The organism is Natrarchaeobius oligotrophus (genome assembly GCF_003841465.1).
Taxonomy (GTDB): domain Archaea; phylum Halobacteriota; class Halobacteria; order Halobacteriales; family Natrialbaceae; genus Natrarchaeobius; species Natrarchaeobius oligotrophus.
In genome coordinates, this window is sequence record NZ_REFZ01000007.1 from 1 (window position 1) to 112931 (window position 112931).

Consider the following 112931-nt stretch of genomic DNA (forward strand, 5'->3'; position numbering starts at 1 on the left):
TCGCCGCCACCGCTGCTCGACCGGTTGATCGACGACGCACAGAAGATCCACCAGCAACGGCCAGTGTTACAAGAGACGCTCGCTACCGCTACGCAACCGAGGTGTGAGTCTTAGCTAAAGACGAATACTGAAACGATTTACCCACAGCCGTCGGCGATCACGTCCACTGGCAGTCTATAACTACGATGACCGGCAGGCGGTCGATCGTTCCACTCGAACCCTGCGGCGAGAGCGCAAAACACAGGAAGGATTATTGGACTCGCGGCCACCGGTACAGCCATGACCGACTTTGCGGAACGAGTCGAACAGGTCTCGATCAGCGGCATTCGAGAGGTGTTCGAGGCCGCGAGCGAGGACGCGATCAACCTCGGTATCGGCCAGCCGGACTTCCCGACGCCCGAACACGCCCGCCGGGGCGCGATGGAGGCCATCGAGAACGGCCAGACCGACGCCTACACGTCGAACAAGGGAACCCGAAGCCTGCGGGAGGCGATCGCCGCGGCGTACGACCGCGAGTACGGCCTCGAGATCGATCCCGAAGACGCCATCGCCACGTCGGGCGGCAGCGAGGCGCTCCACCTCGTGCTCGAGGCCCACGTCGATCCGGGCCAGGAGGTGATCTTCCCCGATCCGGGGTTCGTCTCCTACGACGCGCTGACGCGGATCGCCGGCGGGACGCCCAAGCCCGTCCCACTGCGGGAGGATCTGACGCTCGATCCCGCGACGGTCGAGGAGACGATCACCGACGAGACGGCCGTCTTCGTCGTCAACAGTCCGGCCAACCCGACGGGTGCCGTCCAGAGCGAGGACGATATGCGAGAGTTCGCCCGCATCGCCGACGAACACGACGTGCTCTGTCTCTCCGACGAGGTGTACGAGCACATCGTGTTCGACGGCGTCCACCGCTCGCCCCTAGAGTTCGCCGAGACGGACAACGTCGTCGTCGTCAGCGCCTGCTCGAAGACGTACTCGATGACCGGCTGGCGACTCGGCTGGGTCGTCGGCTCCAACCGACGGATCGAACGGATGCTCCGCGTCCACCAGTACGCCCAGGCTTGCGCCTCCGCGCCCGCACAGTACGCCGCCGAAGCCGCGCTGACGGGGCCACAGGAGCCGGTCGCCGAGATGGTCGAGGCCTTCGAGCGCCGCCGCGACGTCGTCCTCGACGGCCTCGAGGACGCCGGCCTCGAGGTGCCGACGCCCCAGGGCGCGTTCTACGTCATGCCGAAGGTCCCCGACGGCTGGTGCGACGCGGTGCTCGACCGCGACGTGATCGTCGTCCCCGGCGGAGCCTTCGGCGCGAACGGCGAGGGCTACGCCCGACTCTCGTACGCGACGGGGACGGAGGAGCTAAAAGAGGCGCTCGAGATCATCGACGAGGCGACGGCGGCGGTTCGATAGCGCTTCGGCCAGGTTCAGTCTCTTCTCGGCTCGATCGGCCCCGATCCGACTCGGTGCTGTCGCTGGGCCGCCTGATCGATCGACTCCCTGCTGACCGCACTCGTCGAAGTTACCGACTCGCAACCGCGAACTTCGCGACGATCGTCTCGATCACCTCGAAGTCGTCGGTGACTCATAGGGAGAGCGTAGATCCTCAGACTGTACGATATATAAATGACGGACATGTTGGGTTGAAGTCCAAGACGTAGGGCACGAGTTCAGCACGTCGACTTCGTTTGTTTCACGTTGAAACAAGCGAGCCGGACGTCCGGTAGATCTGCGTACAAATCGATACGTCGAGTGGCGCAAGAGCTTTGTATGTCAGTGAGGTAGTGGGTATTAGGTGGTTCAAAATGGGAAAGATCGCATCTGAAGCGAACAACGGGGAGGAACTCACGCTCACAGTGGACGATAGAGGGCGGGTAACACTCCCAAAAGAGGTTCGAGACCGATTAGGAATAGAATCGAACGATGAGATTCCTGCAACTCTCGTCGGATCGGTCCTCGAGGTCAACCCCAAACCGAGTTCGAAATTAGAGACAGCAACAGCCGGTCGGGAGAACTGGGAGAATACGACACCAACTGATGCCGGAGAAACGCTTTTCGGGCCAATGGACCAGTGAGCGACTCTCCGATGACTCTCCCGACTGAAGTGACGGTTCTCACTGACGTGAACGTGCTAGCAATCGCGCTCACCGATGATCATCCTGCGCACGACGATGTGTATCCGTGGATCGAGGACGCGATCGATGGACCAAACGTCTTGCTCGTGTTCGATTACTATCCGTTACGAGCGCAGTATCTCATGACGAGCAATTTTGGCGTAGACGAAGTTGCTGCTCGAAATGCCATTCGATCACTTATCAATAGCCCTGCACGAATCGTCAGCGCCACCGAGACAACGCTGCTCGAGGCGTACGAGATCAGCGCAGAGAAAAACCACGACGTGTACGATTCGTTCATCGTCGCGCTTACACGAGCATACGACACTGATTACTTGATTACGACTGACGGTGATTTTGACGACCTGTGTGACGATGAAGATGTAACATACGTCAATCCAATCCCGGCTGAGAAACGTGAGAAATTGGCACTGATTGACGGATAGTGTGGTCTGAGATGTGTGTTTGGTCCGAACTGAGCGAGCATTTGTTTTGCAAATCAAGCAGATCTCGTACCACATTCGCGCTTCGTATTCATCAGTCTCAATTTCTCAACTACTCGAGATGTGTGAGACAAAATTATGAGTCGCGTTGCTAATCCCTGTTAGTATCGTTCCAAGCGTCGACTGCCGAGCGCAAGCGGCCCCACCGGATGAGTTCACTCAGCAGTTCGGGCTTGGAGTACTCGGGGCTGTTCCGGTTTCGCTGCCCAGCCGTCGACGGTCGGGCCGGCGCCGGCGACGACCCGATTCGGTTCGGTGAACTCGATCGCTTCGGTCCCGACCATCGCGTCCGCGAGTTCGTCGTCGTTCGGACCGGATCGCCGCGCGCACTCGACTCGAGCGGAGCATCCCCTCGAACTGCTCGGTTTCGAGGTGTATCCTTATCCCGATCCCCTCCGTCCACTCGAACGGTATGCGCGCTGTACGCCTTCACGACCACGGCGACGCGGACGTACTGCAGGTCGACGAGACCGATCGACCGGAGCCCGGAGCCGACGAACTACTCGTCGAGGTGACCGCCGCGGGCGTCAACCCCGTCGACACCTACTTTCGCGACGGCTCGTACGAACCGGCCGCGATTCCGTTCACGCCCGGCGTCGACGTGGCAGGCGTCGTCGCGGAAGTCGGCGGAGACGTCACGGCGTTCGAGGCGGGCGACCGCGTCTACGGAACCGGTATCGGAAACGGCACGTTCCAGGGATCGTACGCCGAGTACGCGACGATTCCGACCGATCGAGTCGTTACTCTTCCCGACGGCGCTGACCTCCTCGAAGCCGGCGCGGCGGGCGTCGTCGCCGTCACCGCCTGGCGCGCGCTGATCGACCACGCCGACCTCGAGCCCGCCGAGTACTGTCTGGTCCACGGGGGGTCGGGCGGCGTCGGTCACGCGGCCGTGCAGATCGCACGCGCCGTGAACGCCCGGGTGATCACGACCGCCGCGCCGGAGTATCACGACGACCTCCGAAGCCTGGGTGCCGAGACCGTCCTCGACTACGGTCGGGACGACCTCGAGGAGGCGGTCCTCGAAGCGTCCGACGGCGGCGTCGACGTGATCCTGGATCACCGACTCGACGACTACCTGCAGTTCGACGCGAACGTCGCGGCCGAGAACGCCCGCGTCGTCGGCATCGGCGAGAACAGTCCCGATCCCGGCTTCACCGACGACGGGGCCGCCCGATCGAAGGACGTCACCTACACGTTCATGAGCATGTTCAACACGCCCGATCTGCGGGTTCCGCTCCGGGGCGTCGCCCACCTCGTGGACGTCGGCGCGCTCTCGATCGCCGTCGCCCGCAGCTACGACCTCGAGGAGGCGGGCGAGGCCCAGCGGGCGGCGATGGAAGACAGCTTCCTCGGAAAGCTCGTCGTCGAGCCCTGAGCGGGAGCGCAGGGTCGAGACCGACCCGCGTTCTCGCCGGATTCGGGTTCGTCCCGTCCGGTTCCGTCGACGGGTCCGGACTCTTCCCGCGCCCTCGACAGGTCCCCGTCGGTAACAACGTTGATGGCAGTCCTGACCGACCCACCGGTATGGAACGCGACTGCTCGTTCCTCGAGGACCTCCCGCTCGGGGACGATCGATACTCGTTTGCGGCCGGGCGACGCGAGTCACACGCCACGGATTTCGGCACGGAACACCGGGGCGACGGCGTCACGCCCGACGCGGTGGTCTGGCCGGAGTCCACCGCGGACGTCTCTGCGGTGCTGGCGGCGGCGACCGACCGCGACGTCCCGGTCACGCCCTACGCCGCGGGGACGGGTCTCGAGGGGAGTGCGGTGGCGACCCGCGGCGGGATCAGCATGGATCTCACGCGAATGGACGCGGTCGTCGACTACCGCCCCGAGGACTTTCAGATCGACGTCGAACCCGGCGTCGTCGGGTCGTCCGTCGACGAGCACGTCGCCCGCGACGGGCTCTTTTTTCCGCCGCTACCCTCGTCCGGCGACATCTCGACGATCGGCGGGATGATCGCGACCGACGCGAGCGGGATGCAGACGGTCAGATACGGAGAGGTCGCGGACTGGGTGCTCGGCCTCGAGGCCGTCCTCGCCGACGGGACGGTCGTCGAGACGGGCACGCGGGCGAGCAAGACCTCGAGCGGCTACAACCTCACCGAACTGCTCGTCGGTAGCGAGGGAACACTCGCCGTGGTGACGCGGGCGACGCTCGAACTCGCGGGTAGACCCGAGCAGATCCGCGGCGGCCGCGCGGTCTTCGAGTCGCTTTCTGACGCGACCGACGCCGTCTCCGAGGCGATTCGGACGGAGATCGACGTCGCACGAATCGAGCTTCTCGACGCCCTCACCGTCCGGATGGCAAACGAGTACCTCGGCACCGACCTCCCCGACTCGCCGACGGTCTTTCTCGAGTTTCACGCCAACCACGGCATCGACGCGGAAATCTCGCTGTGTGAAGCGATCTTCGAGGAGTACGGTGCGGTCGGATTCGAGGTGAGCGGCGACGACGCGGAGATGGCCGACCTCTGGGAAGCCCGGCGGGAACTCGCTCACGCCGAGTTACACTACGAGTCGGATCTCGAGCCCTACCGCTACGGCGACGTGACGGTCCCGATCAGCGCCTACTCCGAGATCGTCCGCGAGACCAAGCGGATCGCCGAGACGTACGACCTCCTGATGCCCTGTTTCGGCCACGCGGGTGACGGAAACCTCCACTACACGGCGCTCGTCGATCCGGACGATCCCGACTCCCTCGAGCGAGGAAAGCGAGCCTACGAGGCGGTCGTCGATCGGGCGATCGACCTCGGCGGGACGATCACCGGCGAACACGGTATCGGGACGGGAAAACGAGCCTATCTCGAGGACGAACACGGGACCGCGGCGGTAGAGACGATGCGGACGATCAAGCGCGCGCTCGACCCGGCCGGCACGCTGAATCCGGGAACGATCTTCTTCGAGGGCGACTGAACGGCGAGTGCGTCTCGAGGACGACCGACCGGCGACGCGTTCGCACGCGGGCGCGCCTAGAAGCAGGTCTCCGTCTCACACCGCGAGCCGTCCCGCCAGGTCGCGCCCGTGAGGTCGACGTCCGCGATCGTCGCTCCGCTCAACGACGCGTCCTCGAGCGTCGACTTCCGCAGATCCGCGCCGGTGAAGTCGACGAGCCGAAGGTCCGCGTCCGACAGGTTCGCCTCCACGAGGGTCGTCTCCGAGAGGTCGCCGCGCGAGAGGTCGCTCCCCGAGAAGTCGGTGCTCGAGAGATCCGCTCCCGAGAGGTCGACCGCCGAGAGGTCGACGTTGCTCGCGGTCGCGCCCGTGAGCGTGACGTCCTCGATCGCCGCGTCGGTGAGGTCGGCGTCGGAGACGTCGGCGTCGGTGAGATTCGCGCCGGCGAGAGACGACTCGGACAGGTCGGCACCCGCGAGGTCCGCTCCCGTGAGGTTCGTCCCCGAGAGATCCGACTCGATGAGGGTGGCGTCGCGGAGGACGATTCCCGAGAGGTCGTCGCCCGAGAAGTCCCGTCCCGGCAGCTCGGTCCCGGAGTAATCCGTTTCCGAGAGGTCGGCGGCGGCGAGTTCGCTCACCAGGATGTCCGCACCACGAATGTCGGCGTCCGAGAGGTTCGCTCCCGAGAGATCCGCCAGAAAGAAGTTGGCGTCTCTGAGGTCAGAAGCCGAGAGATCCGCGTCGGTGAGGTCGGCCTCGGTGAGGTCGACGCCGCGGAGGTCGCACCCCGAGAGGTCCGCACCTGCGAGATCCGCCTCCGGTCCGACCTCGTGGCCGTTACACTCGACCGTCTCGTCGCCGCTCGCGAGACAGCCGGCGAGTCCGGCGACCGCTCCCGCGGTCGCGAGTCGACCGAGCAGTCGTCGTCTCGAGGGGCTCGATGCTGCGTTCGAGTCGGTTCGATCGTGTTGCATGGGTCTGGAGGGCAGTCGCGTTCGATGAGAGAACGTGGGGCATCTCCCAAGTCAGTTGCGGTCGGCGTCGTCGCGGGTCGTCGTTGTGGACCCTCGCTCGAAGTTCGGCCCACCGGCGGCGATCCGCGGCTCGACGACTCGTACGGATTGCTGTACCGATTTACCGGCGCACCTGCGACCCGGACGGCGGGTGCGCCGATACTGACGTACAGTAAACCGTATCACTCGCGGAGGCGGACGTCGACGACGTCGACGCCGTCTCTAGCCAGCGCGTCCGCGAGCGCGGCCTCGATTTCGTCAGCCGTCTCGACGCGTTCCCCGCGAGCGCCGTAACTGCGAGCGCTGCGGACCGGATCGACCGCCGGATCGATGTCCGTGCCGACGACGTCCGACCGGTTCGACCCCAGCAGGGAGTTCGCGTTCTCCTCGAGCGCCCGGTAGCGGCGGTTGTTCGCGACGACGACCGTGAGGTCGATCCGCCGGCGAACCGCGCTGTAGATCGCCTGCGGATAGTAGTAGTACGAACCGTCGCCGACGAACGCGATCACGTCACTCGACTCCCCGCGATCGCTCTCTGCGAGGGCCGCGCCGACGGCCGCCGGGAGTCCGTACCCCAGCCCGCCGCCCTTGTTCGAGACGTACTGCGTCGGCTCGAGCGGAACGCGTGACAACAGCGCGTGTTTCGCCGTGACGCTCTCGTCGACGACGAACGCGTCGGCGGCGACGCGCTCTATCGCCTCGACGAGGTCGTCGACCGTCGCCCGCCGGTCGCCGGGCCGACCGTTTCCGCTCGACGAGCCGCCCGCAGCCAGTTTCGTGGCGACGGTATCCGCGGTAGCGACGGCGTCTTCGAGCCGGTCCCGACGCTCGTCTTCCGGGAGCCGGGTCCGAACTCGCGTCGCGAGTTCGTCGAGGACGACGCCCGGATCGCCGAGGATCGCCGCGTCGGCGGGGCGGTTCTTGCCGAGTTGCCAGGCGTCGGCTCCGAGGTGGATGCAGACCGTCCCCCGGTCGACGATCGGTTTCTCGTGACCCGTCACCGTCGCGTTCGTCGAACAGCCCGCGAAGACGATCGTCTCCGCGTCGAAGAGTCGCCGAGCGAGCTTCCCGTCCGGCGGAACGTGCGAGACCCACTGGTCGTGCTCGGTCGGAAAGGCGACCTCGCTCGAGAGGATCTCGCCGTGGACCCGCGCGCCGGTCGCCTCCGCGAATTCGACCGCAGCGGCGACCGCGTTCCGCCCCGCTCGAGCGACGCCGTCGCCCACGACGAGCACCGGCCGATCGGCGGCGACGAGCAGCGTCGCCGCGCGCTCTAGCTGTGCGGGGTCGCCGCCGCCCGCGGTCGGAACGGGACCGAGACGCTCCGGCTCGTCGTCCGTCTCCGCGAGCAGAACGTCGAGCGGGAGTCCGAGAAAGACGGGGCCGGTCGGGGGCGTCGTCGCGACCCGAAACGCCCGTCGGAGCATCGTCGGGAGGGCGGCGACGTCGAGCACTTCGTCGGACCACGTGCAGTGTGCCGCCGCCGTCCGCGCGAGGTCGCCCGAGAGGATCGGCTCCTGGTGGCGAACGCCAGTCCCGTGGTTACCCGCGGTGACGACCAGCGGCGCGCCGGCCGCCGCCGCGCCGTGGAGGTTACCGAGCCCGTGGGCCAGGCCGGGCGCGACGTGCAGGTTCACGACGCCGACCGGCCGGATCGATTCGTCTTCCTGGGCGTGATAGCGCCGGGTCTGGGCGTAGCCGGCTGCCATCCCGACCGCCACGTCCTCGTGCAGTGCGAGCACGTACTCGAGATCAGTTTGGTCGATCGCCTCGAGTATCGGTAGCTCCGTCGTGCCCGGATTGCCGAAGACGTACTCGACGCCGTAGCGTTCGAGCGCGTCGACGAAGAGAGCTGCTCCAGTGGTCGAGGTAGTCACGGACCACCGTCAGTCGTGACAGTGCGTCAACTTTTCGTTTCGAGCGACGGACGCGGTTCCGGACGACGGCCGCCGACGCTCGACGGACGACCGGGGTTGCCCCGTGGCGGGGATATATACGTCAGCTCGTGATCACACGGGATATGCCCCTCTCTCGACACGGGGCGGGCGTCGAGGCGACGGTCCGTGCGTTCTGGTCGCAGGTTCACCCCGTGTTTATGCTGCCGCCGCTCGCCGCGTCGCTGTTCGGCGCGATCCTCTCGGGTGAGGTCGCCCTCGAGCCAGCGGCGATTCACGTGCTCGCGATATTCGCGGCGGTGTACACGGCCCACGTCAAGGACGGGTACGTCGACTTCCACGTGCGGGGCGAAGACGACGACCATCCGCTCACGGCGACGGGGTGTCGGATCGGACTTACCCTCTCGACGATTGCGTTCGTCGCCTGCTGTCTCCTCCTGTGGGTGCTGGGCGCGCAGCTGGCGGTCGCGCTCACGCTGCCGACGTGGCTGATCGCCTACCACCACGCGCCTCAGCTGGATACGAACCCGCTGACGGCGACCACCGGCTACCCGCTCGGGATCGCACTCTCGATCCTCGGCGGCTTCGCGACCCAGGCCGGCACGGTAACGGCGCTCCCGCTCGGATTCGCCGCCGTTTTTCTCGTCCTGCTCTCGGGGATCAAAGTGATCGACGACGCACAGGACTACGACTACGACCGATCGATCGCAAAGCGGACGGTCGCCGTCGTTCTCGGTCCGGAACGCGCCTACGACGTCGCGTACGGTCTGATGGCATTCGCGCTGGTCGCGGTCGTCGCCCTCGCGATCACTCGAGTGTTCCCGCCCGGCTCGGTGCTGGCGGTTCTCGCGTTCGCCGCGGTCGCCGCGGTCGCTCGCCGGGCGAATCCCGAACTCGCGACGATGCTGCTGGTGAGGGGATCGTACGTGTTCCTCGCCGTCCTCGTCGCCGCCGTCTGGTTCGAACCGGTCGCCACGATCGGCGTTGCCACCGGCTGATGCGGACCGCCGTCCGTCGTCGTCGTAACCGCGACCGTCCTGCGATCGCACCGGTACATCGAAACGGCACTCGTAGCGCGGAAAACCACCCCGTCGAACGTTTTCGTCCAGTATATGTGTCCGCGGTACGCATCCCCGCGTATGAAAGACGTTTGTATCGTCGGCGGAGGCGTCTCCGGACTCTCCGCGTCGATCTACACGGCCCGTGCTGGACTGAACACCCTCGTCGTCGACGGCGGCGAATCGATCCTCGCGCGTAACGCGAGTCTCGAGAACTATCCCGGCTTCCCGGACGGCGTCGACGCCCGCCGGTTCGTCCAGCTGGTTCGAGAACAGGCCAGAAACGCCGGCGCGACGTTCGAACTCGGCCGGGTGACGGCCGTCGAAGCGGTCGACGAGACCGACCTCGAGGCCGGCTTCGTCCTCGAGACCGAGGGCGGCGATCCGATCGAGGCCCGTCGGGTGATCGCGGCGTCGTGGTCCGACAGCGAGTACCTCGTGCCGCTCGACGTCGGGCGCATCCAGCGCGGGAGCAAACACTTCGTGGACGTCGACGAGGCCGGACGGACGGCGGTCGACGGCGTCTACGCGGCCGGCCGGGTCGCGAACGAGCCCCACCAGGCGATCGTCGCGGCGGGCCACGGTGCGAAGGTCGCACTCGCCGCGATCCACGACGCCGACGTGAACTTCTATCACGACTGGGTCGTCCCCGAGGGCTACTTCACCGGACGGGGTCGCGAGGTGCCCCCCGGCTGCGAGGAGATCGACGACGACGAACGCCGACGGCGCGACGAGCGCGCGCGCGAACGGCTGCTCGAGGCGCTTTCGGAGCCGCTCGACGAACGGCCGACGATGCACCCGAGCGTCGATCTCGACTGAGTCGTTTCCTCGCAGGAGGGGCACCTCGTCCGCTCCGTGAGGACCTCCCGGAACGTTATCACGGCTCCCGGTGGAGTGTCCGACGAGTTGTGACGGGAGCATGACGAAACGAAGACGATCCGGACCGATCTCCCTCCGGACGACGGCGGAACGGAACGCACTCGGCGCGGCGAGTCGGTACGCTCGAGCGAACGACCTCTCGTCGCCCGGCGAAACCGCGTACCTCGAGGCGCTCGCGGACGCCCGCAACGAAATTCTCTTTCGACTCGTCCGGGGTCTCCTTCGCGGTCGGCCGGCAGGACTCGCCGATCCGGCGTTCGTCGCGATCGATCGGTCGGATTCGAACGACGGCGCTTCCGGTTCGGCCCGTGGCCCATTCGCCATCGGGGACCCGTCCGAACCGCCGAACGCGGTCGACGATCCGTCGAGTCTTCGCGAGGCGCTATCGCCGGAGATCGACGTCAGCGTCGACCGACTTCGTTCGCTCTTCGATCCCCTTCGCGATCGGCACCGCCGGTTCGCCCTCGTCCCGTTTCCCGGCTCCGAGACCCTGTTACTCGCGCCGCTCGCGGCGAGACACGGCTACGATCGGTTTCGGTTCGACGGTTCGATCCGTGGGTGGTCGCCGGCCGAGCGACCGGGCGATTCGAGTGCGGACGAAACTGCCGTCGAGTCGACGGCGAACGACGCGAACGCGCGGGAGACGGCGGAGAAACCGGCCCGTAGGACGACAAACGGCGGTCTCGAACGGATCGCACACCCGGTCGATCTCGTTCCCCTCCTCGAGCGCGAGGGCGCGTTCGTGGACGGGGCCCAGGCCGAGCGAATCCGATTCGAACTGTCCGACAGCGTCGCCAACCTCGCGCTTGCTCAGCTCGCGGGCGACGTTCACGCGAAAGCGGTCGACGCGATCGACGCCGGCTCGACGCTCGAGGCGATCGCGGCGGGCGTTCCGGCGGCCGACCCCGCGAGCGCGTTCGAGCGGATCGTCACCGACGGGCACCCGTTCCACCCGGCCGGGAAGCTCAGACGCGGGATGTCCGCCGCGGACGGGCTCGCCTACGCGCCGGAGTTCGCCGACCGGATCGACATCCGGTTCGTCGCGATCGATCGGGCGTTCGCCCTCGAGAGCCACGCGTCCGGCTCCGATCGGCTGACAGAGCGGCTGTTCGAGACGTTCGACGGCCTCGAGCCGGCCGTGGAGCAGGAACTTCCCTCGGACGCGGGCCGTGACGAGTACGCCGTCGTCCCCGTGCATCCGCTTCAGTACCACCGGACGGTTCCGGAGCGCTACGCTCGCCAGCGCGACGACGGGCGAGTCGTTCCGATTCCGGAATTCGCACGCCCGGCGACGCCCCTCCTCAATCTCAGGACGGTCGTTCCGCACGAGGGCGAACGCACGGCCGACGGACCGATCTCACACCTCAAGCTCGCGATTCCGGTCCAGACGACGAACGTCGTTCGAACGCTGTCTCCGAACGCCGTCTCGAACGGGCCGCGACTGACCGACGTCGTGCGTGCGATCGACGAGCGCGAATCCTTCGAGACGCTCGGAATACTCGCGGAGCCTGCGGCGACGTGTTACCACCCGCCGAGCGGCCCCGATCCGGGAGGCGAGGCGTTCGACGACGCCAGACACCTCTCGGCGCTGCTCCGGGCTGCGCCGTCGGCTCACCGGCTCGTCCCCGACGACGGGCTGGCGGTCGTCGCCTCGAGTCTGGTGGCCGACGCGCCGGGGACCGACCGCCCGCTCGTCTGCGAGCTGATCGACCGCTACGGTGGGAGTGTGGACGCTCGGACCGACGGGGAGGCGGCGCTCGCGTTCCTCGAGCGATACGTAGCGGTCGTCGTCCCCGACCAGCTTCGGCTGCTGTCCGCGTACGGGATCGCCCTCGAGAGCCACCTTCAGAACAGCCTGGTCGTCTTCGATCCCGACGACGCGCGTCCCGTCGCGACGCTGGTGCGCGACCTGGGCGGAATCCGCGCCCACCGCGGCCGCCTCGCGGATCGAGGGCTCTCGTTCGAGCCGTATCCGAACTCCGACCTCGACGCCGACGGCGAGCGAGACTGTTACCGGAAGCTGTACTACGCGCTCTTTCAGAACCACCTCGCGGAACTCGTGGCGACGATCGTCCGCGAGCGCGAGGTCGACGAAGCGGACTGCTGGCGGTTGATTCGAACGAGTTGCGAGCGGACGTTCGAGCGTCTGCGTGGCGACTCGTCGGTCCCCTCCGATCGGATCCGCCGAGACGAGCGCGCGCTGGTTTCGGATCCGACGGAACACAAGGCGCTGACCGCGATGCGCCTGCGCGGCAAGCGCCACGAGTACGTGACGAGCGAGGTGGCGAACCCGCTGGCTCGCTACGCTTAACACGCCGGCGTGAGAAGATCGAACGAATGCTCGAGGGAGTCAACGTCGCGCTCGGGGTAACGGGGTCGATCGCCGCGGTCAAGACGGTCGAGCTGGCCCACGAGCTGCGACGGCGAGGGGCGGCCGTTCGGGGGGTGATGACCGACAGCGCGCGCGGAATCGTCCACCCCTGGGCGCTCGAGTTCGCGACGGACGCCGAGGTCGTCACGGAGATCACCGGCGGCGTCGAGCACGTCGAACTCTGTGGCTACGACGGCTGGGCCGACGTCCTCCTGATCGCGCCGGCGACGGCCAACACCGTCGGGAAGATCGCGGGAGCCGTCGACGACACACCCGTGACGACGTGTGCGACGACCGCGCTGGGCGCGGGCACGCCCGTCGTGATCGCACCCGCGATGCACGAGCCGATGTACGACCACCCGGGCGTCCTCGAGGCCATCGAGACCGTCGAGGGATGGGGAGTCGAGTTCGTCTCCCCGCGCATCGAGGAGGGGAAAGCGAAGATCGCGAGCGAGGAGGCGATCGTCTGCGACGTGGCCCGGGCCGCGGGCGACCGGTCGCTCGAGGGACGCCGCGTCGTCGTCACCAGCGGCGCGACGAGCGAGCCGATCGATCCGGTTCGGGTTCTCACGAACCGATCCTCGGGGAAGATGGGACGGGCCGTCGCGCGGGCCTGTTACGTCCGCGGAGCCGACGTGACCCTCGTCCACGACGGCGACTCCGTTCCCTACGCCGACGTCCGCGAGGTCGAACGCGCCGAGGAGATGCTCGCGGCGACGCGGGAGGCCTGCGACGACGCGGACGCGCTCGTTTCGGCCGCCGCGATCGGCGACTACACGCTCGAAGAGAGCGAAGAGAAGATCCGCTCGGGACGGGAGCGGACGCTCGAGCTCGAGCCCGCGCCCAAACTGATCGACGAGATCCGCGCCGACCGCCCGACGCTCCCGATCGTCGGGTTCAAGACCGAAACGTCGGGCGACGAGCGTGCGATGATAGAGAAGGCGAGGGAGACGCTCGAGCGCGCCGATCTCGCGTTCGTCGTGGCCAACGACGCGAGCGTGATGGGTGCCGATCGAACGCGAGCGCTGCTGGTTCACGCGGCCGACGTCGCGCGCTACGAGGGGTCGAAAGCCGGGCTGGCCGAGGAGATCGCCGCCTCGATCGCGACGATGCTGGCCGGCGGTCCGGATCGTCAGCACTAATCTCACACCTCACGTCCGCGTTCGGTTGCTGGCGTTACGTTCTCTCCTCCGGACGTGAGTTAACTTTCGACGCCCGACGACCTGATTCGAGTCGCGGACAGGAGAACTATATAGGTGGCGTTCCTGCCCCGGACTAATGGGTGTACGATCGGTTACGCGGACGAGGGCGGTCGACTCGAGGGGGGTGAGCTGGTGTGGCACAGCAACACCGTACTGACGAGTCCCGGCGGGTCGACCGCGGCGAGGAAACCGACGCCGTCGACGACGCGCTCGAGGAGGACCTCTCGAAAGGCGAGATCTTCGAAGTCCTCCGCAATCAGCGACGACGGTACGTGCTCCACTACCTGAAACAGGACGGTCGTCCCGTCGAGCTGGGTGATCTCGCCCAGCAGGTCGCCGCCTGGGAGTACGAGACGACACTCGAGGGCGTCACGCCGGAACAGCGCAAACGAGTCTACACGACGCTCCAGCAGACGCACCTGCCGAAGATGGACGAGGCGGGCATCCTCGCGTTCGACTCGGACGCCGGACGCATCGAGGCGACCGATCGAACGCGGGACATCACCGTCTACCTCGAGATCGTGCCGGGCCACGAGTTCGCCTGGCGGGAGCTCTATCTCTCGCTGGGAGCCGTCGGCTGTGCGCTGGTCGCCGCGCTCTGGCTCGAGATCTATCCGCTGACGCTGCTGTCGGATCTGACCTGGGCGGGGATCGTCTCCGTGACGGTGACGGCCACGGCGGTCGCACACATCTACTACGAACGGCAGATGCGCCTCGGTCGCGGCGAGCAACCGCCCGAACTCAGCTTCGGCGACGACTGAGACGGATCGCTGTCCCGATGTACCGATCCGGCCACGAACCGTCAGCGATCGCGCCGACAGCGACGGACGTCGAACGCGCCTCGCTCGTTTTCACCGCGGAGACGACGGGTACCGGACGTCCCGCCCGGATCGTCAGCTTTTACTCGGACACCGACCGACCCACGACATGGATCAGTTAGAACGGTCGCTTCTCGAGGCTCCGATCGTGGAGAAAAACGGCTACCACTACTTCGTCCACCCGATCAGCGACGGCGTTCCGAAGCTCGATCCGACCCTGTTGCGCGAGATCGTCATCCGAATCATCCGGAAGGCGAAACTCGAGGAGGTCGATCGGATCGTCACCCCCGCCGCGATGGGGATCCACATCTCGACCGCGGTGTCGCTGATGACGGACATCCCGCTGACGGTCATCCGCAAGCGACAGTACGGTCTCGAAGGCGAGGTCGCGATCTCCCAGGAGACCGGCTACTCGGAAAACGAGATGTACATCAACGACGTTCGCGAGGGCGAACGCGTGCTCGTCCTCGACGACGTGCTCTCGACGGGCGGCACGCTCGCGTCCGTTCTCGAGGCGCTCGACGAAATCGGCGCGGAGGTCGTCGACACGGTCGCGGTGATCAAGAAAGTCGGTGGCGAGAACAAAGTCGACGACGCCGGCTACGACGTCAAGACGCTGATCAACGTCGACGTCGTCGACGGCGAGGTCGTCATCGTCGACGAGAACGGCGATTCCTGAGACGGGGTACTGCACGTCAGTTCCGGCGCACCCGCGACACGGGCGGCGGGTGCACCGGTACGTCGGTGCAGTAATCCGTACGAGGTCCTAGCAAATTTCGGCCACTGCACAATGCCTATATCGGCGGGCTAGCAACGACAGTGATATGGACTGTCGGGAGGGCAAGGACGAAGCCGTCGATCGACGATCGGTTCTCGGCGGGTTCGCGACGGTGGGTTCGCTGGGGCTCGCTGGGTGTATCAGCGCCGAAGACGACGACCCCGTCGAAGCCGAAACTGAGGCCGAACGGTTGATTCTCCGTGGATTCGAGGACGAGGGGGTCGATGCTCCCGTCGAAACGACGATCTACGCGAACGCCGAAAACGACGAGCGATCGCGCTGGGCGCAACTGGTGCAACACGAGTTGAACGAGACGGAGCTGTTCGACGTCGGCTTCCAGCAACTCGAGTGGGGGAGCTACGAGCAGCTCTGTCTCAACATGGCGGAAAACGAGGAAAACTGCCTCATCACGCTCGATATCAGCGGTGGCTGGGATCCACACTCGTACGTCAATCTTCTCTTTCACTCGGCTCACTGGGCTCCGAACGGGTTCAACTTCAATCACTTCGCGGACGACCGCGTCGACGAGCTGATCGACGCCGGACGATCCGAAAGCGACCGAACGGAGCGCGTCGAGATCTACGAGCAACTACAGGAACGGCTCCTCCAGCAGTTACCGATCTCGATCCTCCGGTACGGCGAGGAGGCGACGGTGTACCGCCGCGACTCGGTCGAGCGTTGGCGACAGTATCCGTTGCCCGGGATCGAGTACGACACCGTGTACGCGCCGTACGCGGGCGAGTACGTCGAACTGGCCGACGGCGGAGACGCGGAACTCGTCGGCGATGCCGTCGCCACGGTCTCGAATCCGGATCCGATCCGGATGCACGACACCACCTCGAACATGGTTACGAGCCTCATCTACGAGGGGCTGCTCGCGGTCGACTTCGAGGGGCGGCCACAGCCCCAGCTCGCGACCGACTGGGAGCAACTCGACGAGACGACCTACCGATTCGAGCTCCGGGAGGGAGTCACGTTTCACAACGGCGAGTCGCTCACCGCCGATCACGTCCGCTTCTCGCTCGAGCGCTACGAGGGCTCGCCCCGGGCGAACGACGTGTACGACTGGTACGAAGGGGTGGACGTCGTCGACGACCACGAACTCGAGATCCGCCTCGTCGAGGAGTACGGCCCGTTCGAGACGAGCGTCGGGCTCCCGATCGTTCCGCTGGCCGCCGGTGACGACGGCGAGCCGGACCTCTCGGAACGCCCGGTGGGCACCGGCCCCTACGCGTTCGCCGGCCGCGACGAGGGGGAGTACTGGCGACTGAATCGGTTCGAGGACCACTGGTTCGACGGCGACGACGACGTTCCCGAGACGCCGCCGATCGAGACGATTACTCTCCGAATCGTCTCCGAGTCCGCGTCCAGGCAGGCCGCCCTCGAGGCCGGCGAACTCGACGTCGCGACCGGGCTGCCGGCCGAGAGCATTCCCGACTTCGACGAGGCCGAAGGGTACGGCGTCGAACGATCCGTCGCTGGCGCGATCGACTTCCTCGTCTATCCGCGCTACCTCGAGCCGTTCGGAAACGTCGACGTCAGGCGGGGAATCGACCGGTTGATTCCCCGAGAACGGATCGTCAACGAGGTGTACGCCGGTGCCGGCTCCGTCGGATACACGCCGATTCCCTCGCTGCTCGCGGAGTACGCCGACCCCGACTTCGAAGCCGCTATCGTCGACGAATACCTCGGGTGAGCAAACGGACGGATTTCCATCGATCGCATGTCGCTCGCAAAATACGCGCTCCGACGAGCACTGGTTTCGGTTCCGGTACTGCTCGGTGCGACGGCCATCACGTTCTCGTTCGTCTATCTCGCGCCCGGCGATCCGATCGATACGCTCGTCGGATTTGACGCGGTCGACCCCGCGGTCGAGGAGGCGCTTCGCGCCGAACACAACCTCGACCGTCCACTCTGGGAGCAGTACCTTCTGTGGCTCCGGGACGTCCTCGTTCTCGAGTTCGGCACGTCGCCGATCACCGGACGCGACGTCGCGGCGACGATCGCCGGCCGACTTCCGGCAACGATTGCCCTCGGCGTCGCCGCGTGGGCGCTGTCGCTGCTGATCGGCGTTCCCGCCGGCATCGTCGCGGCGGTCAACTACGGCGAACTCGAGGACGAACTGAGTCGCGTCGCGGCGCTTGCGGGCATCGCGACGCCGAACTTCTGGCTCGGACTGGTGTTGCTGTTCGTCTTCGGCGTCCACCTGGGCTGGGTCCGGGTGACGCCGCCCGACGCACCGCTGGCGAGCCTCGAGATGCTGTGGTTTCTGGTTTTGCCCACGATCACCCTCGGGACGGCGTCGGCAGCGCTGGTGATGCGACTGATGCGGTCGTCGATGCGCCGCGAACTGAACGAGCCGTACGTCCGCACCGCGCGGGCGAAGGGACTCTCTGAACGGACGGTGATCTACAAGCACGTCCTGCGTAACTCGCTGATCGCGGTCGTCACCGTCGCCGGCCTCCAGGTCGCCTTTCTCGTCGACGGTGCGGTCGTCGTCGAACAGGTGTTCTCCTGGCCGGGGATGGGACGGCTCCTCGTCGAGGCGGTCGGCCGCCGGGACGTCCCCGTCGTACAGGGTGTCGTGCTGTTGATCGCCGTTTCGGTCGTTCTCGCGAACCTGCTCGTCGACCTCGCCTACGCCGTCCTCGACCCACGAATCCGATACGACCGATGACACGACCCGAACCGACCACCGAACGCGGCCGGATCCGAATCGAGGGCTTCGACGAGCCCGCCGCGGCGGCGTCGCTCGAGGGAACCGCTCGGCCGAACGTCGGCCCGTGGTCTCGCGACGGAGACGGTGAGGACGCCGCCCGTGTGAGCCGACCGGACGAGCGGACGCCGACGGTCGGTCGCCGCCGTCGACTCGCGGACGTCTGGCGCCGGTTTCGATCGAACCGGGCGGCGACCGTCGGCTTCGCGATCGTCGCCGGGCTGGTGCTGGTGTCGGTGTTCGCCCGCCCGATCGAGTTCTCCGCGGGCGGGTACGCGGTCACCGTCCAGCCGTTCTCGCTCGCGCCGTACGATCCGGCCCGGCCGGCGGTCGGACCGTCGAACGCCGGCCCGTCGCTCGCCCACCCGTTCGGTACCGACTGGGCGGGACGGGACGTCTTCTCGCGCGTGCTCGTCGGCGGCCGATTCAGCCTGAGCATCGGCGCGATCGCCGTGGCGCTCGCGCTCTGCGTGGGCGTCCCGCTCGGCGCGATCGCGGGGTACGTCGGCGGCTGGGTCGACGAGGCGATCATGCGGACCGTCGACACCCTCTACGCGTTCCCGTTTCTCGTCCTCGCGATCGCGGTCGTCGCGATCCTCGGCCAGGGCTACTGGAACGTCGTCGCAGCGCTGGTCGCGACCGGCTGGCTCTCGTACGCCCGGCTGTTGCGCGGCGAAGTGCTCTCGATCGCGGAACGCGAGTACGTCGACGCGGCCGAGGCGCTCGGCATCCCGCACCGAACGATCCTGGCCCGACACGTCGTCCCCAACGCCGTCGCGCCGGTCGTCGTCCAGGCGACGCTGAACGTCGGCAACGTCGTCCTCGCGGCGGCGGCGCTTGGCTTTCTCGGCCTCGGCCTCGAGCCCGGAACGGCCGAGTGGGGGACGATGCTCGCCGGCGGCCGGTCGGCGCTCATGCAGGGTCACTGGCACGTCACGGTCTTTCCCGGGATCGCGATTTTCCTGTTCGTCCTCGGGATCAACCTCGTCGGCGACGGGCTCACCGACGCGCTCGATCCGCGAAGCGAGTTCGAACGGAGGGTTCGCTGATGGCGCTGCTCGAGGTCGAGAACCTCTCGGTTCAGTTCTACACCGAAGACGGCGTCGTCCGCGCCGTCGACGGTCTCAGCTACGAGATCGAACGCGGAGAAACCGTCGGCGTCGTCGGCGAAAGCGGCGCGGGAAAGAGCGTCGCCGCTCTCTCGCTGTTGCGCCTTATCGACGATCCCGGCGAGATCGTCGACGGCTCGATTCGGTTTCGCGGCCGGGACGTCCTCTCGTTCTCGAGCGACGAGCTTCGACGGTTCCGGGGGAACGACGTCGCGATCGCGTTTCAGGATCCGGAGGCGGCGCTCAATCCGGTCTACACGGTCGGCGAGCAGGTGGCCGAGACGATCCGCGCACACGGCGTCGCGAGCGGCGACGCGGCCCGCGAGCGGGCGATTTCGCTGCTCGAGCGGGTCGGCATTCCCGACGCCGCCACCCGGTACTCGCACTATCCCCACGAGTTCTCGGGCGGTATGGTCCAGCGTGCCGTCCTCGCGATGGCGCTGTCGTGCGAGCCCGACCTGCTGGTGCTCGACGAGCCGACGACCGGTCTCGACGTGACGATCCAGGCGCAGGTGCTCGAGCTGCTCGAGGAGCTTTCGTCGTCGTTCGACACCGCCATCCAACTCGTGACGCACGACCTCGGCGTGGTCGCACGGCGGTGCGATCGCGTGGTGGTGATGTACGCCGGACGGGCCATCGAGCGAGCGACCGTCGAGGATCTGTTCTACGATCCGTCTCACCCGTACACCGCGGGACTCATGGCGTCGATCCCCCGTATCGGCGACGGGGCCGATCGGCTCCCGACGATACCCGGCCGGATGGCGGATCCCGTCGATCCGCCGACCGGCTGTCCGTTCCACCCGCGCTGTCCGTACGCCGAACCGGTGTGTGAAACGCACAGGCCCGGGCTCGTCGACGTCGAAACCGGCGAGCCCGTTGCGGACGCGACCGCGCCCGATCACCTCGCCGCCTGCCACGAGCACACGGGCGACCTCGACGGCGGGCTCGAGTACGAGGTCCTGATCGACGACGAAACGACCGCGAGCGGAGGCGGGACCGATCCATGAGCGGCGACGTCGTGCTTCGGGCCGAGGGCCTCGCGAAGGAGTACGACTCGGCCGACGGCCTGCTCGATCGGCTTCTGGGCTCCGGCGGCACGATCCGGGCCGTCGACGGCGTCGACCTCGAGCTTTCGGCGGGCGAGACGCTCGGCCTGGTCGGCGAGAGCGGCTGCGGCAAGACGACGCTCGCGAAGCTGCTGACCGGCCTCCTCGAACCCACCGACGGGACGGCGACCTACCGCGACGTCGACGTCGCCTCTCCCCCTCGGTCGGAACGACGAACGGTGCAGACGAACGTACAGTACGTCTTTCAGAATCCCTCGGCCAGCCTCGATCCGCGCCTGCCCGTCGGAGACGCGGTCCGCGAGCCGCTTTCGGTCCACGACGTCGTCCCCGCTCGCGGACGAGACGAGCGCGTCGGGGACCTGCTCGAGGTCGTCGGTCTGACCCGCGACCACGCCGGCCGCTACCCGCGGGAGTGTTCCGGCGGCCAGCGCCAGCGGATCGCCATCGCTCGCGCCCTCGCCGTCGAACCCGAGGTTCTCGTCCTGGACGAACCCGTCTCGGCGCTCGACGCAGCCGAACAGGCCCGGCTACTCAACCTGCTGGCGGACCTCCAGGACGAGTTCGAGCTCTCCGTTCTCGTCGTCAGCCACGACCTCGCGGTCGTCGACCACGTCGCCGACCGGCTGGCGGTGATGTACCTCGGACGGATCGTCGAGCGCGGCCCGACCCGAGCGCTCCTCGAGCGAGACGTCCACCCGTACACCGAGGCCCTGCTGTCGGCGGTGCCGGAACCCGATCCGGGCTGGGAGGGCGACCGGATCGTCCTGCGCGGCGACGTCCCGTCTCCGGCGGATCCGCCGTCCGGCTGTCGGTTTCACACCCGCTGTCCGCGGATCGTTCCCCCCGCCGAGTACGACCTCCCGACCGAGCAGTTCCGCGGCGTGATGGATCTCCGCGCGCGGATCGCAGCCGTCGCGGACGGCGACGCGTCGCTCGAGTCGGTCTTCGAATCCGCAGACGACCCCGCCGTCGCGATCCGCGACGCGCACGACCTTCCGCGCCGGCTCGCGGATCCGACCGCCGAGCGAACGCTCTCGAACGCCCTCGAGGCGATCGTCGCGGGCGACGCCGGGACGGCCCGCGAGCGACTCGAGTCGGGCTTCGAGACGCCGTGTGCGACGACCCGACCCGAACTGCGGTCGCCGAAAGCGGAATCCGGCCGCCGCCGGATCGCGTGCCACCGCTTCGACGAGTCGGTCGTCGCCTCGACGGACGACGGGCCGGCGGACTCGACGCCCGACTCGAGCGACGAGCCACGCGCGGACGTCGAGCCGGCCGGCGAATCGGAGGTGTTCGAGTGAGACGGATCTACGACTCGGACGCGCTCGAGCGCGACGACGACGATCCGTTCCGTCCGTCCGGCCGCGACGAACCCGCCAGCCGATCGATCGACTGGGCGGCGTTCAGCCACGCGTTCGTCCCCGTCGGACTCCGGACGCGGGCGATCGACGTCGGCGTCTCGACGAACCGGACCGTCTACGAGGTCGGCCAGCCGGTCCGGATCGAATTCGAGTTTCGTAATCGACTCCCGTTTCCGATCGCGATTCCGACCGACTCGCCGAACGTCTGGACCTGGGCCGTCGACGACGCGTCCGAAGCCGACGCCGTCTCTCGAACCGTTCCGGATCGGTCCGCGGCGTTCTCGTTCGCCCGCGGCGAGCGCAAGCGGTTTCGACGCACCTGGTGCCAGCGGATCCGGGTCGACGACGACGAGTGGCAGCCGGTCGGACCCGGGACGTACGCGCTCGAGGTGCGAATCTCCCGCGAAGACGCTCACGAGCGCGGACTCGTCGATCGAACGACGATCGAGATCACGAACCGACGGTGAGGACCGGACGATCTCGAAACGCTGTGGCGGCCGGCGGCTCTCGACGCTCGGTGACGTTCACGGGACCGGCAATCCGAGCGCTACCAGCGGTGGTGGACGTGCTCGTACACGTACTCCTCGTAGACGTCCCGGACCGCGCCGTGGACGCGGTTCGAGAGGGGATCGAGTTCCGACACGGCGGCGTTCGTCCGGACGTGCTCCGGAGTCGTCGTTCCGGGGATGACCGTCGACACCGCCTCGTGATCGAGGATCCACCGGAGGGTGAACTCCGCGAGCGACAGTTCCTCGGGGACGAACGGCTCGAGGGCGTCGACGGCGTCGTGGCCGGTCTCGTAGGGGACGCCGGCGAACGTTTCGCCGACGTCGAACGCCTCGCCGTCGCGGTTGAAGTTTCGGTGGTCGTCTTCGGGGAACGTCTGGTCGCGCTCGAGCGCGCCGGTCAACAGCCCCGACGCGTACGGGACGCGGACGATCACGCCGACGTCTTCCCGGCGCGCCCGATCGAAAAACAGGTCGGCTGGTCGCTGTCGGAACGGGTTGAAGATGATCTGGACCGTCTCGACGACGTCGTACTCGATCGCTTTGAGCGCCTCTTCGACGCGCTCGACGCTGACGCCGGCGTGATCGATCTTCCCCTTCGCCTCGAGTCTCTCGAGCGCCTCGAACGTCGACGGCTGATAGTACGCCTCCGTGGGCGGACAGTGCAACTGGAGCAGATCGATCGTCTCCTGCCCGAGGTTCTCCCGACTCCGGTCGACGAACGGGGCGAGCCGGTCGTACTCGTAGCCGTCGGCCTCGTGCGGATCGAGTCGACGTCCGGCTTTCGTCGCCACGAACGCGTCGTCGTCGCGTTCGTCGAGGACGTGGCCGATGTGGCGCTCGCTGCGGCCGTCGCCGTAGACGTCCGCGGTGTCGACGAACGTGACACCCGCCTCGAGGGCGGTACGGACGACCTCGCGACCGGTTTCGTCCGACACGTCTCCCCAGTCGCCGCCGACGTTCCACGTACCCAGACCGACGTCCGAGACCTCGCGTCCGGTCGAACCGAGTCGACGATGATTCACACCACGAGGTTTCTTCGAACGACCGTAGGTTTTACCATCGGTCGTGGAGAAATTATTTGCACGTCTGTACGACTGCAGTCGTCCGATCGACTGTGCAGAGAGTTTCGACAGGCCTCGTCTCCGGGCGGCGGTCGTCGTTTGCAGGCTGTAGTACTTTGCCAACCCCTGGGGTACGGGTTGTCGATGAGTCACATCGACGACCCCGACGACGTGAAATCCCTCGAGGTCGGTGCGGTCGGTCAGCTGTTCGAGGAGACGGCGTTTCCAGCGACGACCGACGAGATCCTCGCGGAGTTCGCAGACGTCGAGATCACCTACCCGCGCGAATCGGACTCGCTCGCGACGATCCTCGAGACGTCGGGACACGAGACGTACGAGACGCGGGACGAACTCGAACTCGCGATCCTGAACGGCGTCCGCCGCGCCGCCGTCGGCCGGCCGCGCTACAGCGACCGCGGCGACAGTCCGAACGACCTCGACGAAGCCGTGCGGATGCAACAGTCGTTCTGACCGAACCGTTCCGATCCCAAGTCGATCCGATATGAGTACGATAGACACGACACCGCACGACGCGCTCGCGGCCGAACTGGAACGACTGTATTCGATCGAGCGGACGGTACACGCCCAGCTCGAGACGCTGTCGGACGACGTCGCGATCGATACGCTGGACGACATGCGCGTACTCGAGTGTCGCGAACAGCTCCAGTACGCGATCGACGCCCACCGCGAGGAGAGCGAAGCGCACCTCGAACGCATCGAGCGAGCGTTCGACGCGCTCGGGGAGGAGCCGGCGACTCGGCCCGTCCCCGAAGTGGACGGGCTGATCGCCGACAAGGAGAAGTTCAACAACGTCGTCCTGAACGACGGCCTCCGGCCGCTGTACTACGTCGAGACCGCGTTGAAACTCGAGGCGATCGAGTGTACGGCCTACGAGCGGACGATGGCGCTCGCGAGCGCGCTCGAGGACGACGCCGCCGACGAGGTCGTCGACGCGCTGGGTGAGAACTACGACGACGAGCGAACGCTCAGAGACGACCTCGAGTCGATGACCGACGGCGAACCCATCGACGCGTTGCTCGCGGCGAGCCCGGTCGCCGACGCCGACCGTTCGTCGCTCGATCCGTCGATCTGAGCGAGCACCCGACCCGATTGCCATGAACATCGAGACACTCGAAGATCTGTTCGGATACCAGCTACAGCACGCCTACTACGCCGAGCGAAGTCACGTCGAACTGCTCGCGGAGATGGCGGCCGACGCCTCGAGCGAGGACCTCCGGGATCGGTTCGACGACCACCGCGAACGGACGGAGCGACAGGTCGAACGCCTCGAGCGCGCCTTCGAGGGAATCGGCCGGCGGCCGCGAGCGAGTCGCGCCCGGACGGTCGACGGACTGGCCGACGCACGGTCCGTCCGCGAGAGGACGGGCGACGGCGACGCAGTCGTTCCCGGCGACCTCGAGGTCGCGCTGCTGGCCGAGCGACTCGAGATCAGGAGCTACGAATCGCTGCTCAGGCTCGCCGGTCGGCTCGCGTACGCGAACGACGTCGTCGAGCCACTGGAGTCGAACCTCGCGGAGGAGCGAGACGAACTGGCGTCGCTCGAAGACCTCGAGGCCGAACTGTCCGTCTTCGAAACCGCGGGAATCGCGGACCCCTGATGGCACGGGAGGGCGGTAACGACCGTCGGACGACGCCGGTGACGACCGTCAGACGACGCCGGTGATGAAGGCGAGCCCCATCCCCACCAGAACAACCGCAGTTATCGTGGGCAGGTAGGGCGTGAGCCGCTCGATCCGCTCGCGGTGGTGTTCGTAACCCGCGATCAGAAGGAGCGTCGGGAGCACGATGGCGACGATCACCGCGAGCGAGTAGATCACCATCAGTTCGAGACAGGCGTCCGTCCCGACGCAGATCGCGAGGATCTGGATCGGTTCCTCGTGGGCGAATCCGAGCAGGAGCGCGGTCGTCCCGAGCGCCATCAGCCCGCGTTCGGCGTGTTCCTCGTCGAGGTGACGGTGGCCACCGCCTCCCGGGAACCGCGCGCGGATTCGCCCGAGCAGTCCCCGGTCGGATTCGGTCGGACGTCCGACGTGTACGTGTCCGCCGCGCTCGCGTTCGTGGTCGTGGCGATGATGGCTATCTCGGTCGTGGTGGTGGCCCGCCGCTGGGTCGTCGCTACCGTGGCGATCGCTCTCACCGTGGTGATGGTGGTCGTGACCGTGAGCATCGCCGTCGTGATCGTGATGGCCGTGCCCGCCGTGTCGGTACTCGTGGACGCCGAGAGCGATCAACAGCGCGCCGGCGACGTAGCCGAGCCACGGTCCCTCGGCGAACGCGGCGAACGTGCTGAACCAGAAGTACGCGAGCACGAGCGCGACGCTGCTTACGAGGTGGCCGATCCCGAGGATCAGCGCCGCGAGGAGACCGTACAACAGCCGACGGTTGCGATTCAGCGCGTACGTCGCCGCGATCGGCCACCCGTGATCCGGCAACACGCCGTGGACGAAACCGATGACGACGACGCCGACGACGAGTCCGACGTCCATACGGTCGCTCGTCGCTCGAGCCTATTACCGGTTTGGCCGAACGTCGGTCGCTCCGGTGCAAATCCGGTCGGAACCGGCCGACGGTCGCCGCGGACGTCTCGATGGGAAAACATATACGCTCGCCGCGAGGGGTGCAGGTAGATGCGGTTCGCGAACGGAAGACGTCCGTCGGAGGCGGCCCGCACCGCCGTCGAGTTCCTGCGGGCGTGCGTTCGGATCGATACGCGATCGCTCGCGCTCTTTCGAATCGTCGTCGCGGGGCTCGTTCTCGCCGACGTGTTCCTCCGTGCGCGAAATTTCGCGCACTTCTACACGGACGCGGGCGTCGTTCCGCGCTCGCTGGCTCGTGAAGCGGCCCCGGTCGACGTGACCACGGTGTACCATCTCTCGAGCGATCCGACCGCGATCGCGGCGCTGTTCGTCCTCAACGCCCTGATCGCCCTCCAGTTGCTCGTGGGATATCGAACCCGGATCGCGACGATCCTCGCGTTCGTCTTCGTCGTCTCGCTCGACCTGCGCAACCCGCTCGTGTTGAGTTACGCGGACGTCCTCTTCGCGTGGCTGTTGCTGTGGGCGATCTTCCTCCCCCTCGGGGAACGATGGTCGATCGACGCCGTCCACGCCGACCGACCGCCGCGGCCGTCCGTCGTCTCGATCGGGTCGGCGCTGATACTGCTGCAGATGATCACGATGTACGTCGTCAACGGCTACCACAAGACGTCGTCGGAGCTGTGGCGAACCGGCGAGGCCGCTCCGCTGGTGCTCGGGCTGGACGACATGACGTTTTTGCTCGGGGACGTCGTCCGCACCGTCCCGTCGCTGCTTCGGTACGGCGGACTGGCGTGGTTCGTCATGCTGTTGTGCTCGTGGCTGCTCCTGCTCGCTCGAGGGCGAGTTCGAACCCTCCTGGTCGGCGCGTTCGTCGGTTCCCACCTTTCGTTCGCCGTGACGGTTCGGATCGGCGCGTTCGCCTACGTCGCCATCGCCGGGTTGCTCCTGTTTTTGCGGGCACCGTTCTGGGACGATCTTCGGGCCCTCGCCCGTCGACTCGAGATCGAGTCCGTCGTGGAGACGACCGTGCGTCCGACGCTGATCGCGGTCGCGTCGTCGGTCCCGCGGTCGGACCCGGGCCTCGAGACGCCCGGCTGGTTCCCGGAGAACCCGTCCCGGAGCGCCCGTTCGGTCGTCGTCGTCGCGTTCGTCGCGATCGCGCTCGTCTCGACGCTGTCCGCCGGCGGCCTCGTCGGCGACGACGTCCGCGGCGTCGAGGAGGTGGAGTCGGCGACCGCGGCGTTCGTCGACCACCAGACCGAGTGGAGCATCTTCGCGCCCCACCCGCGGACGACCGACCGGTACCACGTCTTCGCCGCGAAGACCGAAGGCGGGGAGCTGGTCGACGTCTACAACGATCGCGAACTGACCTACGAGCGCCCGTCCGATCAGTTACAGACCCAGTACGAGACGTACCGGGAGCGGTTCTACATGACCAACGTGGCGGCGAGTGAACCGCCGGACGCGCCGGTCCTGCTGGCGGAACACCACTGCCGGACGTGGCGCTCGGACGACGGCGACCGGATCACCCACGTCGAACTCTATCAGATCCGAGAGGACGTGACCCTCGAGACGATCGACGCGCCGGACGAGCGCGAGCGGGAATCCGTCCTGATCCACCGCCACGGCTGTGGCGACCGAGAGCCGACCGAAGTCGATTCGCCGCCGTTTTGATCGCCGGCCGGTCGTCCGACGGATCGGTCGAACGCGGTCCGACCGTTCTCGTCGAACCGATCGGGCGAGGAGCCGACGACGGTCGTCGCGACCGCGTCAGTCGGTCCGGAGCGCCTCGGACTCGAGCGGCGTCGCTCGGGTTCGATACTCGCGAACCGTCTCCTCGGCCCACGACCGCACGGCGTCGTCGTCGACGTCGACCGCCGCGCGAAGAACGCCGTCGGCGTCGCGAAGCAACAACGCGACGGCCTCGTCCGCCCCAACGACCGCGAGCGGAACGTCCTCGTCGACGATCCAGATCCGCGCGCCGTCGGCCTCGAGCAGCGACTCGAGGCGCGCCCGCAATCCAGCGTCCTCCGCGAGCGCGTCGATGGCGCTCTCGGAGAAGACGCCGTCGAACGTCAACTCGCCGGCTGTCACCCGCTCGCGGACGATCGAAAGCGTCTGTTCGTTGAACGCGTGCGACGCCGTTCGAACCTCGCTTGCGTCCTCGAGCAGCTCGAGCAGCCGCTGTACCGGCGCGTTCGGTCGCGTCTGACTGGGTGCGGTGATCCTCGCTTCCGAGAGGCGACGGAGATCGAACGAGAGCGACTCCGTCGGCATGTACTCGACGACGTCGCGGAGCTTCCGTTCGGTCTCGACGATCTCGCGGAGGTCGGAAACACCGCCGGAGACGAGCCGTCCGGTCGCGGTCGCGACGTACCGACTGTCCTCGCGTCTGATCCAGGATCGCTCGTCGAAGTCGCCGAGGATTCGACCCAGCGTCGCCTGCGACGCTCCCGTCGCCTCGGCGAGCTCCCGGCGGGTGTACCGACCGTCCGAGAGCAACTCGAGCACGTCGACGCGATTCGGCGAGAGCGCCAGAAACTCGATCTCCTCGAGCGGCGATTCCATACCCCGTTTCGTTTCCGGGCCGGCATACGATTTTCGACCCTCGTTCGAATTTCACGCCGCGGGTCGATTCGGAACCTCGGCGGACGTTTCTTCCCGTGAAAAATTTACTGAACGGAATTAAGCCGATCCGCCGCCTCTCGTCGGTATGGACCGTCGTACGCTCGCGCTGTTTGCGATCTCGAGTCTGCTGTTTGGCGGCACGTTCGTCGCCGCGAAAGCCGGCCTCGAGTACGTGCCACCGCTGTTGTTCGTCGCGCTCCGGTTCGACGTCGCGGCCGTCGTCGTGCTCGGCTACGTCCTCGCGACGACGGCGCGAGCGGAGCTGGTGCCGAAGACGAGCGGCGACGTCGCCGCCGTGTTCGCGACGGGCGTGCTCGTGATCGGGCTGACGAACGCCTTCCTGTTCGTCGGCCAGCAGTACGCGACGAGCGCCGTCGCCGCGATCGTCTTCAGCCTGAATCCGGTGTTGACGCCGGCGTTCGCGGCGGTAATTCTCGCCGACGAGCGCCTGTCGATTCGGGGTGCGACGGGGATCGCGCTCGGTCTCGTCGGCGTCGCGCTCGTCGTCGGTCCGGATTCGACCGCGCTCCTCGGCGGCGACGCGATCGGGACGCTCGTGTTGTTCGCGGGCGCGACGAGCGCCGCGCTGGGGGTCGTCGCGATCCGTCGCGTCGAGACGACCCTCTCGAGTACGGTTCGTCTCGCCTGGGGGCTTCCCCTCGCCGCGGCGCTGTCACACGCCCTGTCGCTTTCGGCCGGCGAGTCGATCGCGTCGGTAACGTGGACGGCGGAGGCGGTGATCGCGATCGGCTATCTCGCGCTGTTTGCCGGCGCTATCGCGTACGTCGCGTACTTCGCGCTGCTCGAGGCGGCGGGTGCGATCCGAACGAATCTGGTCTTCTACGTCGTCCCCGTCGTCTCCGCACTCGGCGGCTGGGCGCTGCTGGGGGAAGCCATCGAACCGCTCGCGCTCGTCGGCTTCGCGTTCGTCTTCGTCGGCTTCGCGGTTCTCGAGAGCGACTCGATCGGGAAACTGTCCCCGCATTCGGGCGTCGAATCGGCGTTCCGTCGTTCGACGGAACACGACCGCCCGCGAGCGGACGAGGAGCCGCGAGGATATCGGGCGGATTGATCAGCCGAGTTCGTCGAACGACTGCACCCGGTAGTCGCCGAGGACGCACTGGCCGCGGCGTTCGTGGCCGACGCGTTCGACGTGGATCGCGTCGAGGCCGGCGTTCCAGGCCGCACCGACGTCGTTCGCGCCGTCGCCCGCCAGCACGCCGCGGTGGCCGTTGCTCGCGACCTCGAGGTCGTGCATGACGCGCTCGACGGGCGCCGGATCGGGTTTCCATCCCGTCTCTTCGGTACAGCACAGGCGCACGTCGAACCAGTCGCCGATGCCGACGTTCTCGAGGACCGGCTCGCAGAGAAACTCCTGACAGTGGGTGACCAGTCCCACCGGCGCGTCGAGGTCGGCGACGAACGCCGCGTCGTCGTGGAGGTAGGTCTGTTCGGCCCGCACAAGCGGATCCTCCTCGTCGTGAAAGGCCGTCCAGAACTCGGTCGGATCGATCCCCCACGCCTCGAGCTGTCGATCCCGCGAGCCGGTCAGTCCGTTCCAGAGGACGTCGGCCTCCCGATCGGTGAACGACCGGCCCAGCCGATCGCCGACCCGATCGAACACCTCCCGCGTGTACGACCACTCGACGTCGACGAGCGTCCCGTCGAGATCGAGCAGCCAGAAGTCGTACTCCGGAACCATTGAGGACACCAACCTACGGCCGTCTCGAGTAAATGCTTATCGGTCGTCGCGGTCCGTCTACGGCTTCGTTCCCCGATTTCGCGAGATGGAGGGCGTCCGATGTGTGACGGGACGGCGGCGCGAACCGATTCTCGTCCGGTCGGACCGCTTCCGCCCAGCCGGCGGGCCGGTCGGCGTCATCGACTAGTTCCGGCTCGAACCGTCCACGACCCTGATGCTCGAGCCGAGATACTTCGAGAGCACCTCCGAGACGTCGTCGGCGTTGAACGCCGCCAGATCGTCGGCGATCTCGGCTTTCAACGCCTCGAAGTACGCCTCGTCGGCCCGCAGTTCGCGAAAGGAGACCGATTCGACGGGGAGATCGAGCCACCCCTCGGCGAGCCGGCGGGCGTACTCCTGGTCGCCGACCTCGCCGCGCCAGAGCGTATCTCGAAAGAACAGCCACCCTTCGGTTCCCGGCTCCGGTGCCTCGCGAAAGAGGGTGACCGCCGTCTCGGCGCTTCCCGGCTCGAGGCGGACGCCCTCGCCCGCCGGCTCGAGTCGAACCCGCACGCGAAACGCGTACTCGCCGTCCATCCGTCTCGATCAGGCGTTTCGTTCGGATTCGATGAGCTCCGCCATCTCGACGTCGTCGTCCGTGATGCCGCCTTCCTCGTGTGAGGTGAGTCGGATCTCGACTTCCTTGTACCGGACGACGATCTCGGGATGGTGGAACTGGGATTCGGCGATCTCTCCCACCATCTGGGCGAAGTTGACGCCGTGGAGGTAGTCGTCGAACTCGTAGGTTCGAACGATCTCGTCGCCGTCGCGGTCCCAGCTGTCGGGGAGCTGTTCTTCGATCTCGTCGTCCGAAAGTAGACTGCCCATGTTTTCGACAACGGAATCCGCTGTGATAATGGTTGTGTCTCCCTCACCCGTTCTGCCAGCCCGTCGGGTCGGTACGGCCGGTGCGTCGGTCGGTTTCGGTGCTGCGTGTCGGCGTCGCGTCGACGAAACCGTCGCGCGATCAGAGGTGCGACGAGACGTCACCAAGGTCGTCGAGAACGACGTCGGGTCGGATCGTCGACTCGCGCAGGTCCTCCCGGTCGGTGACGCCCGAGAGGACGAGCGCCGTTTGCATACCGGACTGAACGCCCATGCGGACGTCCGTCTCGATTCGATCGCCGACCACGAGACAGCGACTCGACTCGACGCCCAGCCGTTCGGAGGCCGCCTCGACCGTGATCGGCGACGGTTTGCCGATCACGCGATCGATCTCGCGACCGGTCGCCGCCTCGATCGCCGCCACGGTCGTTCCCGCGTCCGGAATCTCGCCGTCTTCGACCGGACAGGTCGCGTCCGGATTCGTCGCGAGGATCGTCGTCTCGTCGTCGATCGACTGCAGCGCCGTCGTCAGCGCCTCGTAATCGAGCGAGCGATCCATCGAGATCAACACAACGTCGACCCGATCGGGATCGTCGGTTAGTTCGAGCCCCGCTGCCTCGAGTTCGCCCTCGAGGTGTGATTCACCGATGACGTAGATACCGTCGTCGTCGTGCTCGCGGACGAGGTAATCAACCGAGACGACGGTCGAGTTCAGGATGTCGTCGGGCTCGGCGCGAAGACCCATTCCGGTGAGCTTGCGCGCGTACGCCGATCGGCTTTTGAGCGGATTGTTCGAGAGAAAGAGCACCGGAACGCCGCGGGTCCGCAGCGCCTCGATTCCGTCGGCGGCACCCGGAATGAGCGTCTCGCCGCGGTAGACCGTCCCGTCCAGGTCGACGAGTGCCCCCTCGACGGAGCCGAGTCCGGTCATCGTCTCTCCTCACAGTTCGGTCGCTCGTCGTCGGCTCGCTCGTCGACCAGCGGCAGACGCTCGAGTCTCGAGGACGCCATCTCGAGAACGCCCCGTCCGAGGGGGTCGCCCGTTGCGGCGTGCCAGTACGCTTCGACCGTCTCCTCCGGCGTGGCAAGCGGAACCAGCCGCGCCGTGGTTCCTCGCTCGTCGATCTCGAGAACGCAGTACGCCTGCGGAAACGAACACACCGGCGGCACGATCAGCTCGCGGAGGTCGTCGCGAACGGTCGCCGCGGGTAGGTGGTGGTGCGCCGAGACGACGAGTGGGACGTCGTGGTTCGACAGCACCGCCTCGAGCGCCGCGGGACGATCGAGCGAAAACCACTCCCACGGCTCGGCTTCCGGCTGTTCGGCGAGCGGATACAGATTGTGATGACAGCAGACGATCGGATTCTCGAGCGACGACAGCCGATCGTCGAGTGCCGCGAGTTGCTCGTCGGAGACGTCGCCGCCCCAGCCCGACAGCCGGTCGTCGGGAGTCGAGGCGGTGTTCAGCCCGACGACGTCCACGCCGCCGAACCGGGCGACGGTCGGAAACGATCCGTCCGCGTAGGCGGCCGCGAACTCGTCTCGCGTGAGCGAACCGTCCGGATTACGGCCGTCCCAGGGCGGGACGTCGTGGTTCCCCGGGATCGCGACCCACGGCACCTCGAGCGGTTCGACCAGCTCGTCGAACGACTCGAACTCCCGGTGTGAACCGCTCCGGGTTAGATCGCCGGCGAAGATGATCCCGTCGAGATCGTCCAATTCGCAGTCCGCGATGACGGTTGAGAGCCGCCGTTCGGTGCGATGAAGTACTTTCCACGTCCCGTGCGTATCGATCGAAAGGTGAATATCTCCGACGACGGCAATTCGAGTCCTGGTCGACGCCGACGGCTCGAGAAATCGCCCGATAGTGGGCCCAACGGTGGACTCACGTCCACGATCGGCGGTTCCTGTTCCCATTATTTATCCCTGGTTACCTGGGTTTGCGTAACTAACCATGAATCTTTTTGTCCAGCACCAATGCCACTGTTTCGCATATATAGATTGGACAGAATAGATAACATAAAAATCTCGTCAATACGCGGCGTTTTTTATTGATGGTTAATCGTCGAACTCCATGCGAATATTCCGACATAAGTATGTGGATATAGGACTATAATCCTGAATAGTGGCAGTTTATTGCATGTCATTTGAGAACCGCCGTCTTAGTTATATCTATGTAGACATAGTTTAAAAGTTGAATTACCCTGGAAACGGTCAGTTACTTAGGAAAAATTTTAAATTATCTTTGTTCATCTGTTTGCCCGAGATGCGACCTACAACCACACGACGGTCGTTTGTGAAAGGTGCTGGGGGGGCTGCAGTAGGAATGACCGCCGGACTCGCGGGATGTCTGTTCGGCGACGACGATGAAGACCTGGTTATCCAGTACAACGCGGTCGACGGCTGGGCGAACTACAGTACGGTCCGCGAGACGTTCACGGAGGAAACCGGGATCGACTTCCCCGAGGACACGAAAAACAGCGGACAGACGTTGAACGCGTTGACGAACGAAGCCGACAACCCACAGGCTGACGTCGCGTACATGGGAATTTCGGACGCGATCGTCGCCGAACAGGAAGGGTTAACTCAGCCGTACGAACCCGAAAACTGGGACCAGATTCCGGACGACCTCAAACATCCGGACGGCGAGTGGTTCTGTAACCACTACGGGACGGTCGGCTGGGCGGTCAACACGGACGAGATCGAAGAGCCGCCGGAAACGTGGGAGGATCTCCTCGACGAACGATTCGAGGATACGATCGCGCTGTACAACCCCGAATCGGCGTACAACGGGTTCATCAACTACGTGAACGCGAACCTCGCTATGGGCGGGTCGCTGACGGACTTCGAGCCCGGCATCGAGTTCTTCCAGGAGCTTCAGGACAGAGGAAACATCGCCGCCATGCCCGACCAGGGCGTGACGACGAGTTTCTTCCAGGGCGAAGTGCCGATGCTGATGGCCTACGACTTCAACGCTTATGAGGCGAAGTACCTGAGCGACATGGACGAAGACAGCGTCGAGGTCGTCGTTCCGGACGACAGCGCGCTCGTCATCCCGTACACGCTGAACGTCGTCAACGACGCGCCGCGCCAGGAAAACGGCGAACAGTTGTGTGACTTCCAGCTCAGCGAACAGGGACAGCAACTGTTCGCGGAGTCGTTCGTCACGCCCGCGCGTGACGACGTCGACATTCCGGACGAAATCGCCGACATGATGCTTCCCGAGGACGAGTACGGCGGCTCGCAAGCGATCGATTACGAGGAGCTCGTCGAACACCAGAGCGACATTCGTAGCGAGTTCTCCGAGGAAATCGCTTCGTAAACAGCGGACGTTTGATCTCCATGATAGAACGGGTTATTTCGATACCGGAGCGGGTGACGGTTCGGGGGAAACGGGTGGACGACCTGCTACCGTGGCTGTTGAGCCTACCGTTTGCCCTGTTGTTCCTGCTGTTTCTGGGATTGCCGCTGTACCGACTCTTCGAACTGAGCTTCCAGTCCGAGACGTTCCTGGGACACTACGTCAACATCTTCGCCGTTGGCAGGTACCGAAACGCGCTGTTCATGAGCTTCGCGATTTCGATTCTGGTCACCGGCGTCTCGATCGTTCTCGGGCTGTTCATGGCGTACTTCATCGCCCGCCGCGAGTTCGTCGGCAAGCGACTCGTCGTCGCGATCATCTCGTTCCCGATCAGCTTCCCGGGCGTGCTGGTCGCCTGGGCGATGATCGTCGTCCTCGGACGCACCGGCGTCCTGCCGCAGTTCCTCGCGTTCCTCTCTGGTGAAAGCGCGTCGACGTTCGCGATCGTCTTCAGCTTCTGGGGACTGGTCGCCGGCTACACCTACTTCACGCTGCCTCGAGTGACGATGTCGATGGTTTCGTCGATCGAGAAGGTAGATCAGAGCGTCGAGGAGGCCGCCCGAAGTCTCGGTGCCACTCGTCTGCAGACGTTCCGCTACGTCACGCTGCCCGTCATCGCGCCGGCGATCGCGTCGGCGGTGACGCTCGCGTTCAGCGTCTGTATGGCGGCGTTCGGGACCGCGTTACTCATCGCCAGCGGCGTCGTGGACATCCTGCCGCTGATGATCTTCAACGTCATCATGGGCCAGCAGGATTACGCAGCCGGCGCGGCGATGGCGGTCGTCCTGACGATAATCACGGTCAGCGTCATCTACGGCTACCGACGAAAGTTCGGGGGGAGCGTCTATGCCTGAATCGGCGAACCGGTCGCGCTTTCGCGACCTCGATTTCGGCCTGATCGGTTTCTACCTGGTCTGCGCAGCGGTGCTGACGTTCATCATGCTTCCGGTGTTCGTCGTCTTCTTCTACTCGTTTTTCGGCTCGGCCGTGGGCGGACTGGGGAGTCCGACCCTCGAGTTCTACGAGGGGGCGATCTCGAACAACCTGGATGCGATCATCCTGAGTATCCAGATCGCCGTGATCACCGTGATCGTCGACATCATCATCGGCGTTCCGGCGGCGTACACGCTCGTACGCTACGACTTCCCGTTCAAGCGACTCGCGATGGAGCTGACGATCCTGCCGATGGCGATCCCCGGGATCGTGATCGGCGTCGCGATCGTTCGGAGCTGGGGTGCACCGCGGTTCGGGATCGACATCGGCGGTACCGTCGAAATCATCATCATCGGTCACATCCTGTTTACGATACCGTTCGTCATCCAGGTGACCATGGCGACGCTCGAGTCGGTCAACTACCGTCGTCTCGAAGAGAGCGCACGGAGCCTCGGAGCTGGCTGGCTCCGAACGTTCCTCTACGTGATCGTTCCGAACATCTACAACGGTATCATCGCCGGCGCGATCATGGCGTTCGCGCTCTCGCTGGGCGAGTTCAACATCAGCTTCTTCGTCTACACGCCACAGAACACGACGTTGCCGATCGCGCTCTTCGGCGGCTTCCGAACGGCGACGGTCGGCGAAGCGAGCGCACTCGCGTCGATCTTCATCCTGTTGATCGTCGGCTTGCTGCTCATCGTCCAGCTCATCAGCGACGAAGGAGTGAAACTCGGAGGGAACGTATAACGATGACTGAAGTTACACTCGATGGAATCACGAAGCGGTTTGGCACGGAAACGGCGATCGAAGACATCTCACTCACCGTCCGTGAGGGCGAAGTCCTCTCGATAGTCGGCCCGTCCGGCTGCGGTAAGTCCACGACGCTTCGGACGATAGCCGGCTTCGAGGAGCCGACGGAGGGTCGAATTCACTTCGACGACAGGGACGTCACCGACGTGCGCGCGGAGGAGCGAAACGTCGGCCTCGTCTTCCAGAACTACGCACTGTTCAAGAACATGACCGTCCTGGAGAACGTCACCTTCGGCCCGCGAATGCAGGGCGTCCCGAAAGAGGAGCGACGAGCGAAAGCGATGGAACTGCTCGAGCTGGTCGGCATCGACGACCTCGCAGACCGAGATCCCTCGAGTCTCTCGGGCGGCCAGCAACAGCGGGTCGGGCTCGTCCGCGCGCTCGCGATCGAACCCGAAATCCTGCTTCTCGACGAACCGATGACGGGGCTCGACGCGAAGCTGAAAAAGCGCCTGCGACGGGAGATCGGAAAGCTCCTCACCGACATCGGCGTGACGACGCTGTACGTCACCCACGATCAGACGCAGGCGATGGCGATGGCCGATCGGGTCGCGGTGTTGAACGACGGCCACATCGAGCAGATCGGCACGCCGGAGACCGTCTACGAGCAGCCGGCCAACCAGTTCGTCGCGAACTTCATCGGCACGTCCAACCTCCTCCCGGCAACCGCGAACGGAAGCACCGTCGACCTCGGCTTCACGACGATCGAGGCGGGCGGACTCTCTCCGACCAACGGGGAGGTGACCGTCGTCACCCGTCCCGACGACTTTACGCTCAACGGCGGTCCGATCGAGGCGTCCGTCCTCGATACGTTCTACATCGGCGGCACCGTCCAGATGGTCGTCGAACTCCCGGACGAAAACCAGATATCGTTGAACGTCAGCCCGAAAGAGGTAGACGTCAGCGACCTCGAACCCGGCGACAGGATCAACCTCTCGCTCGACGCCTCGAACGTCCACGTCGTCAACTGAACGAGACGTTTTCGTTCCGGACCGTTTCGTCCAGCGGCGTGATAGGACCTGTTGTCCGTCGTCGCCGATAGGACCGCGAACCGTCCGCGCTTGCACCGCCACGTCGAGACGGCGATCCGTACGAGTCGTCGGACGTCGCAACGACCGACTACGAGAGTCGGCGTGCGACGTCCGCTTCGGTGATGATCCCCACCGTCTCGCCGGCTTCCGTGATCATCACGGCCTTGTAGTGTTCGAGGAGATTGCTGATCTCGTCCAGCGTCGCGTCCTTCGAGACGGTCGGAAAGCTCTCGCTCATGTGCTCTTCGACCGGTTCGTCGCGGGCTTCGGAGTCGAGGTGGACGAGGTCACCCTGGCTGATCGAGCCAACCGGGATCCCGTCCTGGATGATCGCCAGCTGGGAGTAGGCCTCCTCTTCCATCTTGCGGGCCGCCTCGCTCACCGGATCGTCCGGCGCGACGCTCACCACGGCTTCGTTCATCAGGTCGGCCGCGCGAACGACGTTGCTCTCTGCTTTCTCGAGGGCGTTGACGATCCGACGCAGCGTCGAGAGGCGCGGATCGACGTCACCGCCTTCGATCCGAGCGATCAACGGCTGGGAGACGTCGGCTTTGTCCGCCAGTTCGCTCTGAGTCAACCCGAGTTCGGTGCGACGCTGTCGCAAATCCGCGGGGGTCGGCAGTTCCATACGGGTAGATAACTACGGGTTATAGAAAGTACTTTGGGTCGCCGCCGGTTTCGGTCACCGTCGCGGATCCGGTTCGGTCCGTCAGGAGTCGTCCGGCACCTCGACGACCTCGACGACCGTCAGCGGAACGTCCCGTAGCGCGCCGCCGACTTCGCTCTTTGCGATCCGAGAGGCGTGTTCTTCGCCGTCGGCGTTGAACACCTCCATCTCGAGGCCCAGCCCGACGAGCGCAGTGTCGGCGGCGATAAACGCCGAGTCGAACGGCTCGCCGCAGGCGGGACAGCCCGTTGCACCCACTTCGACCTCGACGTAGTCGAGCCCCTCGCTGTTCAACCGTTTCCCCGCTTCGCTGACGGCGACGCCGATCGCGTCGTCGATCTCCTCGACGTCACGAACGAGCCACGCGGCTTCCATCGCGACGAGATAGTTGCCCATACGTCGTGGTCGTTCCGGGGGGTTTCTTGCTTTGCGGTTCGCGACGGCGGTCGCGGACCGAACGACCGGCCGACGAGTGGACCGACCGATCAATGGAACGGACGAATCCGGGTACGGACCGCCCGTCGAGTGCGCGCAATTCGCACGCTAGCGGCGCTCGAGCGCGCACGAGAGCAGGATGATGCTCATAAGTTACGAAAATTGTGCCGGTCGATTTCGGTCTGCTTACCCGGATTTCGTTTCGAGTACAGCCGCGCTTGGGCACAGGACAACTCGATTTGAATCGCACGACTGCGCCGACTTCAAAAGTAATCAACGAACATTATAGTCTCTGTAAATCAAGAAGGCTTATATACTCCCTGCATCTCAACCTCGCCTGAACGCTGATGATAACCCGCGTGTACCACGCGACCCTGTTCGCACTGTACCAGCTGTGCATCGTGATCGGTATCGTCGCGATGCCACTCGCACTCGCCGCCCGGCAGGCCGGAGTCACGCTGCCGGTCCACCGCCTCCTCGCGAACGTCGAGCGAGCGTACGACGCCTCCCGACCGTAATGACCTGTTAATCGAGCCGTTCTCCAGCCGTATCGCCCCGACGACTGCACGGTGAGACCGAAGCGGAAACGACCGTTGTGAACGCCGGTGTTTTATACCGTGCCGGCCGTAACAGTTCGTCAATGCGAACGCCCATGCACGACTCGGAGTTCTCCCGAACGATCGATCAGCTCGCAAGCGACCCCAACCCGTACGAGCCGGAGATCGGATCGATGCCTCAGAACGACCTCTCGCGCGCGGACCTCGACACCGTGAACAAGACCGGAACGACGACGATCGGTATCACGACGGCCGACGGCGTCGTCATCGCGACGGACATGCGCGCCAGCCTCGGCGGCCGGTTCGTCTCGAACAAGAACGTCCAGAAGGTCGAACAGATCCACCCCACGGGCGCGCTCACGATGGTCGGCAGCGTCGGCGGCGCTCAGTCGTTCATCGCGAGTCTCCGCGCCGAAGTCAACCTCTTCGAGGCCCGACGCGGCGAGGACATGAGCATCGACGCGCTCGCGACGCTCGCCGGCAACTTCGCTCGCGGCGGTCCCTTCTTCGCGATCCATCCGATCCTCGGCGGCGTCGACGAGGAGGGAAGCCACGTCTACAGCATCGATCCTGCCGGTGGCGTGATGGAAGACGACTACACGGTCACCGGCTCCGGAATGCAACTGGCCTACGGTCACCTGGAGCAGGCCTACGAGGACGGCCTCTCGAACGACGAGGCGACGACCATCGCAGCCCGCGGAATCAAATCCGCCGCCGAGCGCGACACTGGCTCGGGCAACGGCGTGTTCCTCTGTGAGATCACCGACGAGGGCGTCGACATCCACGGCCATCACGACTTCGACGACGTGATCTAGCGCCGCGGTATCGAAGCACGTCGTCGCTCCCGCCGTGATCTCAGCGGCGTTCTGTCGTCGATTTCATCACCGTAGCCACAGCGACCGAAACGACGTCGCGTACCCGACCACGACGTCTCTGCGGCCGTCAACGGCGGCTCACAGGCGGTTCCCGCGTCAATCGAATCGTTGGCAGCCACGACGAGTTTCCGACCCGAGCCGTCCTCGTTCGACGCGATCGGTCGTCGTCCGTCGAGCGGTCACGTCACGGCGTTCGGCGTCGATCTCACTCCTCGAGGAACTCGAGGAAGACGTCGTTCGTCTCGCCCGAATACTCGAGTTCGACGTGAAACGACAGCCGCGAGACGACGTCCGGACACAGGTCGTCAGTCCGGACCGGCCGTAGCCGAACGACGTCGCCGAACTCGGTCGCCTCGATGCCAACGACCTCCGCCTCGTAACAGGGCCGTGGCACGGTCGTCGAGCCCGTGACCTCGACCGTTCCTTCGCCGACGTACTCGACGGCGTACTCGTTACCCTCACCGGAGCCGCCGGCGTCGGTTTCGGACTCGAGTGAGACGAGTCGGGGACCGTCTTCGTCGGCCGACGTCGTGCCGGTCAGTGCGGTTCCTGCGACGATCGATGCGCCGATCGCTCCGAGTGCAGTTCTGCGTTTCATGCCAGTCTGATCGACGACGATAGAGAATATAATATTTCTGCATAAACAGTTTGAGTTAACGAATGAAACTATTTTCCTGAACGGTGCGTTCGCACACCGATCGGCTCCGATAGCCACGAACGGCGACGGTTCCGTCGACTACGAGGAACGGTAGTTGGTGCGTGCCGTCAGCTCGGGCTCGAGGGGAACCTCTTCGAGCCGGACCGATCGGCCCGCCTCGCTCGATCGGTAGATGGCGTCGATCACGCGCTGGACGAGCAGGGCCTGTTCGATCGTGTTCGTCTCGGGGACCGTTCCCGAGGCGATCGTCGAGAGGAACTGTTGGTCCTGGGTTTCGTGGCCCGTCACCGTCGGATCGCCGGTGAGCTGGGCGTCCGCGTAGTGGTCGCAGCCGGTCGTTCCGGCCTCGAGGATCGTCAGATCCGTGCTCCCGATGTCGAACTGGGCTCCGGCCCTGGTGCCGCGGATCCGGAAATCCATGCTCTGTTCGCGGTTCGTCGCCCAGGCCGCCTCGAGCGAGATCGTTTGCCCGTCAGCACACCGGATGAACGCGCTGACCGAGTCGTCGACCTCGTACGTCTCGGCCTCGGCGTTCCAGTTGTCGCCGAAGCCGTCGGGATCGGCGTAGCTCTCGCGCGTTCCGAACGTCGTCCTGGTGACGCCGGAGACCTCGGTGATCTCGGGAAAGTCGAGCGCGTACAGCGCGAGGTCGAGGGCGTGAACGCCGATGTCGAGCAGCGCTCCGCCGCCGGCGAGGTCGGGGTCGGTGAACCACGATCCCGGTCCGGGGACCCCGCGTCGGCGAACGTAGTTCGCCTCGACGTGCGTGAGATCGCCGAACCGGCCGCGAGCGTCGTACTCGTCGAACATCGCCATCGATCCGGCGTGGCGGTTGTGAAAGCCGACCATACAGATGCCCTCGGCCTTCGCGGCCGCCTCGGCGATCCGCACCGCGCTCTCTAAGGTGTGAGCGAGGGGCTTCTCGACGAGGACGTCACAGCCCGCCTCGAGGGCGGCGACCGTGATGGGTTCGTGAAATCGGTTGGGCGTCGTGACGACGACGGCGTCGACGTTATCGTCGACGACGAGCCCTTCGTGTGTCTCGTACGTCTCGGCTCCGAACTCGCCTGCGAACTGGCGGCGCTTGGCTTCGACCAGATCCGCGCCGGCGACGACGTCCGCGCCGAGTTCGTCGATGCGTCGCGCGTGGAGCGTCCCCATTCCGCCGAGACCGACGATTCCGACGCCGATCCCGTCGCCGATCATGGAGAAACCCCCGATTTCCACGTTTCGAGCGGACAGAGAGCGTGAGAAATGCGCCGTTTCGTCGTCGTTTGTCTGTGAAGCCAGGATTCCATGTAGGTACGCGGTCAGCGATCGAAATAAGAGTTGTGACTACTTTCTCGGTTAGAATTATCTGACTGTCTCTATAAACAATATATTTTAACTAACCCGTTTGTCTATCCTCGAGAGAAATAAACGATTGTGAATCCGGTTTCCGGGCTGCAACCACCTCAGCTATGGGCGCTCGCGTGGACGCCCGCCGCATGGCCGATGTCACGATCTGGAACGAGTTTCGACACGAACGCGAGCGCGACGAGGTCGCAACCGTGTATCCCGACGGAATCCACGCGACGCTCGCCGACGCGCTGGACGATCACGAGGTGACGACGGCGACGCTGGACGAACCCGACCACGGACTGCCGCCCGAAGTGCTCGAGACGACGGACGTTCTGCTGTGGTGGGGACACACGGCCCACGAGGAGGTTTCGGACGCGGTCGTCGATCGGGTTCGGTCGCGCGTGCTCGAGGGAATGGGACTGATCGTCCTCCACTCCGGCCACTACTCGACGGTGTTCAAACGACTGATGGGGACCACCTGTAGCCTCCAGTGGCGCGAGGACGGACGAGCGGAACGGCTGTGGGTCGTCGACCCCGGTCATCCGATCGCCGACGGTCTCGAAGAATCGATCGAGCTACCCGAGACGGAGATGTACGGCGAACCGTTCGACGTTCCCGAACCGGATCGGCTCGTCTTCGTGAGCTGGTTCGAGGGCGGCGAGGTGTTTCGAAGCGGCTGCTGTTACCGCCGTGGCAGCGGGCGGATCTTCTACTTCAGGCCGGGACACGAGACGTACCCGATCTACGAGGACGACGCGGTTCGGCGGGTGCTTCGAAACGCCGTCGACTGGGCGGCGCCGACGGATGGGTCCCCCCGGACGTTCGGCGAGCGACCGTGATCGTCGCTCCGCCGAGACGCTTCATCGACCCGGTCAGCCGCTGCGCCGGGTGTCGACCAGTTCGATCGCGACCTCGAGTTGGATTCCGGCGGCCGTCTCGAGACGTTCTCGTACGTCGTCGGCGAAGTCGGACGGTTCCGTCTGCCCGGGTGGCCGCTCGACGAGCACGGTGACCTGCGGCCGGTTTCCCGCGTAGACGTCGACGAGTTCGTACTCGACGCGTTCCTCCCGAAACTCGAGGCCGCCGTACGCCGGATCGTCGCTCATCGCCTCGAGTTCCGTCTTCACGTCGTGTTCGACGGCGGCGGTCTGGTACGTTCCGTAGGTGACGCCGCCCAGAACGACCGAGAGGACGGCGATGGCGACGACGAGAACGACGACGCGCGATCGCAGCCGTCCGTAGACGTGCTCGACCTTCGAGCCGCGGTGTGGACGGTAGCCCGAGAGCCACAGCACGATCAGGGCGGTGAGGTTGATCGAGAGGAGGTTGACGAGGACGAGCGTCCCCGCCGTGACGACGACCGTCGGATGTCCCCAGGCGACGCCGAGGCCGACCGTCGCCGCCGGCGGGACGAGGGCGACCGCGATCGCGACGCCGACGAGCACCGATCCGACGTTTCGGACGAGGCTGACGACGCCCGCGACGCCCGATCCGAGCGCGAGAAACAGCGCGAGCAAGTCGGGCGTGATTCGCTCTCGAATCTGCGGGACCGTGGTGATGTCGAACCCCGGTGCCAACAGTATCGTCCCCCGGAGGAGCCAGCCGATCAGCGCCGCGGTCGCGACGGCGGCGACGAGACCGGCGACCTGCAGGAACACGCCGCGAGCCGCGAGTTCGTCGTCGTCGACCACGACGCCGACGCTCGCGGCGAGTGCCGGCCCCATCAGCGGTGCGACGACCATCGCGCCGATGATCGTCGCCGCGGAATCGAGCAACAACCCGGCCGTGGCGATAGCCGTACTCACCACGAGGAGGACGAAGTACGTCGACGCGGCGGGCGCGAGGTCGGCCGCTCGCGCCCTGAGTTCCTCGCGCGAGATTCGCGTCCCGGAGAATCGCCCAGCGAGCGCTTCCGCTCGGCTCGAGACGATGGTTTCCGCCGCCGTCACGACCGTGTACGAGTCCTCGTCGAAGCCGGCGTCGCGAAGTCCCGCGAGCAACGGCTCGACGGCGGCCGGCGGGACGGGGATCGACACGATCGCCTCGAACTCGCCGCGGCTCGTCTCCTCGGAGACCGCGTAGTCGACGCCCGTTCGATCGGCCGTCTCGAGGACGAGTTCCAGATCGCCCTGCGGGACGAACACCTGCACCAGACGCATACGCCCCGTTCACCGCGAGCGACGATATGCTGTGGCCATCGCAGGCCGACTGTCAGAACGGTTGACGTCCGTCGTCGGTGATCACGCTCTCGAGCAGCGAGACCGGCGTCGCGTCGTAGGCCGGATTCTCGACGGCGAACCCGTCGGCGGGCTCGGACATGACCTCGACGCTCGAGCGAAAGTCGTTCTCGAAGACGAACCCCTCGGCGACGATCTTCGACGCCGATCCCAGCACGGTAACGGGAACGTCGAGTTGATCCGCGGTCGCGGCGATCGGCAGCGTTCCGACGCGGTTGTACAGGGTGTCCTCGACGATGCAGTCCATCCCGACGACCACGCGGTCGCACTCCTCGAGGTAGACGCCGTGGGCGCTGTCGGTGATCAGCGTGGCGTCGACGTCGTCGACGGTTGCGAGCCGCCGCGCCGTCTTGCGGCCGATGTACCGCGGTCTGGCTTCCGTGACGTAGACGTCGAAGGACTTTCCGGCGTCGGTCGCCCGTTCGAGGGCTTCGATCACCGTCGAGGAGAAGTCGTGAGTCAGAAGCGTCGCGCCGTCTTCGAGGATCTCGGCCGCGTTCTCGGCGGCGAGTCGCTTTCCCGACTCGACCGTATCGACCACCCAGGCGATCCGCTCTCGCGTCAACCGTTTGGCCTCCTCGACCGTCTCCGGATCCTCGTCCGCGACGTTTTCGACGACCGATCGGATCGCGTTCTGGAGCGAGGCGTGAGAGGGGTTGGCCCGCCGAAGCGCGTCGCCGTTTTGTTCGAGCGAGCGGAGATACTCCTCGACGGTGGCGAACTCCCGTTCGGTCAGCTCCTCGAGGGCGCGCGCCGCGCGGATGGCGACCACCGAGGAGCTGTGCGTCTGCATCGCCTGAATCTCCTCGACCGTCTCGTCGATCATACCAGAGAGGATTTCGGTCAGCGTCAAAGGTGTTCCGGGTGATCCACGCGACGACGGAGAGACGCCGTCGGGGTCGACGACGTAGCGGTTGCAGGCCGAACCGTCATCGGTTTTGCACTCGCCCGCGCGCGTACGTGAAGCTTTATATGTGACCGTCCACTACCCGAAAGCAGGTTTCTCATGTCCCAGGATAGCGAGTACGGCGCCGGACAGATCCAGGTTCTGGAAGGCCTGGAGGCCGTGCGAAAGCGACCGGCGATGTACATCGGTTCTACCGACTCTCGAGGGCTCCACCATCTCGTCTACGAAGTGGTGGACAACTCGATCGACGAGGCACTGGCGGGCTACTGCGACGACATCACCGTCACGATCCACGACGACGGTTCGGTGAGCGTCGCGGACGACGGGCGAGGCATCCCCGTCGACACTCACGAAGAGTACGACCGTCCCGCACTCGAGGTGATTCTCACCGTCCTCCACGCGGGCGGTAAGTTCGACAACAAATCCTACCAGGTCTCGGGCGGGCTCCACGGCGTCGGCGTGAGCGTCGTCAACGCCCTCTCGGCGCGACTCGCGGTCGAGGTCAAACGCGACGGCGGCGTCTACCGTCACTCCTTCGAGGCGGGCGAACCCGTCGGCGACATGGAGCTGGTCCGGGAGATGGACGCCGACGAGGAGACCGGAACCGAGATCCGGTTCTGGCCCGACGACGACATCTTCGAGACCGACGAGTTCGCTTTCTCGACGCTGTCGAACCGACTCCGAGAGCTCGCCTTCCTCAACTCGGGCGTCCGGATCACGCTTTGCGACGAGCGCGCGGACGCCGACGACGCCTCGACTCCCGTCGAGGAGACCTACGAGTACCAGGGCGGCATCCGCGAGTTCGTCGAGTACCTGAACGAGACGCGCTCGGTGATGCACGACGACGTCATCTACTTCGAAGACGAGGCCCAGAACATCCACGTCGAGGTGGCGATGCAGGCCACGGAAGATCTCCAGGGCTCGATCCACGCCTTCGCGAACAACATCAACACGCGCGAGGGCGGCTCGCACCTCACGGGCTTCAAGACCGCGCTGACCCGGACGGTCAACGACTACGCCAACGAAAACGACCTCCTCTCGGACCTCGAGAACAACCTCAAAGGCGAGGACATCCGCGAGGGGCTGACGGCGGTCATCTCGGTCAAACACCCCGACCCGCAGTTCGAGGGCCAGACCAAGACCAAACTCGGTAACTCGGAAGTTCGCGGCATCGTCGAGAGCGCGATGCACGAGGGGCTCGGCACCTACTTCGAGGAGCACCCCGACACCGCCCAGGCGATCGTGATGAAAGCCGTCGAGGCTGCGAAAGCCAGGATGGCGGCCCAGAAGGCAGAGGAGCTGACGCGGCGCAAGTCGGCGCTCGAGTCGACGTCGCTGCCGGGCAAGCTCGCGGACTGTCAGACCAAAGATCCCGAGGAGGCGGAGCTGTTCATCGCGGAGGGTGACTCCGCGGGCGGCAGCGCCAAGCAGGCTCGCGATCCGGAGTTCCAGGCGGTCCTCCCGATCAAGGGGAAGATCCTCAACGTCGAGAAACACCGCCTCGACCGGATCCTCGAGAACGACGAGATCCGGAACATGATCACCGCTATCGGGGCGGGGATCGGCGACGAGTTCGACGTCGAGAACGTCCGCTACAAGAAGATCATCATGGCGACGGACGCCGACGTCGACGGTGCCCACATCCGGACGCTCATGCTGACGTTCTTCTACCGGCACATGCGGCCGTTGCTCGAGGGCGGCTACGTCTACGCGACCCAGCCGCCGCTGTATCGCATCCGCTATCGCGGCGAGACCTACGACGCGATGACCGACGTCGAACGCGACGAGATCGTCGAGGAGAAGTGCGACGGCAACCCCTCTCAGGTCCAGCGGTTCAAGGGCCTCGGCGAGATGAATCCCGAGCAGCTGTGGGAGACGACGATGAATCCGGAAAATCGCATCCTCAAACAGATCACGGTCGAGGACGCCGCCGCGGCGGACAAGATGTTCTCCGTGCTGATGGGCGACGCCGTCGAACCGCGCAAGCAGTTCATCAAAGACCACGCTCCGGAGGCGGAATGGATCGACATCTGAGAGGCGAGGTGAGGTAACAACAATGAGTTCAGACGTACCCGATCCGACAGACGTAGAGGCTCGAGCGGTCGAGAACGTCCGTATCGAGGACGAGATGGAACAGAGCTACATCGACTACGCGATGTCCGTCATCGCGGGTCGCGCCCTCCCGGACGTCCGGGACGGGCTGAAACCCGTCCACCGGCGCATCCTGTACGCGATGCACGAGATGGGCGTCACGAGCGGCTCGAGTCACCGCAAGTCCTCCTCGATCGTCGGGGAGACGATGGGTGACTACCACCCGCACGGCGACAGCGCGATCTACGACACGCTCGTGCGGATGGCCCAGGACTTCTCGATGCGGTATCCGCTGGTCGACGGCCAGGGTAACTTCGGCTCGATGGACGGCGACCCGGCCGCGGCACCCCGGTACACCGAGGCCAGGATGGCCCCCGTCTCGGAGGAGCTGCTCGAGGACATCGAGAAGGACACCGTCGACTTTCAGTCGAACTACGACGACCGACTGCAGGAGCCGGTCGTCCTGCCGTCGGCGTTTCCGAACCTCCTCGTGAACGGCTCCTCGGGAATCGCGGTCGGCATGTCGACGAACATCCCGCCGCACAACCTGGGCGAAGTGGTCGACGCGACGATCGAGTTGATCGACGATCCGGACGCGACGGTCGAGGACCTGATGGACCACGTCAAGGGACCGGACTTTCCGACGGGTGCGAACATCGTCGGCCGCGACGCCATCTACTCGGCGTACAAGACCGGCCGCGGACGCATCCGCGTGCGCGCCGAGTTCGAGGTCGAGGAGTGGAAAAACGGCCGCGAACGAATCGTCATCACGGAACTGCCATACCAGGCGAACAAAGCCCGGATGGTCGAGCGAATCGCAGAGGACGTCAACGAGGGCGAGATCGAGGGTATCTCGGACCTCCGGGACGAGTCCGACCGCGACGGCGTTCGGATCGTCGTCGAGTGCAACCGCGGCGCGAACGTCGAGGTCGTCAAGAACAAACTGCTCGAGAACCACCTCGAGAAGACCTTCGGCGTCATCAACCTCGCACTGGTCGACGGCCAGCCACAGGTGCTCTCGCTCAAAGAGACCCTGGAGGAGTACATCGCTCACCGCCGTGAGGTCGTCCGTCGGCGCAGCGAGTACGACCTCTCCGAAGCGAAAGAGCGCGCGCACATCCTCGAGGGACGGCTCAAGGCGGTCGAAAACGCCGAGGAGGTCGTCGACCTGATCAGAAACAGCGAGGATCGGACCGAGGCGAAAGCGGGATTATCCGACGAGTTCGGCTTCTCGGAAGCCCAGGCGGAACACATCGTTCGCATGCAACTCGGCAGCCTCACCTCGATGGAGGCGGCCGAGATCGAAGACGAGTACGAGGACGTCACCGCGGAGATCGAACGCCTGACGGAGATCCTCGAAAGCGAACGGGAACTGCTCTCGGTGATCAAAGACGAACTGCGGGAGATCAAAGCCGAGTACGCCGACGACCGACGAACCTCGATCGTCGAGGATCAGGGAACGGTCACCCACGAGGACCTCATCCCGGAGGAGGAGGTGTTCGTCGTCATGACCGAAGACGACTACGTCAAGCGGATGCCGATCGAGCAGTTCGATCCGCAGGGACGGGGCGGCAAGGGTATCATCGGCGCGGACGTCAAAGACGGTGACCGCATCTCGACGGTCTTCCGTGCGAACACCCACGACTACCTGCTGTGCTTTACCAACCGGGGGAAAGTCTACCGGCTCAAGACCTACGAGATCCCGGAGATGGGACGGACCGCACGCGGTAAGTCCGCGGTCAACATTCTCGACCTCGAGGCCGACGAGGACATCACCGCGATCGTCGACACGGACGCCTTCGGCGACGGCGAGTACGTGACGATGGCAACTCGACACGGCTACGTCAAGCGCACCGCTGGCGGGGAGTTCGACAACATCCGCTCGACCGGGATCATCGCGGCCGACCTGGAGGAAGGCGACGAACTCGTCGACGTCGAGGTGACCGACGGCTCGCAGGATCTGGTCATCGCGACCGAACACGGGATGACGATCCGATTCGACGAGGACGAGGTCCGGGCGATGGGCCGCAACGCCCGCGGCGTCAACGGCATCGACCTCGAGGGCGACGACGCGGTCGCCGGTCTCGTTGCGACCGACGAGGACGACGAGCGGGCGCTGTTGACGGTCACGCGCAACGGGTACGGAAAGCGAACGCTCCTCTCGGAGTATCGCACCCAGTCGCGCTACGGGAAAGGACTGATCGACATCAAGACGGGCGACCGAAACGGCTCGGTCACGGCGGCGAAGGCGGTGGCGGCCGACGACCAGCTCGTGGTGATGAGCGAACGCGGACAGATCGTTCGCACGCGCGTCGACGAGATCTCGACGGTCGGGCGCAACACGATGGGCGTCATCGTGATGGACGTCGAGGACGGCGACGCCGTCGCGAGCGTCGACGTGATTTCGGCGGAATCGATCGCGGCCGATTCCGAAGGCGATCCGGCGGACGAGTCGACGGACGAGAGCCCGTAAAAGAGCGTGCGTCGTCCCGTTGCGATCGGTACCGGACCGAACGGTTGCGGTCGGTCGAACCGCGATTCGGATACTCTTCCGGCGGAAACGAGTTCGGAGATCGAGAGCGAAAAGAGAGAGCGACCGTTTTCGAGGCGCGTCGGTCGCGTCAGTGTTCGGGTTCCTCGGCGGGCGCGATCATGTCGTCGATGCGGAGGATGAGAATGTTGTTGGTGTCGTCTTTTCCGTCGACGCGTCCCTCGACGACGAGTTTCGACAGCGGCGTCGGACCGACGGTGACCGAGTCGTCCTCGGAGATGTCGCCGATCGTCCCCTGCATGTGGATCTCGGCCCGACAGAGCTCCGGGTGGTGGACGCTCGAGAGATCGATCTCTTCGACGATGACGTCCTCGACGGGTTCGCCTTCGTGCTCGAGCGGAACCGAGGCGGGATCGTCCATCTGCTGGATTTCGAGGGCTTCGTAGGCCGCGGCGGTCGGCTTGTAGCCACCTTTCGGGCCGGGTACGCCCTCTACCAGCTGGAGGGCTTTGAGACTCTGCATCTGGTTACGAATCGTTCCCGGATTGCGGTCGACCTGTTCTGCGATGTCTTCGCCTTTGATCGCGTCCTCGGACTCCTTGTGGAGGTTCGTCAGGGCGCGAAGGATTTTCTTCTGGCTCGGAGTCAGTTCGATGGATGACATAGCGAATGGTTCGTAATTGGCTTCCTTAAACCCGACGGGTCGCCAGGGTTGGTTTTCGGAATTAGCCCCATCGAATCGATCGCGATCGCGCCTAAACGGGAACGAGCCAGCCTTCGAGCAGGAGATCGCCGAGGACGTCCTCGAGCAGGAACATGAGGACGAATCCGTTGGCGAACGCCGCGGCGTTGATTCGCGTCAGCACCGCCTCGGCGTCGAAGCGGATCAGTTCCGCGACCTCGATGAGCACCTGCAGGATCGCACCGACGGCGATCGCAAAGAAGAACACGGCGAGCAGGTCCGACTGGGCGAAGCTGCCGATCCACCCGCCCAGGATAACCGGTCCGCCGGCGATGAGCCCCATCGCGGCGAAGTGATACAGCGGCGGCGTCTCCCTGTCTCTGGCGACGGCGGCGACGACGGTGGGCCCTTCCATCACGTTGTGCAACACGAACGCGAGGACGAGCAACATCACCAGCGTCGCATCGCCCTGGACGTAGGCGACGCCGATGCCGAGGCCTTCGCCGATGCTGTGTAGACCGAGCGCGAGCGCGACGAGGTAGGCGATTTCGAGGCCGCTCTTTTCCGTCGAGGCCATCTTCCGCCCGCGCCACTCGCTCGCGACGTACATGACGGCGAACGTTCCCGCGACGCCGACGACGGCGAGCACGACGGCGGCCGACGTGTTTTCGGCCGCACCGGCGTAGTCGGCGATGTCTTCGGTCATCTCGATGGCGATGAACACCAGCACGCCGGCCGCCAGCGCGAGAAAGGCGTGGAGGTATCGGGGGTCGAGATCCCGGATGAACGGGAACCAGAGCATCCCGATCGCGACGGGAACGACGCCTGCGAGCGCGCCGATCACGGTCAGCATCCAGAGAATCTCGAGCGTGCTCGCCTCGTCGACCGACGCGAGATCACCGAACGGCGACGTCAGATACAACAGCCCGAAGATCGAGAGGAGTATCACCACCGGTCCGAGCGCGAGAACGCTCCTGGGAAGATCGTAGAGAGACCGGCCGCTCATCGGTCCGGCACACCCCCGAGGCTCTCGAATCGTCGACTCATTACGTATTATTAGACGCCTCTAAACATATATCTCTTTGGATGATGGAACAGTTCGATCGAATCTAATTCTGGAGGGGGCTGATCGTCGCAGTCGCCGGTTTCGTCCCCTACTGCTCGAGCTCCGCCGGCTGTGTGACGCGGACGTGACGCGCGACGTCTTCGGGAAGCGAGACGGGGTCGTCGCGTCCGCTCGCTCTCGCGGTGATCATGCCGAACGGCGCGACCTCGAGAATGTCGAGTTCGACGCCGGGTTCGACGCCGTGGTCGGAGAGATACGAGAGGATGTCCGGATCGTGATCGGCGACCTCCTCGACGACGACGACGTCGCCTTCCGTGAACTCCACGACCGACTTGCCGTCCGGGCGTTCCGGCGGCTCGAGGTCCGCACTCGGGATCGGTGAACCGTGTGGATCGACTTCGGGTTGATCGAGCGCGTCCGCGACTCTGGCCTCGAAGTCCTCGCTGATGTGGTGTTCGAGGCGATCCGCTTCCGCGTGGACTTCGGACCAGTCGTAATCGAGGTGTTCGGTGAGATACGCCTCGAGCAGCCGGTGGTGACGGACGATCTCGAGTGCGACGGTCTCGCCCTCGTCGGTCAGCGTCACCCCGCGGTACTTCTCGCGGTCGATGAGCCCCCGCTCTTCGAGTTTCTCGAGCATACTGGTGACCGTCGGCGACGTGACGTCCAGCTCGTCGGCGATCTCGGACGTTTTGATCCGGTCGTCGGTTTCCTGCTGGAGCTGGTAGATCACTTTGAGGTAGTCTTCCATCACGTCGCTCAACATCATCGTACGCGAATTTAGAGCGGTCTAACCCTAAATCTGTCGCCGACCGACGAACGAGTGAGTCGTCACGACAAAGCACCTGGCGGGCGTAGGTCGCGTATGGATTCGACCGTTCGAATCATCGGCGTGCCGATGGACTACGGAGCCGATCGCCGCGGCGTCGACATGGGCCCGTCGGCGATCCGCTACGGCGGCCTCGCGAGCGAACTCGAGGACGCGGGCGTCGAACCGGTCGACGCCGGCGATCTGCTCGTCCCTCGAGCCGAAGAGCGCGATCCGGACGCCGATCCGCCGACGCGCGGAACCGCGAAGTTCCTCCGCGAGATCGAGGACGTCTGTTCGCGCCTCGCCGATCAGGTCGCGGACGCGCTCGCGAACGACGCGTTTCCGCTCGTGCTGGGCGGCGACCACTCGGTCGCGATCGGGTCGATGAACGGCTCGTCGCGGCAAGCGCAACTCGGCGCGATCTGGTTCGACGCTCACGCCGACCTGAACACGCCGGAGACGTCCCCCAGCGGGAACGTTCACGGGATGCCGCTGGGCGCGATCCTCGGCCGGGACGTCTTCGGCGAGATGGGGTGGGCTCACGCGCCGAACGTCCGCGAGGACGCGATCGCGTACGTCGGCCTTCGGAGTATCGACGAACGGGAGCGCGATCTCGTACGCGACAGCGAGATGACGGCCTTTACGATGGCCGATATCGACGAACGGGGGATGACGGCGGTCGTCGAGGACGCCCTCTCGGTCGCCACGAACGACACCGACGGCGTCCACGTCAGCCTCGACCTCGACTGGCTCGATCCGACGACGGCCCCCGGCGTCGGCACGCCGGTCCGCGGCGGCGTCACCTACCGGGAGGCTCACTCCGCGCTCGAGACCGTCTCGCGCCGCCACGAGGAGGAGGGCGCGCTCCGCTCGATGGACGTCGTCGAGGTGAACCCGATCCTCGACGAGCGAAACGAGACGGCGACGCTCGCGGCCGAACTCACCGCCAGCGCGTTCGGCAAGCGAATTCTGTGAACGACACCCTCCACTCGCCGACGTGCGAGCGGGTGACGTGATCGCCGCAGCCACGGCGGTCGACGTACTCGAGTCGACGCTCCTCGAACGCCTCCTCGAGTTCGTCCCAGCGGCACCGTTCGGGACAGCCGTGGTCGCCGTGGGTGACCGAGTTGACGTGCGTTCCGCTCGCGCCCGAACGACGTGGCGGTTGAGCCGAATACGTTCACCCGAAACGTTCGCTCGGATCGCGATCGACGCGACTCGATGCGGTCTGCGACCCGCCGGGCGACCGACCGCGAACCCGCCGCTCAGCAACAGAACATGAACGGATAGATCAGGGCGACGCGGTCGCCGTCCTCGAGCACCGTCTCGAAGCCGTCGGCGTGTTCGTTGAACCGACCGTTGACGCAGACGCGGGCGTAGGTGCGCGTCTGTTCGCCCGGCGGGTTCTTTCGCCACGTGCCCGGAAGCGACTCCGGCGGGTCGGCCCAGCCCCGGGCCGTCGCGTCGGCCTCCGTCTCCGCGACGAGCAGGTCCGCGACGTCGTACTCCTCGAAGAACGCCTCGAGGAACTCGCGCAGTCGACGTCCCTCGAACGTGAACTCGAGTTCGTGCGCGCCGACGGCCTCGCGGACGTGGCCGGTACACCGGACCGTCACCGTCGTCCGGGGTCGTTCTCGATCCGGCTCGCACTCCGTGGATTCTGTCGACATACTCGATGCTCCGTCGCCGCCGAGCGAAAGCCCGACTCCGAACACGTTCGGATACAACGGGACGGCGGTCGAACGCGAACGGGATCGTATGAACCGGTTACCCGGGGAACTCAGGACGGACCAGCAGCCGCCGATGGCGATCCCGCTGCGCCACTTCGTCGTGGCGCTCGGGTTCCTGTTCGCGACGGTCGTCGGCGGATTCGCGCTCGCGCTACCCGGGGGTTCCGGACTCTCGGCCGTCGCGCACGTCCACGTCGCATTGCTCGGCTGGATCGGGATCACGATCATGGGCGCGATGACGCAGTTCGTCCCCGTCTGGTCGGGCGTGGCGATCCACTCTCGCCGCCTCGCGGTCGTCCAGCTGTGGCTCGTGACCGTCGGTGCGATCGGGTTCGTCGTCGCTTTGCTCGCGGGTGAGGTGACCTGGCTCCCGTACGTCGCGGCACCGATTCTGCTCGGGCTGTGGACGTTCGTCTACACCGTCGGCCGGACCCTGCTCCGGGCGCGTCCGTTGGACTTCACCGAACGCCATTTCGCGCTCGCGCTGGCCTGTTTCGCCGTCCTCGCGCCGCTCGGCTACCTGCTGGCCGTCGACTTCTCGAGGCCGATTTTCGACGCGACGCCGCTGGCCCGCGGAGACGCGTTGGTCGTCCACGCGACGCTCGCGCTGTACGGAGCCGTCCTCGTCACGATCGTGGGCGCGCTCCGTCAGCTGACGGCGATGTTCGCCCAGTCGGAGCCGGACGCCCTCGACGACGCGCTCTTTCGTCTCGAGACGGTAGCCGTTCCGCTCGGTCTCGTCGCGTTCGCGGCGGGTCGCGGCCTCGGACTCGAGTCGGTGGCTCGCGCGGGCGGGCTCGCGTTCCTCCTCGGGCTGGCCGCGTTCACCGTCGTCGTCGCTCGTCTGCTCGGGCGCGCGACGGCCGATCGATCCCCGATGACGGATCGGTACTGGGTCGTCGTCGCGTCGCTTTCCGCCTGGATCGCGCTCGCCGTCCCGGCCTGGTGGCTCGATCCGCTCGGCCACGGTGGACTGTTCGGTCACCCGGACGCGGCGATCCTGCTGGTCGTGGGCGTCTTCGCGTTCGTCGTCGTCGGTTCGCTCTATCACGTCGTCCCCTTCATCGTCTGGCTCGAGCGCTACAGCGACCGTATCGGTTTCGAGCCGGTTCCGACGGTCGACGACCTCTACGACGGCCGACTCGAGCGAGCCGACTTCGGACTCACGGTCGTCGGATTCGCCGGCCTGGCTGCGGAACCGTTCGTCGCCGCCCCCGGCGTCGTGACGGCGGGTTTCGCCGCCATCCTGGGGATCGGATTCTGTCTGTTCGTCCTGAACGTGCTCCGTTCGATCCACCGTCACGCGCCCGGGGGCGTCGCCGGCGTCCTCGCGGGCTCGAGCCCCACCGACGGAGAGGGCAACGAGGCGGGTTCGAGCGCCGACGTCCGGGCCGCGGAGACGACCGGCGATCCCAACCGATGACGGGCGCGCGGGTGACCCGAACCAGCCGACGCTCGACCGGCCTCAGACGGGACGGGCGCGAAACACCGATCCGAGTACCACGGCGTAGAGCACCGCACCCAGTACCGAGAGCGACCGTCCCGCGGTCGCGACGGCCGAACCGAGAGCCACCAGTCCGACCCCCTCGAGCGCCAGGCCGACGATCAGCGCCAGCGCGGCCGCCGCCGCGGTCCGATCGTCGACGCGCGCGCTCGAGGCCACCGCCGGCGGATAGAAGTGATAGGTGACGCCGACGATCGTCAGACCGAGGAAGCCGCCGATCGCGATCCGGTAGTGGGTCTCGACGACTCCGGCGCTCCCGGCGGCGACCACGACGGTGCCGCCGAGCGCGGCGAGCAAAACGGCGAAGCCCGAGGCGGCGAGGATCGTCCAGCCCCCGACGCGACGGCGCTCGCTGCGGCGGTAGACGTCGGCGTACGCGACCGCGAAGCCGACGAGTGCGATCATCTGCAGCGCCGCGCCGATCCGGAACGCGCTCTCGCTCCGAAAGCCGAGCGCGAGCAGCGCCGGTCCGACGGCACCGGTCGGCAAAACGACGGCCACGAGACTCCCATGTGGCGCGACGGCGAGCAGCCGGGGGAGGAGCCGAAATCCGATCGCGAAGACGAGCAGGGCCGCCGCGCCGGCCGCGAGCAGGTGGGTCGTCGCCTGCGCCGGGAGCGCCGCCGATCCCGCGCCGATCCGATCGACCGCGGCCAGACTCGAGCCGACGAGCAGGTACGCGAAGACGAACGGAATCGCGGCGTTTGCGATCCGATCGACGCGCGTCCGGTGGGCGTCGACCGAGCCGGTTCCGGTCTCGCGTCCCGTCCAGTTACTCCGGACGGTCCAGCCGACGCTCCCGACGAAGACGAGACAGCCGGCGAGCCAGGACGCGGCCGCGACGGTACCGACGATCGGCGGCGCGAGTTCGGCGGCGTTCGCGAAGAACCCGACCGCGCCCACGGCCGCGAGCGGCAGATGGATGGTCGGCGCGCGCGGGACGGCGAGCTCGCGGGCGAAGTACGAAGGAACGAGCCCGTAGGCCTTTCCGAACACGACGTGAAAGACGAAGCCGTACAGCCCGAGCGCGACGGTCGCCGGACGCGGATAGCCGGCGAGGACGGCGAGGTGCCAGGCGAGAAAGAACGCGACGCCGGTCGCGACGAACGCCCGCGACCAGCGACTGACCGTCGCCGCCGTACTCGGTGCCATCGCCACTCAGAACGGCGCGGCGTCCTCCGGTTCGCTCGAGACGTCGACGGACGAGGATGGGGTCGACTCGACAGCCGCGTTGCTCGACGCGGACGTGCCGGCGTTCGAGCCCCCTTCATCCTCCCCGGGAACCCGTCCGGTCTCGCGCAGCCCGCGCTCGAGGCCGGCCAGCGAGTCGTTGAGAAGCGTCGCCTGGTGGTGTGAGGGATGAATTCTGACGAGGACGACCTCGTACTCGTGGCGGTCGGAGAGGCCGTTCCAGGCGCGAAACGAGCCCGTAACGAGGGCGTCGGCCTGCGGACAGAACTCGGTCGTTGGCGTAAACTCCGCCCGGAGGACGTCCGGATCGTCGGCGTCGATCGCGTACCGAAACCCCGCGCCCGGGTGGCGGCGATCCAGGTTCAGCGTCGCGAGGTTGTACCCGAACGTCGCGTCGTAGACGCCCCGCCGTTCGAACAGTCCTCGCGTCAGCCGGTGGAACCCGACGTGGGCGTCGTCGACCAGCACGCGGTGGTCCGCGAGGAACGGCCCCGGCTCCGGCAGGGTGTCGGAAACGAACTCGTCCCAGGGATCGAAGCCGGTGCTATCGTCGTTCGCGGATCGACTGCGGGAGAACGGATTCATCTCGAGCGACAGTTCGGACCGAGACGCCCAGTAGGCCGTCCCGAACGTGTGCGGTGTCGTCTGCGACGGTTTCTCGTCCGGACCGCTCACGTCAGTACGTCGGTCCGACAGACGGTATCACTCGCCGTTCTCGAGCCGCGTCTCGCCCGAGGCGGCGTCGACGGTGACGCGGACGATTCCAGCCTCAGTCTCGAACAGGACGATCCAGGTAGCGCTGATCCGGTGGGGACCGTCTGCGATCGGCGCGTCCGGATCGTACTCCGTTCGTGCGTCCGAGAGCGCCTCCCGCGCGAGTCGCTCGGCTTCCGCCGACTCCTCGATCCGGACGTCGTCGATCAGCCGGACGGTCACGACCGGCACGTCGGCCATCCGGACGACGCGCTCGGTGACGCTACCGACCAGCACCCGATCGAGACCGGTTCGTCCCTGGGTCCCCATGACGATCACGTCGATCGACTCCGCCTCGGCGTACGCGAGGATCTCCTCGTGTGGCACCCCGTGGTCGACCGCGGTGGCGACCTCGAGGCCCGCCCGCCTCGCCTCGCTCTCGACGTGTTCGACCGCCCGGTGGGCGGCGGGCGTCGCCTCCTCGCTCTCGAGCGTTCCCAGCGGTCCCTCCGGAACGACCGATAGCGCGTGGACGCGGGCGCCGAATCGTTCCGCGATCGTCAGTCCGTGGACGATCGACCGTCGGGTGCCGTCGCTCCCGTCCGTCGGAATGAGCACGTTCTGATACATCGACACCACGACGTTCGGAAGCCGCAGGTAAATACTGTCGCGGTGAACTCTCGGCCGCGTCCGTCGGCCCGCGATCGCGGGAGCGGACGGCCGCAACCGGATATCGTCGTCTTCGGCGAACGAGTCGGTGCACAGCCGTTATCCCGTCGCGACGCCGACGCGATCGACCGACGCCCCACAGAGCGGACAGCCGTGTTCCACCGTCGCCTCGAGCGATTCGACGGGAAGGTCGATCGTTCCCGTACAGTCCGGGCAGGTGTACTCGTGGGTGGTCATACTCGGTACGAGGCGATCCGAGCGGATACGTAACGCACCTCGATACCGGGGTGGTTTATATGGTCCGACGCTCGCTCGCCCGATTCGCCGGACAGGATGGCGCTCTCGCCGCCCGACCTGCCGGTTAGGGGAGTCGATCGGCGGCCCACGCGGCGCGCTCGCGAACCGTCGGATCGGGATCGTCAGTTGCGAGCGCCGACAGCAGTTCGTCGACGCGTCCGAGTCCACCACACGCGCTCGAATCCGTCAGTTCGCCGCCGTCGCGGCGAACTTCGGCACCGTCGCACGCGACGACCGACGGTTCGGCGTCGATCCCGTCGACGACCCGTCCGACCGCGTCCGCGGCGGCCGCCCGCGCGGCCGGCTCGTCGGCTTCGAGTCCCGCGACGAGCGTCGATCCGGTAGCGGCGACGGCCGCCGGCTCGAGCGCGTCGAGTTCGGCACTCGAGAGGCGAGCCAGCGTTTCGATCCCCCGAACGTCGTATCCGTCGCGCTCCTCGAGTGCGGCCGCGATCGTCTCGGCGTGGTCGACCAGCGCGGCCGGCCGGTCCGCCGCGACGGTCGCGAGACAGCGAAGCAGTTCTGACGTCGCGGCGTGGGTCGGATCGTCCGCGAGGAACGCGACGATCCCGTCGATCGACGGGGCGACGTCGTCGACCGACTCGTCGGCGAGTTCCGCGAGACAGTAAGCGATCTCCTCGTGACAGTCCGTCGCGGACTCGCCGAGAAGCTGACGGAGTTTCGGAACGGTCGGGACGACTCGTTCGGGCCGTTCGTCGACGTGGCGGCGAACGCGTTGGACGGCGTCGCGGCGCGCGCCTTCGCTCGGATCGTCGAGCCGAGCGAGCACGGACGGCAGGTCGAATTCGTCTGAACCGTCGCGGTGCTCGTCGGACTCGTGGCTCTCCCCATCCCCATCCATCGTACCCCTGCATGATTGATAGAACCCAAAAGCCTTCCGGCAGTTTAATTCGGAACGTTCAGGAAGAAACGACAGTCAGACGGTCCGTTGTGCGCCAGGACCGGCGCAATCGCGACAGTCCGGGATTGCACCGGCAAATCGTCACAGCAGACCGTCTCATACGGATTGCTGTAACGATTTACCGGCGCAACCGCCGCATGGATCGCGGTTGCGCCGGAAATGACTTACAGTAAACCGTCTCAGGCCAGCCACTCGTCGGGTTTCGTGTCGTAATCGACGTCGTCGGCGGCGAGGTGGTCGACCTCCTCCCACGGAACGTCCGTGATACTGACCTCCTCACCGTCGTAGCGGATCAGCTTCCCTCGTTCTTTCGCTTCGGGTTCGCGGTTGCGCCGCTTTGCGACCTCGACGTCGTGTTCGTCGACTTCCTTGACGATCGTCAGCAGGTTGACCGGTCGCCCCCAGAGTTCGAAGATTCGCTTCAACGTTTCTCGAGCCTGGCCCAGATCGAGGACGACGCCGTTGTACTGGTGGCCAAGCAGCAGTTCGTTCGCGTTGTTGTAGTTGCCGTCGTACACCGCGATCGTCGGCTTGCCGAAGTTGGTGAACTGCAACAGCAGCTTCTTTTTGACGTCCTCGGCGGCGTCGCTCGCGACGTGGAACTGGCCGGTCGCCTTCGAGTGTTCGTAGGTGAAGTAGTTGTTCTCCGTGATGAACTCCTGGGTGAGAAACTCGTCCAGGAACGTCACGTCGTTGTGGCTCTCTCTGACGTCGAACATCCGATCCCATCCCGCGGTGACGTCGACGTCCGAGAGCGCCTCCTCGACCGAGGAGTACCGGGCGTCGTCGAAGAGATACCGACCGATTCGCTCGAGTTCGCTCTGGCTCACCCGCGCGAGGAAGCCGCGGTTCTGGCGCTTGACGAGCGAGTAGTGTCGCCGGGCCAGCCCCTCGTAGGTGAGCACCTTCCAGGGGTATCGATCGACGTCGATCTCGCCGTTGCGGGCCGCTTCGAGCGCCTCTCTATCGACCCATTCGTTCGGAACCTCCTCGAGTTCGTCGAGCGTTTCGGCGGTGACCGCGGCGATGGCCTCCGGCGGCTCGAGCGTCTCGAGCACCTCGTCGAAGTCGACGACGTCGGTGAGGTTGCGCCAGGAGATCCCCTCCACGCGGAGCAATCGCTCGAGGACCTCGCGGCGGTTCGTGGTGTTCTCGGCGTACTCCCACAGCTCGAAGCCGAGGCTGTAGGGGTTGAGGCCGGGCGATCCGAGCACCCGTGCCATGTGATCGGCGTAGTCGATGACCTCGTCGGATTCGGCGAACCCCTCGTCGGTCATCATCTTCGACTCCCAGTAGGCGGCCCAGCCTTCGTTCATCACCTTCGTCATCTTCTGGGCGGCGAAGTAGTACGCCTCCGCTCGCATCATATCGAGGACGTCCCGTTGCCACTCCGTCATCTCGACGGCGCGCTCGGACTCCCCGTCGTACCGCTTGCCGTGTTCGCGGACGAACGCGAGGAGGTCCTTCTGTGGCTCCTCCGGGAACGTCACCGCCGCGTCTTCGGCCTCGAGTTTTTCGAGCCACTCGTCGTCGAACACCTCCCCTTTGATCTCGTCGGAAAGTTCGAGCTCGTCCAGTTTGTCGGCGAGATCCTCGTCGATCTCGCCGTCCGGGCCCTCGACCTCGAGGCGGCGCTGGAACACCCGGTGCTGGTCGATGTTGTCCTCGAGCGAGAGGCAGTGGTCGATCCACTTTTCGACCTCGGCGCGGTCGATCTCCGGGTCGGACATGTACTCGTCGATCGCCCGGGCGTGGCGCTCGAGCATGGCGGCGGCGTTGACCTGGTCGTCGTCCGTGCGTCCGCTCGTGAAGAGGCCGAACCACTCGTTGTTCGCGAAGAAATCGGAGTGGGCCTCGACGTGGGTGATCACCGCCTTCTGGTCGGCGAGCGTGTTCGACTCCTGGAGGAAGGCGTGGGCCGGGTTGTCGTTGTTGACGATCTCGAACGCTTTCCCGCCGCCGTACTGGCCCTGTTTCTGCTGGCGGTCGTACTGCATTCCCCACCGCCAGTGGGGATAGCGCGACTGGAATCCGCCGTAGGCGATGAGTTCGTTCATCTCGTCGTAGTCGATGATCCAGTATTTGACCGGGTACGGCTCGAGGCCGAGCTTTTCGGCCAGATTGCGAGCTTCGGAGACCGGCTCTTCCAGTTCGCTGGCGATCGCTTGCTTGCGGTATCGGTCGGCGTTGGAGTTCGTCTTGCTCATGGGAACCACCGGGGTTCGCGGGTCGCGCGGGAACCGCTGGCGCGGTCACTCATCGTCGTCACCCTCCGTGCTGAGGATCTCGTAGATTGCGTCGGTGACGTCGTCCTCGCCGTTGACGTAGGCGACCGCGACCTCGTCGTCGTCCGTGCCGAAGTGGCGCTCGAGCTCCTCGGCGTGGGTCGCGTTGATCGCGTTCCCCGACGGTTGCGTCTCGACGTAGGCGTGGAGGTTGGCGTCGATCTCCTCCATCATCGGGATCACGCGCTCTTCGGTGTCGTTCGAGGAGTTCTCGGAGTCGCCCGCGGCGAAGACGTAGCGGTTCCAGTCGCTCCAGGGATACTCCTCGAGCAACTCGGCGGCGAGTTCGTACGCGCTCGAGATCTTCGTCCCGCCGCCCGAGCGGATGCCGAAGAACTCCTCGCGCTCTACCTCCCAGGCGTCGGCGTCGTGGGCGATGTAGATGAACTGGGCGTTGTCGTACTTGCCGGTGAGATACCAGTCGAGCGGCGTGAACGTCCGCTCGACGAGTTCGCGTTTCTTCTCGCGCATCGAGCCCGAGACGTCGCGGATGTTGACGACGACGACGTTCTTCTCTTTCTCCTCGATGATCTCGGGGTAGCGGTAGCGTTCGTCCTCGCGACGGAAGGGAACGTGTTTGATCCCCTCGCGGCGGATCTTCTGCTGGACGCTCTGGCGTTCGACGTTCGCCTCGACCTCCTCGATCGACGACCACGCGCCGCGTTGGTCCGCGACCTCGTCGTGGGTCTCTTCGATCCAGGCCATCGAAACGGGCAGGTTCTCGCCGCGAGCCCACTCGAACACCTCGCGCGCGGAGATTCCTTCGACCTTGCACACCTCGCGCAGAAACTCCTCGTCGAAGTCCATCGCGAGCTTTCGCTTGAGCCCCTCCTTGAACATCCGCTCGAAGTCGAGCGTGCTGTCGGGACCCGTCCGCGTGAGGTCCGTGAACGGTCCCTCCTTCTCCTCGATGACCTTCTTGCCCTTCGGATCGAGGTCCAGCCCGAGTTCCTCGTCCAGCTCCTGGGCGAACTCCTCGGGGTCCATCTCGTAGTACTCGTGTTCGCCGCCCTCCTCGCCGGGTTCGCCGTCCTCGTCGCCGTCTCCCGGCTGGGGCTGGGGCTGTCCCACCGGCTGGCCGACGTCGGGGGTGTCGCCGTCGCCCTGTCCGACGCCGCCTTTGTCCCGCTGGTCGTACTCGAACTCCGGCAACGAGACGATCTTGACCGGGATCTTGATCTCGCCCGGTCGGCTCGAGCCCAGATCGCCGTACTGGATGAAGTCGGCCAGATCCTCTCGGCGCTCCTCGCCGACTTCGCGAAATCGCTCGAGGTCGTCTCTCAGTCCCATGTTCGCACCTCGCTAGTCAGTCCCATCGGTAGCTCACCTGTCCCATGACGTGTCTGCTGGTCAGTTCGGCCGACGCCTCCGAGTAGTCGAAGCGGTCGACCATCGTCCCGATCGTGTTCTCCTTGACGGTCTCCGTCTCGGTCCCGCTCGGCGGATCGTCCCACTGGCGCGGGTCGAAGTCCTCGAAGGTCCGGCTGACGTCGTCCCAGTCGTGGCTCTCGAGGACGCTTTTTATCACCGGGATCGCCGTGAGGTCGACGTCCTCGACGGAGAAGTCCTCGTCGCGGTGTTCCCAGGCGTGGCGGTTCAACGACGTGATCACCTTCTCGCGACGGAAGTTCCGGACGCTCTCTCTGGGGAGGTTGCCCTGGTACTCCTCTTCGGAGAACCGGCCGAGGTGTTCGATCTCGAACAGCTTCATCTTCAGCGGATCCGGTTCGACGCGCTCGCCGCGGTCGTTGTACAGCGGCTCGTCGGTCTCCCAGGCGTAGACGTGTTCGACGTACTCCGCGACGGTCTCCTCGTCGACGCGTTTTTCGTGCATGATCGCCTCGATGACGTCCGACTCCTGCTGGTCGAAGACGTAGTTTTTCACCGGCACGACCCGGTTTTCGAACTCCGAGCGCTCGCCCGTCGAGAACACCGGCGCGTCGGCCATCCCCTCGGCCATCGCGTTCAGCACGTCGCGGGGCATGACGACGTCTTCGACCGGCAGTTCGGTGTGGTGACGGTCGCGGTCGGTCTGGAGCAACTCCGCGAGCGTATCCCGCGTGTAGGTGACGGGGATGCCGTGTTCGCCGTCGTGTCCGTCGTCGTCGAAGTCGAACTCGTCTTTCTCTCGCCTCGTGTCGCCTTCCTGCAGGTATCCCTGATCGTAGATTAACGCCTTGTCGACTAGGTCGAGGCCGTTCGGCAGGTTCTCCTCGTCGAGGCGGGTGGCGACGGCGTACAGCGCCGCCGCCTCGATCGCGTGCGGAGCGAACTCCTGCGTTCGCGTCTCGCCGACCTGATCTTTGACCGTCGCCGTGACGGGTCCTCTGATCCGCTGTGCGAGTTCGTCGTAGCTGTCGGCCTCCCAGACGGCGGTCTCGTTCGTCAGCTCCCGACGGATCAGCTCGCACTCGAGGCTCAGGTTCGTCAGGTAGCCAAAACGGTGCTTGTCCAGCCGGCGCTTGAGCGCCTTCAGCGGGTCCATCCCGTTGCGATCGGCGTGCTGGTTGAGCTGGGCCTCGAGGTCGGGGTTCGAGATGATCAACAGCTGCGTGTCGACGTCCATTCCGATCCCCTTGTCGAGCTTGACCGACTGTTCGTCGGGAACGTTCAGCAGCTTTTGCAGGAGGTCCGCGTGCTGGGCGGCGTCCTCGACGATCGTCAGAACGCCGTTGCCTTGCGAGAGGACGCCGTCGTAGCTGAACGCCTGCGGGTTCTTTCGGCCGCGCGAGTCGAGTTCCTGGAGCATGCCGTGCATCCAGGAGCCGACCAGACGCTCTTTCGGCGGGCCGTCGTCCTCGGAGTGGAGGACGCCGACGCCCTGGCCCACGTCGACGACGTAGTTTTTCACGCGGAGGTGGGCGTCGTCCGTGATCGCGGAGAACAGCTCCGCTTTCCCCTCGCGGCGGTAGCGCTCCTCGAGGAAGTCGTACGCTTCCCGCGAGAACGGATCGAGCCGCGCGTCGACCCGGACCGGGACGTGGTCCTCGAGGTCGTCGTTGAGGTCGCCCAGAAGCTGCTCGCGGACGTTCTCGGGAAAGACCGACAGCGGGTGAGCCTGGACGGGGCTCTCGTACCAGTGCTGGTCGTCGGAGGCGGTCGGATCGCCGCCGTAGCTCAGCCCGCGGTCGTCGGCGTCGGCCGTCGTGACGTTCCACTCGACCGTGTACCGCCGTCCCTCGGGCGTCTTCGAGTACTCGCGGAGCCCGTTGACGAGACACCGTTTGAGTTCGGATTTGCCCGTCGCGGTCGGCCCCTCGAACCAGATGATCTTCTCGTCTTTGGCCCGACCCGCCGCGATCGACCGGAGATCGTCGACGAAGCCGTTGAGCACCTCCGTGTTGCCGAGAATCGCGTGCTCGCCGCCGTTGTGCGGGTCGTCGAAAAAGCGATAGCGCTCTTTCTCCTCGCCTTCCTCGACGACCGTGCGCGTTCCGGCCGACTCGATCGCCTCGAGCAGGTACTTCGAGGCGTGGGAGGCGACGGTCGGTTTCTCGAAGATCCGGTCGACGTACGCCGCGAGGCTCATCGGTTCCTCGTACGTTTCCTCGAGCGCGCGGTCGGCCTCGGTGACGTAGTCGTTGCCGGTCATATCAGTCTTCCATCTCTGCTTTGGCGACCTCCGCGCCGGCGAACTCGAGGACTTCCTTGGCACCCTCTTCGGAGTAGCCCTGTTCGATCAGCGCATCGATCCAGGCCGAGCGCTCGTCGTCGTCGAACTCGTTGGCCGACACCAGCGCGGAGAAGTTGATGTTGTGCTTTTTGTCCTCCCAGAGTTTGCGCTCGAGTGCGCGGCGCAGGCGCTCGTTGTCCTGGGGGTTGAACGCCTCACCCTCGCGGGCGCGCCGGGAGACCCAGTTCGAGACCTCCTGTCGGAAGTCCTCCTTGCGGTCTTCCGGAATGTCGAGTTTCTCCTCGACCGACCGCAGGAACGTCTCGTCGGGCTCCTGTTCGCGGCCGGTCAACTCGTCCTCGATGGTGTCGTCGTCGATGTAGGCCATGACGTGGTCCATGTACTTCTCGCCCTGTCGGCGGATCTCGTCGAGATCGTACGCCAGCGCGTGACGGACGTCCTCGATCGCGCGCTCTTTGTACTCCTCGCGGACGGTCTCGAGGTAGCGGTAGTACTTCTCGAAGTTGTCCTCCGGAATGGAGCCGTGGTGCTCCAGGTTCTCTTCGAAGAAGTTGAACACCGTAAGCGGCGAGAGGAAGCCGCGCGATCGATGTTTCGAGTCCATGATCGCCTCGGCGATCTCGTCGCCGATGAACCGCGGCGAGATGCCGACCATTCCCTCGCCGATCTCGGCTTTCCGTTCGGCCTCCTCGCGGAGCTTCTTGACGTCGATGTCGTCGCCCTCGTCGATCTCGCCGTTGTACGCTTTGGCCTTCGAGAGCAGATCGACCGTCTCGCTGTCGGGCTCTTCGACCCGGGTCAGGACGCCGAACAGGCCGGCCATCTCGAGCGTGTGCGGCTCGACGTCGATGTCCGGCACGTCGGCGTTGTTCAGCATCTTCTCGTAGATCTGGGCTTCGTCTTCGTACGAGAGGACGTACGGGAAGTCGATCCGCTTGGTGCGGTCGTTGAACGCCTCCATCTTCTCGTCGCCCTTCTTGTCCTTGTACTCGGGCATGTTCGTCCGCCCGACGATCACCTGATCGATGTCGATCCGCGGGTTGTTCTTCGGCTTGATCGTCTGCTCCTGTGTGGCGTGCAGGAAGTCGTAGAGGAACTCCCGCTGGAGTTTGAGCAGCTCCTCGCCGGAGAAGATGCCGCGATTTGCGTTACAGAACGCCCCCGAGTAGTCGAACGCCCGGGGATCGCTCTCGCCGTAGATGGCGATCTTCGAGTAGTTGACGTCGCCCGTGAGTTCGGTTTCGTCCTGGTTTTTCTTGTCCTTGGGCTCGAACGTTTCCAGGCACTGGCGTTTGTTCTCGTCGGCGACGAGTCGAACGATCTCGACGTGGTTTTCGAGCGCCTGCTGGAGGTCGTCGTCGTAGTACGCCAGCAGCTTGTCCATGTAGAACTCGCTTTCGGGGTCGAGGGCCTGCTCGTTCTGGATCGTGTACGGCGCGTCGAGTTCTTCGTTCAGGTCGTCGATCACCCGCTGGCGCTGCTCGAGCGGGAGGAGAACGAGCGGATCCTGATTCATCGGGGAGCGGACGGTGTCGTCGGCCGGATCCTGATCTTTGATGACGTCACAGAGATTGGTCCAGCGGAACGTGTACATCCGACCCTCGTCGCGCAGCGTGTAGTCCTCGAAGTACTGGCGTACCTGCTTGTCGAAGTGTGACTTCCCCGAGCCGACGGGACCAAGCAGGAGTTTGATCCGCCGTTCGGGCCCGAGCCGTCGTGCACCCGATTTCACCTTGTTCACGAACTCGTGGATCGACTGATGGATAACGGTACCGTAGAACGTGTTCTCGCCGTCGTTGAGCGGATCCTCGCTCGCGAGCTGGTACTCGACGACTCCTTCCGTTTCGTCGTAGGCCGTCCCGTAGAAGTCGAACATGTCCGCGACTCGCTGGTGGGCGTTGCGTGCGATCCTCGGGTCCTCGTAGCACTCCGTCAGGTACCAGTCGAAGGACTTGGTCTCCCGCAGGTCCGCGGGAATCGATTCCTTGTACTCCGTGCTGAGCGTCTCGAGCGTCTCGATGTCACCGTTCATGGTATCATTGCAGGTTGTGGGTCCCCCGCCGTCGAGTCGTCGCCGTTCGCTGCAAACCGTCGGTCGGACGCGACCGTCGCTCGGCGGTCCGGTTCCGAAGCGACTCGTCTCGGAGAGCGCGAATCCGATCGGGCGGCGTCGGTCTTCCATGTCATATGCGAGCGATCACCACATGTCGCCGTGCGAGACCGTCGTTCGTGACTCGCACATCGTGCGCTGGGGACGAGCGCAGACTGGATCGGTCCGGCAGCCGGATACCGATAGTATTTAATGAGTGAGTAATCCAAATACTTAAAGTTGGCCCCAAAAGGTATTTACCAGGAGTTAATTGCAGGCAATATTCACCATCACCTTTGATAGGTACTCGGTACCACACCCCTCATCAGGGGTAAATCGACCTAAATTGTCGGCTTGCATTGCCGTGGTCCGCTCGCGCGCGTCCGGCGTGCGGTCACGCCTCGAATCGGATCGAAGCTGACTGAGTCGAACCGATCGGCAACGGATCCTCTTCGGAAAACAGCGCTGAAAGGTGGTTTACTGGGAGAAAACGGCCGTTCCGAGCCCTCGTCCTCGATTCCAGTTTGGGTCCGTTCGAGGGAATGCCATCTCCCGTGGGTTCACGCACTCGAGATTGCCGACGTCCGCGCGTTCGAACCGGTCGAGGCACGCCTTCGAAGCGCTCGAGGTCAGCGGTAGTTCTTGAACAGGAGCGCTCTGACGTCGTCTTTCGTCTGGACGTCCTCGCTCGAGCCGTCCGGCAGCGTCACGGTGTACCGGTAGTCGGCCGACGACGACTCCTCCCACTTGTCGTCGTGGGTGTCGAGCAGGCTCATCATCTCGTTCAACATGTCGTCGTCGTCCGCGTCACCCCCGCCGTCGTCCGCGTCATCCCCGCCGTCGTCCGCGTCATCCCCGCCGTCCGCTCCGCTCTCGTCGGCGGAACCGTCGGTCGGCTCCGCGTCGGCCGCTGTCGTTTCGCCGTCCGACTCCTCGTAGGACACCGACTCGAGCTCGTTCGGATCCGGTTCACCGTCGACGACTGCGCCCACCGACGCTGCGACGTCCGTCGTCGCGGAGGAGTCCACGTCCGCGTCCAGTTCGACGGAATCGTCGAGGTTGTCGATCAGAAACTGGACTGCATCCTGTTCCCGGACGTAGCCGTACTTGCCCACTACCGACTCGGAGATGTTCTCGCGGAGACGCTGGATGAAGACGTACTGTTCGTCAGTTACCTCGAGCGTTTGCATAATTCACCGATGACGCGCGAGGTACAAATATGTGGGCCGTGCCGAGGGTCCACGCCGTTCGGACGATCGGATGGGGGTTCCTCGACCGCCCGACTCCGAGCTGGCACGCGATCGCACCCAGTATACGAATTTCCGAGGAACGTGGATTTTTAGGATGGACGCACGAACCGTCCCTATGGTCCTGAAAGAGTCCGAATCGAACCTGGACGCCGGCGACGAAGCACCCGAGTTCGAACTCGAGGGGGTCGACGGGGCGACGTACACGCTCGAGGAGTTCGCAGACAACGACGCGCTTTTGCTCGTCTTCACGTGTAATCACTGTCCGTACGCGAAAGCGAAGTTCGACCTCATGAACGAACTCGCCGCCGAGTACGACGACGTCTCCGTCGTCGGCGTCAATCCCAACGACGCCGAGGAGTATCCGGAGGACTCCCTCGAGAAGATGCGGGAGCTCGTCGAGGAGGGGACGATCGACTTCGATGCCTACCTTCGCGACGAGAGCCAGACGGTCGCCCGCGAGTACGGTGCGGTCTGTACGCCGGATCCGTTTCTCTTCGCGGCCGACGACGGCGCGTTCAGGCTCGTCTACCAGGGTCGTCTCGACGACGCGCTGAATCCGGAGGACGAACCGACCCGATATCACGTCCGCGAAGCGATCGACGCCGTGCTGGCGGGCGAAGACGTCGACCTCGAGTGGAAGCCCTCGCAGGGCTGTTCGATCAAGTGGATCGACGGGTAGTCCCTCCGTGCTGACGGATTGCGCCAGACGAAAGGACGGACGAACCCGTCCGCCGGAACGGTGGACGGTTACGAAAACGAAGCGGGTCAGTCGTTCGACGCCCGTTACTCGACCTGAATGTCGCCGACCATCGTGTTCTCGTGGGGGGCACAGACGTAGGACGCCATCTCGCCGCTGGCGGTGAACTCGAGGATCTGGTCGTCGCCGGGATCGTCGACCTGGTCGGTCGAGAGGTCGTCGACGACGTCGCCGCCGTCGTCGCGGATCTCGATGTTGTGGGGCGTGCCGTCGCCTTCGGTCCAGCCGATCGTGTACTCCTCGCCGTCTTCGAGGATCAGCGTCGGATTCGTCTCGCCCGCGATCTCCGAGGGCTCGAGGCCCTCCCAGCCGCCGGTCTGACCGTCGAAGCGGATGTCCTCGCCGGCCGCGATGGTGACGCCGTCACCGTTGCCGTCGCCGTTTCCGTTTCCGTTGCCGTTTCCGTTGCCGTCGTCGCTACACCCTGCGACGAGCGCGGTCGCGGCCGCTGCACCTGCTGCTTTCAGGAACGTTCGTCGGTTGCCGTCGTGTACTGTCATCGTTAGCCGCTAGTTAGCGATCTGTCCCATTGAAACGACCGTCGATTCCCACTCCGTGAGGACGGAATTGAACATGTTCGGCTATTTTAAATGGGGCCCTCGATCTGCTCTCGAAACGCCAGCGACGGAGATCGAAACAGTCCGGAGCGGAAGTCCGGCGACCGAAACGAATCGTTCTCGCTCGAGCCGGCCGCGGTCACAGACCGAGCATCAAGGGACCGATCAGCACGCCCATCAGGTGAACCCGACGCGCTCGCAAGCGGACGGGAACGAGACCAACGCCGGCGGCGACGACGAAGACGACGATGCCGGGCACGCCGGTGAACAGGTACGAAAGGAGAAGCAACAGCGCGAGAACGGCGGCCGAAATCTTCCAGTACGTCGTTCGACCGACCAGTTCGAGGTACGTTTCGCCGACGACGATCACGAGGACGAATCCGATCAGTCCGGCGACGAGGACGCCGACGAGTAACACCGGCAGCTCGAGCGGCGCGTCGGCGCTCTCGAAGGCGACCATCACGCCAGTCCGCGGCTGGCCGATCGCAACCAGCGCGAACAGCGCGAAGATGGTATTGGCCGTGTCTACGCCGCTGGTGGCGACGATGTAGCCGCGGTCGCCGGAGTCGCCCGGAACGAGGACGAGCACCGCGACGGCGGCGATCGCGGCGGATATTCCCGGCACGTAGCCGACGACTGCGCCGGCGAGCGCGCCGGCGAGCGCGGTCGCAGCGACGAGTCGCTTCGAGACGGCGATCGACGCCCGTTCCTGGTCCGGTATCCCGCTTCCGAAGACGGCGTCGATCAACACCGGCGCGCCGAACAACCCGGCGAAAAGCGGAGCCAGCATGCCGCCGGCCTCGAGCGGCGCGTCGGGCGACAGATCGAGCGTCAACGCGCCGAGGATGGTCGCGAGCGCGAACGAGAGTAATCCACCGAAGCGGCCGCGCCAGGTGCGTTCGGAGGAGACCAGCGCGACGACCACCATCGCCAGCACGAGCGACAGGTGCGTTCGAATCGTCGGATACGCGGCGGTCACCGCCCAGGTGATCGGGAGCGCGAGCGGGACGGCCGCGAGCACGGCGAGGATGCTTCCGAGCGCCGAGAGTCGGATCGCTTCGTACCCTCGTCCGTCGAGAACCATGCGGTGACCCGGCAGCGCCGTGACGGCCATCTCGGCGTCGGGGACGCCGAGCGCCATCGCGGGGACGGCGTTGAGAAACGTGTGGACGACGCCGGCGGCGAGCATGGCACAGCCGACGAACAACGGCTCGCCGGGGATCGACGCGGCGAACCCGGCCAGCAGAAGGGCGAAGTTGTTCGCGTGGAGTCCGGGAACGAGTCCGCTGAGGCTGCCGAGCGTCGAACCGGCCAGTATCCACGCGAGCAACCGGATCGAAAACGACGGATCGACGACGAACTCGAGCGACGCGGCGGCCATCGATCACTCTGGCCGCCTCCTGGTATATATACTGCGGGACGATTCGTGCGCGTCGGTGGCCATCAACCGGAGATAAAACGAATTGCGTGTGGGTTGGGGGACGACGCCGACTCGAGCAGCGTACCGATGCTGGAGTGTTTCAGATGTGACTATCCTGTGGGGCGTCGAAAGAAATCGAACCTGTGCGGATCGTCGCGTCGCGACTTAGCCGAAGAGTTCGCCGAGGCCCTCGCCACCGGCGTCGTCGTCTTCGTCGTCTTCGTCGTCGTCGTCCGTCGTGTCCGGGACGTCGCTCGTCTCTTCGGCATCCTCGTCGTCGCCACCGTCGTCGCCCGCTGCGGCAGCGCCGCCTGCGGCGGCTCCAGCGGCGGGGACGGCCGCGGCCTCCGAGACCGCTTCGTCGATGTCGACGTCCTCGAGCGCGGCGACGAGCGCCTTGACGCGGGACTCTTCGACGTCGACGCCGGCGGCGTCGAGTACGTCGGTCAGGTTGTCTTCGTTGATCTCTTCGCCCGTTTCGTTCAGGATGAGTGCAGCGTAAACGTATTCCATTGTAGTGTCCTCCGTTGATTAACCGAACATCGCACCGAGACCTTCCGCACCGTCGCCGTCGTCGTCATCGTCATCGTCGGCGTCGGCGTCGGTCTCAGTGTCGTCTTGATCGTCGGCCGATTCGTCCTCGTCCTCGCCGCCGTCGTCGACGTCGTCCGCCGCCGGGGCGGGTGCCTCGAGATCCTGGAGCTCTTCGGGAAGTGCCTCCTCGTCGTCGATCTGGGCCGCGAGCGCACGCAGCTGTGCGTCGGCCTTGCTGACGAGGTCGGGCATGAGCTCTTCGTCCTCGATCGCGGCGTGCAGGCCGAGACTCTTGGCTTCGCCCGTCGCCTTGGCGATGAGCGTCGACGCGGTTGCCGCGGTCGGGAAGCTCGCGTTGACCGAGAGGTTCCGTGCGCGGGCGGCCGCGGCCGAGACGTCGCTCCGGTAGGCGTCGACGTCGATGTCGAGGTCCTCGGGATCGAAGAGTACGCCGTCTGCGATGACGGCTCGAAGGTCGAGTCCGACCTCCTTGGGTTCGATCTCGAGTTCGTTGAGGACGTTCGCCAGATCCGCAGAGACTTCTTCGCCGGTCTCGAGGACCGTCGAATCTTCCATGACCTGGATCGAGCCGTCCTCGATGCGCGCGTTCGCGCCGACGCTCTGGAGTTCGCCGACGAACGGTCCCGGATCGACGCCCGTGTCACCCTCGGGGATGACGATGTCGTTGGGCGCGACTTCGCCCTCGTTGATCGGAGCAGGCGTCTTCGACGCCTCGAGTTCCTTGTAGAGGGTGAAGGGATTGTCGTTCGTCGCGACCAGACCGACCTGCCCGTCTACGTGGGCAACGAGGTCGTCGAGTCCGGCGTCCTCCAGAGCGCGAGTCTGCAGCGTGTTGCGGCTGACTCGCACCACGGCGGTGCCGTGGAGTCCGCGACGCATGTCCTGTAGCTGCTTCGAGGGAATGCCCGCGATGCCGACGATACCGACGCTCTCGTAGTCGTCGATGAGCTGCTGGAGCTCGCCGACCTCTTCGCGCTTCCACTCTGGAAGGTTTTCGGTCTTGCGTTCGGCCTCAGCACTCATGTTAGACCACCTCCACCGACGGGCCCATCGTCGTCTTGACGTAGACGCCGTCGATGTTCTGTGGGCCTTTCTCGAGGTCCGCGTGGAGACGACGCAGGATGACGTCGATGTTGTCTGCGATCTCCTCGGCGTCCATATCCTCGGCGCCGACGAGCGTGTGGAACGTGCGCCGGTCGCCCGAGCGAAGTTGGACGGTGTTTTTAAGTCGATTGACGGTCTCGACGACGTCGTCGTCGGGCGAGAGCGGGTCCGGCATCTTCCCCCGAGGACCGAGGATGGTCCCCAGGTGCCGGGCGATGTCTTGCATCATCGCCTCTTCGGCGATGAAGAAGTCCGTCTCGTCCGCCATATCCTTGGCGTCGTCGTCGTCCAGATCGGCCACGTCGTCCTCCGAGAGAACGTCGTCCGCTACCTCCTCGGCACGGACTGCGGTTTCGCCCTCGGCGATGACGACGATCCGCGTTTCCTGGCCGGTTCCGGACGGCAGGACGATAGACTCATCGACACGGTTCGACGGTTCGTTCAAATCAAGGTCACGCAAGTTGATCGCGAGGTCGACCGTCTCGGTAAAGTTCCGGTCCGGCGAATCCTCGAGTGCGCGAGCCACTGCGGTTTCGATATCCGAATCTGCCATCGTTCACCTCCGTAGTACGCAGGAATGCTCCTACGGGTCAGTGAAACAGGCATTGCCTGTCTCTGTTGAGAGAAGTAGGATGGCGAACTTAAACCCGTCGAACCGCGATCCGCCGCCTCGTATCCGCGATTTGCGACCCGGTAGCCCACCGGGGTGGCGAGTACCACTGCCCAAGAGTCACGCGCGGTCGACGACCAGCGTGTATTCGCGTCCAGGACCGCGATCACGGCCCGTTCCGAGCGAGTTGAGCCGGCGGTCCGAACCGAACTTCGCTCTCGTCGTCATTTTTCAGGCGACTATTTCGATCGAAAGTAATATCATCGATGACAGTGTATCGTTCGTGTATGTGGCCAACAGATTTATATCTCATCAGTGGTCCAACGGGTCTGGAAGCGACCGGGTACGTCGCTCACGGGTGGGTAATCGAGGCGTACCGAACGCTCTCGCCGGTCGAGCGAGCGGGGGTCCAGTTCGCCGGCGTGTTGGTCGTCGCGAGCGTACTGCTGGGGATGCTCCAGGGATACGGTAGCCGCGCGGTCGAAAAGTCCCGTCGCAGCCCGGTAATTTCGGTCTGCGTGGGGCTGCCGTCGCTGCTCGTCGTGGGTATGCTCTCGAGTACCGGCTACTTCATCCTGGGTTCGAGCCTCGGCACGTTTTTCGGCGTCATCCTGGTCGTGTTCGGACTGACGGTCCTGCCAGCCGCGGCGGTGATCGGCGTCGCATCGATCGGCACGACGATCAGTGCGCGTCTCGGACGGGACGCACTGTGGCTCGGGGTCTTCGTCGGAAGTCTCGTCGCCGGCCTCGCCGGACTCTCGCTCGCGACGACGGTCGCGCTGGCGAGCGTGGCGATCCCGCTCGGGCTCGGGACCGGCGTCCGCATTCTCGTCGGTTCCGGCGGCGCAACCAAACCCGAGGAACGAAGCGTCCCGCCAGCGAACAAGATCTGATACGGATTACTGTACCGATTTGCCGGTGTACCCGCCGCCCGGGTCGCGGGTGCGCCGGAACTGACGGACAGTAAACCGTATGAGACCGGTGGAGTTCGCGGACGGACGCCGGCTCTTACTCGTCTGAACGACCGATCGTCACAGCCAGAGACGTCGCGGTCCGCGTCGCTTTTGTACTCGAGTCGAGCCGCCGAGAATCGAAGAAAACGCGATTCGACTTACGCGAGGACGTCGTCGTACTCGCCCGCGTCGACTTTTTCCTTGAACTCGCGAGCGTCGTCGCCCTCGATGGTGACGCCCATCGAGGCGCAGGTGCCCACGACTTCCTTCGCGGCGTTTTTCGTGTCGTACGCGAGCAGGTCGGGCGCTTTCTGCTCGGCGATCGTTTTGACCTGATCGATCGAGAGGTCGGCGACGAAGTCCTCCTGGGGTTCGCCGCTGCCGGTTTCGAATCCGGCTTCGTCCTTGACGAGCGCCGCCGTCGGCGGGACGCCGACGTCGATCTCGAACGAGCCGTCGTCCTCGTACTCGACGGTCACCGGTACCTCGGTGCCGTCGAAGGCCGCTGTCTGATCGTTGATCTCCTGGACGACCGCCTGTACGTCGACGGGCGTCGGTCCGAGCTCGGGACCGAGCGGCGGGCCTGGGTTGGCCTGGCCACCCGGAACGAGCACTTCGATGGTTCCAGCCATATCCGTCACAACCCGTGCGCGAGTTTTAAGGGTTGCTTTTTCGGGCAGTCTCCGTCTGTGACCGACTGACGCACCGGACGGTTCGGACGACGGTGATCGCGTCGTCGCTCGGAACGAAACCGACTCCCGACACGGACGGAGCGGCTTCCGTCATCGATCGGGATCGATCGCGTCCTCGCGCCAGCGTGCGAACGACTCGAGGACGTGGCTCTCGTCGAACCGTTCGATACACGGAACGTCGTGAGGATGAATCTCGCGAACGCAGCGCTCGAGTTCCTCGTAGGCCGATTCGGTCGTCTTCGCGAGCAGCATAACCTCGTCGTCGTGGTGGATCTCGCCGTTCCACCGGTACGTCGAACTCGTCGGTACGCGGTTGACGCAGGCGGCGAGTCGCTTTTCGACCAGGGTTTCGGCGATCGATTCCGCGTCGTCGGGCGGCGCCGTGATGTATACCGTCGTCATTCTCGTCGAACTACGACCGTCGCCACAAAAAGAGATGCGAGCGATCCCGGACGCGGACGACCGCTTCGGCGTCGACCCGCTCGTCGCCCGCGGACCGCTACTCCTCGACGATGGGGTTGAACGCGCCGTTGATGTCCCACTCGTGGAGGCAATGGGGACTGCCGACGCGTTTCTCGCCGTCCTCGCGGTCGATCTGCCACGCCTCGAGATCTTCGTCCCAGTACTCCGCTCGGTTGCACCGCTCACAGACGCGAGCGGTCGGCGTTCGTAGTTTCGCACTCATTGGCGATTGTGAGAACTGAACCCATATAACGTATTCGTCCTCCGGCGGACCGCCAACCGAACGAGCCGAACGTACACTCGCTTATAAAATAAAATCTATCATTAGTTAACTATATATGGAACAGCTGATAACACCGAAGTAGTTTACCAAAGACCGTGAAAATTCTATGTCGAAATCGATCGGAAAGCAAAATTCATTGGTAATTGGCAACATTTATTATCATGTCTAACAGCATGACAAGCATCCAATCTAGTCAGGAAAGACGGTTACTGAACAGCGACCGACCGGCGACGAACCAATCCACTGCAGCGACCGGCAGACACGACATCGAACGGACGAACGAATGAGTGACGAACCAACACGCGAAGAATCGGAACGAAGTGGCGAATCGAGCGGAAACCGATCGATCGGGTCGTATCTGGTGCCCGGGGTGATCAGGCGGCGACTCATCGCGAAGACGCTCGTGGCGATCGTCGCAATTCTCCTGTTGACCGCCGCGATCAGCGTTTTCTTCTACGTCGGTATCAGCGACCAGCTCGAGGGTCAGGTGGACGACCAGGTTGAACAGACGACCGAACTTCACGCGAACGTCCTCGACACCTGGTTGAACGACCGCGAACTCGAACTCGAGGACATTTCCCGAGACGACGTGCTAACGACGGGTGATTCGGACGAGATATCGCGGTATCTGGAGGGGCAGGCGTATACGGGAGAGTTCTCGGAACTGTATCTGGTGGATCGGGAAACCGGTGAAGTGATCGGGAGCTCGAGCGATGACGCCGTCGGCGAGGACATGCTCGATCGGATGGGACAGGATCTCGGCTCGCCGCCGTCGTTCATGACGACCGAACAGTACACGAACTTCGAGGGAGACGAGGCGATCGCGATCGGCCAGCAACGGATTATCCTCGACGAGCACCTTCTCATCGGTGAGGTCGACGCCCACGATCCCGGTCCGAACCTGCCCCAGGGGATCGACGGCGCGAACACCGTCGTGGTCACCCAGGACGGCGAACCGATATTCGGGGACGAAAGCGTCGATTCGTCGGTGATCGAACCCGGGGTCGAAGGCATCGCGAAAGTCAGCCACGACGGATCGCTCTACTCGTACATTCCGAGCTATCGCTACTCGTCGTACGCCGGCGAAGACGTCTACGTGGTGACGAGGACGCCCGAGGACGTCGCGTTCGCCGTCCGAGACGAGGTTCAGCTGAGCTTCATCGTGACGATCGTTCTCACCGGCTTCGTCTTCGTCGCCGTCGGACTGGTCGGCGGTCGGAGCGTCTCGAGCGAACTGACTCGACTTCGAAACCGTGCACAGACGATGGAGGAGGGCGATCTTTCCGTCGACCTTGAGACGGGACGAGTCGACGAGATCGGCTCCCTCTACGACAGTTTCGCGGCGATGCGCGACTCGCTTCGCGAGCAGATCCGGGAGGCACAGGCGGCTCGCGAGGAGTCCGAAGCCGAGCGCGAACGCGTCCAGCGCATCAACGATCAGCTCGAACGCGCGGCTCACGAGTACGGCGCGGCGATGGGCGCGGCCGCAGACGGCGATCTCGCCGTCCGCGCGGACACGGAAGTCGAAAACGAGACGATGCGGGAGATCGGCGAGGACTTCAACGAGATGCTCGACGAGATCGAAGCCACCGTCGCGGACCTCCAGGCGTTCGCGACGCAGGTCGCGATCGCCAGCGAACAGGTGACGGCCTCGAGCGAGGAGGTCCACTCCGCGAGCGAGCAGATCAGCGACTCCGTCCAGGAGATCTCGGCCGGGGCCGAGCGACAGAACGCGTCGCTCCAGCAGGCGACGAGCGAGATGTCCACCCTCTCGACGACGACCGAGGAGATCGCGGCCTCCTCGAACGAGGTCGCGGATCTCGCGGCGCGAACGGCGAACACCGGCGAGGCGGGACGGGAAGCCGCACAGGACGCGATCGAGAGCATGACCGAAACCGAGACCGAAGCAGAACGCGCGGTCGAGGAGATCCGTGCCCTCGAGTCCGAGGTCGGCCAGATCGACGACCTCATCGAGCGCATCCAGCAGATCGCCGAACAGACGAACATGCTCGCGCTCAACGCCAACATCGAGGCCTCGCGCTCGGCGAGCGGACAGGACGGCGACGGATTCGGCGCCGTCGCCCAGGAGATCAAGGAGCTGTCCAACGACGCCAAAGTGGCCGCAAACCAGGTCGAAAGCCGCCTCGAGAGCATTCGAGAGCAGACGGTTCGCTCGGCCGAGGAGGTCGAGGAGACGAGCGCCCGACTCGAGACGGCGAGCGAACAGGTCGAGGAGGCCGTCGAGGCGCTCGAAGAGATCGCGTCGTTCGCGACCGAAACGAATACCGGCGTCCAGGAAATCTCGGCGGCGAGCGAAGAACAGGCCGCCACGACGCAGGAGGTCGTCGCCATCGTCGACGAAGCGGCGACGATCAGCGAGGAGACGACGGCCGAAGCCGAGAGCGTCGCGGCCGCCACCGAGGAGCAGACGACGGCGCTGACCGAGGTCTCCGGGTCCGCCTCGCAGCTGTCACAGCAGGCGACGCAGCTCTCGCAGGCGCTCGATCACTTCGAAACCGACGTCGACAACGACGGCGGCATCGTCGGTGACGACGAGTTCGAACTCGAAGCCGACGAGCGCGACGAAAGCGCGGTCGACGGGGACGGCGAAGCCGACGCCGCTGCGAAACAGGACGGCGAAACCGACTCGAGTCAGTCGGACGATCCGCTCGAGGAGCCGGTCGCCATGCCGGCGGACGAATCGACGGCGACCGACGACGAACGGACGGACTCGACCGACGCCGATTCGAGTGAACCGGCGTCTGTCGACGAGGACGACGCGAACGTCTTCGAGTTCCACGACGACGAGGCCGACGACTCGTAATCCGGTCGGTCCGTTCCGGATCGGCGAGACTAATTTTCACGTCTGGTATTCGGGGGCAAAGAACCAAGACGGTGGTCCGATTTTCCGTTGGCATGAGTTACGGGCTCGATCTGGGACGGCGGACGATTCGCGTTGCGAGGGGCGATCCGGCGGAGCCGATCGTCACGTCGACGGCCCCCGTTGTCTTCGCAATCGACGACTCGCACCGCGAGTCCGACGCCGCTTCGCCGGCCGACGCACGATCCGTTTCGCGCGACGACACGACGTACGCGATCGGATCGGACGCGATCGACGCAGCTGACGCCGTCGACGCGACCCCCCGGACGCCGTTTTCGGACGAACCGCTTCTCTCCGACGACGACGGAGCGACTCTTTCGCTGGTACTGGACGTCGTTCTCGAGAGCCCCGACGGCGAACAGCTCTGCTATACGGTTCCCGGCGCGCCGGACGACGACGAGCCCTGGTCGATCGACGACCACTGTCGACTCGTCGAGTCGTGTCTCGTCGAACTGGGAGTCTCGCCGACGCCGATCGATCGCGGATTCGCCGTCGTTTACGACCAGCTCGAAGCCGACAACTACACCGGCCTCGGCGTCTGTCTCGACGGAGAGCGGACGAACGTCACGCTCGCGTACTACGGCGTGCCGGCGCTTTCGTTTTCGATCCCGATCGGAGACGAATGGGTCCGTGATCGGGCGACCGCGGAACTCGATCGCGATCGGGCGGACGTTCGACGTGCGCTGACCGACTTCGAACTCGACCCGGACGCGACGACGGGCGAAATTCAGCGCGCGCTCGCGGAAGCGTACGACGACCTGGTCGAACGGCTGGTCGACGCGCTCGGCCGTCGGGCCGTCGAGCACGAACTCGAGCGCGGGCTGTCCGTCCCCGTCGCGGTCGCCGGCGAGGGCGCAGTCGACGGCCTCGAGTACCTCGTCGGCGGCCGATTCGACGCGGCGGCTCTCCCGTTTTCGATTCGCGGCGTTCGCCGGGCCGACGAACCCGCCGAGAGCGTCGCACGGGGTGCCCTCGCCGCTGCAGCGGCCGGCGTCGACGGAGACGAGGGTATCGTCCGGACTCGAGACGAGTGGGCCTCGAGCGATTCGAGTTCGAGCCCGTCGATGTCGGAAAGTCCCGACGAATCCGAGTCGGCAACCGCCGCGTCCGACCGGGCGACGCTTTCGTTCGACGACGAGCGTCCCGAACTCGACGAGACGGCCACCGACGCCGTCGATCAGTTGTTCGAGCGGCTCGGAAACCGGGACCAGGAGATCGAGTCGGTGCGGACCGACGTCGACGCGGTCGCCGCCGCCGTCGAGACGCTCGAGCGACGGACCGCGTCGGCAGAATCGGTCGAGTCACTCGAGACGCGACTGGAGGCGCTCTCCGATCGCGTCGACGACGGTGCGGACGATCTCGACGAGGTCGCGGATGCGCTCGACGACGCCGTAGCCGACCTCGAGGAGGCCGCGAAAGCCGACGAAGTGGTCGCGCTCGAAGGGAGAGTTTCCGGACACGGCGAGGAACTGGCCGCCGTCGGGGACGAGGTCTCGGATCTCGCCGACGAACTCGAAGAACTCGCCGAACGCGTCGACGCGCTCGAGTCGCGGCTGGCCGACGACGCCGACGCCCGCGACGAACGAGTGGCCGAGACGGTTCGAGAGCGCCTCGAGGGAACGATCGAGGACGAGGTCGCACGAACGACGGCGGAACACGTTTCGGACGCGGTGGACGATCGACTCGAGGAGACGGTGAACGATCGACTCGAGCCGATCTCCGAACGGATCGGAGCGCAAGCGGACCGACTCGATACTCTCGAGGATCGAACCGCCGCTCACGACCACCGTTTCGATCGCGTCGACGCGTCCCTCGCGGAACGGAGCACGTCTGACGGCGTCTCCGCGGAGTGGCTCGAGGACGAACTCGAGGCGCTCCGTGTCGACCTCGAGGACCGACGCGTCGAAGACGATCCCGGGACCGTGCGACCAGCGCTGGTGACGTCCGCTCTCGCCGGCGCGGGCGCTGCGGGGGTCGTCTCCGGCGGAGTCACTGCGGCTGCGATCGATGCCGGGCTCGGAGCTGCGGTGGCCGTCGCCGGCGTCGCCGTCGTCGGAACCGCCGTCGTCCTCGCCCGGTAACCCTCGAGACCTGTTCGGGGGATCGAAATCAGTACCGTAATCCCGCGACCGCCGACTCTTCTGCGTGGCTCGCTCGACTCGGGCGGACTGCTATCCCTCGGCTCCGGTGGGACCGCGACCGTCCGTCGGCCCCACCGGTACAGTCGACCGCTTCACTCCTCGAGCATTCCGTCGTCCGGAACGTTTGGCGCGCCGACGGCGAGGACTCGACTCTCCTCGACCGCTCTCAGCTGTCGCCACGACTCGGGCGGGACGACGAGGACGTCGTGTTTCGAGAGCGTGATCACGTCGCGCTCGTCGTCGCGTTCGATCGTCACGTCGACGGTTCCCTCGAGGACGACGTACAGCTCCTCCTGTTCGCCCTGTCGGTGGTATGCGTTTTCCTCGCCTCGCTCGTAGTGCCAGACGTTCGGGCGCATCTTCTCCGGTTTGAGTTCCCGCCCGACGGAGAGCAGCGTCGGGGCCTCTTCCTCGAGTTCTCTCGGTTCGACGTTCTCGAGTTCGATCGACGAGTACATCGGATTCGCTTTCACGACCGACGGCAAAAAATCCGGGTCCGGTGCGTGCCGTCGTTTCTCGCTTCGATTTCGTGCGTCCGCTCCCGAGGGAGCGCTCGAGTCGGCTCGATCGGTCCGAAGCGGTCGCGGTTCGCGTCCACCACCGTAGATAATAGGGACATTATAACACATAATATCAATATTAGATGTTATGCGGTTGGATTTATACACTTCGATACCGAGCGTTCTGGTATGTCAGTGAACACGACCACGACCTGGTGCGATCCGGTAACCTGTCCCTTCTGCGGGGACAAACTCGCCTCCCCGGGTGCAGGTTTCATCGATCACATCCACGACAACACCGACTGCGAACGCGGGTTCGACCACTGGCGTGAGAACATCGCCGGCGACCTGGCGGGCGAGTGGTCAGGGTAGCCGGTTTCGAGAACGAACTTCACTCCGCCTTCGATCGGATCGACTCGAACCCGAAAGCGGTCGAGCGCTGACCCGCCCGTCGTCGCCCCGATCGAGCGAACGAACGACACACGGCGTTCTCGACGACGTCAAAACGCAGGGTCTCGCTGTCGACCGTTCCGAGTGTTCTCAACCCCCCGCGAGCCGTCCGCGTTCGAACGGGCGTTGCATTCCCCGAGAGCGAGGCCGTTCAATCGAAGTCCGGAAGGTCCTCCGGCGGTTCGTACTCGGCCTCCCAGTCGATGTACTCCGATTTGAGGACGACGGAGACGATCTGTCCGAACTCCGTCAGCTCGGCGTTGATCGACGACACCGTTCCCCAGGTGTCGAGGTCGGGGTGGTACTCCTGCGTCTGCCAGTCCTCCGGAATGCCCGGCGCGTGATAGCCGACCCGGTCGGCGAAGTCGTCCCAGAAGAAATCGAACTCCGAAAACAGCGAGAGGTCTCGAGTGATGCCGTACTCGCGCTCGGTGAGGTCGGTGTCCGCGAGCCACTCCTCGAATGCCTCCTCCCACGCGCCCGCCTCGAGAAACGCCTGGAGTTCCTCGCGACGGTAATCGATCTCCTGCGTGCCGTCGGCGCTGATCGTGGCGTCGTCGTACTCGTTCGGATCGACGAACTCCAGTTCCGGCGGTTCGGGCGGGTCGACCTCGAGTGTCATACGACGGAGTACGGACGGTCGGCGGATAAGAATTCCCACCCGCGACCGGTCGCGGTTCGGGTGACAGGGCGGATCCCTACAGTTATTCCTGCCGGGATCGTTTGCGAACGTATGGGGAGTGAGACCGACGGCGGGAGCGAACTGAGTCTCACGGAGCTGTTCGTTCTCAAGTTCGTGCTGGCCGACGTCGTCATCATCTTCGCCCTGCTGTTTGCGGGCCCGCTGTACGCGGTGGCGATCACCGCGCTCTTCGTGGTGAGCTTTCTGCTCGTCTGGTATCTCACCAGAGAGCGCGAGGAGTCGCCGTCCCGGTCGGAGCGAGCCGCCGACGGTTCGGCGCAGCGAACGGATCGGGACCCCGTGACGAAACTCCAGGATCGGTACGCCGCGGGCGAGCTGTCCGAAGCGGAGTTCGAGGAGAAACTGGAGCGGTTGATCGACGCCAACGAGCGCGCCGAGCGGGCGGGGATCGAGACGGAGGAACTCGAACTCGAGCGCTCGAGCTGATCGCATCGCCCGTCTTTCGGCGGCTCCTGATCGGCGGCTGAACGGCCCCCGATCAAAACACTCAACCGCGGGACGCTCCTAGCGGCGACGATGAGCGAGTACGAGGCGGCGGTCCTGGACGTCGACGGGACGATCGTCCGGGGCGAGGAGTTGCTCCCCGGCGCGGCCGACGGACTGCGAGCGCTCGAGGACGCGGGCTGTTCGCGACTGCTGTTTTCGAACAACCCGACCCGAGGGAGCGATCACTACGGACGGAAACTCGAGCCCCACGGCGTCGACGTCGATCCGGAGCGGGTGCTCACCTCCGCCACCGTCGCGGCGGCGTACCTCTCGCGCACCTATCCGGGGAAACGAGTGTATCTCGTCGGCGGAACGCGCCTCGAGTCGATTCTCGAGGCGGCCGACGTGGAGCTGACGAACGATCCGGACGAGGCGGACGTCGTACTGGGATCGTTCGACAGGGACTTCTCCTACGACGCGCTCGCAACGTCGCTGCGGGCGCTCGAGCGGGGCGTTCCGTTCTACGGGACGGATCCGGACGCGACGATACCGGTCGGCGACGGGCGGGCGATTCCGGGCTCGGGGGCGATCCTCGCCGCGATGGCGGAAACCGCCGGCCGGGAGCCGGATGCGATCCTCGGCAAACCCTCGTCGATCGCCGCGACCGCCGCGATGGATCGGCTCGGAACCGAACCCGAACGGACGCTCGTCGTCGGCGACCGGCTAGACACCGATATCGCACTCGGCGAGCGAGCGGGCGCGACGACCGCACTCGTTCTGACGGGCATCGCGGACCGATCCGACCTCTCGTCCGCCGCCGTCGAACCCGATTACGTCCTCGAGTCGCTCGCCGCGGTGGAGACGATTCTCGGCTCGGGCGCGGAGTGAACCGAGACGATTCTCGGCACGAAGAATGGCTGGATCGGGACGGTTCTCGGAAACGCCGCTAACTGTGGTGAACGACTACTCGTACAGCGGATTCTCGGCGCACAGCGTCTCGACGTCCTCGCGGACCGCGGCGACGACGTCCTCGTCGTCGGGAGCGTCCACGACGCGAGCGATCAGGTCACCCACGCGCCGGCAGTCGTCCTCGTCGAAGCCGCGAGTGGTGAGCGCGGGCGTGCCCGCGCGGATGCCGGAGGGGTCGAACGCAGAGCGCGTCTCGCCGGGCACCGTGTTGCCGTTGAGGACGATGCCGGCGTCCTCGAGTGCGTCCTCGGCGTCGCCGCCGCTCGTGTCAGGATGACTCTCGCGCAGGTCGACGAGCACGAGGTGGTTGTCGGTACCGCCGGAGACGAGCGAGAGGCCGTTCTCGGACAGCGACTCACCGAGCGCTCTCGCGTTGGCGACGGTCTGGGAGGCGTAGTCTTCGAACTCGGGCTGAAGCGCCTCCTCGAAGCCGACCGCCTTGCCGGCGACGTTGTGCATCAGCGGACCGCCCTGGCCGCCGGGGAAGACCGCGGAGTCGACGTCGTCGGCGTACTCCTCGCTCGTCATGACGATGCCGCCGCGGCCGGCGCGGATCGTCTTGTGGGTCGAACCGGTGACGAAGTCCGCCACGCCGACCGGCGAGTCGTGGACGCCAGCGGCGACCAGTCCCGTGATGTGGGCGATGTCCGCGAGGTGCAACGCCTCGGCTTCGTCGGCGGCCGCTTGAATGCGTTCCCACTCGATTTCGCGGGGGTACGCGGAGTAGCCCGAGACGACGATGTCGGGATCGAACTCGGCGGCCTGCTCGGCGAGTCCCTCGTAGTCGAGGTAGCCCGTCTCGGGGTCGACTTCGTACTGCTCGACGTCGTAGAGCTGGCCGACGAAGTTCGCCGGGTGACCGTGACTGAGGTGGCCGCCGTGGGTGAGATCCAGCGAGAGAATCTTATCGCCCGGCTCGAGCATCGCGAAGTAGACGGCCTGGTTGGCCTGCGTGCCGGAGTGGGGCTGGACGTTGACGTGTTCCGCGCCGAACAGCTCTTTCGCGCGGTCGATCGCGAGTTGCTCGACCTCGTCGGCGAACTCGCAGCCGCCGTAGTAACGCGAGCCGGGGTAGCCCTCGGCGTACTTGTTGGTCAGGGCGCTGCCCTGGGCGTCGATGACCGCCCGGCTGGCGTGGTTCTCGCTCGCGATCATCTGCAGCGACGATCGCTGTCGGTCGACTTCACCCTCGAGTGCATCGGCGACGGCGGGATCGACGTCCCGGACGTGCTCGTGTTCCATATCCGATGTGCCGTCCGTCGGCTGCATAAGTGTACCCTTCCTCGGCAAGTGGAGCCACTTTTTCCACGCCGGTTTATCCACGTACGTGTATATTTGTCGGAAAAATAGGTGAGATCTGAACACGAATCCGAGGGTTGATTAGGCTCGCGGCCGGTCACTCGGACGATGACCGAGATCATCGACGGCAACGCCGTCGCGAGCGAGATCCGTGACGGGCTGAGCGAAGCCATCGAGACGCTCGCCGACGAGGGCGCGCGGCCGGGACTGGCGACGGTGTTGATGGGCGACGACCCGGCGAGCCAGACCTACGTGAACATGAAACAGCGCGACTGCGAGGAGGTCGGCATCGAGGGGACTCACGTCGACGTCGACGGCGACGCCCCGGCCGAGGAACTGTACGACGCCATCGACGACCTCAACGCCGATCCCGCCGTCCACGGCTACCTCGTGCAGGCCCCAGTCCCGGATCACATCGATTACCGGGAGGTGATCCGCCGCATCGATCCGGCCAAGGACGTCGACGGCTTCCACCCGGAGAACGTCGGCCGGCTCGTCGCCGGCGACGCCCGCTTTCGACCCTGTACGCCCCACGGCGTCCAGAAACTCCTCGAGGCGACGGCGGTCGACACCGAGGGCGCGGACGTGACGATCGTCGGTCGCTCGCGAATCGTCGGCAAACCGCTGGCGAATCTGCTGATCCAGAAAGCCGACGACGGCAACGCCACGGTGACGATCTGCCACTCGAGAACCGACGATCTCGCGGCGAAGACTCGTCGGGCCGATATCGTCGTCGCGGCGGTCGGCGTCCCGGAACTGATCGACGGCTCCATGATCGACGACGGCGCGGTCGTGATCGACGTGGGCGTCAACCGCGTCGAGGCCGACACAGAGAAGGGGTACGAACTCGTCGGCGACGTCGAGTTCGAGAGCGCGGCGGAGAAAGCCAGCGCGATCACGCCGGTTCCCGGCGGCGTCGGTCCGATGACCCGCGCGATGTTGCTCTACAATACGGTGAAAGCCGCGAGCCTCCAGGAGCAAGTCGACGTCGAGTTACCCTGACGTCGAGATCCGCGGACGACTCCGATCGTTTTTCTACCCGTCCGAGACCGCGAGAGACTCGAGGCGATCCTCCGCGCGATTGAGCGCCAGTTCGTCGCCGCGAAGGCCGTTCGCCAGGTCGCGAGTCGCCTCGATCAGCCGATCCGCCGTCCGCGCCTCGACGTCGCCGTCGAGCATTCGAATCCGGGTGACGTGTCCTCCGAGCGTCTCGAGGGCGCTTCGCTCGCTCGCCGCGAGGTCTCGCTCGCGTTCGCCGAGCCAGGTCCGAACGTCGCGTCGGTACTCGCGGACGGCGTTTGCGTACGCGAGCCCGCGAGCCGCCCGGAGCGTCGTGGGAACGTCGTCGGCCGACGGCCGGTCACCCTCGTCGGCGTCGCCCACCAGCGCGAGAAAGTACAGTTCCTCGCGCTCTTCGAGACGAATTTCGCGGCCGACGACGTCGGCGACGTGAAGTAACTCGGCGGCGGCGAGGTACGTGTCGTCGAGGTCGCGAAGCTCGCCGCCGGTGATGAACCCGCGCCGGCGAACGTACTCGCGACAGCGCTCGCGAGCACGGTCGGCGAGTTCCTCGAGTGGCTCGTCGTCGACGTCGGCTCGGACCGGCGTGAGATCGAAGGCGACCGGTCTGTCGGTGTGTTCGCTCCGTTCGTCGGTGCCGACGCTGTGCAGGCTTCCACAGGCCGGACAGCCGATGCTTCCCGTCTCGTAGTACGACCAGCGGGTCCCACACTCCTTGCACTCGCGCTCCCCGCGGATTTTCATGGGCGACGCTACGGTCCGCGTTTCAAAAGTCTCACCGGTGACGACCGGTCGGTCGACGGGGAATCCGGCGTCTCCGCCGAACCTCTGCGGTAGACTGTGCGACAAACCAGTCGATGGAGGGGCTGAAACGCCCGAACAGGGGCGTTCGGTCCCACCGTATCAGCAACTTCGAGAGTCACGCAGTCCGAAACGACGTTCAATAGGTCATTAACGTACGGCAGTTGCAGGCCACACTGAAACCAACGGGAACGTCCTACCCAGGAATATGTCCCACCCAAGACTCAACCGACGCAAGTTCGTTGCTGCGGCAGGTACTGCAAGTGCGCTCGTTCTGGCCGGCTGCGCTGACGAAGGTCCGGGTGACGAGGAAGAAGATCCGGCCGCCGACGAAGAGGATCCGATGGACGACGAGGAAGAGGATCCGATGGACGACGACGAGGAAGAGGACCCGATGGACGACGACGAGGAGGAAGACGAGGACGAGACCTACTCGCTGACGGTCACCGTCGAAGACGACGAAGCCGAACCCGTCGAGGGTGCGACCGTCACGCTCGAGGAAGACGGCGCGATGGACGAAGACGAGGACGAGGAAGACGAGAACGGATTGGACGACGAGGACGAAGAAGATGAGGACGAAGAAGACGAGAACGGACTCGACGACGAGGACGAAGAAGACGAGGACGAAGAAGACGAGAACGGACTCGACGACGAGGACGACGAAGAGTGGGAAGACGAAACCGACGAGGACGGGCAGGTCGAGTTCGAGGACCTCGAGGACGGCGACTACTTGGTTCACGCCGAGTACGAAGGCGACGAGGCCGAGGACGAAGTCACGATCGACGGCGACGACGAGGAAGTCACCCTCACGCTCGGCGAAGAGGCCGAAACCGACGACGAGGACGACGTGATGGACGACGAGGAGGACAACGGCGAAGACGACGACCTCTGAGCCGCGCCGGAACAGCCCGTCCGATCGATCCGCGTGTCCCATCGATTTTTTCGCGACGCTTCGAGCCGAGGAGCCGCTGCATCGCCGCCGCTCGAGAGACGGTCACCGTGAGTCGTACGGTCCGTTGACCCGACGTCCCGGCGGGTCCGCCGGGCGGTCGCGTTCTCACCGGAACTGACGGATCGAACGTCCGTCCGCCGAGGGTTCACCGACCGACCTCTCGAGCGTCGAAAGGGCTACGTGCCGGACGCGATTTATCGGAAATTCATCACTGTGTCAACCGAAATATAGTACGCCGGTTGACGGACCTCGTCGATCGACACGGCGAGATTTTTTATCTCTCGGTCGACAACTACTGATATGCGCGACGAAGCGGAGATCCGAGAGCAGTACGAGTTTCTCAAAGAACAACTCGAGAGCGACGAGATGCGCCACGACGGCGTCGAGGAGATGTTCACGTACTACAAACGAGCGATCGGTTGGGTTCTCGAAGAGGAGCACATCTAACTAGTCTATCACGAAAACGTATCACGAATTCGGCTCGTGTCGTTACCTTTAAGTCGCATCAGCGAATTCTTTCAGTTGACGCTTCGCTTGGAGGGCCGAAGCGTCAGCGGGGACCAATTCAGGGCGGCAAGCGATCGCGTGGCGTTTTTCGCTACGCGATCTGCTTTCCTGTTTACTGCGGATCGTTCGAGTATCCAGCTGTTGCTTTCGATCACGTCGACGACCCCAATAATCCGGGAGATAGAATACACGGACTGTAAACATGAATTGGATATTATGCATAGTTGTCCCGTAGACCTCTCGTAGCAATTATCATTTGTGTTAGCCCGCGAAACTGCCTATCCGATGCCATCCGATAGGTTTTGATCGGAATGACCCGATAGCCTTATTAAAATTCGACAGTAAGTACGGATGGTACTTACCCAATGTACGATTTGACAGGATTTCAGCGGGATCTGCTCTTCGTGATCGCTGGCGAGGCGGAACCCCACGGACTGGCGATCAAAGACGAACTCGAGCAGTACTACGAAAAGGAGATCCACCACGGACGGCTCTATCCCAATCTCGACACCCTGGTCGACAAGGGACTCGTCGAGAAAGGCCATCGGGATCGGCGGACGAACTTCTACACGCTCACCCGCCGCGGCCGACGAGAACTCGAGGCTCGCCGGGAGTGGGAATCACAGTACGTCGACCTCTGATGCGGACTGCGGTCCGTCAGTTCCGGTGGGACTTTCGGCCGGTCGCGGTCCAATCGCCACGTCGGTACGGCTGACCGTCCGCTACCGGTTCGTCACCGCTCTCGGTTCATCGACCGGCTGGCGAGCGCGAGGAACGCGAGAGCGACCGATACTTACGGCAGTCGCTCGTTCGCCCAGCCATGTACGAAGTCGAAGTGAAGGTTCCCGCGGAACGCGAACCGGTCCGATCCCGCCTCGAGGAACTCGGATCCGAGCGGCGGGGAACCGTCGTCCAGCGGGACACGTACTACGATGCGCCCCACCGGTCGTTCGCCGAGACCGACGAGGCGCTTCGAGTTCGTTCGGAACGACCGACCGACGGCGACGAAACGGTTCGGCTCACGTACAAGGGTCCGCTCGTCGACGACGAGTCGAAAACGAGAGCGGAAGTGGAGACGGGCGTCGCAGACGGCCGGAAGATGGCCACCATCCTGTCGAACCTCGGCTTCGAAGCCGTCGCGACGGTTCGAAAAGAGCGCGACCGCTTTCGCCTCGCGAACGCCGCGTCCGGACCGGGCGAGTACACCGTCACGCTCGACGCTGTCGACGACGTCGGGGAGTTCGTGGAAGTCGAGGCCGAGATCGAGTCCGAACGAGAGCTCGATTCCGCACGCGACGGCGCCTACGACGTCCTCGAACGTATCGGTCTCGATCCCGACGACCAGATTCGAACCTCCTACCTTGAGCTCCTACTCGAGTCCTGACACGACGCCGAGTCGACGAGTTCGACGGCGTATTACTGCGATGAATTTTCGAGGCGGAATCTGTTTCCGCAAGTTATAGAACTTCGCTCTACGAACGTCCGGTAATGAGTGAGCGGAACATTCGTGTCGAGCCGATCGATCGTCAGGCAGTCGAGGATCAAGAGGTCGAAATCGTCGAGCGCAAGGGGATCGGTCATCCCGACTCGATCTGTGACGGCGTCGCCGAAAGCGTCGCTGGTGCGCTCGCCCGCGAGTACCTCGAGCGCGTCGGCGAAGTGCTCCATTTCAACACGGACGAGACGCAGCTGGTTGCCGGAGAGGCCGCACCCGCGTTCGGCGGCGGCGAGGTCGTCGATCCGATCTACCTCCTGATCGTCGGCCGAGCGACCAAACGCTACGAGGGTCAGACGATCCCGACCGAGACGATCGCGCTACGGGCCGCCCGCGAGTACATAGCGGAGACGATTCCGCAACTCGAGTTCGGCGAAGAGATCGTCGTCGACGTGAAGTTGGGGGAGGGAAGCGGCGATCTCCAGGACGTGTTCGGAGAGGACGAAGTTCGAGTTCCGATGGCCAACGACACGAGCTTCGGCGTCGGCCACGCGCCGCTGACCGAGACCGAACGGATCGTCCACGAGACAGAACGACGACTCAACGGCGAGTTCGCCGACGAGAATCCGTACCTCGGTCCCGACGTCAAGCTCATGGGGAAACGCGAGGGTGATTCGATCGACGTCACCGTCGCGGCGGCGATGATCGACGAGCACGTCCCCGACCTCGACGCGTACGTCGACGCCGTCGAATCCGTCCGCGAGTTCGTCGTCGACGTCGCGAGCGAACACACCGACCGAGAGGTTTCCGTTCACGTCAACACGGCCGACGACTACGAGGAGGGTTCGATCTACCTCACCGTCACCGGAACCTCCGCGGAACAGGGCGACGACGGCTCCGTCGGTCGCGGAAACCGCGCGAACGGGCTCATCACGCCCAACCGCTCGATGTCGATGGAGGCGACGAGCGGAAAGAATCCCGTCAACCACATCGGGAAGATCTACAACCTCCTCTCGACGGAGATCGCCGAGGCCGTCGTCGCCGAAGTCGACGGCATCCGCGACCTCCGCGTTCGACTGCTGAGCCAGATCGGTCGGCCGATCGACCAGCCACACGTCGCCGACGTCCACGTCGTCACCGCCGATGGCGTCGAACTGGCGGACGTCGAAGCCGAGATCGAAGCCATCGTCGACCGAGAACTCGCCGACGTCACCGGGATCACTCGCCGGGTCATCGACGGCGAACTCTCGACGTTCTGACGGCCGACTTCTCGAATCGACGCCTCCGATTCACGCTCGAGCGATGGCTCGGTCGCTTCCTACTCGAGCAGCCAGTCGTAGCCCTCGAGAAGCGCTCGTTTCCCGCCGGAGTCGACGACCGTTCCGTGACCGGGAACGACGCGGTCGAACTCCCAGGCGAGGACGTCCCGTATCGACCGCCTGAACGTCGCTTCGTTCGCGATCGTGTGACGCACCTCGATCGGCGGGCTGAGCCGCCGGTACATTCGAAAGCCCCGTGCGACGAGGCGGGTTTTCAACGGACTCCGCTCGTCGATGTGAAAGCCGAGGTCGCCGAGAACGACCGTCCGACTCGGTCGGTGGAAGAACGCGATTTCGGTGAGCCACCGGTGACCGTCGATCGCGACCTGGTCGACGTCGGTACTCCAGCGCGGGTCCGGCGTCTCGCCCAGCAGGTGATCGAACCGAAGGTCGGTCCGACGCGCGGCGAGCCCCGGCGCAGCGAGCAGTTCGACGTTCGGATACGCGTCCCTGTATTGCTCCATGTAGAGGTGACCGTGGAGCTTGCTCGTCGCCGCGACGAACCGAACGTCGCCGATCTCGTCCAGCGCGGCTTTCAGGTCGGGGGTCAACTCGGCTGGCGACTGGACGAAGAGTTCGCCGCTCGAGAGCTTCATCACCGACGTGATCCGACCGAGTTCGACGCCGAAAAATCGGAGCGGCTCCTCGTACGTCCAGAACCGTTCACCTCGTCGTGTGAGCATTCTAACAGTCCCGTCACCGACCGACGATATATGTCCTGTCAATCCGTCTCAATCAGTGGGAGCCATTGACGGCGTTCTCGTCCGGACGCTCGAGCCGTTGGCCGCGACCGTGTTCCGGACCGTTGCCCGTCCGGATGCGACCGGACACCATCAGCGCGCCCCTCGCAATTCCCTTATAGCTCGGATAGTCTATCCCAGACCATGCATCCGCCGGGAGCCGACACCGTCCTCGTCCGCCACGGGGACGTCAACACGAAGAGCAACAGGGTCAAGCGGTACATGGAGGACGTTCTCGCGGAGAACCTGGAGGCGCTGCTGGCCGATCGGTCGGTTCCCGGCGACGTCGAGCGGCGGTGGAACCGGCCGCTCGTTCACACGGACGAAGCGCACGTCGAGGCCGCCACGGACGCCGTCACGGACGCGTTCGGAGTCGTCTCCGCCAGCCCGGTACTGACGACGAGCACCGAAAAAGACGAGATCCTCGAGACGCTCGCGACGACGGCCCGCAAGCGATACGACGGCGGTTCGTTCGCCGTCGACGCGAGACGCGCCGACAAGCGCCTCCCCTACGGCAGCGACGACCTCGCCCGGGAGGGCGGGACGGCGATCTGGGAGGCCGTCGAGGACGAGTTCGAGCCCGAAGTCGACCTCGACGATCCGGATCTCACGTTCGGCGTCGAGGTCCGCGAGGATTTCGCATTCGTCTACCTGGAGTCGGTTCCGGGGCCGGGCGGGCTCCCGCTTGGCGCACAGGAGCGCGTGATCGCGATGGTCAGCGGCGGCATCGACTCGCCGGTCGCGGCCTACGAGATGATGAAACGCGGCTGTCCGATCGTCCCGGTGTACGTCGACCTCGGCGACTACGGGGGAGTCGACCACGAAGCCCGCGCGATGGAGACCGTCCGCACGCTCTCTCGGTACGCGCCGAACTTCGACACGCAGGTCTACAGAGTCCCCGGCGGCGAGGCCGTCGAGCTGCTCGTCGAGTCGATGGAGCAGGGGCGGATGCTCTCGTTGCGCCGCTTTTTTTACCGGGCCGCCGAAACGCTCGCGGAGCGGATCGACGCCCACGGCATCGTCACGGGCGAGGCCGTCGGCCAGAAGTCGAGTCAGACCGTCCAGAATCTCGGTGTGACGAGCCGAGTCACCTCCCTGCCGATCCACCGACCGCTGCTCACCCGCGACAAGCAGGACATCGTCGCCCAGGCCCGCGAGATCGACACCTTCACCGACTCCACGATCGACGCCGGTTGCAACCGCGTCGCGCCCGACCGAGCCGAGACCAACGCCCGCCTCGAGCCCCTGCTCGAGGCGGAGCCGGACGGCCTCCTCGAACTCGCCGAGGAGGCGGCCCGCGACGCGGAACTCGTCGAGCCCTGAGACGGATTACTGTTCCGGTGTACCGGTACACCCGCCGCCCGTGTCGCGGGTGCGCCGGAACTGACGGACAGTAAACCGTATGAGGCCGGGCTGGGGGGATCGCGTCCTCGTCGCTTCCCGCTCGCGAGGCGAAACCCACATTACGAAACCGTTCGGATCACAGGGTAGTGACCCGCGTCTGTCTCATCGGGAATCCCGATTGCACCCTCCAGTACGAACTCCTCTCGCGAGAGACCTCGCGCGAAGCGCTCGCGACGTACGACCTCGCGCGTCCGTTCGAAAACTCGCTTTCGGTTCGCACCGTCAGCGTCGGCGCGGCCGTCTCGCTGCTGAACGACCTCGACTGGTATCTCACCCGGTTCGTCGACGAGGCGCTCGTCCTGGAACCGAGCGTCAGCGACGACGAGTGGCTCTCGCGCCCGCTGGCTCGAGCGCTGCGAAACGGCGAGATCGAACCCGGAGAGACCGACCAGTTCTGCAAGGTGTACGGCATCGAGCGACTCGAGACGCAAGCTACATCGTCGAGTGACGAAACGGAACGGTCCGGAAACGAGGCGAGAGCGTCAGACGAACGAGGAACGACTCCGGCCGACGACGCCACCGCATCGGCCTCGCGCGCGTCGTCCGGGCCGTCCCGACGCCTCGTCGAACCGCTGTACGTCCGCCGGGTGGACGGCGACCTTCCCGAGTACGACCTCCGCGACGTCGAGGAGACGCTCGTCGTCAGGCTCACCGAAGCGGAGTACTCGCCGTAGCGCTCGAATCGGGACGTTCAGTCGAACAGGCCCGTCGAGAGGTATCGCTCGCCGCTGTCCCAGAAGACGGTGACGACCAGGGGGCAGTCGTCGACGTCGCCGCCGTCGGTCTCCGGGGAGGCCGGCCGGGCGTCGTCGAAGCCGTCCGGAACCTCGGGGCACTCGCGGTCGGGTTCGGCGATTTCGCGCGCCACCCGCTGGGCGACCAGACTGGTCGCGCCGCTTGACTGGCCGACGAGGACGCCTTCCTCGCGGGCCAGCCGACGACACTCGTCCTCCGCGTCCTCGAGACGGACCGTCTCGACGCGGTCGATCAGGTCGCGATCGAGGTTCTCGCTGACGAAGCCCGGACCCATTCCCTGGAAGTCGTCGTTTCCCGCGTTCCCCGTCGAGAGGATCGCGTTTCGCGCGGGCTCGACGGCGACGATCTCGACGTCCGGAAACGCCTCGCGCAGCCGCCGACCCGTCCCCGAGATCGTTCCGCCGGTGCCGACCCCGGCGACGAAGGCGTCTACCTCGCGGTCGCCGACCTGCTCGAGGACCTCCTCGCCGGTCGTCCGGTAGTGGGCCTCCGGATTCGCCGGGTTGTCGAACTGGCCGAGTTGGATCGCGCCTTCGTCTTCGAGTTCGTCGGCCCGCTCGCGGGCGTCGGTCATGTCGCCGTCGATCAGCTCGAGGTCCGCCCCGTAGGCGGCCATGATCCGGCGGCGCTCTGCGGACTTGTCGGCGGGCATGACGATCGTCAGATCGTAGCCGCGGGCCGCACACACCAGCGCGAGTCCGATTCCGGTGTTTCCGCTGGTGGGTTCGACGAGCCGATCGCCGGGTTCGATGAGTCCGTCTCGCTCGGCGGCTCGAATCATCTCGGCGGCCGGTCGGTCCTTGGCCGAGCCACCGGGGTTGAACGATTCGATTTTGGCGGCGACGGTCACCCCCTCCGGCGAGTCGACCTGGACGAGCGGCGAGCCGATGGTGTCCAGGATACTTCCTTTCATCGACGGAGCCTAGGCAGCCGAGACGTAAACCGGTGCTGGACACTGGCAGGACGTGCCGGGAGTGGGTCGACGGACGACCGTCCGCCGACCGCCCGAACGCTCGCGAAAACGGACCGAACGCTCAGGACGGAAGCGACGGCGTGACCGTCCCGGAGGGCTCGATCCGTTCTTCCGCGGACGCCTTCGCCGCGTCGTGGACGGGACGGTCGCGTTCCCGTGTGCGTTCTATCTGCCGGCGCAACCGATCCCCGATCGCGCTCGCCACCTCGGAGGCCTCCTCGCGGCTGCCGCCGAGGTACTCGCCGGCGACCGTGAACAATCCGCCGGCGTCGATCACGTAGTCCGGCGCGTACAGCACGTCCTCGAGCGCCTCGACGTCGGAGTCGTACTCGAGAATGTGCGTCCCGCCGAGAGCCGGCCCCAGGCTCGTGTCGTGTATCGCGACGATCGCCCGCAGTCCCGTCTCGGGGTCCGCAAAGTACGATACCTGTTCGTGATCCGCATCGGCGAACGCGTCGAACACCATTCCGATACCCCAGTCGCTCGGCGTGAAAAATTCCGCCCACGAGACGGCGCGTTCTCGAACGTCGTCGAAACACGGTGGTTAAGCCGACGGGGCCGCAATCGCACGGTATGAGTCTCGAAACCATGCAGCCGAATCCCGCGTGGGATAGCGCGTCCTACGAAGACGCGGTCGATACGCTGGGAGCGCACAACGACGAACTGATATATACGGTGTGGGGCGGCGACTGGTGCAAGGACTGCCGGAAGCTCCTGCCGGACTTCGGCGCTGCCCTCGAGGCGGCGGACGTCCCCGCCGATCGGATCGAGGAGATCGCCGTCGATCAGGACAAGGAGGGACCGGGCATCGAGGAGTACGGTATCGAGTACATTCCGACGATCGTCGTCGAACGGGACGACGGCGAGGAAGTGACCCGATTCGTCGAGGACGAAGACGTGCCGCCGGCGGTCTGGCTCGCACGCGAGATCGAAGACGCACTCGAGGACTGAGACGGAGTACTGTACCGATGTACCGGTGCACCCGCCGCCCGGGTCGAGGAGTGTACCGGAACACGGTGACGGCAGTTCGTCCGATCACTCGCTCGACGGATCGATCCGTTCTCGGTACGCCGTCCGATTTGCCGAACTACTCGATCCGAACTCACGACGATCGATCGACGCCGGTCACGTCGAACCGCGCCCCGCCGCGGTCGCTCTCGCCGACCGTCAGCTCCCAGCCGTGGGCGTCGATGACGGTTCGGACGATATCTAGGCCGAATCCGGTACCGCTCGGTTTCGACGAGTATCCCCGCTCGAGAATCTCGTCCCGTCGCTCCGGCGGGATACCGGGACCGTCGTCCGCCACGTAAAATCCCGTCGACGACGTTCCCACCTCGACGGTGACGTCGTTCCCGCCGTGTTCGATCGCGTTTCGAAACAGGTTCTCGAACACCGACGAGAGCCGATCACGATCGGCCGCGATCGTCGCCGGTTCGTCGGGGAGTGCAATCTTCGCGTCGGGCGTTTCGACGAGTCGCCAGGCGTCCTCGGCGATCGGAACCAGCGGGACGGCCGACGGGTCGTCGATTCGTTCTCCCTCCCTCGCGAGCGCCAGGACGTCGTCAACGAGCGCCTCCATCCGCTCGAGCGACGCTCGAGCGACGTCGGCGTGTTCGCGTTCGTCCTCCGGGACGACCGATTCGAGTAACTCGAGGCGTCCCTGTGCGACCTGGAGTGGATTTCGGAGATCGTGGCTCACGACGCTCGCGAACCTGTCGAGCCGTTCGTTCTGGGCTTTCAGTCGCTGGAACTGCCGGCGTCGAACGAGGAGATTCGACAGCCGACGAACGAGCACGGGTTTCCGAACCGGCGCCGTGATCACCTCGTCGACGAGCGACGGACCGTCGGCGTTCGCCCCCTCGAGTTCGTTCCACTTCAACCGCGTTTCCTCGCGACGAACGAGTACGACCGGAACGAAAGACGGGGACGATTCCGCCTTGAGCGTCTCGAGACGATCGCGGTAGTTCGGAAACGAGTGGCAGTCGACGAGATAGAGTGCCGCGTCCAGTTCGGTTCGGTCGGTGCGGACTGCGTACCGGTCGGCAAGGAGATCGGACAGCGCCTCGCGGTTCGCGTCGTCGTCGACGAGCAACTGAACCGAGTTCGGCTTCGAGCTCACGGTCGATCACCGACTCGGGTCCGATCGTCGACGGCCGCGCGTCGGTTACGTACGGTCGTATTCGACGGTCGCGGATCGGGCCACGAACCCGCACGCGCGGTCGAGCCCGCTTCGTCTGCTGTCACGGTTGCAGTCAGTCCGTCCGATACTTCGTCCTGTCGGCCGTCGCGGCCCGTCGCGTCGGCGTCCCCTCGAGGATGCCGACGACGCCGCTCAGCGGCTCGCCGACGGTTATTCCGTCCGACGTGATCGCGAACTCCCGGACCGTTCGTTCGAAGTCGCCGGCGCGTTTTTTCAACACGCCGATCCCCTTGCGAAGCTCCCCCTCCATCTCGACGTAGGTGAGAAAGACGATGTTGTCCGCGATGTAACTGATGTTGGCGCTCGTCGCGCTCGGCACTCCCGTCACCTGGTTCGTCTCGTCGATGAGCAGGACGGCGACGTCCATGTTCTTGAGGTATCGGATCAGCGCGTGGAGCGTCCGTCCGAGCTCGGTCTCGTCGCCCCGTATCGCGATCTTGTACCCCTGTACGCCGTCGATCATTACCACCTCGGTTTCGGTGGTCTCGACCCGCGTTTTCACCGTCTGTGCGAACTCCTCGGCCGACAGCGAAAGCGGCTCGACGAGTTCGATCGAGAGCGAGCCCTCGTCTCGCAGGTCCCCGACCGGAATGCCGACCGCCTCCGACCGGTGAACGAAGGTCCGCGGCGATTCTTCGAAGAGGTAGGCGACCGGAGCGCCGTCCCGCGCGGCCGCGGCGGAGAGAAACTGCGTTCCCGTCGTCGTCTTGCCGACGCCGGTCGGCCCGCTGATGAACGTCGACGTCCCGCGCTCGAGGCCGCCGTCGAGCAGGGCGTCCAGTCCGTCGACGTCCGACGAGATGTTGGTGAGATCGGCCTCGAGTTCGCGTCGCTCGGGGAGCAAACTCGGGTACACCTCGAGACCGTCGGACCGGATCTCGAGTCCATGCGTCCCGTCTCGCTGGCCGATACCGCGGTGTTTCGAAACGCCGATCCGGCGACCGCCCTCGCCGCGTTCGAGTTCGACGATCCCGTCGCTCAACGACCGAACTTCGTTGTCGTTGCGGGACTCGTCCGGAGTCTTCGTCGCGATGACCGTCGTCCCCTGTCCCTTCAAAAATCGCATAAACGAGATCAGACGCTTTCGAAACTGGTACTCCGAGGGTTCGATGTACTGGAGCTGTGAGATCGGATCGAGGAGCACGCGGTCGGGGTTGATCTCCTCGATCGCGTTCCTGATCTGTTCGATGAACCGTTCGGATTCGACGTCTCGAGCGTCGACCAGGTCGTAGGAGTGATCGCCGTCGAAAAAGTCGGAGTCGGGTCCGAGGTCGAGAAACGCCGCGTCCGCGAGGTCGATGCCGAAACTCGAGGCGTTGGCGAGGATCTCCGGCTTCGATTCCTCGCCGTGGACGAACAGGACCGTTTCGTCGGCGTCGAGACCGGTTCGCAGAAACTCCATCCCGAGCAGCGTCTTTCCGGTTCCCGGCCGACCGACGACGAGATACAGTCGACCGGTGACGAGCCCCCCCTGGAGAAGCTCGTCGAGACCCGCCACCCCCGCCTCGATCGTGGTGAGATCGCGATTCATTGTACCGACCGAGTCAATCCGCGCTATCGAGATAAAACCGCAGGCTCGTGGACGAAAATCGTTCGTGCCGCCGTCATCGATCGTTTTCGACTGCGGTTCGACGGGCTCGCCACGACCGTGGAAGCCGTTAGAACGGCGACTCCGACCGATCCTCGCCCTCGAGCCACTCGAGGGCCTCCTCGACGTCGTGGGTCGGCGGCGAACAGGTTCGGTTTCGACAGACGTACAGCGTCGGCTCGCCGTCGCGCGCCTCGCGGCCGGCCCAGATCGCGGGCGCGTCGTCGAGTTCGAGCCGGTCGAGCCACGGCGCGAGTCCGTCCGCGGTCGGCGGACGACGCGCGATCAGTCGGTCTGGATAGTGGGTCTCGACGAACCGCCGTCGCCACTCCCCGGGTAGCTCGTCGGCCGCGACCGTCACCTCGAGGAGCCCCGACTCGAGTCGGTCTGCGCCGAGACACAGCGTCCCGTGTTCCATCGCGCTGGCCCGGAGGCGGTTCGCGTGGGTCTCGAGGACCGTCGCCGCGATCTCCTCGAACGACTCCTCGGCGAAGCCTTCGAGCGCGAGCAAGGTCTCGACGGCGACGCCGGTCGCCGACGGCGTCGACTGGTCGGTCAGCTCCTGGGGGCGGGTCACCAGCGACTCGCCGCTCTCGGGGGTGAAATACAGCGTCCCGCGGTCGTCGTCCCAGAACTCGTCCTCGACGGTGCGAGCGAGTTCGAGCGCGAACGCGAGGTGGTCGACGTCGCCCGTCGCCTCGTAGCACCCGAGCGCCCCGCGGGCGAGGAAGGCGTAGTCCTCGAGGTAGCCGTCGACGGCGACGTCCTCGTCTTTGTACCGCCGCGACAGGCGCTTCTCGTCGGCGTCCCAGAGCCGATCCCGCACGAACGTCAGGGCGTCGACGGCCAGGTCGGCGTACTCGTCCTCACCGAGCACCAGCGCGGCCTCGGCACACGTCGCGATCATCAACCCGTTCCAGCCCGCGAGTACCTTCTCGTCGCGGTTCGGTCGCGGGCGCGCCTCGCGCGCGTCGAACAGTCGCCGTCGTGCGGACTCGAGGCGCTCGCGAACCTCGTCGGGTTCGAGATCGAACCGATCCGCGAGGTTGGGGACGTCGACGACGCGGTTGGGCTGGTTCGATCCCTCGAAATTTCCGGAGTCGGTGACGTCGTACCGCGTGCAAAACAGCTCGGCGTCGCGGTCGTCCTCGAGCACCTCGCGGACCTCCGCCGGCGTCCAGACGTAGAACGCCCCCTCCTCGCGTTCGCCGGTCGCTGGATCTTCACTCTGGGCGTCGAGCGTGCTGAAAAAGCCCCCGTCCTCGTGAGTCAGCTCCCGGTCGACGAACGAGAGCGTCTCGTCGACCACCTCGGCGTACCGGTCGTCGCCGGTGAGCTGATAGCCGGCGAGAAACGCCCGCGGAATCTCTGCGTTGTCGTACAGCATCTTCTCGAAGTGCGGCACCGTCCAGTCGCGATCGACGCAGTAGCGGTGGAAGCCGCCGCCGACGTGGTCGTAGAGCCCGCCCGCCGCCATCGCGTCGAGGGTCTCCTCGAGCACCGCGCGGTACTCGCTCCGACCGGTCCGGTCGTACGCTCGAGCCAGCAGCCGGAGCCGCGACGGCTGGGGAAACTTGGGACCGCCGGCTCCGAACCCGCCGTACTCCCGGTCGGCGCTTCGAAGCGCGCCTTCCGCCGCCGTCTCGAGTACGTCGCTGGTCGGCGGTTCCGTCCCGCCAGCAGGTTGGGGCGTCTCCTCGAGTCGGTCCCTGGCGGCGTCGGCCCACTGGTCGGCCCGGTTTTCGACCTCGTCTCGATCGCTCTCCCAGGAGGTGGCGACGTTCTCGAGCACCTCGAGAAATCCGGGCTGGCCGCGCGCTGGCTCCTTCGGGAAGTACGTCCCCACGTAGAACGGCCGTCCGTCGGGGGTGAGCCACGCCGAGAGCGGCCAGCCGCCGCGTCCGGTGACGAGCTGACAGACCGTCATGTAGATGCTGTCGACGTCCGGCCGCTCCTCGCGATCGACTTTGATCGGAACGAACCGCTCGTTGAGCAGCGCCGCGACCTCCTCGTCGGCGAAGCTCTCGTCTTCCATGACGTGACACCAGTGACACGCCGAGTAGCCGATCGAAAGGAAGATCGGAACGTCGTGTTCGCGCGCCGTCTCGAGCGCCCGCTCGTCCCAGGGTTGCCAGTTCACCGGGTTGTCCGCGTGCTGGCGAAGGTACGGACTCTCCTCGTCCTCGAGGCGGTTTCGCCGGGTCGGAGTCGTCATGCAATCTCCTACGGCCGGCCGCTGTAAAAGCCCGGTGTCGCGCCCTCGCACGCGCTGCGAAATCGCACCCCTCTCGAGGGTCGGCGCTACTCGACCGGGGAGGCTTCGGGCGCGAAGTCGTCGACGAGCTGCTCGAGCGTGCGGTCAACCGTCTCGATGTGTTCGGTCTGGGACTGGACCTCCTCGGCGATGACGCCCGTGTCGTCGGCGATGCTCTCGGCGCTGGCGACGGTCTGGTCGACCATGCTCGCGACCTCCTCGGTGCTCGAGGCCTGCTGGTCGGTCGCCTGTGCGACCTCGTCGATTCCGTCGGAGACCTCGTCGACGGTGTCGTAGATCTCCTCTAAGATGTCGACGGCGCGATCGATCGACTCGATCCCGCGATCGATTCGCTCGTTGTTCTCGTCCAGGCTGTCGACCGCGTTGGCCGTGTTCTTCTCGACCTCGCGGATCATGCTCTCGATTTCGGTGGCGCGCTCCTGTGAGTCCTCCGCGAGCGACTTCACCTCCGAAGCGACGACGGCGAAGCCGTCGCCGGCCTTGTCGGCGTGTGCCGCCTCGATGGAGGCGTTGAGCGCGAGCAGGTTCGTCTGTTTGGCGATGTCGTTGATCACCTCGATGATCTCGTCGATCTCCTCGACGCTTCGCTGGATCGTGGTGACGTCTTCGGTGACTTCGTTCGCCGTCCGCTGGATCGCGCCCATCGCGGCTCCGAGTTCGTTCGCGGATTCCTGGCCGTCTTCTGCGAGTTCGCGCGCCGTCTCGCCCGCGGCCGCGACCTCCTCGGAGGACGACGCGATCTCCTCGACGGACGCCGAGAGGTTCGACATCTCGTCTGCGACCTGCATGATGGCGTCGTACTGCTCGTTGGCTTCGGCGTGAATCTCCTCGAGTCGGTCGCTGATCTCGACGGTGCTCGTCCCGAGTTCGGAGATCGACTCCTGCATCTCGCTTGCCCGTTCGTGGTCGTACCCGCCGCTCGAGTCGAGATCTTCCATCTCCGAGGTGTCGACGTCTGTGTCGGCGTCCTCGTCGAGACTCGAGCCGTCCGCGAGATCCGACGAATTATCGAACGACATCGCTCCTCGCTCCGCGGTCGAAGCCGGTAGCGCGTACTCGATCGTTCGACACTCCTGTGTGTGTCTCGACAATAGGGACTTCGTTTTTCATCTAGATATCGTCCCTCCGAAGGAACGGGAGTAAAAGATGTTGGCCAACCAGTTTGGTATCCCGAAATAAATGCCAGGGAACGGACCGGGAGTTTTCTCGAGGGTATGGGACTCGCGTGGAGCGTCGCCGCACCCCGCTACGAGCCCGCCCTCGCCGCGTCGACGACGCGGCCGAGGAACAACACCGCGTCGGTCGTCCGGTCGCGGACGACGAACAGGAACGGTCTGTCGACGGTGACCGTCATCGGTCCCGACGCCAGCCCGCCCGAGAGCCCGGTCGCGGCGACCGCTTCGGTTCCCTCCTCGTCGACCGAGACGTACGCCTCGTGGTGGACGTCGTAGAGGTACAGCGCGTCTGATCCGTGGTCCGTTGGCGCGACTCCCTCGAAGTTCGCGTCGTCAGGATCGAACGCGTCGGGCATACCGAGGTCGCCGAGCGCGTCGGCGAGTCCGAACTCGACGTCGAACTCGAAGCGCGGGAGGTCGATCCCCACTTCCCGCTCCTCGAGCGCATCGAAGAACGTCCCGAGCAGATCGGGACCGAGGTCGGCCTCGAGCGCTTCGAACTCGCCTTCGGCGGGGAGGACGACCACCATGCTCACGTCGCCGCCGACGTACGGGAGTTCGATCGCCTGGTGACCGTCGATCCGGGCGTACGGAAAGTCGTCGGTCTGGCTCATCATCGGAACCTCCTCGCTCGAGCCGTCGAGCGCGGTGAACGGTCGATCCCGGGTGTCGTCCGGGTCGAACGCCTCGTCCCAGTCGGCCAGCAGCGCCACCGCGTTGGTCGCGACCAGCCGGGTGTCGTCGGTCACCGACTGCGCCGGGAGGAGTTCGTCGATCCGCCCGCCGGTCGCGTCCGCTATCCACTCGTTCACCGACGAGCGGGCCCCGTCGGCGTCGCCCGCGAAGTCGACTTCCCGGAGCCCGGCCCCGTAGTTCGACTCGAGCGTCTCGAGGAACGCCTCGCGGTAGGGGTAGCCGGCCTGTCCCCAGAGGGCGGTGGCGACGGTGAGGTCGAACTCGCGGCCCCCTCGAATTCGGTCGACGAGACTCGGCGCGGCGGCGTCCTCGGCGCGGGCGTTCAGGTCGTACAACAGCGCGCCGACTGCGGGGTGGAGGTCGTCCTCGGGCGGAAACGCGAGCGTCTCGGAGAGCTGGGTCGCGGTCTCGCCGCGGGCACCGGCCCGCGCCATCGCCAGCGCGGTGGCGAGGCTCACCGGCGAGAACAGGTGGTTGGCGTTCGGCTCCTCGTCCGCGAACCGCCGGAGCAGCTCCGCGGCGAAGGCGGCGTTTCCACGAACCAGTTCCTCGAGGTGGTCGTCGGTGACGTCCGGCCTCGTCTCCGGACCGAGGTCGCCCGCCGGGACGGAGCGGGTGTGCCAGAGGTAGCCGCCGCCACCGACGCCCGCGCCGAGGAGGGCGAGCGCGCGCCGGCGCGTGATTGTCATGTTGAGTGACACGACCGGCTCGAGAATAAGCCTTGTGTACGGCCGTCCGAACCACCGCGACGGCCGTCCACACCGCCGCGACGACCGTCCACACCGCCGCGACGACCGTCCGAACCGCCGTGACGGCCGTCGTCCGTCCGGAGCTGTCTCGGTTGTCCGGAGCTGTCTCGATTGTCCGGCGTTGCATCGGTTCACCGCGCGTCGACGATGCGTTTCCCGTCCGCGTCGCTCCTCGGCTCGACACGGGGCTCACACGAGTCGCGTCGAGACGCGTTTCCGGGACCGAACTGCGGGTTCGGGTCGGTGCTACCGCCGCTCTCGGGGATCGATCGACTCCGTTCCTTCACTGAACACCAGTACTTATATTATCGTTCAGAACATCCGTCAGGATGGAAGCTGCCCGCCCCAGAATTGCGGACGCGGGGGCATGTGTACCGAAATGCCCCGGGTGTTACAGGCACCCGAGGCGGGTGGCCTCCAAACTTCGACCGTTTGGTTGCCATGCTTTCGTTACTGCCACCGAGACAAAAAGGTCTCGCACGACAGTCGAGTATCGCCACCGATCGCCCCACCACGCCGGACGGCGACCGTCTGGACGACTCGAGTCGACGGAGCGGCCTCGGGAGGCGACGCCGATGAGTTCCGGGCGCGAGGTCGCCGACCCGAAGAGTGCCGACGGTCTCGAGTCCGTCTGCGACCGCTGCGGCGATCCCGTACCCAGCGAGCGGATGATCCGCCTCTCGAGCGAGCCCTGTCCCGAACTCGAGGGACGGTACGCGGCCGTCACGAAATCCTACTGTCCCGACTGCGTCGCCGGGATCGGGATGCTCGCGTTCGTGACGGAGGCTCGAGCCCGCGTCGAGTCGGAGTAACGGCCTCGATCGGGCCGCGGTCGCGTTTTTTCGCCGCGCGAAACTCGAACTCTGGAGAGCGAGTGGACTCCTCCGGTCGCACCGAAATACCCCCGAACGCAACGCCGGGCGCGGGTCATCCCCGCCGTTCTACGCAGAAAAATCGTCGATCTCGATCGACCAGGGGCGTCTCGAGACCTCGGTCGACCGCTCAGTTCAGTTCCGACGTGAGCAGCCGACGGAGCACGAGGTGGAGGACGCCGCCGTTTTCGACGTACTCGACCGCCGCGGGCGTGTCGACCTGTGCGGTCACGTCGAACTCGGTGGTCTCGCCGTCTTCGTGTTCGGCCGTGACGGTCAGCTCGGCGTTCGGCTCGAGGCCGTCCTCGAGACCCTCGATGGTGTAGTGTTCGGAGCCGTCGAGGCCGAGTTCCTCCCAGCCCTCGCCCGCTTCGAACTGCAGCGGGAGGACGCCCATGCCGATGAGGTTGTCGCGGTAGATGCGCTCGTAGCTCTTGCCGATGGTCGCGCGGATGCCCAGCAGGTCGGTCCCTTTGGCCGCCCAGTCGCGACTCGAGCCCGTGCCGAGTTCGTCGCCGGCCATGACGACCAGCGGGGTCCCCTCCTCGCGGTATCGCTCGGAGGCGTCGAAGACCGTGGTCTCCTCGTCCGTGGGGTGGTGGATGGTGTAGCCGCCCTGTTTACCGTCGAGCATCTGGTTCTCGATGCGGACGTTCGCGAAGGTACCCCGCATCATCACTTCGTGGTTGCCCCGTCGCGAGCCGTAGGTGTTGAACTCGTAGGGTTCGACGCCGCGTTCTTTCAGCCACTGTCCGGCGGGCAGGTCCTCGCCGAACGGCCCGGCCGGGCTGATGTGGTCGGTCGTGACGGTGTCGCCCAGGGTCAACAGGGCGCGCGCGTCGTCGACGTTCTCGACGCCGGGTTTCTCGAGCGGGAACTCCTTGAAAAACGGCGGCTCGCGGATGTACGTCGATTCGGGGTCCCAGTCGTAGACGTCGCCCGTCGGCGCGTCGAGGGACTCCCAGCGCTCGTCGCCCTCGAAGACGCTCGCGTACTTCTCCTCGAACATCTCGGGCGAGACGCTCTCGTGGATCGTCTCGCGGACCTCCTCGGTGTCCGGCCAGACGTCCTCGAGGTAGACCGGCTCGCCGTCGTCGTCCGTGCCGAGGGGCTCGTTCTCGAGGTCGACGTCCATCTTTCCGGCGAGGCCGTAGGCGACGACCAGCGGCGGACTGGCGAGGTAGTTGGCCGCGATCTTCGGATGGATGCGCGCTTCGAAGTTGCGGTTGCCCGAGAGCACGCTCGTCGTCCAGAGGTCGTGTTCGTCGATGGCCGCCTCGATCGGCTCCGCGAGCGGGCCCGTGTTGCCGATGCAGGTCGTACAGCCGTAGCCGACGACGTGGTAGCCAAGTTCCTCCAGGTCCTCGAGCAGTCCCGAGGCCTCGAGGTACTCCGTGACGACGCGGCTGCCGGGTGCAAGACTCGTCTTGACGTAGTCGGGCACCTCGAGTCCCTTCTCGGCGGCGTTGCGCGCGAGCAATCCTGCGGCGACCATCACCGACGGATTCGACGTGTTCGTACAGCTCGTGATCGCGCTGACGAGGACGCTGCCGTGGCCGATCTCGACTTCGGTGCCGTCCTCGAGTTCGACGGGAACCCTCTCGTCCAGATCGAGTCCCCGATCCGCGACGAGCGCGCCGTCGCCCGCATCGACGTCCGATCCGACCGCGGTACCGTCGCCGTCGACGACGCCCTGCTCTTCGAGCAGCGCCGGGAAGTGCTCGTCCAGGTCGCCCATCGGGATGCGCGAGTGCGGCTTCTTGTGACCGGCGAGACTCGCCTCGACGTCGCCGAGGTCGAACTCGACGACCTCGGTGTACTCGGGTTCCTGCTCGCCGAACAGGCCCTGGGCCTCGAGGTACTCGCGGACCAGTTCGATGTGGTCCGGATCGCGGCCGGTCAGCTCGAGGTACTCGAGGGTCTTCTCGTCGACGGGGAACATGCTGATCGTCGACCCCTGTTCGGGTGCCATGTTGGAGATGGTCGCTCGGTCGGCGACCGACAGCTTCGAGACGCCGGGACCGAAGAACTCGACGAACTTGTCGACGACGCCGACCTCGCGGAGGCGTTCGGTGATGTGGAGCACGAGGTCGGTCGCGGTCACGCCCTCGGGGAGGTCGCCGGTCAGTCTGACGCCGACGACTTCGGGCAGCGACATGGTGATCGGCTGGCCGAGCAGCGCGGCTTCGGCCTCGATGCCGCCGACGCCCCAGCCGACGACGCCGATGCCGCCGATCATCGGGGTGTGGCTGTCCGTGCCGACGAGCGTATCCGGCAGCAGCCACCGCTCGCCGTCGACCTCGCGGTCGTGGACGACCCGGCCCAGGTGTTCGAGGTTGACCTGGTGGACGATCCCCGTCCCCGGCGGGACGACGTTGAACTCGTCGAACGCCTGTTGGGCCCACTTGATCGCGCGGTAGCGCTCCTCGTTTCGCTCGTACTCGAGTTCGACGTTCTGTTCGTAGGCGTCGTCGCTGCCGAAGTGGTCGACCTGCACGCTGTGGTCGATCACGAGGTCACAGGGTACCTCGGGTTCGACGGCCGACGGGTCGACGCCCTTTCGCTCGGCTGCCGACCGGAGCGCCGCCAGGTCGACGACCGCGGGGACGCCGGTCAGGTCCTGCAGGACGACCCGCGAGACCGTAAACGGAACCTCGACGTCAGGAACGTCCGGCTCCCAGGACGCGGCGTTTCGGACGTCCTCGGCGTCGATCATCTCGCCGTCCGCGTTCCGCAACACCGACTCGAGCAGAATTCGAATGCTCACCGGAAGCGTATCCAGGTCACAGAGACCCTGTTCTTCCAGAACCGTGAGATCCGCCATCCGATACGATTCGCCGTCGTGTTCGAACTCCCGGATCGCCTCCGAGAACTCATCGCTTACCATACGACGGAGTAGACAGCCACCCCATTTGAATGCCTCGAGATTCCGCCGTAGCGTTCCGTATACGCCCCACGTTTGTCGGGTGGGGAGACCGATGGTAGCGATCCCACCGCCGTTCTCCGCGGATCGGCGGCCGGGACCACGCTAACGTTCGTTCGCGGAGTTCATCGACGCGTCGGCCCCGCCCGATCGACGACGGTACCGATCGTGATCGGCGGCGCTCTCGAAGAGCGTCACTCCCGGCGAGTCCACTTCTTCACATCGCTTCGCTCGTTCAGTCGTGGACTCGCCGAACATCGCAAACGCTTCGCGTTTGCTCAATCCCGGCGAATCCCGTCGGTCATCACTCCCGTCGCACGTATTCGACGAACGCGAAGCCCTCGCGGTCGTCTCGGTCGCGTTCGCGCCACGCGTCCCGATCCCACTCCGGGAAGCGGGTGTCGCCGTCGGGATCGTCGCGCACCTCCGTCAGGATCAGCCGATCGACCGCGGGAAGAAACCCCTCGTAGACGGTCGCGCCGCCCGCGACGAACGCACGATCGACGTCGTGGCGCTCGCGCGCCGCCCGCTCGGCCACCTCGAGCGCTTCGTCCAATCCGTTCGCGACGACGACGCCCTCTGGCGTCTCGAGGTCGCGAGAGGTGAGGACGATCGTCGTGCGTCCGGGGAGCGGTTCGCCGAGATCCGCGAGGATGCTCTCGTAGGTCACTCGCCCCATGATAACCGGGTGGTCCGTCGTGGTCCGCTTGAAGTGTGCGAGGTCCGCGGGGATGTGCCAGGGCATCCCGCCGTCCCGTCCGATGACACCGTTTTCCGCGACGGCGGCGATCGCGACGAGTTCGAGGTCCGACTCGAGATCGGCGCTCTCCGCGTTCCGATCGCTCGTTCGCTCGTCGGGTTCGTCCGCGCTCATTCCGCCACCGAGAACGTGAGCCCGTCGTGGGACTCGTAGTCGCGAAGCTCGACGTCGTCGTACGAGAGGTCGTCGATCGGGACGTCCGCCACGGCGAGCGTGGGTCGCTCGAGCGGTTCGCGCGACAGCTGCTCGAGCAGTCCCGGAACGTGATCGAGGCGCTCGTCGCCGTCGGCTTCCGCGGGCGCTTCGGACTCGAGCCACTCGCGGACCGCCAGATACTCCGCACGCTCGTCGACGTCAGAGAGTCGGGACTGCAGCTTCCTGAGGTTCTCCGCGTACCACTCGCCGCGTTCGCCCCGGCCGCAGTAGACGTGGGCGTCGACGACCGTGTGAGCGAACGTGCCGGGAACCAGATCGGTCTGCTGGGCGATCACCGTCGTCAGAAGGGCGTAGGCGGCGATGTTGAACGGGATTCCGAGCGCGACGTCGCCCGAGCGCTGGGTGAGGTGGCAGTTCAGCCGGTCGCCCTGGACGTTGAAGACGAACGAGTAGTGACACGGCGGCAGCGTCGAGACGGTCGCGTTCGCCGGGTGCCAGGCGTTGACGACCAGCCGCCGCGAGTTCGGGCTATCCGAGAGCGTGTCGATCACGTACTGAAGCTGATCGAACGTCCGTCGGCCGTCCGCTTCGGTCGTGACCCACCGATGAGCCTCTTCCGGCCAGGACTCGCCCTCGAGGCGGGCGTCGCCGTCGGGGATCGGGTACCGTCGCCAGAACCGGCCGTAGGCGGTGTCGAGTCGCCCCTCGTCGTCGGCCCAGGCGTTCCAGATCTTCGTCTCCTCGCGCAGGTTCCGGATGTGCGCTTCGCCCGAGAGGTACCAGCACACCTCGTGGATCATCGAGTTCCAGCGGTAGCCGTCCATCCGCTTCGTCGTCAGCAGGGGGTACCCCTCCTCGAGGTCGACTTCGTAGTGCTCGCTGAACGAGGAAATCGTGTCGACGCCGGTCCGGTTCGGCTTGTACGCGCCGTCCGAAAGCGTCGCGTCGACGAGCTCGAGGTACTGTTGCATCGGTCTTCCGTACCGACCGGAGATACATAATCCCGCCTGATTCGCGGTCCCAGCGGCAACGACTCGCGACGGACCGTCTCATACGGTTTCCTGACCGTCAGTTCCGGCGCACCCGCAACCCGGACGGCGGGTGCACCGGGACGTCGGTACGGTAATCCGTCTCAGGCGATGTCGCGGCTCGTGTCGATCGCGACCTCTTCGGTCAGTTCGAGTTTGATCGTCTCGGTGGGCTGGCTGCCGTGGCGGAACTTCGGAATCGAGAGGCGATTCTCGAGTTCGGTTCCGGCGACCGTCGTCCGAAGGTCGAACACCGCGTCCGCGGCGTGGTGGGTCCGCGATCGGTTCTCCGGCTGGGCGTCCCCGGTCAGACAGTGCAAGACCGCGATGCTTTTGGTCTCGATCATTCTGGCTTTCAGGTCGTTGAGAAAGTCGACGTACTCGCCGGTCGGCGCACGCTCTAAGACGTCCATCGTGTCGACGATGAGGTTCGCGCCGTCGGGGAGCGCGCTGACGAACTGCGTCGCCTCCTCGAGCGGGTCGTCGCTCGTGATCCGTCTGATCGTCGGACTACCGACCGACGACGGCGAATTTTCGATCGCGTGCCGGACGGCCTCGTCGGATCGTTCGGTCGAGAGGTACAGCGTTCCGCGTGCGGCGGTGAGTTCGTACAGCAGTAGCTCGGACTGACTGGCTGGCCTGGCAGCGTAGGCGACGATGCATCCCGGGGGAAGCCCGCCGCCGAGCTTTCGATCCAGTACGTCGATCCCGGTCTCTAACCGCTCCACCATTCCGTTGGAATCGATTTCGCCAGTGCCAGCATAATTCTTTGCCTTTCGGATCGTCCCAAAACGAAACGCGATCGCCGCTTCGATCGGCGTCGACCGCCCGATCCGAGGGCGTTACCCCGACGAGCGTCCGTTGAACGACGAGTGCACGACGACGACGCCGAATGGAGGGATTCAAGGGGAACGCAGGAGCGTACACGAACGAATGCGCCACGATCACCTCATCACGAGCAAACAACTCTCGCGGGCGGACATCGAGACCGTCCTCGATCGAGCCGCGGCGATCGACGCCGATCCGGCCGCGGTCGCCGACCGCCACGCGGGAACGCTGCTCGGCCTCCTGTTTTTCGAGCCGAGCACGCGGACGAAGATGAGCTTCGAAACCGCGATCAAGCGACTCGGCGGCGACGTCGTGGACATGGGATCGGTCGAATCCTCGAGCGTCAAGAAAGGTGAGACGCTCGCCGACACCGTCCGCGTCATCGAGGGATACGCCGACGCGCTCGTCTTGCGCCATCCCAAACAGGGTTCGGCGACGATGGCCAGCGAGTTCGTCGACGTGCCGCTTTTGAACGCCGGCGACGGCGCGGGCCACCATCCGACCCAGACCCTGCTCGACCTCTATACCATCCGGGAGAACGCGGGCCTGGACGACCTGACCATCGGCATCATGGGCGATCTGAAGTACGGTCGGACGGTCCACTCGCTGGCCTACGCGCTGACGAACTTCGACGCGCGCCAGCACTTCGTCAGCCCCGAGAGTCTGCAACTCCCCCGCGAGGTCGTCTACGACCTCCACCAGTCGGGAAGCGACGCGCAGGTGCGCGAACACGAGTCGCTCGAGGAGGTATTGCCGTCGCTCGACGTACTCTACGTGACCCGCATCCAGCGAGAGCGGTTCCCCGACGAGAACGAGTACCAGCAGGTCGCGGGCGAGTACCGGATCGACTCGGAGACGCTCGCGGCCGCAAACGACGACCTGACGGTGATGCACCCGCTTCCGCGCGTCGACGAGATCGCGCCCGAGGTCGACGACACCGAGTACGCCGCCTACTTCGAGCAGGCCCACAACGGCGTTTCGGTTCGGATGGCGCTGCTGGATCTCCTCTTGAGTGACGGAGGTGACGACGATGAGTGACGAACGCGACGATACCGGTGAGGGCTCTTTCGGCGACACGGACGACCACGCGCTCCGGGTCAGCAAGATCCGCGATGGAACCGTCATCGACCACGTCCGCGGCGGCCAGTCGCTCAACGTCCTCGCGATCCTCGGCATCGACGGCGACGACGGCGAGGAGGTTTCGATCGGGATGAACGTCCCCTCGGATCGGCTGGCGCGCAAGGACATCGTCAAAGTCGAGGGACGAGAGCTCAGCCAGGACGAGGTCGACGTCCTCTCGCTGATCGCGCCGGACGCGACGATCAACATCGTCCGCGAGTACGAGGTGATCGAAAAACACCGCGTCGAACGACCCGACGCCGTCGACGGCGTCCTCTCCTGTCCCAACCCCGGCTGCATCACGACCGGAGACGAACCGGTGACGTCGAGCTTCGACGTGCTCGAGGACGGCGTGCGCTGTGCGTACTGCGGGACGATCGTCCGGGACGGCATCGCGTCGCTGATCGAAACCTGAGACGGCCCGTCGTGCGGCGGTACCGGTACGGCCGCGACTATCCGCGATTGCACCCGTAATCGGTGCGACGAACCGTATAAGCCGGGCCTCGTTCCGCTCCGGAAAACCGTCCAGAATATCTAAGTGGGAACCGAACAATCGTTCGAACGTACATGTCCCGTACACTCAAAGTCATCGTCGCCCTGGTCGTCATCGCAGTCCTCTGGAAAGTCCTCGTCGCCTCCGCTGGCACGGAGGAGATCGAGTACGATCCGGTCGACTGATTCGACGGCAGTAACCGAACCGCTTACCACGACGGCGTCGTACCATCCAGTATGTACGGCGTCGTCACCCGAAACGCTGAGGAAGTCCGCTGGCCGGAGTTCGATCGCGGATTCTACGAGGTGAAAGACGTTACCGGCCGGTCCGCCGAGCCGATCGAGGACGGGGTGAACATGGTGTCGTGTTTCGGCGACAACGCGGCCGCCGACGCCGATCCGTCGCTGGTTCCCGTCGACGACTTCGGTCGCCCCGCGACGCGCGACCGGTCGTACTTCGACTGGAGCTACGTCTGTCCCAGCAGGCGCGACTACCGCGACGGACTGCTCGAGGTCGTCGACGACTGCGTCGCCGCCAACGAGGACGTGCGACTCGACGACGTCGGCTTCCCTCGCGCCGAGTACTGTCGTTGCGGCGTCTGCGAACGGGCGTTCGACGAGAGCGAGTACGACGACAGATTCACCTGGCGCGCGAGCGTCGTCACCGAGTTCGTCGAGGAAGCAGTCGAGCGAGTTCCCGGTCGGGTGTACCTGACGCTCTATCCGGACCCCTACCCGGGCCACCTCTACGAGCGTGCCGGCCTCGACCTCGAGGCGCTCGAAGACCACGTCGACGAGTTCGTCGTTCCGCTGTACGATACGGCCTACGAGACGACCTACTGGCTCGAGACGATCGCCAGGGGATTCGAGAGCGCGCTCGAGACGCCGTTCTCGATCGAACTGTACGCGGTGAACGTCGACGTCGACAACCTCATCCACGCGCTCGAGGTGGCGTCCGAGTACGGGTCGGCCGTCTTCTTCGGCTACGACGCGGCCAACGCGCGGGCGGCGCTTCGACGCATGCGAGCCGACGAACGGGACGGCGTCTCCCACGGCGAGCCGAGTTCGGATTCGTGACGACGGTCCGGG

At 65.5% G+C, this 112931-nt stretch carries 106 protein-coding genes and 1 pseudogene; 53 read left to right on the plus strand and 54 right to left on the minus strand.

Going from position 1 to position 112931, the window contains the following annotated elements; translation table 11 throughout:
* The first annotated feature begins 279 nt into the window (after window positions 1–279).
* The 5 genes from EA472_RS11470 to EA472_RS11490 all read left to right on the plus strand — a co-directional run bounded on the left by EA472_RS11470 (window position 280) and on the right by EA472_RS11490 (window position 5527).
* Window positions 280–1401 carry a pyridoxal phosphate-dependent aminotransferase gene (locus EA472_RS11470; RefSeq protein WP_124191657.1) on the plus strand — a complete coding sequence of 374 codons (1122 nt, stop codon included), beginning with the start codon at window positions 280–282 and terminating at the stop codon, window positions 1399–1401.
* A gap of 392 nt (window positions 1402–1793) precedes the next feature.
* Entirely contained in the window at window positions 1794–2063 is a 270-nt protein-coding gene (locus EA472_RS11475) for an AbrB/MazE/SpoVT family DNA-binding domain-containing protein (RefSeq protein ID WP_124191658.1), read from the plus strand.
* Window positions 2064–2074: 11 nt separating this feature from the next.
* Window positions 2075–2548, plus strand: coding sequence for a type II toxin-antitoxin system VapC family toxin (locus EA472_RS11480; protein ID WP_243637835.1), 474 nt, complete (start codon window positions 2075–2077; stop codon window positions 2546–2548).
* Window positions 2549–3017: 469 nt separating this feature from the next.
* Window positions 3018–3983: an NADPH:quinone reductase gene (locus EA472_RS11485; protein ID WP_124191660.1), complete on the plus strand. Its 966-nt coding sequence runs from the start codon at window positions 3018–3020 to the stop codon at window positions 3981–3983.
* Between the two features lie 149 nt (window positions 3984–4132).
* Window positions 4133–5527 carry an FAD-binding oxidoreductase gene (locus EA472_RS11490; RefSeq protein WP_124191661.1) on the plus strand — a complete coding sequence of 465 codons (1395 nt, stop codon included), beginning with the start codon at window positions 4133–4135 and terminating at the stop codon, window positions 5525–5527.
* Between the two features lie 56 nt (window positions 5528–5583).
* Here the strand turns inward: EA472_RS11490 and EA472_RS11495 are convergent, their stop codons facing one another.
* Both EA472_RS11495 and EA472_RS11500 read right to left on the minus strand, forming a co-directional pair.
* Entirely contained in the window at window positions 5584–6480 is an 897-nt protein-coding gene (locus EA472_RS11495) for a pentapeptide repeat-containing protein (protein ID WP_124191662.1), read from the minus strand.
* A 221-nt stretch (window positions 6481–6701) separates the two neighbouring features.
* Window positions 6702–8396, minus strand: a complete 1695-nt coding sequence (locus EA472_RS11500; protein ID WP_124191663.1) for a thiamine pyrophosphate-binding protein — start codon at window positions 8394–8396, stop codon at window positions 6702–6704.
* Window positions 8397–8539: 143 nt separating this feature from the next.
* Here EA472_RS11500 and EA472_RS11505 point away from each other — a divergent pair, with 143 nt between their 5' ends.
* From EA472_RS11505 to EA472_RS11560, 12 genes are all read left to right on the plus strand, one after another.
* A complete protein-coding gene (locus EA472_RS11505) occupies window positions 8540–9412 on the plus strand; it encodes a UbiA family prenyltransferase (protein ID WP_124191664.1) in 873 nt (290 codons plus the stop codon).
* A gap of 141 nt (window positions 9413–9553) precedes the next feature.
* Window positions 9554–10291 carry an NAD(P)/FAD-dependent oxidoreductase gene (locus EA472_RS11510; protein ID WP_124191665.1) on the plus strand — a complete coding sequence of 246 codons (738 nt, stop codon included), beginning with the start codon at window positions 9554–9556 and terminating at the stop codon, window positions 10289–10291.
* Window positions 10292–10391: 100 nt separating this feature from the next.
* Window positions 10392–12662 carry an IucA/IucC family protein gene (locus EA472_RS11515; protein WP_124191666.1) on the plus strand — a complete coding sequence of 757 codons (2271 nt, stop codon included), beginning with the start codon at window positions 10392–10394 and terminating at the stop codon, window positions 12660–12662.
* Between the two features lie 26 nt (window positions 12663–12688).
* Window positions 12689–13864 carry a bifunctional phosphopantothenoylcysteine decarboxylase/phosphopantothenate--cysteine ligase CoaBC gene (gene coaBC, locus EA472_RS11520; protein WP_124191667.1) on the plus strand — a complete coding sequence of 392 codons (1176 nt, stop codon included), beginning with the start codon at window positions 12689–12691 and terminating at the stop codon, window positions 13862–13864.
* Between the two features lie 194 nt (window positions 13865–14058).
* Window positions 14059–14685, plus strand: a complete 627-nt coding sequence (locus tag EA472_RS11525; protein WP_124191668.1) for a DUF7344 domain-containing protein — start codon at window positions 14059–14061, stop codon at window positions 14683–14685.
* A gap of 166 nt (window positions 14686–14851) precedes the next feature.
* A complete protein-coding gene (hpt, locus tag EA472_RS11530) occupies window positions 14852–15421 on the plus strand; it encodes a hypoxanthine/guanine phosphoribosyltransferase (protein WP_124191669.1) in 570 nt (189 codons plus the stop codon).
* Window positions 15422–15566: 145 nt separating this feature from the next.
* Window positions 15567–17216 carry an ABC transporter substrate-binding protein gene (locus tag EA472_RS11535; RefSeq protein ID WP_124191670.1) on the plus strand — a complete coding sequence of 550 codons (1650 nt, stop codon included), beginning with the start codon at window positions 15567–15569 and terminating at the stop codon, window positions 17214–17216.
* 27 nt (window positions 17217–17243) lie between these two features.
* Window positions 17244–18197 (plus strand): ABC transporter permease, encoded by a 954-nt coding sequence (locus tag EA472_RS11540; RefSeq protein WP_124191671.1) that lies wholly within the window; start codon window positions 17244–17246, stop codon window positions 18195–18197.
* The gene (locus EA472_RS11545) at window positions 18194–19285 is read left to right on the plus strand and encodes an ABC transporter permease (RefSeq protein ID WP_124191672.1); all 1092 of its coding nucleotides are present in this window, start codon (window positions 18194–18196) and stop codon (window positions 19283–19285) included. Before EA472_RS11540 ends, EA472_RS11545 begins: the two co-directional genes overlap by 4 nt.
* The gene (locus EA472_RS11550; protein ID WP_124191673.1) at window positions 19285–20352 is read left to right on the plus strand and encodes an ABC transporter ATP-binding protein; all 1068 of its coding nucleotides are present in this window, start codon (window positions 19285–19287) and stop codon (window positions 20350–20352) included. The genes EA472_RS11545 and EA472_RS11550 overlap by 1 nt, the downstream gene beginning before the upstream one ends.
* Window positions 20349–21713, plus strand: a complete 1365-nt coding sequence (locus EA472_RS11555; protein ID WP_124191674.1) for an ABC transporter ATP-binding protein — start codon at window positions 20349–20351, stop codon at window positions 21711–21713. Before EA472_RS11550 ends, EA472_RS11555 begins: the two co-directional genes overlap by 4 nt.
* Window positions 21710–22240, plus strand: a complete 531-nt coding sequence (locus EA472_RS11560; RefSeq protein WP_124191675.1) for a hypothetical protein — start codon at window positions 21710–21712, stop codon at window positions 22238–22240. The genes EA472_RS11555 and EA472_RS11560 overlap by 4 nt, the downstream gene beginning before the upstream one ends.
* Window positions 22241–22320: 80 nt before the next feature.
* On the opposite strand, the gene EA472_RS11565 is transcribed toward EA472_RS11560, so the two are convergent.
* Window positions 22321–23304 carry an aldo/keto reductase gene (locus EA472_RS11565; RefSeq protein ID WP_124191676.1) on the minus strand — a complete coding sequence of 328 codons (984 nt, stop codon included), beginning with the start codon at window positions 23302–23304 and terminating at the stop codon, window positions 22321–22323.
* 183 nt (window positions 23305–23487) lie between these two features.
* Here EA472_RS11565 and EA472_RS11570 point away from each other — a divergent pair, with 183 nt between their 5' ends.
* The 3 genes from EA472_RS11570 to EA472_RS11580 are packed head-to-tail and all read left to right on the plus strand — an operon-like array spanning window position 23488 to window position 24962.
* Window positions 23488–23814 (plus strand): DUF5789 family protein, encoded by a 327-nt coding sequence (locus tag EA472_RS11570; protein WP_124191677.1) that lies wholly within the window; start codon window positions 23488–23490, stop codon window positions 23812–23814.
* A gap of 31 nt (window positions 23815–23845) precedes the next feature.
* Window positions 23846–24436 (plus strand): YciE/YciF ferroxidase family protein, encoded by a 591-nt coding sequence (locus EA472_RS11575; protein WP_124191678.1) that lies wholly within the window; start codon window positions 23846–23848, stop codon window positions 24434–24436.
* Window positions 24437–24458: 22 nt separating this feature from the next.
* Complete coding sequence (locus EA472_RS11580; RefSeq protein WP_124191679.1) at window positions 24459–24962, plus strand: YciE/YciF ferroxidase family protein; 504 nt, start codon at window positions 24459–24461, stop codon at window positions 24960–24962.
* A 48-nt stretch (window positions 24963–25010) separates the two neighbouring features.
* Here the strand turns inward: EA472_RS11580 and EA472_RS11585 are convergent, their stop codons facing one another.
* Window positions 25011–25850: an ABC transporter permease gene (locus tag EA472_RS11585; RefSeq protein ID WP_124191680.1), complete on the minus strand. Its 840-nt coding sequence runs from the start codon at window positions 25848–25850 to the stop codon at window positions 25011–25013.
* Window positions 25851–25991: 141 nt separating this feature from the next.
* Here EA472_RS11585 and EA472_RS11590 point away from each other — a divergent pair, with 141 nt between their 5' ends.
* Window positions 25992–27575, plus strand: coding sequence for an HTTM domain-containing protein (locus EA472_RS11590; RefSeq protein ID WP_124191681.1), 1584 nt, complete (start codon window positions 25992–25994; stop codon window positions 27573–27575).
* Window positions 27576–27671: 96 nt separating this feature from the next.
* On the opposite strand, the gene EA472_RS11595 is transcribed toward EA472_RS11590, so the two are convergent.
* Window positions 27672–28469, minus strand: a complete 798-nt coding sequence (locus tag EA472_RS11595; RefSeq protein ID WP_124191682.1) for a helix-turn-helix transcriptional regulator — start codon at window positions 28467–28469, stop codon at window positions 27672–27674.
* 145 nt (window positions 28470–28614) lie between these two features.
* Here EA472_RS11595 and EA472_RS11600 point away from each other — a divergent pair, with 145 nt between their 5' ends.
* Window positions 28615–29601: a DMT family transporter gene (locus tag EA472_RS11600; protein WP_124191683.1), complete on the plus strand. Its 987-nt coding sequence runs from the start codon at window positions 28615–28617 to the stop codon at window positions 29599–29601.
* On the opposite strand, the gene EA472_RS11605 is transcribed toward EA472_RS11600, so the two are convergent.
* The 5 genes from EA472_RS11605 to EA472_RS11625 form a co-directional block, all read right to left on the minus strand.
* On the minus strand, window positions 29602–30231 hold the full coding sequence (locus EA472_RS11605) for an HAD family hydrolase (RefSeq protein ID WP_124191684.1): 630 nt from the start codon (window positions 30229–30231) through the stop codon (window positions 29602–29604). It lies immediately after the preceding gene.
* Between the two features lie 183 nt (window positions 30232–30414).
* Entirely contained in the window at window positions 30415–30807 is a 393-nt protein-coding gene (gene lwrS / locus EA472_RS11610; protein ID WP_124191685.1) for an LWR-salt protein, read from the minus strand.
* 9 nt (window positions 30808–30816) lie between these two features.
* Window positions 30817–31098, minus strand: a complete 282-nt coding sequence (locus tag EA472_RS11615) for a 4a-hydroxytetrahydrobiopterin dehydratase (RefSeq protein ID WP_124191686.1) — start codon at window positions 31096–31098, stop codon at window positions 30817–30819.
* A 139-nt stretch (window positions 31099–31237) separates the two neighbouring features.
* Window positions 31238–32026, minus strand: coding sequence for an HAD-IIA family hydrolase (locus EA472_RS11620; RefSeq protein ID WP_124191687.1), 789 nt, complete (start codon window positions 32024–32026; stop codon window positions 31238–31240).
* Window positions 32023–33012: a metallophosphoesterase family protein gene (locus EA472_RS11625; RefSeq protein WP_124191688.1), complete on the minus strand. Its 990-nt coding sequence runs from the start codon at window positions 33010–33012 to the stop codon at window positions 32023–32025. Before EA472_RS11625 ends, EA472_RS11620 begins: the two co-directional genes overlap by 4 nt.
* A gap of 409 nt (window positions 33013–33421) precedes the next feature.
* Between EA472_RS11625 and EA472_RS11630 the strand changes: the two genes are divergently transcribed.
* The 4 genes from EA472_RS11630 to EA472_RS11645 are packed head-to-tail and all read left to right on the plus strand — an operon-like array spanning window position 33422 to window position 37170.
* A complete protein-coding gene (locus tag EA472_RS11630; protein ID WP_165874876.1) occupies window positions 33422–34417 on the plus strand; it encodes an extracellular solute-binding protein in 996 nt (331 codons plus the stop codon).
* Between the two features lie 20 nt (window positions 34418–34437).
* The gene (locus EA472_RS11635) at window positions 34438–35310 is read left to right on the plus strand and encodes an ABC transporter permease (RefSeq protein WP_124191690.1); all 873 of its coding nucleotides are present in this window, start codon (window positions 34438–34440) and stop codon (window positions 35308–35310) included.
* Window positions 35303–36136 carry an ABC transporter permease gene (locus EA472_RS11640; protein ID WP_124191691.1) on the plus strand — a complete coding sequence of 278 codons (834 nt, stop codon included), beginning with the start codon at window positions 35303–35305 and terminating at the stop codon, window positions 36134–36136. The genes EA472_RS11635 and EA472_RS11640 overlap by 8 nt, the downstream gene beginning before the upstream one ends.
* Window positions 36137–36138: 2 nt before the next feature.
* Window positions 36139–37170, plus strand: coding sequence for an ABC transporter ATP-binding protein (locus tag EA472_RS11645; protein WP_124191692.1), 1032 nt, complete (start codon window positions 36139–36141; stop codon window positions 37168–37170).
* A gap of 148 nt (window positions 37171–37318) precedes the next feature.
* On the opposite strand, the gene EA472_RS11650 is transcribed toward EA472_RS11645, so the two are convergent.
* Together EA472_RS11650 and EA472_RS11655 are read right to left on the minus strand one after the other, a co-directional pair.
* Entirely contained in the window at window positions 37319–37858 is a 540-nt protein-coding gene (locus tag EA472_RS11650) for a CBS domain-containing protein (RefSeq protein WP_124191693.1), read from the minus strand.
* 81 nt (window positions 37859–37939) lie between these two features.
* On the minus strand, window positions 37940–38293 hold the full coding sequence (locus tag EA472_RS11655) for a DUF555 domain-containing protein (RefSeq protein WP_124191694.1): 354 nt from the start codon (window positions 38291–38293) through the stop codon (window positions 37940–37942).
* 386 nt (window positions 38294–38679) lie between these two features.
* On the opposite strand from EA472_RS11655, the gene EA472_RS22525 reads away from it, so the two are divergent.
* Together EA472_RS22525 and psmB are read left to right on the plus strand one after the other, a co-directional pair.
* Window positions 38680–38850 (plus strand): hypothetical protein, encoded by a 171-nt coding sequence (locus EA472_RS22525; RefSeq protein ID WP_165874877.1) that lies wholly within the window; start codon window positions 38680–38682, stop codon window positions 38848–38850.
* 122 nt (window positions 38851–38972) lie between these two features.
* Window positions 38973–39704 carry an archaeal proteasome endopeptidase complex subunit beta gene (gene psmB, locus EA472_RS11660; RefSeq protein WP_124191695.1) on the plus strand — a complete coding sequence of 244 codons (732 nt, stop codon included), beginning with the start codon at window positions 38973–38975 and terminating at the stop codon, window positions 39702–39704.
* Window positions 39705–39969: 265 nt separating this feature from the next.
* Here the strand turns inward: psmB and EA472_RS11665 are convergent, their stop codons facing one another.
* Together EA472_RS11665 and EA472_RS11670 are read right to left on the minus strand one after the other, a co-directional pair.
* Window positions 39970–40362: a hypothetical protein gene (locus EA472_RS11665; protein WP_124191696.1), complete on the minus strand. Its 393-nt coding sequence runs from the start codon at window positions 40360–40362 to the stop codon at window positions 39970–39972.
* Between the two features lie 138 nt (window positions 40363–40500).
* Entirely contained in the window at window positions 40501–41628 is a 1128-nt protein-coding gene (locus EA472_RS11670) for a Gfo/Idh/MocA family protein (protein WP_124191865.1), read from the minus strand.
* Window positions 41629–41909: 281 nt separating this feature from the next.
* On the opposite strand from EA472_RS11670, the gene EA472_RS11675 reads away from it, so the two are divergent.
* The gene (locus tag EA472_RS11675; RefSeq protein WP_124191697.1) at window positions 41910–42602 is read left to right on the plus strand and encodes a ThuA domain-containing protein; all 693 of its coding nucleotides are present in this window, start codon (window positions 41910–41912) and stop codon (window positions 42600–42602) included.
* Window positions 42603–42635: 33 nt separating this feature from the next.
* On the opposite strand, the gene EA472_RS11680 is transcribed toward EA472_RS11675, so the two are convergent.
* Entirely contained in the window at window positions 42636–43922 is a 1287-nt protein-coding gene (locus EA472_RS11680) for a TIGR00341 family protein (protein ID WP_124191698.1), read from the minus strand.
* A 52-nt stretch (window positions 43923–43974) separates the two neighbouring features.
* Window positions 43975–44826 carry a translation initiation factor eIF-2B gene (locus tag EA472_RS11685; RefSeq protein WP_124191699.1) on the minus strand — a complete coding sequence of 284 codons (852 nt, stop codon included), beginning with the start codon at window positions 44824–44826 and terminating at the stop codon, window positions 43975–43977.
* 180 nt (window positions 44827–45006) lie between these two features.
* On the opposite strand from EA472_RS11685, the gene gyrB reads away from it, so the two are divergent.
* Together gyrB and gyrA are read left to right on the plus strand one after the other, a co-directional pair.
* Window positions 45007–46941 carry a DNA topoisomerase (ATP-hydrolyzing) subunit B gene (gene gyrB / locus EA472_RS11690; RefSeq protein WP_124191700.1) on the plus strand — a complete coding sequence of 645 codons (1935 nt, stop codon included), beginning with the start codon at window positions 45007–45009 and terminating at the stop codon, window positions 46939–46941.
* 22 nt (window positions 46942–46963) lie between these two features.
* Window positions 46964–49471, plus strand: coding sequence for a DNA gyrase subunit A (gene gyrA, locus EA472_RS11695; protein WP_124191701.1), 2508 nt, complete (start codon window positions 46964–46966; stop codon window positions 49469–49471).
* Between the two features lie 148 nt (window positions 49472–49619).
* Here gyrA and EA472_RS11700 read toward each other — a convergent pair whose 3' ends face one another.
* The 3 genes from EA472_RS11700 to EA472_RS11710 form a co-directional block, all read right to left on the minus strand.
* Window positions 49620–50153: an Rrf2 family transcriptional regulator gene (locus tag EA472_RS11700; protein ID WP_124191702.1), complete on the minus strand. Its 534-nt coding sequence runs from the start codon at window positions 50151–50153 to the stop codon at window positions 49620–49622.
* A gap of 91 nt (window positions 50154–50244) precedes the next feature.
* Complete coding sequence (locus EA472_RS11705) at window positions 50245–51177, minus strand: ZIP family metal transporter (RefSeq protein WP_124191703.1); 933 nt, start codon at window positions 51175–51177, stop codon at window positions 50245–50247.
* 148 nt (window positions 51178–51325) lie between these two features.
* Window positions 51326–52006 carry a metal-dependent transcriptional regulator gene (locus EA472_RS11710; protein WP_124191704.1) on the minus strand — a complete coding sequence of 227 codons (681 nt, stop codon included), beginning with the start codon at window positions 52004–52006 and terminating at the stop codon, window positions 51326–51328.
* A 96-nt stretch (window positions 52007–52102) separates the two neighbouring features.
* On the opposite strand from EA472_RS11710, the gene rocF reads away from it, so the two are divergent.
* The gene (gene rocF / locus EA472_RS11715; protein ID WP_124191705.1) at window positions 52103–53023 is read left to right on the plus strand and encodes an arginase; all 921 of its coding nucleotides are present in this window, start codon (window positions 52103–52105) and stop codon (window positions 53021–53023) included.
* Window positions 53024–53313: 290 nt separating this feature from the next.
* On the opposite strand, the gene EA472_RS11725 is transcribed toward rocF, so the two are convergent.
* Complete coding sequence (locus EA472_RS11725) at window positions 53314–53718, minus strand: MoaD/ThiS family protein (RefSeq protein WP_124191706.1); 405 nt, start codon at window positions 53716–53718, stop codon at window positions 53314–53316.
* An 88-nt stretch (window positions 53719–53806) separates the two neighbouring features.
* On the opposite strand from EA472_RS11725, the gene EA472_RS11730 reads away from it, so the two are divergent.
* Window positions 53807–55201, plus strand: a complete 1395-nt coding sequence (locus EA472_RS11730) for a hypothetical protein (protein WP_124191707.1) — start codon at window positions 53807–53809, stop codon at window positions 55199–55201.
* 42 nt (window positions 55202–55243) lie between these two features.
* Here the strand turns inward: EA472_RS11730 and EA472_RS11735 are convergent, their stop codons facing one another.
* The 10 genes from EA472_RS11735 to EA472_RS11780 all read right to left on the minus strand — a co-directional run bounded on the left by EA472_RS11735 (window position 55244) and on the right by EA472_RS11780 (window position 68252).
* Window positions 55244–56434, minus strand: coding sequence for a hypothetical protein (locus tag EA472_RS11735; protein WP_124191708.1), 1191 nt, complete (start codon window positions 56432–56434; stop codon window positions 55244–55246).
* A gap of 6 nt (window positions 56435–56440) precedes the next feature.
* Window positions 56441–57058 carry a hypothetical protein gene (locus tag EA472_RS11740; RefSeq protein WP_124191866.1) on the minus strand — a complete coding sequence of 206 codons (618 nt, stop codon included), beginning with the start codon at window positions 57056–57058 and terminating at the stop codon, window positions 56441–56443.
* Between the two features lie 117 nt (window positions 57059–57175).
* Window positions 57176–57796, minus strand: a complete 621-nt coding sequence (locus EA472_RS11745; RefSeq protein ID WP_124191709.1) for a universal stress protein — start codon at window positions 57794–57796, stop codon at window positions 57176–57178.
* A 138-nt stretch (window positions 57797–57934) separates the two neighbouring features.
* Window positions 57935–58072, minus strand: coding sequence for a DUF7560 family zinc ribbon protein (locus tag EA472_RS11750; protein WP_124191710.1), 138 nt, complete (start codon window positions 58070–58072; stop codon window positions 57935–57937).
* Between the two features lie 124 nt (window positions 58073–58196).
* The gene (locus tag EA472_RS11755) at window positions 58197–58994 is read right to left on the minus strand and encodes a HEAT repeat domain-containing protein (protein WP_124191711.1); all 798 of its coding nucleotides are present in this window, start codon (window positions 58992–58994) and stop codon (window positions 58197–58199) included.
* 239 nt (window positions 58995–59233) lie between these two features.
* Window positions 59234–61261 carry a SpoVR family protein gene (locus tag EA472_RS11760; protein WP_124191712.1) on the minus strand — a complete coding sequence of 676 codons (2028 nt, stop codon included), beginning with the start codon at window positions 61259–61261 and terminating at the stop codon, window positions 59234–59236.
* Window positions 61262–61306: 45 nt separating this feature from the next.
* Window positions 61307–62629 carry a YeaH/YhbH family protein gene (locus EA472_RS11765; RefSeq protein WP_124191713.1) on the minus strand — a complete coding sequence of 441 codons (1323 nt, stop codon included), beginning with the start codon at window positions 62627–62629 and terminating at the stop codon, window positions 61307–61309.
* 16 nt (window positions 62630–62645) lie between these two features.
* Window positions 62646–64931: a PrkA family serine protein kinase gene (locus EA472_RS11770; RefSeq protein ID WP_124191714.1), complete on the minus strand. Its 2286-nt coding sequence runs from the start codon at window positions 64929–64931 to the stop codon at window positions 62646–62648.
* Window position 64932: 1 nt separating this feature from the next.
* A complete protein-coding gene (locus tag EA472_RS11775) occupies window positions 64933–67005 on the minus strand; it encodes a PrkA family serine protein kinase (RefSeq protein ID WP_124191715.1) in 2073 nt (690 codons plus the stop codon).
* 686 nt (window positions 67006–67691) lie between these two features.
* Window positions 67692–68252, minus strand: coding sequence for a hypothetical protein (locus EA472_RS11780; RefSeq protein ID WP_124191716.1), 561 nt, complete (start codon window positions 68250–68252; stop codon window positions 67692–67694).
* A gap of 175 nt (window positions 68253–68427) precedes the next feature.
* Here EA472_RS11780 and EA472_RS11785 point away from each other — a divergent pair, with 175 nt between their 5' ends.
* Entirely contained in the window at window positions 68428–68991 is a 564-nt protein-coding gene (locus tag EA472_RS11785; RefSeq protein ID WP_124191717.1) for a thioredoxin family protein, read from the plus strand.
* 104 nt (window positions 68992–69095) lie between these two features.
* Here the strand turns inward: EA472_RS11785 and EA472_RS11790 are convergent, their stop codons facing one another.
* The 5 genes from EA472_RS11790 to EA472_RS11810 form a co-directional block, all read right to left on the minus strand.
* Window positions 69096–69569: a plastocyanin/azurin family copper-binding protein gene (locus EA472_RS11790; protein WP_124191718.1), complete on the minus strand. Its 474-nt coding sequence runs from the start codon at window positions 69567–69569 to the stop codon at window positions 69096–69098.
* A 196-nt stretch (window positions 69570–69765) separates the two neighbouring features.
* Window positions 69766–71007 carry a tripartite tricarboxylate transporter permease gene (locus tag EA472_RS11795; RefSeq protein WP_124191719.1) on the minus strand — a complete coding sequence of 414 codons (1242 nt, stop codon included), beginning with the start codon at window positions 71005–71007 and terminating at the stop codon, window positions 69766–69768.
* A gap of 204 nt (window positions 71008–71211) precedes the next feature.
* Window positions 71212–71559 carry a 50S ribosomal protein P1 gene (gene rpl12p, locus EA472_RS11800; protein ID WP_124191720.1) on the minus strand — a complete coding sequence of 116 codons (348 nt, stop codon included), beginning with the start codon at window positions 71557–71559 and terminating at the stop codon, window positions 71212–71214.
* A gap of 18 nt (window positions 71560–71577) precedes the next feature.
* Window positions 71578–72624 (minus strand): 50S ribosomal protein L10, encoded by a 1047-nt coding sequence (locus tag EA472_RS11805; RefSeq protein ID WP_124191721.1) that lies wholly within the window; start codon window positions 72622–72624, stop codon window positions 71578–71580.
* 1 nt (window position 72625) lies between these two features.
* Window positions 72626–73258, minus strand: coding sequence for a 50S ribosomal protein L1 (locus EA472_RS11810; protein WP_124191722.1), 633 nt, complete (start codon window positions 73256–73258; stop codon window positions 72626–72628).
* A gap of 344 nt (window positions 73259–73602) precedes the next feature.
* Between EA472_RS11810 and EA472_RS11815 the strand changes: the two genes are divergently transcribed.
* Entirely contained in the window at window positions 73603–74208 is a 606-nt protein-coding gene (locus EA472_RS11815; RefSeq protein ID WP_124191723.1) for a hypothetical protein, read from the plus strand.
* 218 nt (window positions 74209–74426) lie between these two features.
* Here the strand turns inward: EA472_RS11815 and EA472_RS11820 are convergent, their stop codons facing one another.
* The 3 genes from EA472_RS11820 to EA472_RS11830 all read right to left on the minus strand — a co-directional run bounded on the left by EA472_RS11820 (window position 74427) and on the right by EA472_RS11830 (window position 75645).
* Window positions 74427–74900: a 50S ribosomal protein L11 gene (locus EA472_RS11820; protein ID WP_124191724.1), complete on the minus strand. Its 474-nt coding sequence runs from the start codon at window positions 74898–74900 to the stop codon at window positions 74427–74429.
* A gap of 150 nt (window positions 74901–75050) precedes the next feature.
* Entirely contained in the window at window positions 75051–75362 is a 312-nt protein-coding gene (cutA, locus tag EA472_RS11825; protein WP_124191725.1) for a divalent-cation tolerance protein CutA, read from the minus strand.
* Window positions 75363–75459: 97 nt separating this feature from the next.
* Entirely contained in the window at window positions 75460–75645 is a 186-nt protein-coding gene (locus EA472_RS11830) for an HEWD family protein (RefSeq protein ID WP_124191726.1), read from the minus strand.
* Between the two features lie 343 nt (window positions 75646–75988).
* Here EA472_RS11830 and EA472_RS11835 point away from each other — a divergent pair, with 343 nt between their 5' ends.
* Both EA472_RS11835 and EA472_RS11840 read left to right on the plus strand, forming a co-directional pair.
* Window positions 75989–78529 (plus strand): methyl-accepting chemotaxis protein, encoded by a 2541-nt coding sequence (locus EA472_RS11835; protein WP_124191727.1) that lies wholly within the window; start codon window positions 75989–75991, stop codon window positions 78527–78529.
* A gap of 92 nt (window positions 78530–78621) precedes the next feature.
* Window positions 78622–80667 carry a hypothetical protein gene (locus tag EA472_RS11840; protein ID WP_124191728.1) on the plus strand — a complete coding sequence of 682 codons (2046 nt, stop codon included), beginning with the start codon at window positions 78622–78624 and terminating at the stop codon, window positions 80665–80667.
* 152 nt (window positions 80668–80819) lie between these two features.
* Here the strand turns inward: EA472_RS11840 and EA472_RS11845 are convergent, their stop codons facing one another.
* Window positions 80820–81185, minus strand: coding sequence for a cupin domain-containing protein (locus tag EA472_RS11845; protein WP_124191729.1), 366 nt, complete (start codon window positions 81183–81185; stop codon window positions 80820–80822).
* Window positions 81186–81416: 231 nt separating this feature from the next.
* Here EA472_RS11845 and EA472_RS11850 point away from each other — a divergent pair, with 231 nt between their 5' ends.
* Window positions 81417–81599, plus strand: coding sequence for a DUF7501 family protein (locus tag EA472_RS11850; protein WP_124191730.1), 183 nt, complete (start codon window positions 81417–81419; stop codon window positions 81597–81599).
* Window positions 81600–81828: 229 nt separating this feature from the next.
* Here EA472_RS11850 and EA472_RS11855 read toward each other — a convergent pair whose 3' ends face one another.
* Entirely contained in the window at window positions 81829–82299 is a 471-nt protein-coding gene (locus tag EA472_RS11855) for a hypothetical protein (protein ID WP_124191731.1), read from the minus strand.
* Window positions 82300–82410: 111 nt separating this feature from the next.
* Between EA472_RS11855 and EA472_RS11860 the strand changes: the two genes are divergently transcribed.
* On the plus strand, window positions 82411–82806 hold the full coding sequence (locus EA472_RS11860) for an SHOCT domain-containing protein (protein WP_124191732.1): 396 nt from the start codon (window positions 82411–82413) through the stop codon (window positions 82804–82806).
* Window positions 82807–82896: 90 nt separating this feature from the next.
* Window positions 82897–83694 carry an HAD-IIA family hydrolase gene (locus EA472_RS11865; RefSeq protein ID WP_124191733.1) on the plus strand — a complete coding sequence of 266 codons (798 nt, stop codon included), beginning with the start codon at window positions 82897–82899 and terminating at the stop codon, window positions 83692–83694.
* 75 nt (window positions 83695–83769) lie between these two features.
* Here EA472_RS11865 and glyA read toward each other — a convergent pair whose 3' ends face one another.
* The gene (glyA, locus tag EA472_RS11870; RefSeq protein ID WP_124191734.1) at window positions 83770–85017 is read right to left on the minus strand and encodes a serine hydroxymethyltransferase; all 1248 of its coding nucleotides are present in this window, start codon (window positions 85015–85017) and stop codon (window positions 83770–83772) included.
* Between the two features lie 165 nt (window positions 85018–85182).
* Between glyA and EA472_RS11875 the strand changes: the two genes are divergently transcribed.
* Window positions 85183–86076, plus strand: a complete 894-nt coding sequence (locus tag EA472_RS11875) for a bifunctional methylenetetrahydrofolate dehydrogenase/methenyltetrahydrofolate cyclohydrolase (protein WP_124191735.1) — start codon at window positions 85183–85185, stop codon at window positions 86074–86076.
* Between the two features lie 33 nt (window positions 86077–86109).
* Here the strand turns inward: EA472_RS11875 and EA472_RS11880 are convergent, their stop codons facing one another.
* On the minus strand, window positions 86110–86838 hold the full coding sequence (locus EA472_RS11880) for a DUF7117 family protein (protein WP_124191736.1): 729 nt from the start codon (window positions 86836–86838) through the stop codon (window positions 86110–86112).
* 265 nt (window positions 86839–87103) lie between these two features.
* Here EA472_RS11880 and EA472_RS11885 point away from each other — a divergent pair, with 265 nt between their 5' ends.
* From EA472_RS11885 to EA472_RS11900, 5 genes are all read left to right on the plus strand, one after another.
* The gene (locus EA472_RS11885; RefSeq protein ID WP_124191737.1) at window positions 87104–87787 is read left to right on the plus strand and encodes a hypothetical protein; all 684 of its coding nucleotides are present in this window, start codon (window positions 87104–87106) and stop codon (window positions 87785–87787) included.
* Window positions 87788–88147: 360 nt separating this feature from the next.
* Window positions 88148–88294, plus strand: a complete 147-nt coding sequence (locus tag EA472_RS22530) for a hypothetical protein (RefSeq protein WP_165874878.1) — start codon at window positions 88148–88150, stop codon at window positions 88292–88294.
* Between the two features lie 425 nt (window positions 88295–88719).
* Window positions 88720–88995: a PadR family transcriptional regulator gene (locus EA472_RS11890; RefSeq protein ID WP_124191738.1), complete on the plus strand. Its 276-nt coding sequence runs from the start codon at window positions 88720–88722 to the stop codon at window positions 88993–88995.
* A 179-nt stretch (window positions 88996–89174) separates the two neighbouring features.
* Window positions 89175–89738 (plus strand): class IV adenylate cyclase, encoded by a 564-nt coding sequence (gene cyaB, locus EA472_RS11895; RefSeq protein ID WP_124191739.1) that lies wholly within the window; start codon window positions 89175–89177, stop codon window positions 89736–89738.
* Window positions 89739–89842: 104 nt separating this feature from the next.
* Window positions 89843–91048 (plus strand): methionine adenosyltransferase, encoded by a 1206-nt coding sequence (locus EA472_RS11900; RefSeq protein ID WP_124191740.1) that lies wholly within the window; start codon window positions 89843–89845, stop codon window positions 91046–91048.
* 59 nt (window positions 91049–91107) lie between these two features.
* Here EA472_RS11900 and EA472_RS11905 read toward each other — a convergent pair whose 3' ends face one another.
* Window positions 91108–91791, minus strand: a complete 684-nt coding sequence (locus tag EA472_RS11905; RefSeq protein ID WP_124191741.1) for a DUF4336 domain-containing protein — start codon at window positions 91789–91791, stop codon at window positions 91108–91110.
* Between the two features lie 201 nt (window positions 91792–91992).
* Between EA472_RS11905 and EA472_RS11910 the strand changes: the two genes are divergently transcribed.
* The gene (locus EA472_RS11910; RefSeq protein ID WP_124191742.1) at window positions 91993–93171 is read left to right on the plus strand and encodes a tRNA sulfurtransferase; all 1179 of its coding nucleotides are present in this window, start codon (window positions 91993–91995) and stop codon (window positions 93169–93171) included.
* Window positions 93172–93338: 167 nt separating this feature from the next.
* Complete coding sequence (locus EA472_RS11915; RefSeq protein ID WP_124191743.1) at window positions 93339–93926, plus strand: DUF5804 family protein; 588 nt, start codon at window positions 93339–93341, stop codon at window positions 93924–93926.
* Window positions 93927–93943: 17 nt separating this feature from the next.
* Here EA472_RS11915 and EA472_RS11920 read toward each other — a convergent pair whose 3' ends face one another.
* Window positions 93944–94921, minus strand: a complete 978-nt coding sequence (locus EA472_RS11920; protein WP_124191744.1) for a PLP-dependent cysteine synthase family protein — start codon at window positions 94919–94921, stop codon at window positions 93944–93946.
* Between the two features lie 352 nt (window positions 94922–95273).
* A pseudogene (locus EA472_RS11925) lies at window positions 95274–95447 on the minus strand (leucine dehydrogenase); the annotation flags it as partial.
* A 107-nt stretch (window positions 95448–95554) separates the two neighbouring features.
* Between EA472_RS11925 and EA472_RS11930 the strand changes: the two are divergent.
* Window positions 95555–95932 (plus strand): TlpA family protein disulfide reductase, encoded by a 378-nt coding sequence (locus tag EA472_RS11930; RefSeq protein WP_124191745.1) that lies wholly within the window; start codon window positions 95555–95557, stop codon window positions 95930–95932.
* Between the two features lie 151 nt (window positions 95933–96083).
* Here EA472_RS11930 and EA472_RS11935 read toward each other — a convergent pair whose 3' ends face one another.
* From EA472_RS11935 to EA472_RS11955, 5 genes are all read right to left on the minus strand, one after another.
* Window positions 96084–97100: a sensor histidine kinase gene (locus tag EA472_RS11935; protein ID WP_124191746.1), complete on the minus strand. Its 1017-nt coding sequence runs from the start codon at window positions 97098–97100 to the stop codon at window positions 96084–96086.
* 133 nt (window positions 97101–97233) lie between these two features.
* Window positions 97234–98712 (minus strand): ATPase domain-containing protein, encoded by a 1479-nt coding sequence (locus EA472_RS11940; RefSeq protein ID WP_124191747.1) that lies wholly within the window; start codon window positions 98710–98712, stop codon window positions 97234–97236.
* Window positions 98713–98839: 127 nt separating this feature from the next.
* A complete protein-coding gene (locus EA472_RS11945) occupies window positions 98840–100984 on the minus strand; it encodes a thioredoxin domain-containing protein (protein WP_124191748.1) in 2145 nt (714 codons plus the stop codon).
* Between the two features lie 86 nt (window positions 100985–101070).
* Entirely contained in the window at window positions 101071–102063 is a 993-nt protein-coding gene (locus EA472_RS11950) for a methyl-accepting chemotaxis protein (protein WP_124191749.1), read from the minus strand.
* A gap of 227 nt (window positions 102064–102290) precedes the next feature.
* Window positions 102291–103604 carry a serpin family protein gene (locus EA472_RS11955; RefSeq protein WP_124191750.1) on the minus strand — a complete coding sequence of 438 codons (1314 nt, stop codon included), beginning with the start codon at window positions 103602–103604 and terminating at the stop codon, window positions 102291–102293.
* Window positions 103605–104239: 635 nt separating this feature from the next.
* Between EA472_RS11955 and EA472_RS11960 the strand changes: the two genes are divergently transcribed.
* A complete protein-coding gene (locus EA472_RS11960) occupies window positions 104240–104476 on the plus strand; it encodes a hypothetical protein (RefSeq protein WP_124191751.1) in 237 nt (78 codons plus the stop codon).
* A 190-nt stretch (window positions 104477–104666) separates the two neighbouring features.
* Here EA472_RS11960 and acnA read toward each other — a convergent pair whose 3' ends face one another.
* The 4 genes from acnA to EA472_RS11980 all read right to left on the minus strand — a co-directional run bounded on the left by acnA (window position 104667) and on the right by EA472_RS11980 (window position 110134).
* Window positions 104667–107423, minus strand: coding sequence for an aconitate hydratase AcnA (gene acnA, locus EA472_RS11965; protein ID WP_124191752.1), 2757 nt, complete (start codon window positions 107421–107423; stop codon window positions 104667–104669).
* Between the two features lie 340 nt (window positions 107424–107763).
* The gene (locus tag EA472_RS11970; RefSeq protein ID WP_124191753.1) at window positions 107764–108333 is read right to left on the minus strand and encodes a dihydrofolate reductase; all 570 of its coding nucleotides are present in this window, start codon (window positions 108331–108333) and stop codon (window positions 107764–107766) included.
* Window positions 108330–109346, minus strand: coding sequence for a thymidylate synthase (gene thyA, locus EA472_RS11975; RefSeq protein WP_124191754.1), 1017 nt, complete (start codon window positions 109344–109346; stop codon window positions 108330–108332). Before thyA ends, EA472_RS11970 begins: the two co-directional genes overlap by 4 nt.
* Before the next feature lie 161 nt (window positions 109347–109507).
* Window positions 109508–110134, minus strand: coding sequence for an RAD55 family ATPase (locus tag EA472_RS11980; protein ID WP_124191755.1), 627 nt, complete (start codon window positions 110132–110134; stop codon window positions 109508–109510).
* A gap of 202 nt (window positions 110135–110336) precedes the next feature.
* Here EA472_RS11980 and pyrB point away from each other — a divergent pair, with 202 nt between their 5' ends.
* The 3 genes from pyrB to EA472_RS11995 all read left to right on the plus strand — a co-directional run bounded on the left by pyrB (window position 110337) and on the right by EA472_RS11995 (window position 112919).
* Window positions 110337–111269, plus strand: coding sequence for an aspartate carbamoyltransferase (gene pyrB / locus EA472_RS11985; protein ID WP_124191756.1), 933 nt, complete (start codon window positions 110337–110339; stop codon window positions 111267–111269).
* Entirely contained in the window at window positions 111262–111765 is a 504-nt protein-coding gene (pyrI, locus tag EA472_RS11990) for an aspartate carbamoyltransferase regulatory subunit (protein ID WP_124191757.1), read from the plus strand. Before pyrB ends, pyrI begins: the two co-directional genes overlap by 8 nt.
* Before the next feature lie 314 nt (window positions 111766–112079).
* Window positions 112080–112919, plus strand: coding sequence for a hypothetical protein (locus tag EA472_RS11995; protein ID WP_124191758.1), 840 nt, complete (start codon window positions 112080–112082; stop codon window positions 112917–112919).
* The last annotated feature ends 12 nt before the right edge of the window (window positions 112920–112931 follow it).

Excerpts from the sequence above, each read along its gene's own strand:
- EA472_RS11710 (WP_124191704.1), bottom strand. The coding sequence starts at position 52,006 with ATGATGTTGAGCGACGTGATGGAAGACTACCTCAAAGTGATCTACCAG.
- EA472_RS11840 (WP_124191728.1), top strand. The coding sequence starts at position 78,622 with ATGAGTTACGGGCTCGATCTGGGACGGCGGACGATTCGCGTTGCGAGG.
- EA472_RS11755 (WP_124191711.1), bottom strand. The coding sequence starts at position 58,994 with ATGGATGGGGATGGGGAGAGCCACGAGTCCGACGAGCACCGCGACGGT.
- rocF (WP_124191705.1), top strand. The coding sequence starts at position 52,103 with ATGGATTCGACCGTTCGAATCATCGGCGTGCCGATGGACTACGGAGCC.
- EA472_RS11835 (WP_124191727.1), top strand. The coding sequence starts at position 75,989 with ATGAGTGACGAACCAACACGCGAAGAATCGGAACGAAGTGGCGAATCG.
- EA472_RS11845 (WP_124191729.1), bottom strand. The coding sequence starts at position 81,185 with ATGTACTCGTCGATCGAACTCGAGAACGTCGAACCGAGAGAACTCGAG.
- EA472_RS11590 (WP_124191681.1), top strand. The coding sequence starts at position 25,992 with ATGCGGTTCGCGAACGGAAGACGTCCGTCGGAGGCGGCCCGCACCGCC.
- EA472_RS11830 (WP_124191726.1), bottom strand. The coding sequence starts at position 75,645 with ATGAGTGCGAAACTACGAACGCCGACCGCTCGCGTCTGTGAGCGGTGC.
- EA472_RS11725 (WP_124191706.1), bottom strand. The coding sequence starts at position 53,718 with ATGTCGACAGAATCCACGGAGTGCGAGCCGGATCGAGAACGACCCCGG.
- EA472_RS11625 (WP_124191688.1), bottom strand. The coding sequence starts at position 33,012 with ATGGGAACAGGAACCGCCGATCGTGGACGTGAGTCCACCGTTGGGCCC.
- EA472_RS11705 (WP_124191703.1), bottom strand. The coding sequence starts at position 51,177 with ATGAGCGGCCGGTCTCTCTACGATCTTCCCAGGAGCGTTCTCGCGCTC.
- EA472_RS11770 (WP_124191714.1), bottom strand. The coding sequence starts at position 64,931 with ATGACCGGCAACGACTACGTCACCGAGGCCGACCGCGCGCTCGAGGAA.
- rpl12p (WP_124191720.1), bottom strand. The coding sequence starts at position 71,559 with ATGGAATACGTTTACGCTGCACTCATCCTGAACGAAACGGGCGAAGAG.
- EA472_RS11905 (WP_124191741.1), bottom strand. The coding sequence starts at position 91,791 with ATGCTCACACGACGAGGTGAACGGTTCTGGACGTACGAGGAGCCGCTC.
- EA472_RS11930 (WP_124191745.1), top strand. The coding sequence starts at position 95,555 with ATGAGTCTCGAAACCATGCAGCCGAATCCCGCGTGGGATAGCGCGTCC.
- pyrI (WP_124191757.1), top strand. The coding sequence starts at position 111,262 with ATGAGTGACGAACGCGACGATACCGGTGAGGGCTCTTTCGGCGACACG.
- EA472_RS11490 (WP_124191661.1), top strand. The coding sequence starts at position 4,133 with ATGGAACGCGACTGCTCGTTCCTCGAGGACCTCCCGCTCGGGGACGAT.
- EA472_RS11475 (WP_124191658.1), top strand. The coding sequence starts at position 1,794 with ATGGGAAAGATCGCATCTGAAGCGAACAACGGGGAGGAACTCACGCTC.
- EA472_RS11760 (WP_124191712.1), bottom strand. The coding sequence starts at position 61,261 with ATGAGCAAGACGAACTCCAACGCCGACCGATACCGCAAGCAAGCGATC.
- EA472_RS11940 (WP_124191747.1), bottom strand. The coding sequence starts at position 98,712 with ATGAATCGCGATCTCACCACGATCGAGGCGGGGGTGGCGGGTCTCGAC.
- EA472_RS11735 (WP_124191708.1), bottom strand. The coding sequence starts at position 56,434 with ATGGCACCGAGTACGGCGGCGACGGTCAGTCGCTGGTCGCGGGCGTTC.
- EA472_RS11955 (WP_124191750.1), bottom strand. The coding sequence starts at position 103,604 with ATGACAATCACGCGCCGGCGCGCGCTCGCCCTCCTCGGCGCGGGCGTC.
- EA472_RS11585 (WP_124191680.1), bottom strand. The coding sequence starts at position 25,850 with ATGGACGTCGGACTCGTCGTCGGCGTCGTCGTCATCGGTTTCGTCCAC.
- EA472_RS11950 (WP_124191749.1), bottom strand. The coding sequence starts at position 102,063 with ATGTCGTTCGATAATTCGTCGGATCTCGCGGACGGCTCGAGTCTCGAC.
- EA472_RS11820 (WP_124191724.1), bottom strand. The coding sequence starts at position 74,900 with ATGGCTGGAACCATCGAAGTGCTCGTTCCGGGTGGCCAGGCCAACCCA.
- thyA (WP_124191754.1), bottom strand. The coding sequence starts at position 109,346 with ATGCAACAGTACCTCGAGCTCGTCGACGCGACGCTTTCGGACGGCGCG.
- EA472_RS11685 (WP_124191699.1), bottom strand. The coding sequence starts at position 44,826 with ATGATCGACGAGACGGTCGAGGAGATTCAGGCGATGCAGACGCACAGC.
- EA472_RS11675 (WP_124191697.1), top strand. The coding sequence starts at position 41,910 with ATGGCCGATGTCACGATCTGGAACGAGTTTCGACACGAACGCGAGCGC.
- EA472_RS11745 (WP_124191709.1), bottom strand. The coding sequence starts at position 57,796 with ATGTATCAGAACGTGCTCATTCCGACGGACGGGAGCGACGGCACCCGA.
- EA472_RS11470 (WP_124191657.1), top strand. The coding sequence starts at position 280 with ATGACCGACTTTGCGGAACGAGTCGAACAGGTCTCGATCAGCGGCATT.
- EA472_RS11640 (WP_124191691.1), top strand. The coding sequence starts at position 35,303 with ATGCCTGAATCGGCGAACCGGTCGCGCTTTCGCGACCTCGATTTCGGC.
- EA472_RS11630 (WP_165874876.1), top strand. The coding sequence starts at position 33,422 with ATGACCGCCGGACTCGCGGGATGTCTGTTCGGCGACGACGATGAAGAC.
- EA472_RS11960 (WP_124191751.1), top strand. The coding sequence starts at position 104,240 with ATGAGTTCCGGGCGCGAGGTCGCCGACCCGAAGAGTGCCGACGGTCTC.
- EA472_RS11810 (WP_124191722.1), bottom strand. The coding sequence starts at position 73,258 with ATGGCAGATTCGGATATCGAAACCGCAGTGGCTCGCGCACTCGAGGAT.
- EA472_RS11795 (WP_124191719.1), bottom strand. The coding sequence starts at position 71,007 with ATGGCCGCCGCGTCGCTCGAGTTCGTCGTCGATCCGTCGTTTTCGATC.
- EA472_RS11900 (WP_124191740.1), top strand. The coding sequence starts at position 89,843 with ATGAGTGAGCGGAACATTCGTGTCGAGCCGATCGATCGTCAGGCAGTC.
- EA472_RS11765 (WP_124191713.1), bottom strand. The coding sequence starts at position 62,629 with ATGGGACTGAGAGACGACCTCGAGCGATTTCGCGAAGTCGGCGAGGAG.
- EA472_RS11635 (WP_124191690.1), top strand. The coding sequence starts at position 34,438 with ATGATAGAACGGGTTATTTCGATACCGGAGCGGGTGACGGTTCGGGGG.
- EA472_RS11780 (WP_124191716.1), bottom strand. The coding sequence starts at position 68,252 with ATGCAAACGCTCGAGGTAACTGACGAACAGTACGTCTTCATCCAGCGT.
- EA472_RS11495 (WP_124191662.1), bottom strand. The coding sequence starts at position 6,480 with ATGCAACACGATCGAACCGACTCGAACGCAGCATCGAGCCCCTCGAGA.
- EA472_RS11545 (WP_124191672.1), top strand. The coding sequence starts at position 18,194 with ATGACACGACCCGAACCGACCACCGAACGCGGCCGGATCCGAATCGAG.
- EA472_RS11555 (WP_124191674.1), top strand. The coding sequence starts at position 20,349 with ATGAGCGGCGACGTCGTGCTTCGGGCCGAGGGCCTCGCGAAGGAGTAC.
- EA472_RS11875 (WP_124191735.1), top strand. The coding sequence starts at position 85,183 with ATGACCGAGATCATCGACGGCAACGCCGTCGCGAGCGAGATCCGTGAC.
- EA472_RS11515 (WP_124191666.1), top strand. The coding sequence starts at position 10,392 with ATGACGAAACGAAGACGATCCGGACCGATCTCCCTCCGGACGACGGCG.
- EA472_RS11580 (WP_124191679.1), top strand. The coding sequence starts at position 24,459 with ATGAACATCGAGACACTCGAAGATCTGTTCGGATACCAGCTACAGCAC.
- EA472_RS11890 (WP_124191738.1), top strand. The coding sequence starts at position 88,720 with ATGTACGATTTGACAGGATTTCAGCGGGATCTGCTCTTCGTGATCGCT.
- EA472_RS11860 (WP_124191732.1), top strand. The coding sequence starts at position 82,411 with ATGGGGAGTGAGACCGACGGCGGGAGCGAACTGAGTCTCACGGAGCTG.
- EA472_RS11750 (WP_124191710.1), bottom strand. The coding sequence starts at position 58,072 with ATGACCACCCACGAGTACACCTGCCCGGACTGTACGGGAACGATCGAC.
- EA472_RS11855 (WP_124191731.1), bottom strand. The coding sequence starts at position 82,299 with ATGACACTCGAGGTCGACCCGCCCGAACCGCCGGAACTGGAGTTCGTC.
- EA472_RS11535 (WP_124191670.1), top strand. The coding sequence starts at position 15,567 with ATGGACTGTCGGGAGGGCAAGGACGAAGCCGTCGATCGACGATCGGTT.
- EA472_RS11645 (WP_124191692.1), top strand. The coding sequence starts at position 36,139 with ATGACTGAAGTTACACTCGATGGAATCACGAAGCGGTTTGGCACGGAA.
- EA472_RS11700 (WP_124191702.1), bottom strand. The coding sequence starts at position 50,153 with ATGTCATCCATCGAACTGACTCCGAGCCAGAAGAAAATCCTTCGCGCC.
- EA472_RS11680 (WP_124191698.1), bottom strand. The coding sequence starts at position 43,922 with ATGCGTCTGGTGCAGGTGTTCGTCCCGCAGGGCGATCTGGAACTCGTC.
- hpt (WP_124191669.1), top strand. The coding sequence starts at position 14,852 with ATGGATCAGTTAGAACGGTCGCTTCTCGAGGCTCCGATCGTGGAGAAA.
- cyaB (WP_124191739.1), top strand. The coding sequence starts at position 89,175 with ATGTACGAAGTCGAAGTGAAGGTTCCCGCGGAACGCGAACCGGTCCGA.
- EA472_RS11815 (WP_124191723.1), top strand. The coding sequence starts at position 73,603 with ATGTGGCCAACAGATTTATATCTCATCAGTGGTCCAACGGGTCTGGAA.
- psmB (WP_124191695.1), top strand. The coding sequence starts at position 38,973 with ATGCGAACGCCCATGCACGACTCGGAGTTCTCCCGAACGATCGATCAG.
- EA472_RS11880 (WP_124191736.1), bottom strand. The coding sequence starts at position 86,838 with ATGAAAATCCGCGGGGAGCGCGAGTGCAAGGAGTGTGGGACCCGCTGG.
- EA472_RS11600 (WP_124191683.1), top strand. The coding sequence starts at position 28,615 with ATGGACCGTCGTACGCTCGCGCTGTTTGCGATCTCGAGTCTGCTGTTT.
- EA472_RS11485 (WP_124191660.1), top strand. The coding sequence starts at position 3,018 with ATGCGCGCTGTACGCCTTCACGACCACGGCGACGCGGACGTACTGCAG.
- EA472_RS11615 (WP_124191686.1), bottom strand. The coding sequence starts at position 31,098 with ATGGGCAGTCTACTTTCGGACGACGAGATCGAAGAACAGCTCCCCGAC.
- coaBC (WP_124191667.1), top strand. The coding sequence starts at position 12,689 with ATGCTCGAGGGAGTCAACGTCGCGCTCGGGGTAACGGGGTCGATCGCC.
- EA472_RS11550 (WP_124191673.1), top strand. The coding sequence starts at position 19,285 with ATGGCGCTGCTCGAGGTCGAGAACCTCTCGGTTCAGTTCTACACCGAA.
- lwrS (WP_124191685.1), bottom strand. The coding sequence starts at position 30,807 with ATGGACGGCGAGTACGCGTTTCGCGTGCGGGTTCGACTCGAGCCGGCG.
- EA472_RS11995 (WP_124191758.1), top strand. The coding sequence starts at position 112,080 with ATGTACGGCGTCGTCACCCGAAACGCTGAGGAAGTCCGCTGGCCGGAG.
- EA472_RS11730 (WP_124191707.1), top strand. The coding sequence starts at position 53,807 with ATGAACCGGTTACCCGGGGAACTCAGGACGGACCAGCAGCCGCCGATG.
- EA472_RS11595 (WP_124191682.1), bottom strand. The coding sequence starts at position 28,469 with ATGGAATCGCCGCTCGAGGAGATCGAGTTTCTGGCGCTCTCGCCGAAT.
- EA472_RS11575 (WP_124191678.1), top strand. The coding sequence starts at position 23,846 with ATGAGTACGATAGACACGACACCGCACGACGCGCTCGCGGCCGAACTG.
- EA472_RS22530 (WP_165874878.1), top strand. The coding sequence starts at position 88,148 with ATGCGCGACGAAGCGGAGATCCGAGAGCAGTACGAGTTTCTCAAAGAA.
- EA472_RS11670 (WP_124191865.1), bottom strand. The coding sequence starts at position 41,628 with ATGATCGGCGACGGGATCGGCGTCGGAATCGTCGGTCTCGGCGGAATG.
- EA472_RS11865 (WP_124191733.1), top strand. The coding sequence starts at position 82,897 with ATGAGCGAGTACGAGGCGGCGGTCCTGGACGTCGACGGGACGATCGTC.
- EA472_RS11850 (WP_124191730.1), top strand. The coding sequence starts at position 81,417 with ATGTCAGTGAACACGACCACGACCTGGTGCGATCCGGTAACCTGTCCC.
- EA472_RS11805 (WP_124191721.1), bottom strand. The coding sequence starts at position 72,624 with ATGAGTGCTGAGGCCGAACGCAAGACCGAAAACCTTCCAGAGTGGAAG.
- EA472_RS11785 (WP_124191717.1), top strand. The coding sequence starts at position 68,428 with ATGGTCCTGAAAGAGTCCGAATCGAACCTGGACGCCGGCGACGAAGCA.
- EA472_RS11655 (WP_124191694.1), bottom strand. The coding sequence starts at position 38,293 with ATGGGCAACTATCTCGTCGCGATGGAAGCCGCGTGGCTCGTTCGTGAC.
- EA472_RS11775 (WP_124191715.1), bottom strand. The coding sequence starts at position 67,005 with ATGAACGGTGACATCGAGACGCTCGAGACGCTCAGCACGGAGTACAAG.
- EA472_RS11540 (WP_124191671.1), top strand. The coding sequence starts at position 17,244 with ATGTCGCTCGCAAAATACGCGCTCCGACGAGCACTGGTTTCGGTTCCG.
- EA472_RS11650 (WP_124191693.1), bottom strand. The coding sequence starts at position 37,858 with ATGGAACTGCCGACCCCCGCGGATTTGCGACAGCGTCGCACCGAACTC.
- EA472_RS11570 (WP_124191677.1), top strand. The coding sequence starts at position 23,488 with ATGAGTCACATCGACGACCCCGACGACGTGAAATCCCTCGAGGTCGGT.
- EA472_RS11980 (WP_124191755.1), bottom strand. The coding sequence starts at position 110,134 with ATGGTGGAGCGGTTAGAGACCGGGATCGACGTACTGGATCGAAAGCTC.
- gyrA (WP_124191701.1), top strand. The coding sequence starts at position 46,964 with ATGAGTTCAGACGTACCCGATCCGACAGACGTAGAGGCTCGAGCGGTC.
- EA472_RS11970 (WP_124191753.1), bottom strand. The coding sequence starts at position 108,333 with ATGAGCGCGGACGAACCCGACGAGCGAACGAGCGATCGGAACGCGGAG.
- EA472_RS11945 (WP_124191748.1), bottom strand. The coding sequence starts at position 100,984 with ATGACGACTCCGACCCGGCGAAACCGCCTCGAGGACGAGGAGAGTCCG.
- EA472_RS11605 (WP_124191684.1), bottom strand. The coding sequence starts at position 30,231 with ATGGTTCCGGAGTACGACTTCTGGCTGCTCGATCTCGACGGGACGCTC.
- EA472_RS11505 (WP_124191664.1), top strand. The coding sequence starts at position 8,540 with ATGCCCCTCTCTCGACACGGGGCGGGCGTCGAGGCGACGGTCCGTGCG.
- EA472_RS22525 (WP_165874877.1), top strand. The coding sequence starts at position 38,680 with ATGATAACCCGCGTGTACCACGCGACCCTGTTCGCACTGTACCAGCTG.
- EA472_RS11885 (WP_124191737.1), top strand. The coding sequence starts at position 87,104 with ATGTCCCACCCAAGACTCAACCGACGCAAGTTCGTTGCTGCGGCAGGT.
- gyrB (WP_124191700.1), top strand. The coding sequence starts at position 45,007 with ATGTCCCAGGATAGCGAGTACGGCGCCGGACAGATCCAGGTTCTGGAA.
- glyA (WP_124191734.1), bottom strand. The coding sequence starts at position 85,017 with ATGGAACACGAGCACGTCCGGGACGTCGATCCCGCCGTCGCCGATGCA.
- EA472_RS11920 (WP_124191744.1), bottom strand. The coding sequence starts at position 94,921 with ATGAAAGGAAGTATCCTGGACACCATCGGCTCGCCGCTCGTCCAGGTC.
- EA472_RS11510 (WP_124191665.1), top strand. The coding sequence starts at position 9,554 with ATGAAAGACGTTTGTATCGTCGGCGGAGGCGTCTCCGGACTCTCCGCG.
- EA472_RS11910 (WP_124191742.1), top strand. The coding sequence starts at position 91,993 with ATGCATCCGCCGGGAGCCGACACCGTCCTCGTCCGCCACGGGGACGTC.
- acnA (WP_124191752.1), bottom strand. The coding sequence starts at position 107,423 with ATGGTAAGCGATGAGTTCTCGGAGGCGATCCGGGAGTTCGAACACGAC.
- EA472_RS11740 (WP_124191866.1), bottom strand. The coding sequence starts at position 57,058 with ATGAATCCGTTCTCCCGCAGTCGATCCGCGAACGACGATAGCACCGGC.
- EA472_RS11620 (WP_124191687.1), bottom strand. The coding sequence starts at position 32,026 with ATGACCGGACTCGGCTCCGTCGAGGGGGCACTCGTCGACCTGGACGGG.
- EA472_RS11665 (WP_124191696.1), bottom strand. The coding sequence starts at position 40,362 with ATGAAACGCAGAACTGCACTCGGAGCGATCGGCGCATCGATCGTCGCA.
- EA472_RS11480 (WP_243637835.1), top strand. The coding sequence starts at position 2,075 with ATGACTCTCCCGACTGAAGTGACGGTTCTCACTGACGTGAACGTGCTA.
- cutA (WP_124191725.1), bottom strand. The coding sequence starts at position 75,362 with ATGACGACGGTATACATCACGGCGCCGCCCGACGACGCGGAATCGATC.
- EA472_RS11790 (WP_124191718.1), bottom strand. The coding sequence starts at position 69,569 with ATGACAGTACACGACGGCAACCGACGAACGTTCCTGAAAGCAGCAGGT.
- pyrB (WP_124191756.1), top strand. The coding sequence starts at position 110,337 with ATGCGCCACGATCACCTCATCACGAGCAAACAACTCTCGCGGGCGGAC.